Genomic DNA, 115343 nt, shown 5'->3' on the forward strand with positions numbered 1-115343 from the left:
GCCGAAGCTCGCGGCGGACGCGGTCTCGGCGAGGGGCCCGGCGAGCGCCGCCGAACCGGCCGTGGCCGCTGCGCCGAGGACGAAGGTGCGGCGGCGAACCGGTCTGTTCACAGAACCGGACATGGGGGTGCCTCCTTCGGGAGGTGGGGGTGCGGGTGCTTTGGAGGGTGGCAGTTGAATCGATTTCGCGAAAGGGCTTTCGCAGCCTTGGAGTTGGCAGTGATGTGAAATCTGCCGCAGGTCTAGAAAGCGCTTGTCCATAGCGGTACGGTCCACCGCCAGGCCTTGTCGTCGGACGGAGGAGCCGCGAATGAGACGTTTCAACATCGCCCTGCTGGCCGCACTGACCCTGAGCACCGCCCTGTCGACCGCACCCGCCCAGGCCCACGACCGCACACCCCCGCTCGGCCTCGCCAACTGCACCGCCACCGCCTGCCACTTCGACGTCCCGCCCGGCACCTACGACGTCACGGTCCGCCTCGGCGGCGAGAGCGCGGCGAGTACGGCCATCACGGGCGAGACCCGGCGCTCCCTGCTCCCGGAGACGGCCACGGCGGCCGGCCGGACCGTGACCCGCACCTTCACGGTCAACGTCCGTACGCCAGAAGGCGAACCCACCGGCCCCGACGGCACTCCGGGCCTCGACCTCACCCTCGGCGGCACGGCCCCCGCACTCGCCGACATCCGGGTCACGCCTGCCCACCACGCCCGGCAGATCATCCTGATCGGCGACTCCACGGTCTGCGACCAACCGGGCGACCCGTACTCCGGCTGGGGCCAACAGCTCCCGCAGTTCCTGCGCAAGGGCGTCTCCGTCGCCAACTACGCCGATTCCGGGGAGAGTACGGTCACCTACCTGGAGAATTCCTTGCTGTGGGGGACAGTTCAGCCGCTGATCCACCCCGGCGACCTGGTCCTCGTCCAGCTGGCCCACAACGACAAGACGACCGACGAGGCCACGTATCGCGCGAACTTGGAAACCCTCGTAGCGGGTATCCGTGACAGGGGAGGTCGTCCCGTCCTCGTGACACCGATCGTGCGACGCTGGTTCAATGCCGACGGCACACTGAACAACGGCACAGCGCTGCTGGTGAACGGACTCGGCGTTGACCTGCCGGGCGTCGTCCGCTCGGTCGCCGCCGCCGAGGGGGTAACGCTGATCGACCTCACGGCGCAGACCAAGGCGCTGGTGGAATCGCTGGGAGTGGAAGGCTCCAAGGCCATCTACCTCTACAACGAGAAGAAGGACAACACGCACACCTCCGCGCACGGAGCCACCGTGTACGCGGGCCTGGTCCGCGACGTACTCGTCGCCCGGCATCTGCTGCCGGAGGACCGGGTACGAGTGGGGTGAGACCCGAAAGACCCCTGGGGCGTTCCGACCGGAACCGGGGCGCCCCAGGTTCCACTCTCCCGCCGTGCGTGTGAAAGCGAGCCGATGCAACTCCCTGCCGACGACCGTGTGTTGAGCCCCCGCACCGGCTACACCCGCGCCCACTGGGAGACGGCAGCCGACACCCTCCTCGCCGCCGTGGAGCCGTACGCGAGCGAGGACCGCGCGCTCTACCACCTCCCCGGCACGCACACCAGCTGGTCCGGCAGGCTCTCCGACGGCCTGGAGGGCTACGCCCGCACCCTGCTGCTGGCCGCCTTCCGCCGCGACGAGACGGCACTGGAGCGCTACGCGGACGGCCTGGCCGCAGGCGTGGCGGGCGTCTGGCCGAGCATCGAGGACCGCAACCAGCCCCTCGTCGAGGCGGCCTCGATCGCCCTCGCCCTGCGCCTGACCCGCCCTCTCCTCTGGGACCGCCTCGACGAGCCGGTACGGCAGCGCGCGGCGGCCTGGCTCGCGGACGCCCTCACCGCCGAACCCTGGCCCTGCAACTGGGAGTTGTTCCCCGTCACGGTCGGCGGCTTCCTCCAGGACATCGGCTACGAGCCCGACGCCTCCCGCAAGGCGATCGACCGGGGCCTGTCGCGCATCGAGGACTGGTACGTCGGCGACGGTTGGTACACGGACGGCGACGGCCGCAAGTTCGACTACTACAACGGCTGGGCGATGCACCTCTACCCGGTCCTGCACGCCTGGCTCGCCGACGACCCCCGACTCCTCGACCTCTACGGCGGCCGCCTGGAACGCCATCTCGCCGACTACGCCCGCCTGTTCGGCGCCGACGGTGCCCCGATGCTCCAGGGCAGATCGCTGACGTACCGCTTCGCGACTACGGCTCCGCTGTGGCTGGGGGCGCTGACGGGCCGTACGCCGCTGTCGGCGGGGGAGACGCGACGGCTGACCTCCGGAGCGCTGAAGTACTTCCTCGACCGGGGTGCGGTGGACGACCGCGGGCTGCTGAGCCTGGGCTGGCACGGCCCCAACGAGGCGATCCTGCAAGGCTATTCGGGCCCCGCGTCCCCGTACTGGGCCAGTAAGGGCTTCCTCGGCCTGCTCCTCCCACCGGACCACGAGGTGTGGACGGCGGTCGAGGAACCTGGCCCGGCTGAGCGGGAGGACGCGGTCACGCCGGTCACTCCCGCCAACTGGCTGCTCCAGTCGACCAGTTCGGATGGCGTGGTCCGCCTCCACAACCACGGCAGCGAGGACGTCCGCTACGACCCGTACTACACGCGCCTCGGCTATTCGACGGCTACGGCGCCCTCGGCGTCGTACGACAACAGTGTGATCGTCGGCGGGGATCCGAGCCGTACGGAGATCGTGCCCTTGGGGGTCGGGGAGGGCTGGGTCGCCTCCCGGCACACGGCGGCTTCCGGGGCCCGGGTGGTCAGTCTGGTGGTGGCCGAGGGGGCGGTGGAGGTGCGGGCCCATCTGGTGGTGGGCGCGGCTGCGGGGACGCCGGTCCAGGTCACGGGATGGCCGGCGGGGGAAGGGCTGGACGCCGAACTCACGTCCCTGCACGGGTTGTTGGACGGTGAAGGTGTCGTCGGTGACGGGCCCGCCCTGTTCGTCGTGTTGGCCCGGCTCACCGGGGAGCCGGACCCCCGTCCCCTCGCGGAACTCGTGTCCGTGGAGGTCGACGGGGATCACGGCGTCTCCGTTCAGTGGGCCGACGGCAAGCGGACGGGCTTCCGGTTCACGGAGTCAGCCGGGCGATCCGGAGGCTCGTCGTGGTCGGTGACGCCCCGTTGAGCGGGGTCGCGTAGGTCGGGGTGACCGGGGCGTAGGCCCAGGTCAGCGTGCCGTTCTTCAGGACCGCTATGTCACCGCTGATCCGGGCGGTCACCACCTTGTCCGCGCCCTGGACCTTGCCGTTCCAGTCGATGAGGCGCAGGTGGGTGCCCGTGAAGGTGCCGGTGCAGGTGCCGGCGTTGCACTTGGCGCCCTTCAGGGACTCCCAGGAGACCAGGAGCCGGTCCTTGCCGTAGGGCGCGATGTGCACGTTGACGTTCTCGGTACCGGCCGCGCTGGTGAGGTAAATCGCCTTGCCGGGGCCGGAGTTGCGGTTCGCCATGAAGGCGACGGCGACCTGGTGGGTGCTCGTCTTCGGGGTGACCGTCCAGCCGCGTCCGCTGGAGTCGGCGGAGTTCTTCTTGGCCGAGGCGGCACCGCGGGAGGCGAAGGCGGTGGCGTAGCGGCCCGTAGCCGACTTCACCAGGTCACCGGTGCGGCTGGGGAAGGTACCACCGCAGTACCCTGCCCAGCACTGCTCGCGCTGCACGACCGGTGCGACGTCCGGGGCGCCGATCCCGGTGGAGACGAACAGGCCCGAGCGCCAGTCGTCGAAGCAGAGCGAGGTGAACGCGCCGGAGGTCTCCGCGTGCAGCGCGATGCCCTCGTTGTGGCTGCAGCCCCAGCTCCAACCACCGCTCAGCTTCGCGCCCTTGGCGCTGACGTACGTCAACTTGTCGCCGAAGTGGCCGTCCGCGAAGCCGCCCGCGCCGTGCACGACGAAGTACGCGCCGTACTTGCTGCCGTTCCAGGTGAGTTGGCCGTCGAGACCCGGGGAGGTGTCGTTCGACGCGGTGCCGGTGAGCTTGGTGCGGAAGGTCTGCTTGCCGCCCGTGTAGCGGATGATCGCGGCGGCCGTCTCCTTCCACTTGTTGGTGTCGGCGACCCGGGTGAGCAGCGCGAAGCCGTCGTTGTGCGCGACCAGACCGCCGACCTCTTTGGCGCCCTTGACGACCGTGTCGGCGCCCGAGCGCAGTCCGGCGGCGTTCAGCGGGGTCACGTGCACGCCGTCGGCGGCGGGCCAGGCCACGCGCAGGGTTCCGTCGGGGGCCACGGCCGTGGCCGTACGGGTCCACTCGCGCGTGTTGTTGTAACCGGCCGTCAAATAGGGGAACTTGGCGGCGAGCGGCACCGTGGTGCTGGTCGGGGTGAGCGTGCCGGTCGCGACCTTGGCGGCGGTCGCGGTCTGCGCGGCGGCCTTCGGGGACGTCTTCGCGGAGGCGGACGCGGTCGCCGTACCGGTGGTGGACGTAGACCCCTGGGCGGCAGCCTCGGGGGATGCGGAGGCGCCGGCGGACGAGGAGGCGGACGTGGACGTCCCGGCCGAAGTCGAGGTGCCGCTGTCGCCGTTGTCCGTCGCCGCGGTCGCGTACCAGGCACCGCCGAGCAGGGCCGCGACGGCGAGCGAGCCCGCGAGCGGCTTGCGCGCGATGCGGCGGGGGGAACGGCGACGGTGCGCGGTGGTGCGTCTTGCGTTGGTCATGGTCCCAAGTCGCCGCCCGTGCGGGGGAGGTTGCCGTCGCGCCGCGCGAAATATCTGGAGGTCGGTAAGAGGTCGGCATGCGGAGGCGTCCGGAGGTGAGACCGGCTCCACAGCCAGGACAGGCCGATCCTGGTACGTTGGATGCCTTCCTGGGTATCAGACCCTTTGGACTCATCACCGGCGAGGGACCGAGGAACCATGGCCATGGACCCCGGCGACAAGCGACTGGCGGCGGCCGTCGTGATGGACGACGACGGACGCGTACTTCTGGTGCGCCGGAGTGCCACCGAGAGGTTCCTGCCGCGTGTGTGGGGCGTTCCGTGCGGGAAGCTGGAGCCGGACGAGCGGTCCGAGGACGGCGCGCTGCGGGAGCTGAAGGAAGAGACCGGACTCCTCGGCGAGATCGTCCGCAAGATCGGCGACTCGTCCTTCGTGAGCGAGTACCGGGGCCGCGAGATCAAGAACTGGCAGGACAACTTCCTTGTCAGGCCGCTCACTTGGGAGATCACCCTCCCCGAGCCCGACCAGGCGTATCTCTGGCTCCCGCCCTCCGAGCTCGCCGGTGCCGGCATCGACATCGACGCGTACAACCTGGACGTCGTACGACAGGCCCTCACGAACTTCTGAGCGACTCCGCCAGACCGTTCAACGCGCCCAGATACTCCGGCACTTCGAGCGGCACCTTCGCCACCGCGCCCGGATGCGGGCCCGCCGCCGTGAACACGTCGGTGTGCCGCCGCCGTCCGGCCCCCGTCTCCAGGAACAGCGTCACGGTCGGTACGTCCGTGTCGCACCAGGCCCGGTGCAGGGTGTGCGCCGGGAGGGCGTAGGCGCTGCCCGCCGCGTACTGCCCCGTGTGCGTCAGCCGCAGCCGTGCCGGTCCCGTCGGCCGCAGCCGCCAGTCGGCACTGCGCTCGGCCAGGGACTCTTCGTACCGGTCAGCCGTGATGCCGCCGTCGCCCCGCGCCTCGTACAACTCCATGGCGAGCCGGCCCCGGACCACGTAAGAGGCCAGCGGGGAACGGTGGTTGTGGATGTCCTCCGTGCCGATCGCCGTCGCGCCGGGATGCCAGAGGTGCGCGCGCAGCATGTGGCGGGGGCCGCCGTCGATCAGCAACAGCTTGTCGAAGCCCAGGACATGACGGTACGACAGCTCGGCGCAGGCCGCCGGATCGCCCTCACCGGAGGCGAGTTCGGCGATCAGCTCCAACAGGCGGTCGGGGGAGCCCAGTTCGGCGACGACGGCACGGGCCGCGGTCACCGTGTCGTGATCGGACAGGTCGCCGTCCAGCGTCTCGGTCAGCAGCCGTCGCGCCGCCAGGATCTGCCGGCCACCCATGCGCTCACTCCCCAACTCCGGTTCACACCGGCCTCGTCCGAGGGTCCGGCTGATACATCCATACGGCATGCGCGCGCAGCGCCGAAAGGCCTTGATAGGTCATCCAGATCGGCTGGCGCAGTTCCTCCGTCGTCGTGAACGCGGACCCGTCCCGGCTCCAGGACCAGATGCCGTCGGCCTGCGCCGCCCACACCGCGGCCGCCGCGCCGTCCAGCCGCTCCCGCCAGGCGTCCTCGATGCCGTCCTCCCGCGCGATCTCCTGGGCGCCCGGGGTCAGCAGCGCGCGCAGGATCCAACTCGCGGTGAAATGCCGGACGTTCAGCACCTCGTGGTGCGAGGAGTCGTCCGGGTGCGGCCGGCGCACCTCCTCCCGCAGGTTCGCCAGGTCGGCGCAGTTGTCGTGCGCGGTCGCCGGGCAGGCCAGCAGCCAGCGCACCCCGTCCTCGCGCGCCGAACGCTCGACGGGCCCCTCGCCCAGTACACGGGCCGCCCGGTCCAGGGCGACCACGGCCTGCGCGGTGTGCAGGGCGGAGGGCTGAGCGGGGTGCCCGACCCAGGGCAGTGGGGAGAGACGGTGGCTCCAGCAACGGCGGTGCTGGCGCTGCGGGTCGGAGAGCGCGCCGTCGATCAGGGCGCCGCGCAGCACGGGCAGCGTCGGCGCGTCCGGTGCCGCGCGCAGCAGCCCCCGCATCACCGTGGTGACGACATGGGTCAACGCCCGCCCCGTACCGTCGAGTTCACGGGTGAAGCCGGCCTCGCAGCGTGCCACCTCGTCCGCCAGCCGCTCCCGCGAGGCGCCCGCCCGGGCCAGGGCGCCCAACACCATCGCGGTGACCTCCGGGCGGGCCACCGACCCCTGCGAACGGGCCGACCAGCCGCCGCCCTGCAGCCGTAGCCGCCACAGTGTGTCGATGAGATCGCCGGTGTGCAGGCGTCCGTCCGGCACGCCCAGGTCCAGCACGATGTGCAGGCCGTACGCGGTGGCCAGGGAGGTCGGGCGGGTCGGGCCGTCCAGTTCCCGGAGGGAGTGCGGCCAACCGACGAGGCGGCCGCGCACCGGATCGTCCACCACGGCGACCTGGGCGACGAGGGTGTCGTAGGCCGAAGTGAACACCTGCGGCAGCGGGCCGGGAGCGTTCGGCGCGAGGGGAGCGGGCGCGGTGAGCGGCGCGGGTCCGGCCGTGCGGGCGCGGAGCAGGGCCGCCGCCAGCCAGGTCATCCCGACCGTGGCGAACCCGCTCAGCCCGGAGATCAGATACTTGGCCGCCTCCCCGCCGATCGAGTCGGGCAGCACGCCGAACAGGAACTGGAACACCGCGTATCCGGCGGCCACACACCCGAACCGGCCGAGCCAGCTCACGAAGCGGGTCGGCGGGCTCCCGCCGGGAGTCGCCGGACCGGGCGGCCCCGGGGCTCTCAAGGGACCACGTCCCAGCTGCTGTTGAGACAAGGCGCGCTCCCTCCCCCTGGGTGGCACGTGACGTTCGCGAAGTTTCCAGTCTAAGTGGTCAGCGATACACGTGGGGCGCGGACCGGAACCGGCGTCTCCGTCACTCCACTTGACCCTCGCGCGGCCAGTGCGTCAGCGCCACGTGCAGCGCGTCGACCGCACGCTCCCACGACCGCTGTACGTCCCGCGGCGCGCCGAACCCGCCGCTGGACTCCAGCGCGCAGTAGCCGTGGAACGTACTCCTCAACAGCCGTACGGCGTCGGTGAGATCGGGTTCCTCCAGGCCGTAGGCGCGCAGCATGCCGTAGGTGATCTCGGCGGTGCGGCGCAGGGCGGGGGAGCCGGCGATCAGGGACTGGTCGATGCGGATCTGGGTGGCCGCGTACCGGCCCGGGTGCTCCAGGGCGTACGCCCGGTACGCGTCCGCGAAGGCGCCCAGCGCCTCGCGGTCCGTGCGGTCGGCGACCGCGACGGCGATCCGGTCGACCAGTTCGCCGCCCGCGAGGAACGCGACCCGGGTGCGCAGGTCCTGGAGGTTCCTGACGTGCGAGTACAGGCTCGCGTCCTTCACGCCGAAGCCACGGGCCAGCGCGGACAGGCTGACGTTCTCGAAACCGACCTCGTCGGCGAGATCGGCGGCGGCCGCCACGACACGGTCGGCGGTCAGTCCCGCACGCGCCACGGCCCACCACCTCTCCTCTGACCTGCGACGACTGGAACCCCTAGGACAATAGCCAATAACAAGTGGGGCGCCCGGCGCGTTTCACCACGGCCGTCACCGGACTCCGGCAGCAGACTTCCCACCATGGACGACGACTCCGGCACCCCCGCCCCCACCGGCCTCCGCGCCACCGCACTCCTCGGCCGCCCCAAACTGTGGCTCATCCCCACCGTGCTCACCGGCCTGCTCGCATTCCTGCTGTCCCTCCTCTACATGGGCGGCATCGTCAACCCCAACCGCGAACTGCACGACCTGCCCATCGCCCTCGTCAACAGCGACACCGGCAGACCGCTCACCGGCCAGCAGCAGAACCTGGGCACCCAGATCACCCACTCCATCGTGACCAACTCCGGCAGCAGCGCGGCCGGTTGGCGCCAGCTCACGCGGGCCCAGGCCCAGGACGAACTCGACGCCGGCAAGGTCTACGGCGCCCTGGTCATCCCCGCCGACTTCACCACCTCCGTCGCCGCACTGACCACCACGAACGCCACCGCCCGCCCGACCATCACCGTGCTGACCAACCCCGGCAAGGGCAGCCTCGGCTCGTCCCTCGCGAGCAAGATCTCCTCCACGGCGGCTCAGCAGGCCTCGCTCACCATCGGCAAGCAGCTCAGCGCGGCGGCCACGAAGGCCGACTCCACACAGAAGCTGCTTCTCGCGGACCCGGTGCGGATCGCCACCCAGGTCGGCCACCCGATCGGCGGCAACAGCGGCATCGGCTTGACCGCCTTCTATTACACCCTGCTGCTGGTCCTGGCCGGATTCATGGGCGGCAACGTCATCAGCAACGGCGTCGACACCGGCCTCGGCTACGCCGACAACGAGATCGGCCCCTGGCACACCCGCCGCCCCACCGTCCCCATCAACCGCACCCAGACGCTGCTCCTGAAGATGGTCATGACGGCCGGAATCACCCTCCTCAGCGTCTCCCTGATCATGCTCGCCAGCGTCAGCATCCTCGGCATGGACGCGACCCACATCCCGCTCCTGTGGATCTACTCCTACTGCGCCGCCCTCGCCGTCGGCCTCGGCGTCCAGGCCATCAACGCCGCGTTCGGCGGGATCGGCCAGCTGGTCTCCATGTTCGTGTTCATCGTCCTGGGCCTCCCCTCTTCCGGCGCGACCGTCCCCCTCCAGGCCGTCCCCGGCTTCTACCGCTTCCTCTCCCACTTCGAGCCCATGCGCCAACTCAGCGACGGCGTCAGGGCGATCCTCTACTTCGACGCCCGCGGCGACGCGGGCCTCACGCGCGCGTGGACCATGATCGGAATCGGCACGGCGATCGGCCTGCTCTTCGGTTTCGCGATGGTCCAGTACTACGACAGGAAGGGCCACAAGCGCCTTACGCCGCAGCCGGCTTGAGGTCCCCCACCCTCAACTGGCCCAGGGGATCTGAGAGTTGACTCTCAGGCATTCTGAGAGAACACTCTCAGACCATGGATTCCGGCAACCGTTTCGGCGACCTAGAGATATCCGACCCGAAGGCCATGCGCGCGCTGGCGCACCCCGTACGCCTCGCGATCCTCGAACGCCTCCAGCGCCACGGCCCCGCCACCGCCTCCCGCCTCTCCCCGCACGTGGGCGCCACCCCGTCCGTCACCAGCTGGCATCTGCGCCATCTCGCCGGCTTCGGCCTGGTCCGCGACGCGGAGGGCGGGACGGACCGGCGGGAGCGGCGGTGGGCGGCGGTGGCGCGGGGCTTCCGGTTCGACATGCCGGAGGACCCGGAGGACGAGGAGGGTCGTTCGGCGGCGCGGGTGCTGACCGGCGAGATGTTCGCCCGCAACGCCGAACTGCCCCTGCGCTGGCTGATGGACACGGCGCCCGAACTGGAACCGGAGTGGACCAGGATCGCCCGGGCGAACAACACGAGGATCGTCGTGACGGCGGACGAACTGGCCGTTCTGCAGGACGCGTTCGAGGAGCTGATCGCGCCGTACGTCGTCCGCGAACCGGACCGACGACCGCCGGACGGCCGGGGTGTCCGCCTGCTGATGTACGCGTTGCCGGAATCGCCAGGTCCCGGGAACGAGGACGGCGAGAAGACGACGACGGACCTACCGGAGTGAAGGGGGGATCGCTGTGGCGTGACCGCCGCTTCGTACGCTTCTGGTGCGGCCAGTCCGTCTCCCAGTTCGGTGACCGGATCTCCGAACTGGCCTTACCCCTCATGGCGGTTGGCGCGCTGCACGCCTCCGCGAACCAGGTCGCCCTGCTGACCGCGCTGGTCTGGACGCCGAACCTCCTGGGCCTGTTCCTGGGCGCCTGGGTGGACCACCGCCCCGACAAACGCCGGCTCATGCTGCTCGCGGACGTGATCCGGGCCGCCGTACTGCTGTCGCTCCCGATCGCCTACGCCCTCGACACGGTGACGCTCGGCCAGCTGTACACGGTGGCCGTGCTGACCGGCACGGCGGCGGTCGTCTTCAACACGGCGTACTCGTCCTTCTTCGCCCACCTCGTACCGGCGGAGTCGTACGTCGAGGCGAACAGCAAGCTCAGCGCGAGCAGATCGGTGTCCTTCATCGCCGGCCCCGCGGTCGGCGGCGGCCTGGTCCAGGCGCTGACGGCACCGGTCGCGGTGATCGCGGACGCGCTGTCGTTCGTGGCGTCGGCAATCCTGGTCGGACGTACGAGAGTTGACGAGCCGCCAGTTCCTACGGCGTCGTCCGGCCCCTCGCTGCTACGGCGTGCGCGAGAGGGCCTGACCTTCGTGATCCACGAGCCGGTGATGCGAGCGGGCCTCCTCTGCGCGACGACCGTCAATTTCTTCACGTTCCTGTCGGGCACCGGCCTGCTCGTCCTGTTCGCCGACCGGGTCCTCCAACTCTCGCCCGGCGCCATCGGGTTGGCGTTCGGCGTGGGCGCGACGGGTGGCCTCCTCGGCGCGGTGGCGTCCCCCGCGATCGCCCGCCGGATCGGCATCGGCCGCAGCATCGTCGTCGGCGCCGTCCTGTTCCCGGCCCCCTTCGCCCTCATCGCGGCGGCGACCGGCCCGACCTGGGCCCGCCTCGGCACCCTGGGCGCAGCCGAGTTCCTCTCCGCCTTCGGCGTGATGCTCCTCGACGTCAACCTCAACTCCCTCCAGACATCGGTGGTCCCCGACGGCCTCCGCAGCCGCGTGGCGGGCGCGTACAGCACGGTCAACTACGGTGTGCGTCCGCTGGGGGCGCTGATCGGGGGCGAGTTGGCGACGCTGACGGGCCTGAGAGTGACCCTTACGGTCGCGGCGGTCGGGGGCGCGATGTCGGCGCTGTGGTTGCTGGCTTCGCCGATACCGGGGATACGGGAGTTGGGGCATGCGCCGGCTGAATCAAGGCAGGAGTGATCGAGGTTCCGTGATGGATCGAGAAGCACTGGAGCTGGAGAGGTGGCGGGTGGCTTTGATGTCCGAGTTGGGGAGTCCGGACGTTGGGGTGTCCACCAGAGCACTGCTGGCGATGACATGGGACGATCCGGACCGCGAGCGGGTCGAGGGCGTCCTCCTCGACTGCCTGTCTCCTGACACCGATCCGCAGATCAGAGCCCTGGCCGTGACCTGCATGGGTCACGTGGGGAGAATCCACAGAGCCGTAAGTGTCGTTGTTGTCCGGCGGCTTGAACAGCTGGTTGATGACCCCGCATTGGGTGGCGTGGCTGAAGACGCCCTTGGTGATATCGCGAACTTCGCCGGTGAAGGTCTGAAGTGAGGCCGACCGGTCCTGAGCGGCTCGCGCGCGCACGCCCAGGGCTGGGGGCCTTACCCGGTCAACTCGATCAGCCCGCGCAGAGCTTCACGTTCACGGTGTCGCCCGCTTTCACGATCTTCGGGGCGTGGGGGGTCACCTCGACCACAGAGCCCGGCTTGCAGCCCGGGCTGTTCACGCTGCTCACCGTGCCGAGCTTGAGGTCGGCCTTGAGGAATTGCCCCTTGGTCGTGCGCAGGTCCGTGCCCGTGAAGTCGACGGCGACGGGGCCTCCCCCCTTGCCGAAGTCCACCAGCAGGATGGCCTTCTTGTAGTCGGAACCCTTGGTGGTTGCCGTGGTCATGGGCTTCTCCGCCGTCGTCGGCGAGGTGCCGCCCGTCATGGACGCCAGGGCCGTGCCGCCGCCCGCCACGATCAGGGCGGTGGCGACACCGGCGATGAGGGTGGCGCGCCTGCGGCGAGTGCGGTGGACCATGTCGGCCGTGTCGAAGGCCGGAGTGGCGGTGGAGTGCGCGAAGTCGTTCATGGCGTTGATCAGTTCCTCTTCGAAGGGTGTGCAGCCGGAGGAACGAGGGTCGTGCGAACTCATCGGGTTCCTTCCGTGAGCTGCTGCGATGAAGGGGCGGAGAGCGCGGGAAACTGGCTTCTCAACCGGTCGATTCCACGGGCCAGTTGGGAGCGGACGGTGCTCTGCGAGATCTTCAGGTCGGCAGCAATCTCGGCGTCGGACAGATCGTGGAAGTACCGCAGCACCACCACCGTCCGCATCCGCATGGGCAGTTGCTGAAGAGCACGCACCAACTGGTCCCGGCTGTCGATCCGTCCGTACTCGTCGCCCGGATCGGCCGGCTCGCCGTCCATCGGGTGCTGAGCCGTACGGCGGAATCGTCGCCAACGGTCGTTGGCGAGGTTGACCATGATCCGCCGCACGTACGCGTCCGGGGCGTCCTTGGCGCTGATCGTGCGCCACTTGCGGCAGGCTCGCTCCAGGGTCTCCTGGACCAGATCCTCCGCCGCGTCGCGGCTGCCCGTCAGGACGAGTGCGCCCCGGAACAGCGCGGCCGACCGGGCGGCGACGAATCCATGGAAGTCACCCTCCACGGCGCCAACTTCGCCGCGCCCCGCGCCCGTTGCCCACTTGGCTGCCAGATCCACACGCTCCTCCCTTCCTGTCACCCCTCCTCGACGGGGAAACGGGCGGATCTGCTGCACGGCTGTTGTGAGACCTGGGTCACAACTCCCTTGGCGGGCTCACCCGTTGACTCCTGTGTAGTGCCCCAGACTCCACCGCCACAGCAACCGTGCCCCGAGATACGCCAGTACGCCCACGAGCGGTGAGGCCGCCGCCAGCCAGTACGGGACACCGGTGTCGTGGCCGTGGCCGGTCAGTACGGCGGCCGGGAGGTAGGCGACGAAGGCGAGCGGAAGGGCGTAGGTGAGGAAGCCACCGACCGCTCGGGGCAGGACGTTGAGCGGGTAGCTGCCGAAGGTGCCGAGGAGGTCCTCCAGCCAGCGGCTCCAGTAGTCCGCGGACGGGAAGCGGAGGGAGGCGGCGGCCACGCCCGTGAAGAGGGCCGCCTCAAGGAGCATGCCGCCGATGAGCGCGGCGATCAGATACGCGCTGCGGCCCGCCGTCCAGTCCAGGTGGCTGCGGCTGAGCGCGCCGACCATCAGGCCGGTCGCCACCGTCAGGTCGCCGATCGCGTTGGTGGGGAAGTACTCCAGCTGGACCTGGCGGTGGACCGGCATCGGGCGCACCAGGTAGATGTCGATACGGCCCTCCTGGATGTACCGGCCGATCCCGTGCATCCGGCCCAGGAACAGCACCATCAGGCCGTGCGCCATCATCCGCGTCGCCGGGATCAGCAGCACGTCCGAGCTGTCCCAGCCGCCCATCCCGGCGAACCGGGTGAGCAGCACCGTCGCGAACACGATCACCGACACCTGCCAGATCGCGCCGATCGCGATCATCAGCAGGAACTCGGTGCGGTACTCCAGCTGGGCACGGAAGTTGAGGCGCGTGATACGCCATACGATCCGGACGGCTTTCACACGCATCAACCTCCTTGGGCCACGACCCGGCGGGCGGCGCGCCGCCACAGGAACCGGGTGAACAGGGACAGGGCCACCACCCACACTGCCTGCAGGGCGAGTTGGGCGCCCGCGTCGGACAACGGGACGCGGCCCACGTAGATCGAGAGCGGCACACTGAGCGTCGCCTGGAAGGGCAGGAAGCGGCTCATCGTGATGAACCAGTCCGGGAAGAACCACAGCGGCGCGTACACGCCGGACAGCAGGTTCTGCGCGAAGATCAGGATGAGCATCGCTGCCCCGTTGCGGAGCGTCCAGAAGCACAACTGGTCGATGACGAGCATGACGTAGTAGAGGACGAGCTGGCCGAGCAGCATGCTCAGCGCGAACACCCCTGCCGCGGCAGGTGACTTGGGTGGATCCACGACCCCGGCCGCGAGGCAGACGACGTAGCCCGTCAGTGCCCAGGCCAGCCCGTACATCTGCTCGCCGAACGCCCGTAGCGCGTAGTAGCGCTGGGGCGGCAGCGGGCGCAGATACCAGTAGATGATCGTGCCGAAGTGCATGTGCTGCAGGACCGTGTCCCGGCCCGCGTACTGGTCCAACTCCCGCAGCCGGGAGGCGAGTACGGCCAGGACGGCGTACGTCACCGCCTGGTCGCGGGTGAGTCCGGCGGTGGCGCCGGTGTGCGCGTACAGGCCGCGCCACAGGGACGCCACCAGGACCACCTGCACGGTGAGGCGGAGCAGGGCGGCCGTGATGCGGGGCGGGGCGAGCAGCTCGCCGAGCGGGGTGACGCGGGCGGCGCGCCACGCGTGCGGGGCGGCCATGTCAGGCCTCCTCGGCCGGCGGCCCGGCCTGGACGTAGGCGGCCCGCATCACGTCCTCCAACTCGGCCTCGTCCATGGCGACTTCGGTCACCTCGTACCGCTCGATGACCTGCTTCAGCGCCTGGTGGACGGTCGGCCCCTCGGCTCCGTCCGGGCCGAAGACCACCTGCGGTCCGTCCCGTCGTACGAGTGCGATGCCGGGCAGCGGTACGACCTCGGCGTGCGCGTCGGCGAGGGTCGCGCGGATCTGCCAGGTCGAGCCGAACCTGCGGCGGATCTCGTCGAGGGTGCCGTCCAGGACCAGCCGGCCGTGGTTGATGAGGACGACCCGCTCGGCGAGCCGGGCGACCTCAGTCATGTCGTGCGTGGTCAGCAGGACCGTACGGCCGCGCTCCTCCACCTGGTGCCGCAGGAACTCCCGCACCTGCTCCTTCACGACCACGTCCATGCCGATGGTCGGCTCGTCGAGGAAGACGACCGGCGGGTCGTGCAGCAGGGCGGCGGCCAGGTCGCAGCGCACCCGCTGGCCGAGGGAGAGGTGACGGACCCGGGTGTCCCAGAAGGCGGACAGTTCGAGGATGTCGTCGAACTCTCGCAGCCGGGCCGCGTGTTGGGCCTTCGGCACCTCGTAGATGTCCCGCAGGATCGCGAACGACTCGCGCACCGGCAGGTCCCACCACAACTGGGTGCGCTGCCCGAACACCGCCCCGATGTTACGGGCGTTGCGCTCCCGCTCCTCGTACGGCACCACGCCCGCGACCCGGGCCTCGCCGGAGGTGGGCCTGAGGATGCCGGTGAGGATCTTGATGGTGGTGGACTTGCCGGCGCCGTTCGGGCCCAGCAGGGCGAGGAGTTCACCCGGGGCGACATCGAAGGTGACGTCGGAGACGGCGTGCTTGGGCACGCGCTCGGGGTTGACGAGGGAGCGCAGACCGCCGACGAAGCCGGGGCGGCGGACGGTCGTGTGGAAGGTGCGGGACAGACCGCGCACCTCGATGCTGCTCGCGCTCACTGGATCAGCCTTCGGGTGAGCCGGAACAGAGCGTTCATGATGCGGACCTCCTCGTCAGTCTGATCAGGTGGACGGTCGCCAGCAGCGACGCGCCCGACAACACGGTCAACAGCCAGGGCACCGCGTGGATCCCGGAGGCCTCGATCCCGACGCCGAGCAGCGGTGGAGCCGCCACTCCGCCGACGTTCGAGGCCGCGATCACCCACGCTCCCGCGCGCCTGGCCTGGGGGAGCGCCGAGTTGAGCCAGGCAAGGCCCGTCGGAAAGACCGGCGCGATGAACAAGCCAACACCGGCATACGCCACCGGTGCCACTCCTTTAACCAGCGTCAACAGCAGACACACCGTCATCCCGGCCGCGCACACCGCGAGGATGCGCTCGGGGGCGTGGCGCATCGTGATCGGTACGACGAGGAAGCGGCCCGCCGTCATCATCAGCCAGTACACCGAGGTCGCCGACGCGGCCACGGTCGCGGTGTAGCCCACGGTCTCCAGATGCGTGGGCTCCCAGCCACCGACGCCCGCCTCCACGCCCACGTTGAGGATGTAGAGGACCAGGAAGCCGACGAGGATCCGGGACAGGCCCAGACCCCGGCTTCCCGTCGGTGCTGGTGGAGCGTCAGATACACGTGTACGTACGCCACTTGAGCCCGCGAACACCAGCACCGCCGCCAGCGCCGCGCAGGCCCCGAAGGCGTACGGGTAGCCGTCCGGGCCGAGCCAGGCCACGATCGCCGGGCCGAGGACCGCGCCGATGCCGAAGTGCGCGTTGAGTACGTTCAGCATGGCGGTGGAACGGTCGCCGAAGCCCACGGCGAAGAGCTGGTTGAGGCCGTAGTCGATTCCGCCGAAGCCGAGACCGCCGAGGAACGCGGCGGCCAGCGCGAGCGGCCAGTTCGGGGCGAGTGCGAAACCCGCGCCGCCCGCCGCCATCAGGCCGTAACCCCACGCCAGCAGTGCCCTGTTGCTGATCCGGGAGTGGATCGCGTTGAAGGCGAGGACGCCCGCGACGCCGCCCGCGAAGTGCAGGCTCAGACCGAGGGCGGCGGCTGAGGGGGACAGGCCGAACTCGTGGCGCAGGCCCGGGATCGCGGGGCCGTAGAGGGCCTGGAGCATCCCGATGAGGATGAAGCCGACGCAGGACGCGACCGCGGCCGACCGGGCGAAGAGCCGGTCGGCCGCAGGCGATTTCGTGACTATGTCAGTCAACTGGTCTCCGGGGTTTCCGAGCGCGTGGATTCCGAGAACACGAAGGAGAACTCGGTGGGTCGGGCGTTCAGGAAGTACTGCGGGAGCGGGCCCGGGCCGCAGGACTGCGAGCCGATGCCGTGCTGGCCGTGGTCGAGGTTCACCCAGACCGTGTCGCTGGGGGTGAGATCGGTGCGGTGGGTGGCCGCGTCGAGCTGCTCCGTCGTCCAGCGGCGGGCGGTGAACCAGAACTCAGGGTCGCCGTCGATCCGCAGCCCGCCGATCTCCGCCCAACGGACGTCGGGGCGGGCGCCGTTCTCCTGCGGGCGGACGTAGGGGGTCTGGAGGCCGTCGACCGTGGACTCCCAACGGCCCTGCAGCGAGGCCGACTTGGTGTCGGGGTACCCCTCGCCGGGACCGCCCCCGAACCACCGCACCCGGTCGGCGCTCGCGTCGATGCCGAAGCGGATGCCCAACCTCGGCAGCGGGAAGGTCCAGTCGCCCTCGGGTGCCACCGACACGGTCAGCCGTAGCCGCGAACCGTCCGAGGTCCAGCGGTACACCGAGGCGAGGCCCACCTCCCAGGCGGCGGGCGCCACCCGGGTGCGGACCGTCAGCGCGTCCTCGCTGAACTCCACGCCGTCCAGGCGGTGTCGCATGCGGTGCAGCCCGAACTTCCGCCAGAGCAGGCCGAAGCGGACGTCCGTCTGCCAGGGCGCGCCGTCGTCGTTGTCGGTGGGCGCCCGCCACACATCGAGGCGGAGACCGGTGACGTCGACCGCGCCGATCGTCTTCAACTCACCTGTGCGCGCGTCGAAGGTGGCCGGGCCGAGCGTGATCCGCCGCTCCCCGAGCACGGGCCCGGCCACGGCGGATACGGACGGCAACGCGCGTGCCGCGACCGGGAATTGGCCCCAGCCGATGACATGTCCGGCGGGACCCCATGCGGTGTCGGCCGCTAGCGACGCCCGTACGGTCCACTGGGATTCGGCGCCGTCGGACCCCGTGGGCGGTGCGGGCAGCTTCACGTCGGCCGACTCACCGGGGGCGAGCGCGGGCACGGTGAGGGTGCCCGACTCGACTGTCTCGCCGTCCACTTGGTACGACCAGGCGAAGGCCAGGGCGGACAGGTCGGCGAAGTCGTACGCGTTGGTGATGCGTACGGTGCCGTCCGCACCGTCGCCCGTGATCCGGACCGGCTCGATCACCTTCTTGTACTCAATCAGGCCGGGGGAGGACGCGCGGTCCGGGAAGACCAGGCCGTCGCAGACGAAGTTCCCGTCGTGCAGCTCCTCGCCGAAGTCACCGCCGTACGCGAAGCCGAAGCGTTCGTCCTTGATGCCGTGGTCGATCCACTCCCAGACGAAACCGCCCTGGAGCCGGTCGTACGACTCGAAGAGGCGCTGGTAGTCGGCGAGTCCGCCGGGACCGTTGCCCATGGCGTGGGCGTACTCGCAGAGGATGAAGGGGAGTTGGCGGCGACGGTGGGTGCCGCCGTCCAGGCCACGGCCGATGCGCTCGACCTCGGCGTGGTCGGCGTACATCCGTGAATAGACGTCCGTGTCACGGCAGTTGATGTCGCCCTCGTAGTGCACGAGGCGTGAGCTGTCCCGGGAGCGGATCCACTCGGACATGGCCGTCAGGCCGCGACCGGTGCCGGCCTCGTTGCCCAGCGACCAGATGACGATCGACGGGTGGTTCTTGTCGCGCTCGACCATGCGGGCCGCGCGGTCCAGCAGGGCCGGGGTCCAGCGGTCGTCGTCAACGGGGTTGTCGCGCCAGGCCTGTTCGGTGAAACCGTGGGTCTCCAGGTCGCACTCGTCGATGACCCAGAGGCCGTACTCGTCGCACAGGTCCAGGAAGTCGGGGTGCGGCGGATAGTGCGAGGTGCGGACGGCGTTGATGTTGTGCCGCTTCATCAGCAGCACGTCCTCGCGCATGGTCTCCAGGTCGAGGGCGCGGCCCTTCTCAGGGTGCCATTCATGGCGGTTGACGCCCTTGAAGAGGATCGCCTTGCCGTTGACCTTGATGAGCCCGTCGGAGAGTTCGACGGTCCGGAAGCCGATGCGGAGGGGGATGTGTTCACCCTCGGTGGTGAGCAACCCGTCGTACAGGTACGGGGTTTCGGCCGTCCACGCGCGCACCGGCACGGTGACCGATTCGCCCGTCGCGACATCGATGTCCAGAGCGGGCACGGTGACGCGGCCGTCGACGTCGGAGTCGACGCGGAGGGTGCCCTCGTCGGCGAGGTGGTCGTAGGAGGCGTGCACGAAGAAGTCGAGGGCGTTGCCCGGCGGGCGGTGCAGCAGGGTGACGTCACGGAAGATGCCGGGCAGCCACCACTGGTCCTGGTCCTCCAGGTACGAGCCCGCGGACCACTGGTGGACACGGACGGCCAGCACGTTGCCGGAGGGCTTCAACAGGTGCCCGACGGCGAACTCGTGCGGCAGCCTCGACCCCTTGAACTCGCCGATGTCCGTGCCGTTGAGCCAGACGCGGGCGCAGGACTCCACCCCGTCGAAGCGCAGCACGGCCCCGCCGTCCGAGGGCCATTCGGACGGCAGGTCGAACGTGCGGAGGTGGTCGCCGGTCGGGTTCTCGGTCGGGACGCGGGGCGGGTCGACCGGGAAGGGGTAGAGGTGGTTGGTGTAGATGGGGGAGCCGTGCCCCTGCAGGACCCAGTGGCCGGGGACCGTGACCTCGGCCCAGTCCCCGGCGTCGTAGCCCTCCCCGGCGAACGAGTCGTCCTCGGCGTCGGCCGTCGCCGACACACGGAGACGCCAACTGCCGTTCAGTGACAGTGACTTCGCGTCCGAGGACGCGTACCGGGCGCGGGGTGGGAGGGCTCCGCTGCCCGGGGAGACGTCCTCGATGTAGTCGGCGGCGGTGCTGGAAGTCATCGGTCTCCAGGTCGTGAGATGCGGGTGTCAGCCCTTGATGCCGGTCTGCGCGATGCCCTGGACCAGCCAGCGCTGGAGGAAGAGGAACACGAACACCAGGGGCAGGATGGAAACTGCGGTGGCCATGAAGATGAGATGGAAGTTGACGGTCTGGTTCGTCATGAACGAGGACAGGGCGATCTGGACGGTCCAGGAGTCCGGGTCCTGGCCGATGACCAGCGGCCAGAGGAACGCGTTCCAGCCGCTGATGAAGGTGATCGTGGCGATCGCGGCGAAGAAGTTCAGCGAGTTGGGCACGACGATCCGCCAGTACGCGCCCCAGTAGCCGAGCCCGTCCACGCGTGCCGCCTCCTCCAACTCCTTGGGGAACCCCAGGAAGTACTGCCGGAAGAGGAAGCATGTGAAACCACTGAAGAGGCCCGGGATGATGAGACCCCGGTAGGTGTCGACCCAGCCGAGGGACGAGACGAGCACGAAACTCGGTACGAAGGTCACGGCTGTGGGGACCATCAGGGTCGCCAGGACGGCGTAGAAGACCTTGTTGGAGTGCTTGTACGGGATGCGGGCCAGGCCGTAGCCGGCCAGCGAGCAGACCAGGAGCGTGCCCACGGTCATCAGGACGGCGACGACCGTGGAGTTCCAGAGGGAGCGGCCGAACTGGACGGTCGGGTCGTCGAACAGCTCGGAGATGTTGCCCCACTGGAAGGAGGGGAGCAGCTTCCAGTTCTCGCCGGTGATCTCCGGGTCCGTGGAGAGGGCGTTGCGGACGATCAGATAGAAGGGGAGCAGGAAGAGCAGGGCGGCGACGCCGACGGCGAGATACAGGCCGGTGTTGCCGAGGATGCCGCCGCGCTTCTTGCGCTTCTTTCCCAACTGCGGTGCGGTGGTGGTCACTTGGCCTCCTCCCCTCGTCCGAAGCCCATGATCTTGCCCTGGGCGAGGGTGACGATGCAGATCAGCAGGGACAGGATGACCGCGCCCGCGCTGCCGGCGCCGTAGTCCTGGCTGGTGCCGAGGGCCGTCTTGTACAGCTCCATGAGCGGGGTCTGGGCCCAAGTCGCCTTGGTTCCGATGATGTTGAAGAACTCGTCGAACGCCTGGTAGGCGGCGATGAGCAGCAGCAGGATCACCGCGGTCGAAGTGGCCCGGAGTTGGGGCAGGGTGATGTGCCGGAAGGTCTGCCAGCCCGGCTTGGCTCCGTCGATGGCGGCGGCCTCGTACAGCTCCGCCGGGATGTTCTGCAGCGCGGCCAGGAACAGGATCATGTAGAAGCCGGCCTGGATCCACAGGCGCAGGGTCACGATGACCAGCCAGTACCACGGCGGGCTCGGGTTCGCCAGATAGGCGATGTTGTCGACGCCGAACCAGCCGAGGACGGTGTTCATCAGGCCGAAGCGGACGCCGCTGAAGATGGACATCTTCCAGATCAGCGCGGCGGCGACGTACGAGACGGCGGTCGGCAGGAAGAACACCGACCGGAAGAACGCCCGCATGAACCGGAGTTGGTTCACCAGCAGGGCCAGACCCAGCGACAGTGCCCAGGTGGTCGGCACGATGAACGCGGCGAACACCGTGAACGTCACAAGCGATTCAGGGAAGTTGCTGTTGGTCAGGATCTGCTTGTAGTTGTCGAAGCCGATGAAATGGCTCGGCGTGACGGTGTAGCGGGCGTCGAAGAAGCTGAGCCAGATGCTCCATCCGATGGGGACGAAGACGAAGATCACCAGGCCGATGAGGAACGGGCCGGTGAAGAGCCAGAAGTTCAGGGTGGCGTTGGAACGCAGGCCCCGCCGCGGCCGGGCCTGGGAGGCCTTGGCCGTGGCGGACTGCGCGACCCCGCGCGTGGTGGTGGTCGACATCTCGGGTTCCGTCCGCCGGCCTATCCGAACAGCTTCTTGAGCTCGACGTCGACCTTTTTGTCGCAGGCGTCGAGCGCGGCTTCCGGATTGCCGTTCTTGCGCACGGAGTTGGCGATCACGTCGCCGAACGCGGTGAGCATGGTCTGGTCGAAGCCGATGTTGTCGAAGTGGCCGTAGTCGGTGAAGAGCTTGACGCCCTCGGCGGGGAGGCCGGACTTGAGCTTGGTGGCCTCGGCGGCGATCGAGGAGCGCGGCGGGATGTGGAAGCCGTAGGACAGCGCCCAGTCCTCCTGGTACTTCTTCTGGTCGATCCACAGCCACTTGACGTAGGCCTTGGCCGCCTCGACGTTGTCGCCCTTGGCGTTGACGAACATCGACCAACCGCCGTTGTACACCGACTGCTTGCCGCTGCTGCCGATGCTCGGGAAGGGGAAGACGCCCAGGTCGTCGCCGAGCGCCTTCTGCATCGCCGGCATGGACCACATGCCGCCCCACTGGATGGCGCACAGGCCCTGGTTGAGCGAGGACGGGTCCCAGAAGTCGGTCGGGGCGTCGAGCAGCACATGGCCGCTGGTGAACAACTGGCGGAGCTTCTTGAGGCCTTCGACGACCCCGTCCGTGTGGTACGCGATCTGGTTGTTGGCGTCGAGCGTGTCGGCGCCGGCCGACCAGATGATCGGGTTCTGGACCGCGGTGAAGTCGTTGCCGAGGTAGGCACCCTTGACCTTGCTCGTGGTGAGCTTGGCGGCTGCCTCCAGCAACTCGTCGATCGTGGTGGGGACTTCGACCTTGGCCTTCTCCAGCATCGACTTGCGGTAGTAGAAGAACTGCGGGTCGTCGATCATCCGGATCCCGTAGACCTTGCCGTCCACGGTGTGCGACTTGATGTCGGCCGGGTTGAAGTCGTCCTTGACCGGATCGATGATGTCGCTCAGGTCGGCCACCTGACCGCTCTTGACCAGCTGCAACTGCGGGTGGAACTCGAAGACGTCGGGCGCCTGCTTGGTCAGCAGGGACGAGAAGAGCTTGGCCTCGAAGTTGCTGCCGGTGATCCAGTTCGTGGTCACGTCGGCCTTCGAGTACGCCTTCGCGTACCGCTTGATCGCCTGCTCGGTCCCGGCCTCGCCGTACGCGTGGAAGTACTGGACGAGCTGCTTGCCCGAACCGGAGCCCCCGCCCCGCCCGTTGTTACCCCCGCACGCGGCCAGCGTGCCGGCCGCGGCCATCCCCGCGGCCGCCCGGAATATCGATCGGCGGGACCAGTTGCTGTTGCTCATTGCCGACATCGTGACGTCCTTGTCTCTCGCGCGGCTGCGGCTCCACGGCTCCACGGCTGAGTGGTGGCCGGTGGCTCAAATCGAGGTGCGGAGCGGGACGTTAACCTTCGCCTAAGCCTTCGGCAAGGGGTTGGACGAAGTCTGTTCGAAGCGTTGTGTAGTGTTCGGAATACCGGACGTGACGAAGGCGCGGGCCGCCGTGAAGGCGACCCGCACCCCGCACTCAGGTGGTCGTTACACCTTTGACCAGGCCTCGTTGGCCCCGCCGTTGCAGCTGTAGAGGATCACCTTGCTGCCGTCCGCGGTCGCCTGCCCGCTCACGTCGAGGCACTTCCCGGACGCCTCGCTGAGGATCTGTCCGTTGCCGTTCAGCAGCCATCGCTGGCCGGGATCACCCGTGAAGTCGGCGGTGGTCGTCAGCCCCGAACTCCCCACCGTCAGATACCCGTTGGCAGTTTTCAGGCCGCCCTTCGCGTCGTACGACCATGCCTGCTCGGACCCGCCCGTGCAGGTGCCGAGCGCAGCCCCCGAGACATCCGCCGTCAGGCACTTGCCGGACTGCTTGCCCTGGAGGGCGCCGGTGACGGCGGTCGAACTCCCGTGTCCCTGACCGCCGTTACCGCCCTTACGGTCCTTCTGGTCGAAGACGTACGTCGTGATCGAGCGGGCCGCGAGGCTCGTGGACACCGTGGAGCCGCTCACGTCCGGCTTCGCGACCTTCGCCCAGTTCTCCGTGGCCGAGGTACGGACCGCCTGTGTCGCCCGCACCGGAACCTTGCTGTTGAAGTGCAGATTCAGCGAAGTGTCCGTCGTGTTCTGGTTGTTGACCACGACGACCCACTTGCCGTCCCGGTCGTACGAGCTCACTTCGACACCGCTCGGCGCACCCGTCACGTTGTGAGCGACGGAGCCCGGGGTCACGAACTTGCTGTACTGGCCGAGCGCGTAGTACCGCTTGGTGAAGTACAGGGTCTGGTTGCCGTTCGTCGCGTAGTCGGGGTCGTAGTAGATCAGCCCGTCGTTCCAGCCGACGTCGTTGCGCGTGGCCGGGTCCGTGCCGTAGCCGCTGGCGAGGGCCACCCACCACTGGAACGCCGAGTCGTGCGAGCTCGCGAAGTCCTTGTAGATGATCCGGGACATGAGCAGGGCGTTGTCGATCGTCGGGTCGTACTCCTGGTTCCAGCCCGTGCCGCCCTTGCCGAAGCAGCAGATCTCGGTGGCCCAGGAGTCCTTGCCGACCGTCTTCGCCGTCTCGTAGACGTTGCCCAACTGGCCGTCGTTCGGGTTGTTGTACGTGTGGTGCGCCAGCTTCGACACGTACTGCGCGGTGTCCGGCTGCGAGATCCACTGCGGGACCTCCGTGGAGAAGCTGACCGTGCTGCTCGACTCGTCGGCGATGATCGACGTCTTCTGGTGCTGGGCCTTCTGCTCGGCTCCCAACGCCCGCACGATGTCGTCGCGTTGGGCGACGGTGACCTGCATGCCCTCCTGGCCGCAGTCGCCGAAGTCGTTGTTCGGCTCGTTGAAGGGGCTGATGTAGTCGAACTTCGCGCCCTGCTTCGCGAAGTGGGCGGTCACGTCGGCGACGTACTTCGCGTAGTCGCTCTCGTTCTCCGGCTTCAACTGCCCGCCGCAGCTCTGCCCGTTGGTCGTCCACTGCGCGGGCGCGCTGTTGACGAAGCCGATCAGATCCTGGACGCCGTACTTCGCGGCGTACTTGAGGAACGTCCGACCGCCCTTGTCCTTGCTCCAGTCGTAGCTGCCGTCGGCGTTGAGGAAGTCCTGCGCGGCGCGGGCCGGGGTGCTGACCGCGGTGCCGCCACCGCCGATGTTGTAGCGGTACGAGGTGAGATCCAACCCCTTCGCGGAGAACAGGAGTTGGGCCACCCGGGCCTGGACCTCGGGCGTGAAGTGCTGCAGGTCGTTGACCCACCAGGCGCCGGACGCGCCGATGTTGTCGATGGTCTGGGCCGCGTGGGGGGAGACTTCGGCCGGTGCGACGCCGTCGGCGTTCGCGGGCGGCGCGGAGAGCAGGGCCCCGGTGACAGCCAGCGCGGCTGCCGCTGTCGCGAGGATCGTTCTCCTGGGGTGGGGGTGAGTCACGTGCATCCCTTCCGTCGTCATGAAGGTGGTGCGGTACGGCTCCTTGCGGGGGTGGCGCGTTTACTTGCCCTCTGCCCGACCGACTGAAGTGCCCCTTCCAGCGCGAACGTCGCCGCGCCCAGGCACGCCGGGTCGGTGAGGATGGGGGAGAGGACGATCCGGGTGGCGGCGAACGGCCGCCTGAGCGCGTGCCGTTGGACGGCCTCGCGCACCTCGTGCAGCAGGGGTTCACCGAGCCTGCGGGCGACCCAGCTGCTGAGCACGACGACTTCGGGGTTGAGGATGTTGACCAGGTTGGCGATGCCCGCACCGATGTAACGGGCCGTCTCCCGCACGACTTTGAGCGCCACGGGGTCGTGCGCGTCCACGGCGCGGGCCAGGGCGTCGATGGTGGCCGTCTGGTCGTCGGGGTGCAGCAGCGGGCTGCGCGGGCTCAACTCCCGTAGGTTCAGCATGATTCCGGGCGCGCCGACGTACGCCTCCACACAGCCGTGGTTGCCGCAGCGGCACAACCGCCCGTCCAGCACGAGCGTCGTATGGCCCCACTCGCCCGCGCTGTTGCTCACCCCCCGGTAGAGCGCCCCGCCGAGCGCGAGCCCCGCGCCGACCCCGGTCCCGAGGTTGACCACCACCGCGTCCCCGCGCCCGCGCGCCGCCCCGAACCACATCTCGGCGACCGCGCAGGCGCGCAGCGGATTGTCCAAGTACAGGGGATAGGCGATCACTTCGGACAGCAGGTCGAGCAACGGCACGTCGTGCCAGTCCCAGTTGGGCGCGTACTCCGAGACACCGGTGTCGCGGTCCACCTGCCCCGGCACGCTCACCCCGACGCCCAGCACGCGCGCGCCCTCGATGCCGGCCTGCGCGACCACCGAGCCGACGGCCGCGGCCACATGGCTGACCACCTGCTCCGGCAGACTCTCGCCGGGGCGCATGTCCTCGTCGGCGCGGGCCAGCACGTTCAGTGCCAGGTCGAAGAGTTCGACATGGACGTACGTCTCCGCGATGTCGACGCCGATCAGCGCGCCCCCCGACGCGTTGACCGCCACCAGCCCTCGCGGGCGGCCCCCCGCCGAGTCCTCGAAACCGACCTCGGTGATCATCCGGAGGTCGAGCAGCTCACCGACGAGCGTGGCCACCGTGGCCAGGCTCAGCCCGGTCGCGGCGGCCAACTCCTGCCGGGAGGTGGGCGATTCGGCGATGATCTGGCGCAGCACCTCGTAGCGGTTCGCGGTACGGATGTCGCGTGACGTGCGCTTGGCCGGAGCGGTCGCCATCCCTTCCCCCTTGCGTCATGCCGAGGCACGACGGCACCGGCGCGGCGCAAGGCTATGGGCAGCGGGCGACGTTCGACAAGGGGTTAGGAAAGGGGCCATACAAAGTCGCCGCCCAGCCGGTCGCGCGGTCAGTCGCCGAGGATGTCCCGGACGAAGGAGTTGGCGAACTTGCCTTCCGGGTCGAGGTCCCGCGCCAGCGCCGCGAAGTCGCCGAGACGCGGATAGCGCCCGCGCAGCACCTGAGCCGGAGTGGTGAACACCTTGCCCCAGTGCGGCCGCGCGTCGAAGGCGTCCAGTGCCTCCTCCAGCCGTCGCACCACGGGCAGCACCGTCTCCGTGTCCTCGATCCAGGTGAAGTGCAGGGCGACCGTGTCCCGCCCGTACGAGGGGCTCAGCCACTGCGCGTCGGCGGCGACCGTCCGCACCTCACAGGTCTGCAGGACACCGGCGACCGTCTCCCGGATACCGTCGACCGCGTACAGCGCGTCGAGCGCGGCCGACCGCGGCAGCAGGTACTCCGACTGCAGCTCCGCCCCGCTGCTCGGCGTGAACTCCGCCCGGAAGTGCGGCAGCCGCTCGTGCCACGGCCCCGCCACCCCGAGCTGCTCGGTGGTGTTGACCGCGGGCATCCCCGGCACCGGGTGCAGCGCCTCGGTCGCGGGCGCGGCCCACGGGAAGTCGACCGCCGGCTGGTCGGTGCGCCGCTTCAGCCACACCTGCCGGAAGCCCGGCTCCCGCCAGTCGGTGAACAGACTGACGCTGTACGCCGATGCCGCCACCGTCTCGAAGTCCAGCCCGGCGAGCGGCAGTTCGGTGAAGACGTGCTGCTCGACCTCGAAGGCCGGCTCCAGGTCGAGGGTGAGCGAGGTGACGACACCGAGCGCGCCCAGGGAGGTCACGGCACCGTCGAAACGGTCGTCGCCGCGCGCGATCGTGACCGTGGAACCGTCCGCCGTCACGATCTCTACCTCGCGGACGGCCGACGCGAGCGAGCCGTTGCCGACGCCCGAACCATGTGTGCCGGTCGCCACCGAACCGGCCACCGAGATGTGGGGCAGGGACGCCATGTTGGGCAGCGCGAGCCCGTGCGCGTCCACCCGGCGGGCCAGCTCCGCGTACCGGACGCCGCCCGACACCCGTACCGTCCGGGCCGTCGTGTCCACGTCGAACTCGGGCGGCAGTACGGCGATCGACAGCAGGGTGCCGTCGGGGCCCGGCTCGGCGATCTCGTTGAAGGAGTGGCCGCTGCCCAGCACCCGTACCCGCGCGCTCTCGGCCACGAGGGTCCTGAGGGCGTCGAGTGTGCGCGGGCGGTGGAGTTCCTTCGCCGCGTAGGTGATGTTGCCGGCCCAATTGGTGACCGTCTCCGTCATGCCTGTCGTCCCTCCGGGAGCGTGCGTTCGCGTGTCCTGCCCCAGGGGTCGGTGCGCCACAGCCGGGCGTGGATCAGCCCGACGAGGAGGACTCCTGCTGCTGCCGCAGCATAAGTCGGCAGCCGATGTGCCTGCGTATCGGTGTAGTGCCAGCAGACGGCCGCGGCGACGATCAGCACCCAGCCGGAGAGGACGTTGGCGGTGGCGGAGGGACGGAACGGGCCCGGGCTGATCCCTTCACCCGTGCTGCCCATCACGTAGTACGGGAGGCCGTTCCCCGCGCAGAAGCCGGCGGCGAGACCGAGGACGAGCGTACCGATCATGGTGCTCAACTCCTTTGAGGCGGTGGGGTGTTCTCTCGTACCGGCCCGCTGCCGAGGCCGTTCATGACGAGGTCGACGAGTCGGCGCAGCCGGCCGCGGAGCAGCTCCGGGGTGCCGTCGGACTGGCCGATGCCGACGGTCGCGGCGAGCAGGAGTGCGGCGGTCTCGCGTGGTTCGGGAGCGTCGGCGAGCAGATCCACCAGCGCGTCGAGCAGTCCGTCCTCGGCCGAGGTCAGCCCCATCGCGGCGGCCTCCGAGACCAGCTCCTGCCGGAATCGCGCCTCGGTGACACCGATCGCCGTCTCCAGCTTCACCGCGAGCACGCCGTAGACCTGGTCGGCCGCGGTCCCCTCGGCGTCGCGGGCGCGGTGGGCCGCGGCCGTCATGAGGTCGGTGACCCGGGCGGCGACGGCGGCGAAGACGTCCTGCTTGTTCGCGAAGTGCTGGTACAGCGCGGGCCGGGACACACCCGCGGCCCGCGCGAGGAGTTCCATCGAGGTCTGCCGGAACCCGTACCGGCTGAAGACGTCGACGGCCGCTGTGACGATGTCGTCCCGCTTGCCCATGCTGACAATTCTGACGAGAAATGTCAGACACGTCAATGCTTCGGATTTCGTTGAGATGTTGCCACGTAGGTGCGATATCCGATGGAGGTATGGCCATTGATGTACGGCATCGGTAGTCTGCGGCGGTATGACCGACCGTCTTCCGCAGACCGACCTCACCCGACACCGCCGCCTCGCCGAACAAGGCAGCCTCGACCGGGCCGACCTGGACGCGATCCTCGACGCCGGTTTCGTCTGTCACCTCGGGGTCGTGATCGAGGGGCGGCCGGTCGTAGTCCCCACGGTGTACGGGAGGTACGGGCGGCAGTTGTACGTCCACGGGTCCGTCGCGAGTCGTAGCCTCGTGGGCGGAGCCCCCGTGTGCGTCACCGTCACGCATGTCGACGGGCTGGTGCTGGCCCGGTCGGTGTTCGAGCACGGGGTGAACTACCGCAGCGCGATGATCCACGGGGTGCCCCGCAAGGTCACCGACCCGGAGGAGAAGCTGGCCGGTCTGCGCCGCCTCACCGAACACGCGACGCCAGGCCAGTGGTCGTACGCCAGGCAGCCGAACCGCAAGGAACTTGCGGCCACCACCCTCCTCGCCCTCTCCTTGGAGGAGGCGTCGGTCAAGATCCGTACCGGCGGCCCCGACGACGGAGACGGCCCGGACGCGGACCTGGCCGTATGGGCGGGAACCCTGCCACTGACCTCGACTTGGGGCACGCCCGTCCCGGACCCCGCGCTGCCCCCGGGCATCCCGGTACCGGACCACATCGCACACCGCGAGGGAACCGATCAGGCCTGACCCGGCAACGATCTCTGCCTGTGCCTGTGTCCCTCCCGGGCCTGTGGCGCTCCCGCGCCGCTGCGGGGCGATACCGCCAGGGACGTATTGCCGGCCGGCCTGGCCCGCCCCGATGTGACGGGCCCTCGCCCCAGCCCGACTGACCCGCTGCGCGCCGATCGCCGCTCCCGCCCCCGGCCCGGCCTCCCACAACCCCGCCCACCCCCATCCCCTTAGGGGCGCGGGGAACTGCGCACCTAGCCACAACGCACCCGCACCCCACAAACAACCCGCACCCCCACCCCCGTCCCGTCCGCCCACCCAAACCCACCCGAACCGCACCACACCGACCCCCCGCTCCCCCCGCCCAACCGCCGGAGGCATACCGTGAGGAGTCGTACGCCTGAGCAGGGCGCCTGAGCCGGGAGGAGATACGGGATGGGCAGCCGCACCGCGCTGGTCGAGGATCTGATGGAGCGCTTTCCGCATGTGCCGCGGGAGGCCGTCTTCAAGGAGGACCTGCTGCGCGGGGGAGTCGCCTTCGACCCGTCCGCGCTCAGCGACAACGAGGGCGGTGAGGTGAAGCCGAAGTCGTACTTCATCTTCTCCTTCGACCACGGCACCCTGCCGGAGCTGGGCGAGGCCGCGCTGCGCCGCCCGCCGGAGGAGATCATCCTCACGGGTGGCCCGTACGACCTGCGACGGACCGTCGTCTCCGTGCGGGTGAACCCGACCTCGCCGTACCGCGTGGCCTCGGACGAGGACGGGGTCCTCGGGCTGTACCTCGACGGGAAGCGGATCGCGGACGTCGGTGTGCCGCCGATGCCGGAGTACTACCGGCACAAGCTCACCAACGGGAAGTCCGTCATGGAGGTGGCCCCGACCATCCAGTGGGGCTACCTGATCTACCTGACCGTCTTCCGTGTCTGCCAGTACTTCGGCGCCAAGGAGGAGTGCCAGTACTGCGACATCAACCACAACTGGCGCCAGCACAAGGCCGCCGGGCGGCCGTACACGGGCGTCAAGGACGTGGAAGAGGTCCTCGAAGCGCTGGAGATCATCGACCGGTACGACACCGCGAAGGTGTCCACCGCCTACACGCTCACCGGCGGCGCGATCACCAAGACCGTCGCCGGGCGCGACGAGGCCGACTTCTACGGCCACTACGCCAAGGCCATCGAGGAGCGCTTCCCGGGCCGCTGGATCGGCAAGGTCGTCGCGCAGGCGCTGCCCAAGGACGACGTGCAGCGGTTCAAGGACTACGGCGTGCAGATCTACCACCCCAACTACGAGGTGTGGGACGAGTATCTGTTCAAGCTGCACTGCCCGGGCAAGGAGCGCTACGTCGGCCGCGCCGAGTGGCACAAGCGCATCCTCGACTCCGCGGAGATCTTCGGCGCGCGCAACGTGATCCCCAACTTCGTGGCCGGCGTGGAGATGGCGGAGCCGTTCGGCTTCAAGACGGTCGACGAGGCGATCGCGTCGACGACCGAGGGCCTGCGCTTCTTCATGTCGCAGGGCATCACGCCCCGCTTCACCACCTGGTGCCCCGAGCCCACCACCCCGCTGGGCAAGGCCAATCCGCAGGGCGCTCCGCTGGAGTACCACATCCGGCTGCTGGAGGCCTATCGTGCGACGATGGAGGACTTCGGCCTCAAGTCCCCGCCCGGATACGGCGAGCCGGGCCCCGGCCGCGCGGTCTTCTCCGTCAGCTCCTTCATGGACAGTCTCCCCGCCGAGCACGCCGAGGAGCCCGCGCCTTTGTAAGGTAACGGTGTGGCCAACTCCTGTGACAGGTGAGCCGGGAGAGGCTCGGACACGTACAACTGCATAGAGGCGACTGACAGTCACCGTAATTGAATACGTGGCTTGTCAGTTGTGTGGGATGCGTGAAAGGCTCTGGCCCTGTCACGAGGCAGCCCCCCTCCAACTTGCTTACTGTCAGAGCTAGTTGGCCGTCATTCGTGGATGCAGGAGACCCATGCCCGACCTGCCGACTCCTCAGGACGCCGCTGAGGCAGCGCTGTTCACCGAGAGCTGGGACGCCGTGCTGTCCTACGCCGACCTGTGCACGTCCGGAGCCGCCTCGGCCACCGAACTGGCCAGCGAGGCCTTCGCGCTTGGCATCCAGGAGGCCCGCTCCGCCGGGTCCGGTCCGATGCGCGGTCCGGCCCGCCGGGTGCTGCCGGTGATACCGCTGCTGCTGACCGCCGTACGGACCACGGCGGCCACCTGGGAGCTCGCCGGGCGGGGGCACCGGCTCGACCCGGACCTGCGGCTGTGGCTCAACTCGGAGAAGGCGGCCCGGTATCACGGCATGCCGTTGCAGCGCCCGATCGCGCTGCGCGGTCTGCGGGACCTGCAGGAGGCGGACGCGGCGCTGCTGTGGCTGGCCGAGGTCGAGGCGCTGCCGCTGACCGTCGTGGCCCGCCGGCTCAGCCTCGACCCCGCCGTCGTCTCCAGTGAACTCGCTCAGGTACGGGCCCTGTTCAGGGACCGCTGCCACCGCAACCACCTCGACACACCGATGGACGCGGAGTGCCGCAGCTACGCCCGGCTGCTGGACGCGGTGACCCGTTCACCGTCCGCCGACACCCCCGAGGACCTCTCCCGGCACCTCGCCACCTGCGTGCAGTGCGCGGAAGCGGCCGCCTGTCTGCGCCTCGCGGGCGGCGGACTGCCCGCGGCCCTCGCGGGCGGGGTGATCGGCTGGGGCGGGCTCGCCTATCTGGAGCGCCGCCGCCGGGCCGCCGAGGTGCGGCTGGGCGCGGGGCGTCCCGTGGCCGAACTGGAGGCCGGGGAGCCGAAGGAGGGCGCGAGCAAGGCGCGCCTCGTACGCAACAGTCTGCTCGCCGCGGCCGTCCTGCTGTCGCTGGTGGCGCTCGGGGTGTCGATGATGCCGATGGGCGGCTCCGGGCACGACAACGCGGCCAGCGACGACGCCGACAGCCAGCCGGTGGGCGATCCCGCCCCCACCCTGTCGTCCGTCGGCAACCACCCGTCGGGCACGGCCTCGCCGTCCACCCGGCCCACGGCGAGCGGCTCGGCGACCGACTCCGGGGACAGGAACCCCGACACGGAACCCCAGGGCACCGCCTCGGCCACGGCGGGCAACTCGCCGAACCCGACGAGGAGTTCGGGCTCCGGGCCAGGTTCCGGATCGGGTTCGGGTACGACCACGCCGGCGAGCTGCGACGTCACGTACGACCTCGTCAACCAGTGGCCCGACGGCTTCCAGGCGGCCATCACCGTCACCACCACCAAGGCCCTCGACACCTGGCGCGTCGCCTGGTCCTACCGCGACGGCCAGCAGGTCACCCAGATGTGGGACGCGAGCGTCGCCCAGGACGGCTCCCGGGTCACCGCCACCGCCGCCGACTACAACAAGAACGTCGCCGCGGACGGCAGCTTCACCTTCGGCTTCCTCGGGACGTGGGACAACAGCAAGAACTCGGCGCCGTACGGGTTCACGCTCAACGGCGCGGCCTGCAAGTAGCCCTCGGCCCGTCCCCCGTCCCCCGTCCTTCTTCCGGATGGGCTGTCACCCGCCCCGGCATCTTCTCCGGGCGGGTGACGACCACAGCCGACGAACTACCCGCTCACGAACCGGCGTTACTGCGCTTGCCGATCAAGTCCCGGTACAGGGCGGCGCGTTCCTCATCCGTCTTCGCCCCGGCCAGTTCGGCCTTCCAGACCTTCTCCAGCTCCTTCAGCTTCTTCACCCAGTCGCCGAACTGCTCCAGGTCCACGTGCCGTTGGCTAGCACTGAGAGGGGCATTGGCACCGAGCTTGTCGTCCTTGTGCCCGCCGAACTGGCTCACGGGGTTGTTGTTCTTCTCGCTGCTCGTGATGCCGTGCTGGTAGCCGTCGGGGGTCCTGCCGCCGGGCCCGGCGGTCTCCAGACCGACCTGAAGTCCCCCGTCGCGCTTGTCGGTCGGGGGCTTGTACCCCATGAACATGTGCCCGTACGACTCGTTCGGGAGGATGGTGTCGCCGTGGTAGTCGGTGTTGCCCAAGCCTCCGGTGGCCACGGGAAGGCCGTAGAGGTGGCTGTGGGGATCGAACCAGTTCTGCACGGTGGCCCCGATCTCGCCCTTCTCCACGAAACTGCCGCGTGTTCCGTCCGCCTGGTTGTCGCCGATCTCCAGGTGATGTGTGCCGAACCCGCGCCGGTACACCGGCTTCTCGGGCGCCGACCTGAGCTCCCAGGGCTTCCGGTTCTCCTTGGTGATGTGGAGCCACTGGGGCAGCTCGTATCCGTGCTGGCCGTCGGCCAGTTGGGGGATACGGATGTTGACGCGTCCGCCGTAGGCCAGCGCGTGGGCGACGTCGTCCTTGAAGTCCTCGTGCATGCTGGTCTCCGGGTTGAAGACCTGCAGCCCCTCCTTCAGGATCAGGAAGATCTTGGTCAGCACCTCGGTGCCGCGCTCGACCCGCTCCCGGTGCTTGCCGGCGTCCTGTACGTCGTCGCTGATACCGGGCGGGAGCATGGTCTTCACGAAGGTCTCGAAGATCTGGTCGTTCCGTTCCCCCGTGAGCTGGTCCTTCTCGGACTGCGGGGTCCCCTCGGCGTGCATGGCCATGTGACGGCCGAGCTGGTAGTCCGAGCGGGTGGGCTTGTCCGGCGACTTCCCCTGGCCGCGGTCCTCGACGTCCTGGTGCCAGCGCAGGGTGGCCACGAGGAGACGCTTGCCCTCGGGCTGCTGGAGCCAGTTGTGGAAATCGCCCGCCTCGATGTAGTCCTCGGCTTCCGGCGTGGTGCAGATCCCCACGGTCTTCAGCCACTTGGGGTCCTCGGACTCCACGGCCCTGATCGCTTCGAGCTCCTGGTCCGTGAAGCTCGGGCCACCGCGCACCCGCCGGTGGATGACCGCCCGCACGTCCTTGTTCCGGATTTCCCCTTCACCGCCGACGAGCAGTCGCGCGAGCCGGGCGATGGCCGGGGGCGAGGCCGCGATCGGGGGTGAGGGCGAGGCCGGGGGCGGAGTCGTGGTCGGGGCCGGAGGCGTGGTGGACGGTCCGGGCCGGTCCGCCCGCTGGACGGAGACGTCCACGCTGCGCTGCACCGCCCCACCGGGTAAGTCGGCGCCGGGCAGCGACAGTTCGGGGTCCGCACCCCGGGCCAGCTTCCGGCCGTTGGCGCCGGCGCTCCGCTCGAACGGGTCGTCCGGGTGGGAGACCTTCTCACCCTGGCCGTTGTCGGTACCGGGCACGGGCCCCAGGGCCTGCTGGCGTACGTGGTCGACCTCTTCGTACATCACCTCGTCCTCGACGCGGTTGTCGCCGAGCACGATGTGCGAACCGGTGGTGTAGGCCAGGGCGCCGAGTTCCTCGGCGGAACGCTGGGCGACGGGGTTGTCGTGCACGCGCACGTGGCCGAAGTCCATGGCGTAGGCCTGCTCGGCCCGTTGAAGGATGCGGGGTTCCAGCGGGCGTCCCGGGGAGCCGACGGCGTCGACCACGGATGCCCGGCGCTGCACGGGGACGGCTCCCTCGGCGGCACGTGCCTCGGGCCCGCTGTGCTGCTCTTCTGTGTGCTGCTCGTCCCGGGCCCGCTGGATCGCGCGGGTCACCGCGGCGTTTCCGGCGGACTGTTGGAGCGCGGTGAGCGGGGGCAGGGCGGCGGCGGGGCGGGCCGCTGTGCCAGACGCGGGGCGTCCGCCGGTGCGGTCACCGTTCGGGCGGTTCTCTCCCTGGACGCGCATGTGCGGTTCCCCTTTGGTCGGCGGGTGCCCTTGCCTGTTGCGGGTGCTCTTCCCTCTTACCTGATGGGTGGGTGGGGGCGGGGAGTCCGTAGGGGCAGAGTCGGGGGCAGGGTTCGGAGGCTGACCGGGGCCCTGGCCGACGCACCGACGGCAGGCCGTTGCGGTGAGTGCGGCCAGGGCCCCGGTGTCAGGCCCGGGTGCGGCGGCGGCGCAGGGCGATGAAGCCCAGCGTGCCCGCTCCGGCCGTGATGAGGGCCGAGGCGGTCATGGTGGTCGCCGAGATGCCGCTGTTCCCGGTCTTGGCCAGTTGCGTGGTCGACCCGGAGGTTGTTCCGGAGATCGTTCCGGAGGATGTCGTGGTGGACGGGGAGGTGGTTGCCGTAGGCGATGTGGAGGGCGTGGCCGACGCGGTGGGGGTTGCCGAGGTGGAAGGCGTGGCCGAGGTGGTCGGGGTCGTGGTGCCGGTGTTGGCCGCCTTCACCGTGATCGACGCCGATGCTCCGCAGAACGTGGTGCCGGTGAACGGCGTCGATCCCGCGTTGACGAACGCGCAGGGGTGCACGGTGGTCTTTCCGGCCGGCGTGTTCTTGAGGTAGGTCACGCGGAACTTGGCGGTCGTGTCGCTGTGTGCCGCCAGGGCGGAGTCCTTGCCGGTGATGGCGAAGCCGTAGACGTCCGGTTCGGCGGGGGCGGTGATCGGCTTGAGTGTCGTCCAGGTTCCGGAGCGCAGCACCTGCACGGTGGCGTAGCGGCTGGTGAACAGTACGCCCGTCACGTTCTCGTACGCCGAGGACGTGGGGTTGGACACCGTGGCGCCGAAGGTCACCCCGGGTCCGCCCGCGGTGGCGGTGGTGGGGACGCCGGACAGGCCGGCGGTGAGTCCGTCGACCTTGACGGTGTCCTCGTCTGTGTCGTTGGCGGCGCCCGAAGTGCCGTAGGAGATCAGGGTGTTGAGCTTCAGGTGGTCGGCGCCGCCGTTGCTGTCGCCGTGGTGCGGGGTGCCCATGGGGAGGCCGAGGCGCAGGTGTACGGTCCGCGACTGGGCGGCGGCCAGTGCGAAGGACTCGGGCAGTTCGCCGGAGAACCGCGTCCCGGTCAGCGTCAGCGGCACGGTCTTCCATGCCGTTCCGCTGAGCCGGTACTGCAGGCTGACGGCGTTCGGCGGCAGGCCGGCGCCTCCGTCGATATGGTAGATCAACCGAGCCGAACTGGTGTCGTCCGTACCGACGTTGGACGCCGTGGTGGTGAACTCGACGGGTTGGCCCGCGAGTCCGATCTCCGCCGGTGCCGCGGTGGAGACGGTCAGGGCGGGCGGCTGCGAGTCCGTCGTCGCGGCCGTGGCCGCCGGCGCCAGGACGGCTCCGGTGGCGGCCAGCAGCAGGCCGGCCCCCGCGACCGTCACGGACGAACGCAGCGTGCGTGCAGTGCTGTTCAACGTTTCCCCCAGGATGCGTGTGCGGCGCGGTGGACTGCCATGCCGGAGATGACGGGCCGAACCGCCCGCCGTTCACGCCCAGTTGGACATTCCGCCCCGGCATCCCGTTGTGGCGTCCTGTGCGACGGTTCTGTCACCGGACGGTCGTGGTCTCGTGCGGCCGCCGGTGCCGGGGCTGTCCTATCGACCGGGTGCGGGGGCCGTCACGATCGGGTCGAGGAGCCGTCGCGGTGTGTTGATCGCCCTGGAGACGGGATCGCCCTCGCGGTCCGGCGCCCGGAAGCCGGGGCCGGGTTCGATCCGGATCTCCGGGACCGGCACGGCCGAACCGCATTCCCCGCAGCGTCCGTCGGGGTCGAGGAGACCGCCGTCGAGGTCGTGGCGGACGCCGCCGCGTGGCAGCCAGTCCTGGACGCGCTGGACGTGGCCGGACCGGTCCACGTGCTGAACCGGCGTGGGTGGCAGCCCAGCGGTGCGCTCGGCCCGGACTACTAGATGCGCACCGGGATCGACGACCTGGACCGCGTTCTTGCCGAGGTCGTCGCCCCCGAGGGCGCGGAGCAGGGGGTGGACCTGTTCGGCCGGAGGTGGCGGCGCGGCGCATGGGACCGTCCGTTCGCTCACGCTCTGCGAACCGGTCGTAGGGCCCTTCGGCCGTGGGGCGCTGGGCGCGCTGCGGGAGGCCGCCGAGGCCGACGACTTGGATCGAGCCCTGGAGATCGTAAACCTGGACGTGTCGGGATTCTCCGAGGAGTACGTGGCGCGACCGCGCCGCAGCGCCGTAGGGGAGATCCTCCGGCCGCCGGCCGCACCGCCGGCCCGGGAGCTGACGGGTCTCGACGAGCATGCCGTCGATCTGCGGGCGTTCGGCGCTCTCGACGGGCCCGTCACCCCGCTGGTGGGGGCCTTGAACGAGGACGTCGCACCGTTCGTGTCCGCGTTGCCGCGCGCCCGCGTCGTCGCCATGCCGGGGCGGGGCCGTGTAGGAGGCGTCGGTGTCCTTCGGGCGTCGACCGTGGGTCCAGTCCGTGTGTAGGACGCTGCGGAAGTCTGGGGGATCCGGGCCGGGACCTTCCTGGTACGCGGACGACGGGGGTGACTGATGACGAGGGACCTGAAGTTCCGGCGGTTCTCCGTGCACGGTTCCGAACACCACGCCTGCCCGGAGGCGGCTGTCGCGCCACCGGCCCTGCTGAGCCATGCGGCGTTGGTGGGGCGCATCCTCGAACTCACCCTGACCGGCGTGCGCGAGGCCGGGACGGCACCGGCGGAGGAGCCGCGGCATCGACCATGAGCAGGGCGTGGGCGCGGCGCACCGTGGCCCGTCGGGTGGGGCTCCCCACCCGACGGGCCACGGGTGCTCAGCGGGTCAGCGCGTGAGCGAGCGAGCGGTAGAAGGCGAGCACCCCGGGCTCCTTGGGGCTGAGGTGGCCGCGCGCCGCGTAACGGGACCCCACGGCACGCTGCACCGCTTCCAGTCCCCGCCGGTCCTCCTCGTTGACCCGCTCCGTGAACTCCGCCAGCGGCGGCCGAATGTTCTCGGCCCCCGCCTGTTCGACGAGTTGGCGCGGCATGACGGCGCCACCGCGTACAACGGTGCGGTCCGCGGACACCGGGATGAAGCTGAGCCAGGCGATCGTCTCGCCGAACGTGGCGACACTCGCGCACGGGAAGACGCGGAAGCTGTAGAGCACCTTGCGCTCGTCGGGGGTCAGCGGCAGGACCAGGGTCTCCATGGGCTGTCCCGCCGGGGTGAGCAGCCTGGTGACCAGGGGGGTGTCGACATGGACGTCCATGTCGATGCCACCGGTCATCAGGGGGCGCACGGTCTCGGGGTGGAATCCGATGGCGTGGTAGTTCTCGTGGGTGTTCTCGACCGCCACCTTCCAGTTGCAGTGCCAGTCCTCGGTCCAGGAGTAGACCTGCACCATGTCGTCGAGGCGGTAGTTGGTCATCTCCTCCTCGACGACCGAGAGGTGCGGCGCGAGCGGTTCGGGGTCGGCGGCCAGGCTCACGAAGACGAAACCGTGCCACTCCTCGACCGCGAAGCCGGGCAGTCGGCAGGAGGTGGGGTCGAAGGCGGTGTTGCCGCGCATATGGGTCGCGGCGATGAGCCGGCCGTCGAGGTCGTAGCGCCACAGGTGGTACGGGCAGGTCAGGTCCTGGGTGTGGCCCTCGCCCGGCTCGACCAGCGGCATGAGGCGGTGTCGGCAGACCGGGGACACCGCGTGCAGCAGGTCGTCGCGGCCGCGGGTGACCAGGACCTGTTCGCCCGCGATGTCGAGGGCCAGATAGTCGCCCGGTGCGGCCAGTTGGTCCGTGTGGGCGACCAGGATCCAGCCCTGCCGGAAGATCTTCTCCCGCTCCAGTTCGTACAGCTCGGTGGTGGCGAACGCGCCGGGGGGCAGGCTCAGTTGGGGCGGTGTCGGGGAGAGGTATTCGCGCAGCAGGCCGAGCAGGGCGGTGATGTCGGCCGCGGCTCCCGTGGTCGGTGTCATCGCGACCGTCCCAGCTCGCGGCCCTCCTCCGGCGTGATGGCGCCGAGCGCCTTCCACGCCTCGTCGTCCATCCAGGCCGGGATGCTGCTCTCGCCGTTGACTCCCTTCTCCACGAAGGCGATGTTGTGGTACGTGTGAACGGCGATCACCTGTGCCTGGGTGACCGTCCGCGCTCCCTCGGGCTTGGGGTCGAACTCCGCGTAGTGCAGGTCGTCCAGGAGCCGCTTCAGCAGGCCGATCGAGGTGTCGGGCGCGGTCTCGGCGCCCGCGGTGCCGCCGAACCGGGGCCAGTAGGCGGTCTGCAGATCCTCGATGACGTAGAGGCCGCCGGGGCGGACGTAGGGGAACAGCGCGTCGAAGGAGATCCGTACGTGCTCGTTCTCGTGGCTGCCGTCGTCGATGATGATGTCGAACGGGCCGTGTTTCTCGGCGAGTTCGCGCAGTGTGTCCGGGTCGCCCTGGTCGCCGGTGAGCGCGGTGAGCCGGGGCTGGTCGAGCGCGGACTTGTCGAACAGGTCGAGCCCGTACACCAGGCCGCGATGGAAGTACCGCTTCCACATCTTCAGCGAGGGACCGCCCAGGTCGCCCGCGTAACCGCCGATGCCGATCTCCAGCACCCGCACGGGCCGGTCCCGGTAGCGGGCGAAGTGGTGCTCGTAGTGCTGGGTGTACCAGTGGAAACTGGCCCATTTGTCGGAGCCGTACGCCACCGACAGCGCGCCGAGGCCGGGGCCCCCGGTCGTGCATCCGGACAGCAGCGTGCCGCCCGCCTGGTGCGTGGCCTGCAGGATCTGCGGCAACTCGGAGAGGTCGGCCGGTCGTTCGGGGAGGAAGACGTCGGTGAAGTCGCGGCTGTGGGGCGGCTGCGCGGGGCCGTACAGCCTGCGGACCAGGTCCGGGAGGGCGAAGCGGAAGTGCCGTCGGATCAGCACCGACGGATCGTCGGCGTCGAGCACCCGGATCGGCTCGCCCCGCACCATGCGCAGCACCGTGCGGCGCAGTTCGTCCCCGTGGGTCACCTCCAACGCGACGTCGACGGCTGTGGTGTTGACCGGATCCTCACAGCGGAACAGCACCTCGTCCACGAGGACGCCGGCCAGCCGCTGGAGCCCCGCTTCCTTCACGAGGAGGATGATCTCGGAGTCGGGTGCGGTGCCGGTCAGGACGAGCCGCTCGACAAGACTGTCCGGAGTCATGGGTCGGTTACCTTCTCCTCGGTTCGGGTGGGTGCGGGGTGTCGGCTGCGCGGTGTGCGGGAGGGGTGCACGCCGCGTCCGCGGCTCGGCGGATGCGTGCGACCGTAGGGACCGCGGCTCGAACAGGGGTCAAGCGGTGCTCGGGCTCGCCGGGGCGCGGGGTGGGCCGGTGCGTCGGTGGTGGTCGGGCGGATCCGGTGCGGGTCGGCGCCCAGCAGGTGGAACGTCTCGCGGGCCAGGCCGTACCGGGTCGTCGTGCCGGAGACGGTGCCGTGGCCTCATGACCCGGCCGTCGGGGCCGAGTTCGGCCGCGAGCCGGTCGATGCCGCCGAGCACGAAGTCGTCCCCGAGGCCGAGGGGGCGCTTCCGGGGGACGTGGGTCACGCGCGGTCCGGACCGGCTGCCGTCGCCGGCCGCGGCGGGGATCTCCGCGGAGGTGTGGGGGAGAGGCCGGAGGGAGTCGACGCCCCCGGCGAGTACCAGTGCCTTCACGGGATCCCTTTCTCGGTCGCCGACTGCCGCGGTGCTCGCATCGGACGTGGTCTCCTTCCGGGAATCACTGCACGGACAGGGCGCCGTCCACGGCGAACACGGTGCCGTTGGCGTATCCCGCGAGCGGGTCGGTGAGCCGGGCCACCCACCAGGCGATCTCCTCGGGGCTGCCGACGCGGCCGGAGGGGATGCGGGAACGGATGTCGTCGAGGAACGCCGCGTACTGCTCCGCGCTCGCGCCGTTGCGTGTGGCCATGCCGGTGTCGATGACGCCCGGTGCCACGGCCACCACCCGGATTCCGCGGGGCGCGAGTTCCACCGCCCAGGTCCTGGTCAGGAAGTCCAGGGCGGTCTTGGTGGCGCCGTAGACCGACATCCCGGGCCAGGCCCGGCGGCCGAGGGAGCCCGCGGTGCTGAGGTTCACGATCGTGCCGGAGCTCTTCTCCAGGGCGGTGAGCGCGCGGCGGGTCAGCAGCATCGGGGCGCGCAGATTGGTGGCGAGCTGGGCGTCGAGACCGGCGGGGTCGAGGGTGTCCAGGGTCCCGCCGATGCCGAGGGCGGCGTTGTTCACCAGCACGTCGAGCCGGCCGAAGTGCTCCAGCGCCGTCTCGACGACCGTGTCCGGTCCGTCGGGTGCGGTGATGTCCGTGGCGAGCGTTCTGATCCGGGGGTGCTCGCGGGCGGTCTCGCGCAGGGTGCCGGGGGTGCGGCCCACGACGAGGACCCGTGCGCCCTCTTCCGCGAACCGGTGGGCGACGGCGCGCCCGATGCCGGTGCCGCCGCCGGTGACGACGACGGCCCTGCCCTCCGGGGACGTCGCGGGGACGCCCGTGGGTGGGGATCCTGTGGTCTCTGCGGTGTTGTCGGTCACACCGCCGGACCGTACGGGCGGCCGCTCGAACCCCGCTCGACGCGGCGGCACTCCTGCCGGGTTCCAGCCGGGTTCGAGGCGGACCCTGTGGGGTGGCCGGGCAACAGCCGACCGGCCCGCAGGGCCGCAGAGCGCGAAGAGGGTGTGAGATGGCCGACGGCGCACGCCGCTGCCCGCCGGTGGGGCCGGTGCGGGTCACCCCGGAGGATGCCCGGTACGAGGATCTGATCAGAGGGGTCAACCACCGGTTCGCCGGCAGCCCGCAGGAGATACGTGTCGTCGGCACGGCCGAGCAGACCGTGGCGGCGGTGCAGGACGCCGTCGACGCGGGGCTGCGGCTCGCGGTGCGCAGCGGCGGGCACTGTCTCGACGACCTGGTGGACGGTCCGGACACCGCCTTCCTGATCGACCTGTCCGAACTGAACCAGGTGTACTACGACCCCGGCATGGGCGCCTTCGCGGTGGAACCGGGGGCCCGGCTGGGCGACGTCTACCGCACCCTCTACAAGGGGTGGGGGGTGACCGTGCCCGGCGGTGCGTCCCCCACCGTCGCCGCGGGCGGACACTTCGTCGGTGGCGGGTACGGCATGCTGACCCGCCGGTACGGATGCGTGGTCGACTTTCTCCAGGCGGTCGAGGTCGTCGTGGTCGACGCGTCGGGGAGGGCCCGGCTGGTGGTGGCGACCCGGGACGACGAGGGGGAGCTCGGCGATCTGTGGTGGGCGCACACGGGCGGTGGCGGCGGCACGTTCGGCGTGGTCACCCGGTACTGGCTGCGGACCGCCGACGCGTCCGGCACCGACCCCTCCGGTCTGCTGCCGCGGCCTCCGGCGGCGGTCCTGGACAGCCTGGTGACCTGGTCGTGGCAGGACATGAGCGAGGAGCGGTTCAGCCGGCTGATGCGCAACCACGCCGAGTGGCACGAGCGCAACAGCGCGCCCGACTCGCCGTACGCCTCCCTGTTCAGTGTGCTCGGCGTGATGCACCGCGCCTCCGGGGTGCTGCTGATGAGCACGCAGATGGACGCCACGGTCCCGGACGCGCGGGGCCTGCTGCAGGCGTACGTGGACGCGCTCGACGAGGGGGTGGGGCTGCGCCCCGCGCACACGGTGCGCTTCCGGCCGTGGCTGGAGACGACGCTCCATCCGACGCTGCCCGACACCGTCACCGGCATGCGCTCCAAGGGCAAGGCCGCGTATCTGCTCAAGGGGTACACGGACCGGCAGTTGGCCGCCCTGTACGAGGGCCTGACCGGTGAGGGGTACGCGAACCCGGGCGCCGGCGTGCTGTTCATGTCCTACGGCGGCGCGGTCCGTGCCGTGGCGCCGGACGCCACCGCCACGGCCCAGCGGAGCGCCGTACTGAAGGCGCTGTTCGTGACGCTGTGGCGGGAGGCGGACGAGGACGCCCGGCACCTGGACTGGATCCGGTGTCTGTACCGGGAGGTGTATGCCCACAGTGGCGGGGTGCCCGTGCCGGACGGGGCGAGTGACGGCACGTACGTCAACTACCCGGACACCGACCTCGCCGACCCGGAGTGGAACACCTCCGGGGTGCCCTGGTACACGCTCTGCTACAAGGACAACTACCCGCGGTTGCAGCGCGGGAAGGCCCGCTGGGACCCGAAGGGGATCTTCCGGCACGCCCTGTCGGTGGAGCCGGCGCGGGAGCAGGGGGCCTGACGCGGGTGGTGGGGCGGGAGCGTGATTTCGCCCCACCACCGGTGCGTTCAGTCGGTGTAGCGGGTGGAGTGGAAGGCGCCGGGTTCGGCGAGCGGGATCACCTCGAAGGTGAGGTGGGGGCTCAACGGGTTGTCGTAGAGGTGGCCGAGAAGTTCCTCGTGCGACTCGACCTCGTAGACGAGCAGGCCGCCCGCCGCGCCGACACGGACCCAGTTGTGCTTGATCACGCCCTTGTCCACCAAGGACTTGGTGTAGGCGAATCCCCGGGGGAGCCGGGCGCGGAACTCGTCTCCGTCGATGCCTCGCGGAGCCTGTGTGGCCAGAACGGCGAACAGTGCCATGACGGTGTCTCTCCTCCTGAGTGCGGTACGGGCTAGCCGGCCGGTCGCGCGGCGAGCCGCTCCAGTTCGGGGACGACGGCGGCCGGGCTCGGCTGGGCGGCCATCGCGTGCCGGAGCCGCTCGGCGCCGTCGACGTGGGCGGGCTTCGTCAGCAACTGCTCCAGCGCGTCGCGCAGTGCCGTGGGGGTCAGCCGGGCGGGTGGCAGGAACAGGCCCGCGCCCAACTCCTCGGTGCGCACGGCGCGGTAGACGTTGTCCCACATGGAGGCCAGCATCAGCTGGGGTACTCCGTGGACCGCGGCGGTCGACCAGGTGCCGGCGCCGCCGTGGTGCACGATCGCCGCGCAGGTGGGCAGCAGCACGTCCAGCGGCGTGAAGTCGACCACCCGGGTGTTGGGGGGCACCGAGGTGAGCTGCTCCCGGTCGGCCGCGTCGAGGATGGCGACCACTTCCGCGTCGAGATCGGCGACCGCCTCGAAGAAGTCGCCCACGGTCACCGCCCGTCCGTCGGGCGAGTCGATGGTGCGTACGCTCAGCCCCTTGGTCAGACAGACCCGGGGCCGCTCGGGATCCTGTCGCAGCCACGGCGGGACCACGGCGGGAACCGGCCCGTTGTACGGCACGTGGCGCAGGGGGACGGTGTGCTGCCCGGGGGCCAGCCGCAGTTCGGGCGGCATCTGCTCGATGCGCCACAGTCCTCGGGCCACCTTCTCGGTGAAGTCCCGTCCGTGGCGGCCGAGTTGGCGGGTCAGCCAGTCCCGCAGTGGATCGGCCCCGGGCGTGCTGCCGGGATCCGTCCCCGCGTGCCGGAGGTGGTCGAGGAGCGCGTCCCGCATGAGTGCGAAGAGGTCGGGCCCCCACAGCAGCCGGGCGTGGGGTACGCCGGTCACATGCGCGGCGACGGCCCCGGCGAAGGTGAACGTCTCCCAGACGACGAGGTCCGGACGCCAGGTGCGGCACAGCGCGACGAGGTCGTCGACGGTGCGGTCGCTGCCGACGCGGGAGTAGAAGGCGTCGGTGAGCAGCGCGCTGCTGGTGCGCAGGAACTCCAGGCCGTCAGGTCCGGTGGCGTCCCGGCGCAGGTCCCGGCCCTCGTGGTGGGCGTAGATCAGCGGCCCCTGCCGGGCCATGACGCGAGCGAGGCCGGGGTCGTCGCCCACCGGCACGGCGGTGAGCCCCGCGGCGGTGACGCCGCCGATCAGGGGTGGTTGTGCGGCCACCCGCACCTCGTGGCCCGCGGTCCGCAGGGCCCAGGCCAGCGGCACGCAGCCGTTGAAGTGGGCATCGAGTGGCGGCACGGTGATCAGAACGCGCATCGGGTCCCTCTTCGCCGGTGGTCCGGAAACCCGTCCAGACTCGCCGGGGACACTTGAGCGCGCCTGGATTCCCGGCAGGGCCGATGCCCGTACACCAATTTCCCGTTCACTTCACAAGGCTTCGCGACCGTTCGGATTTGACAGCCGGAATTAATTCTGTTCTCGGAATGGATAACCCGCACCGGCTTGACTTTCTGTAAAAACCTGCTCCGGGTCACCCCGCGAAATAGCCGGGCACATTGTCCGGATCTTTTCGGTCGTCGAGCTGTACTCAAGCCGCCCTCCCTAACGTCGCCGCCGCCCCATGGCGGGGCCGACCATCCGAACGACGAAGGAGCACCCGTGCCGACGGACGCCATCACCGCCCTGGAGACCACCCTCATCCGGCTGTCGGAACGCTCCGACGCGGACATCGCCGCCGGCCTCGCCGAACTGGGCGTGGCCCGCTGCGCCGAGGCGCTGCTGCGTGAGACCGCCGACCGGGCCCGCCTCTTCCCCGAGCCCGCGGCGAAGACCCCGGTGGCGGTACGGCTGCGGCTGGGCGAGGAGCAGTCGGCGTACACGATCACCCTGGGCGGCGGCACCGGGGAGGTGGCGCAGGGAGCGGACGAGGCGGTGCGGGCCCGGCTCACCCAGGACCTGGTGGAGTTCCTGCGCGCCGTCTACGGGACGCCGGGCCGGCACGACGCCACCCGTGAGCTGCTGGTCACCGAGCCCGACCGTCCCGTGCTCGACCCGGCCGACCCCGACCACGCGGAACGCGCCGCCGCCGTGACGGCCCTGTACCAGCTGGTCGGCGCACTCTCCCGGCCGCACCGCTCGCTGAACGAGCTCGCCGTGCGCTTCCGGTCCGACAAGTGGGGCGGGCACTGGTACACGCCCCACTACGACCGCTACTTCGCGCCGCTGCGGGACCAGGCCGTCAACCTCCTGGAGATCGGTATCGGCGGCTACGACGATCCCGACCAGGGCGGGGCCTCGCTGCGTATGTGGAAGCACTACTTCCCACGCGGCACGGTGCAGGGCCTGGACGTCCACGAGAAGCGCGGCATCGCCGAGCCCCGGCTGGAGCCGCTGCTCGGTGACCAGTCCGACGCCTCGTATCTGGCGGCCCTGGCCCTGGAGAAGGGCCCCTTCGACATCGTCATCGACGACGGCAGCCACCTCAACGACCATGTGCTGACCTCCTTCCGGGCGCTGTTTCCACACGTGCGGCCCGGTGGTCTGTACGTGATCGAGGACACCCAGACCGCGTACTGGCCGGGGTGGGGCGGCAACGAACGGGACCTGAACGACCCGGCCACCTCCATGGGGTTCGTCAAGGCACTGGTCGACGGGCTCAACCACCAGGAACGAACCCCGGTGGGCGACGCGGGCCCCTCTCCCGCCGCGCACTGGGAACGGAGCATCGGCGCGGTGCACGTCCACCACAACCTGGTCGTCGTGGAGAAGAGCGTGAACACCGAGCAGGGCGCCCCCTCCTGGGTTCCGCGCGATGTCGACCCGCGCAGCTGGTACACGGCGCCGGAACGCGGCGAATAATTTCGGCCATGGAACCGCCGCCGATGTATATTCCGGCGGCGGTTCCGTCATGTCGACCACTCCGGCGTGTTTATCCTGGATTCCCGTGTGCACTGCGCGTCGGCCCGTCGGCGTCTCGTATTCCGAAAGACAGGACCACCGGATGGATGTATTGGAAACCCCCGGATTTCCCGGCCTTTTGCAGGCGACGTTCGTACCGGACGCCGAGGTGCCGGGGCAGGGGCGCATGGCCTTCTGGGGTACGGCGGACCCGGCGGCGTACGCCGTGGCGGCGGGCCTGCTCGGCCGGGCGGACGACACACGGGCCCTCGACCGGCTGCCCACACTCCTGCCTCGCGACGGCCGGCTGGTCGACGCGGACGTGCCCGCACTGCTGGTGCCGCTGAGCGAGGTACTGCGCACGCTGGCCCACCTCGTGCCGGGGGACGACGACGCCCGGCTCGGCCGGTCGGTGCACGCCTGGTCGGTGGCCGTGCGCTGGGCCCTGGAACACGTGGTCGCCGGGCACACGATTCCCTTCCTCCGCCCGGCGCCGGATGCGCGGGCCCTGGCGCACTGGCGTGTCGAACCGGCCGGCGACCCACGTCTGGACACGCTCGCCGAGGCACTGCCGGGGGCGGCACACGCACTGCGGCTGACGGGACCGTCCGACGCCGGAGCCGTCGTCACCGACGGCCCCGTCGGTGACCGGGTCTGGTCGGCGCGGGCACTGCTGGGTGCCTTCGGTGACGCCGTCGCCGACGCCTGTGTACGGGCGGCTGCCCCGGCGGCCGCGGCACGGACCCCGGAGGCCGGTGGCGTCGGTGCGTGGATCGCCGCGCTGACGGGGGACCGGGCGGAGACAGCGCATCCCGGTGCTCCGTCCGTCGATGCCGTCGGACGGTGGGCGGCCGCCGCCGCGGGTGAGCGCGTCGTGGGCCGGCTGTGTCTGCGGCTGGGGCTGCCGGAGGGGCCGGACGCGCCCTGGCCGTTGACCCTCCATCTGCAGGCCGCGGACGAACCGGCGCTGTTGCTGCCCGCGCAGCGGGTGTGGAGCAGCCAGGCCTCGGCGATACCGCTCGGCGACCGCCTCCTGGACCATCCGCAGGAGACACTGACCGCGTCGCTCGGTGTCGCCGCCCGCTGGTTCAGGCCCGTGGCCGTCTGCCTCGGCGAGGCGCGGCCCGCCCAGGTGCGGCTCACCCCCATGGAGGCCGCCGACCTGTTCGGCGACGCGGGCAACGACCTGCGCAACGCGGGCATCGAGGTGATCGTCCCGCGGGAACTGGCCGACGGCGACCGTTCGCTCGGGCCCCGGCTGCGCGTCGGGTCCCGTCGCGGCGGCAGGCGTGGCGACACCGCCGGGACCCGGCACCGTACCGTCACCTACCGCTGGGAGGCGGTGGTGGGCGACGAGGTGGTGACCGCGGACGAGGTGGCCGAACTGGCCGCGCGCGGGGAACCGTTCGCGCTCTGGCGCGGTTCGTGGGTACGGGTCGACTGCGAGCGCGTGGCCGAACTGGCCGCCCTGGTGGGGCGGACCGGACGGCTGTCCACCGCCGAGGCCCTGTCCGTCGCGCTGTGCGGCCGGCACCGTACGGAGGAGTTCGGCGACGTGCCCGCGCTGGCCGAGGGCTCGGTCGCCGAGCTGGTCGGCCGCCTGCGCGAGGCGATCGCGAACGAGGAGCCCCGACTCATCGGTGTGCAGGCCGACTTGCGCGACTACCAGAAGCGCGGCGTCGCCTGGCTCCAGTCGCTGACCGAGCTGGGCTTCGGTGCCCTGCTCGCCGACGACATGGGCCTCGGCAAGACCCTCCAGACCATCGGCCTGCTCGCCGGACGGCCCCGCGAACGGCCGCAACTCGTCGTCTGTCCCACCTCGGTGGTCAGTAACTGGTCCCGCGAGGCGGCCCGTTTCGCCCCGGACCTCGATGTCGTACGGCATCACGGGCCCCAACGGGCCACCCGCCCCGAGGAGTTCACCCCCGGCACGGTCCATGTGACCAGTTACGCGCTGCTGCGTCTGGACGCCGAGCTGCTGACCTCGGTCGACTGGGATCTGGTCGTGCTCGACGAGGCCCAGCAGATCAAGAACCAGGCGGCACAGACCGCACGCACCGCCTGCCGGCTGACGGCGCAGGCCCGGGTGGCCCTGACCGGCACCCCGGTCGAGAACCGGCTCTCCGAGCTGTGGTCGATCATGCACTTCGCCAACCCGGGCCTGCTCGGCTCGCACCACCGCTTCAAGGAGCAGCTCGCCGTACCCATCGAGCGCGACGGCGACACCCGCTCCGCCGAGCGGCTGCGCACCGTCACCGCGCCGTTCATGCTGCGGCGGATGAAGAGCACGGTCGTCGACGAACTGCCCGCCAAGCTGGAGTCCACGGTGTCGTGCGACCTGACCCCGGAGCAGACGGAGCTGTACCGGGCCGCGGTGGACGAGGCGTTCGGCACGGGCGAGGAGGGGTTGGGCACCGGCATCCAGCGGCGGGGCAACGTCCTGCGGCTGCTCACCCACCTCAAGCAGATCTGCAACCATCCGGCCCAGTACCTCGGAGCGGAGGACACCGACGCGGGGCAGCTCGCCGGGCGCTCCGGCAAGCTGGAGCGGGCCACCGACATGCTCGGCGAGGTGGTGGCGGCGGGCGAGCGGGCGCTGGTGTTCACCCAGTACCGGGTGATGGGCGACCTGCTGGCGAGCCATCTGTCGGCACAACTCGGCCTGGACCGCGTCCCGTTCCTGCACGGCGGGACCTCACCGGAGCAGCGGGACCGGATGGTGCACGCCTTCCAGGAGGACGACGACGCACCGCCGTTGCTGCTCATCAGCCTCAAGGCGGGCGGCTTCGGCCTGAACCTGACCCGCGCCTCACATGTGATGCACTACGACAGGTGGTGGAACCCCGCCGTCGAGGACCAGGCCACGGACCGCGCCCACCGCATCGGCCAGACCAAGACCGTGCTGGTGCACAAGCTGGTCACCGCCGACACGTTCGAGGAGCGCATCGACGCCCTTCTGCAGAGCAAGCGTTCGCTGGCCGACGCGGTCGTCGGCACCGGCGAGACCTGGCTGACCGAGCTGGACGACGAGGCGCTGCGCGCCCTGGTCCGGCTCGCCGACTCGGGAGACACCGTATGAGCCCGGCCACCGGCCGCAGCACCATCACCCGCGAGCGACAGCAGACCTTCGGCGCTACCTGGTCGAGCAGGCGCTGGATCCGGGCCCTGGAGTCGCTCGGCGCCACCTACCCCAACACCCGTCTGCCCCGCGGCCGTTCGCTGGCCCGCAACGGCGCCGTGCAGGGGTTGCAGGTCCGCCCGGGCGAGGTGACCGCGCGGGTCGAGCAGGGCGGGCGCACCTACCAGGTGACGCTCAACCTGCCCGTGTTCACCGACGAGGAGTGGGAGGCGGCGGTGCGTGCCCTCGCGGGTCAGCTCCAGCACGCGGCCGGTCTGCTCCAGGGCCGGATGCCGGAGAGCATCGACGAGACCTTCGGGCAGGTGGGGCTCACACTGTTCCCCCGGCGCGGTGAGTTCTCGTCGCAGTGCGGATGCCGCGACACCGGTGATCCGTGCGTCCACGGCGCGGCCGTGCACTACACGTTCGCCGGTGCCCTTGAGGACAACCCCTTCCTGCTGCCCGCACTGCGCGGCCGCAACCGGGAGGAAATGCTCGCCGGGCTCCGTGCGGCACGCAGCGCACCGTCCGGCGAAACACCCGCCGGCCCCGCCGAACTCTCCGCCGACGAGGGCTTCTTCGCCGGCGGTGACCTGACCGGGGTGGCACTGCACCCGCTGCCGCCCGCCGCCCCGGACCGGATGGTGCGCAGACTCGGTCCGCCACCGGGCGGCAACGAGGCCGACACCGAGGCGCTCGCCGAACTGGTGCGGCGGGCCGCCGGGTACGCCTGGGGAATCCTGAGCGGCGACAGCGGCGACAGCGGCGACAGCGGCGACGAGGAGCAGCGGGCGGAGGGTGACTGACCTGCCGGGACGGGCTGGGCCTTCGAGCCCCGGTCGAGCCGGCGGGGCGACGATGGCGCCTGCGGATCCCGCCCACGCCCAGGAGGAGGCAACCCCCAGGTGATCACCTTTGTCAACCGCTTCGACGTGCACGGCTCCACGGTGGAGTTCGAGCGCGTCTTCGACGAGACCTCGCGGTTCTTCAGCGCCCGGCCCGGCTTTCTGCGGCACCGTCTGCTGCGCCATGCGGACCAGCCCGGCACGTACGTCAACATCGCCGAGTGGGAGAGTCGGGAACACTTCCAACAGGCCGTTTCCCAACCGGAGTTCGCCCCGCACGCGCGGGCCCTGCGGGAACTGAGCACCAGCGATCCCAACCTGTACGTCGACGTTCTGGAGCGCACCGTGGCGGACCGGACGCAGGCATGACGGAACCGCTGTCCGGCCGGCCGGTACCGGCCGGCCGGACAGCGGTGTCGCACGGTCGTCAGCCTGCGAGCAGAGGGCTGGGGCGGCCGGGATCGCCGGTCTCCGACTCCCCGTTCAGGATGGACTGGTGCAGCCGCTGGAGCCGGGCGCCCGGTTCGATGCCGAGCTCCTCGCCCACGCTGCGGCGCAGCCTGCGGAACTCCTCCAGCGCCCGCCAGGTGCTGCCCGCCCGGTGGAAGGCCGTCATGAGCTGGGCGCTGAGGTTCTCGTTCAGCGGGTGGCGGGCGGTGAGCACCCGCAGTTCCGGGATGAGCAACGCCTGTCGGCCCAGACGGAGTTCGGCCGTGATGCGCTGCTCCAGTACCTGCATCCGGGTCTCCTCCATGCCGATGGCCTCCAGCTCCAGGACCGTGCCCCGGGGCACGTCCTCCAGCGCGGGCCCGCGCCAGATGCCCAGGGCCCGGGCCAGCAGGTCCGCGGCCACCGGCGGATCTCCGGCCTCCAGCGCGATGGCGCCGCGCAGGGCCAGGTCCTCGAAGGCGTTCAGGTCGTGCTCCTCGACGACGGCGGCGAGCCGGTAGCCCCCGAAGGACATACCCAGGACGTCCTTCGGGGACGCCGCACAGTCCTCGGGCAGCGCTCTGGCGATGGCCCGCCGCAGATGGAGTATGTACGTCTGCAGGGTGGTCGAGGCGCTGCGCGGCGGGGAGTCCCCCCACAGCTCCTCCATCAGGGTCGCCACCGGCACGGCACGTCCCACCCGCAGCGCCAGGAGGGCGAGGACCTGCCGGGGCTTTCCGGCCGTGGGGACGATCGAGCAGCCGCCCAGTTCGGCGTGGAGCGGGCCGAGGACACCGAGTTGCATCCGCATGAGTGAACCCTTCGTGTCGTCTCGTAATCACAGACGATCGGAGCGTGTCATCCGGGGCACGGGCGTTGAAGGGCGTACCGCATCAATGCCCCCATGAATCCTGCATGGTCATCCTGGGCATTCGTCTCCGCCTCCCGTATGAGCGCCACCCGCCGTGGAGAGCACTCGAACTGTGCTCGACGAGCTGTTGAGCGGGAGTCGAGTGCGCACTGTGAGCATCTGCCGGGCGGACGTGCCCAGCCGGCACCGTCGATCCTTAGGAGCACCGGCGATGAGTGACCTGACAGTCGAGACGTCATCCGGACCGGTTCACGGATTTCTGGACCGCGATGTGCCGAACTGGCGCGGTGTGCCGTACGGAAGGATCGAGCGGCGGTTCCGCCCCGCGGTCCCGGTGCGGCCGGGTGACCCCGGCGAGACGACCCGGTGGGGGCCCATCAGTTGGCAGGTGCCGATCTTCTCGGGCATGTCGTGGCAGGTCGTGTACGAGGACGCGGTCGAGCAGGAGGACTGCCTCAACCTGAACATCTGGTCGCCGGCCGCCGACGGCCAGGCCCGGCCGGTTCTGGTGTGGCTGCACGCCGGTGGCCACGTGTACGGCAGCGGCAGTTCGCCGTCCATGGACGCGTGGGTCTACGCGGCCCGGCATGATGCGGTCATCATCACCGCGAACTACCGGCTGGGGCCGTGGGGCTGGCTGTATCTCGGAGACCTCGACCCGGACTTCGGCGACAGCGCCAACCTGCCCGTCCTCGACCAGATCCTGTTGCTGCGGTGGATCCGTGACAACGTCGGCCGGTTCGGCGGCGACCCCGACAACGTGTGCGTCTTCGGTGTGTCCTCGGGCGGATCGGACGTGGGCACGCTCTTGGGCGCTCCGGCCGCCCGTGGCCTGTTCCACAAGGCCGCCCTCTACAGCGGGAACGCCGAGTCCCTCGTGACGAGGGCCGAGGCGGTACGCCGTGCCGAGCGGTTCATGGCCGGGGCGGAGTCGTTGGCCACCACTCCGTCAGCGCTTGCGGCCGTGTCGAACGTGGCGCTCCGGCACATCCATCGGCGGCTCCTCAAGAGCGACGGGCGAGTGCACTACGGGCCCTTCGTCGACGGGACGGTGGTGCCCCGGCCGCCGCTGGAGTCCGTCGCCGACGGGCTCATGGCCGACGTCCCCACGCTGGTCTCGGTCACCGCGGACGAAGCCAGGGCGTACGACATCTACTCGTCGGACATGGTCGATCAGATGTACGCGGCCCGGTCCGGTCCTGATCCCGCCGCGGACCACGACGAGAAGATCGAGTTCCTCACCGAGAAGGTGTACTACGAGCCGGCCGAACGCCTGCTCACGGCGGCGCACCGGGCCGGCGGCCGGGGGTGGTGGCAGACGTTCGACTACAGCCCCACCGTCTCGCCGATCGCCCAGAACCCGCTCTTCGCCGGAAAGGCGGTACACGGTGTCGATCTGCCCACGCTGTTCATCGATCCGCACGGCTCGGAAGGCACCGATGTCGACCGCGCGGTGGGCGCCGAGCAGCAGGCCGCGCTGATGGGACTGGCGAGGGACGAGCGGCCGGGCTGGGCGCCCTGGTCCCCCGCGCGGCCCACCCGGCACCGGATCGAGCCGTAGGCGGGGCTCGGTTCAGTAGATGCCCTCGATCACGCGCTCGCCGCCGAACGTGTCGACGGGCTTCGGGCCGGCCACCGAGTCACCGATCTGACCCGGCCGGCCCGGAACCCGGACGGCGCTGTCCCGTTCGAGGTTGTTGGGCAGGAACATGCCCTTGCTGATGTGGTTCATCACGACCTGCCCGCGCTCGCCGTACGCGACGGGCTGCAGGGTCCCAGGGTCGACCACCCGGAAGGTCACCACGGGGCTGCGCGGGTCGTAGGTGATGTCCGTGTCGGCACTGAGCCCGTCACGTTCCCTGGCTCCCTCCAGGATCAGCGCGCTGTTGTACCTGCTGATCAGCCTGACGTCCGGGAAGTGCTCATGGGCGAGCTGGAACCGCTCGTCCACGGTCATGTGGGCGCCGCCCCAGAACACCACATCGATCTTGGAGTTGATCAGCTCGGCGAGCCGGGGGCGACCCGCGCACGCCCGCAACAGCGGTGGAGTGGTCACCAGCATGCCGACGTGCTGGCTCTCCAACACGTGCCCGATCTGGTCCAGCACATGCTCGACGTACGCCTTGACCTCGTCGTTCTTGCCCTGGCTGATCAGCTTCTTGACCCATCGCGGGTCGATGTCGATCGCGAACTTGAGCGTGTTCTGCCGTGCGACGACCCAGTCGTACTGGGAACCGATCTTGTGCGGCCCGGTCGGTGCCGCCACCAGGATGTTGGTCGGCTCCCGTCCGGCGAACACCGGGCCGGCGAGCATCCGGTCGAGGGCCGCCTCGATCCAGTCCGGCATCAGGATGACCCGCTTCGGCGCGCCGGTGGTGCCGCCCGTCTCGAAGACCTTCGGCATCGGCGGGTTGGGTCCGTAGCCGCGGGGGATCAGATCCTCGACGGCGATGTGCCGCAACTCGTCGACGACGTTGGGGAACATCGCCAGGTCCTCGTAGCCGCGCACGTCGTGCAGCGGGTCGAAGTCGAGCTTCTCGGCCCGCCTCAGCCAGAAGGGGGACCCGGTCTCGGCGCCGAAGTGCCAGGCGAGGGCGACCCTGAGGTAGTCGTCGGGGTCGGTCGGATGGATCGCGGGGTCCAGTGTCGCCCATTTCGGGTCCGCGCTGAGGCCGGTCACGAAATACCTCCTAGCAGTTGCATGGTCGGTCGGACATCCGCGGCCCCGGCCAGTCGACGGATCTCGTGACTGATCGACGCCGCGGTCGCGGAGTCGTAGCGGGTCCGGGCGTTGAGCGAGAACTTCAGGTCCAGCTCGCCGTCGGTCAGCGGCCGGCCCGGCCCACCCCGATTGCTGAGGCAGGCCACCTGCTCGGTCCGGCCGTCCGCGAGGTGCGCGGTCACCCTGGCCGGCAGCTGGTCGGGGAAGATCCTGGTGCACTCGGGGTCGGCGTGGCACCGCACCTTCTGGGCCAGGTCGAGCACGTCGGGACGACGGACCGCCAGGTCGGTGAAGTCGTCGACGTAGGCACCGAGACCGCCGCCGCCGACCAGTGCGGCGGCAAGGGCGTACGGGCCGGAGAACGCCGCCGCGTAGCCGGTCGTGGGGGCGGCCTTGTCGGCCGCCGGTTCGGCGATCGTGCGCAACACCGGTTCCGCCACGCCGAGTTCGACGGCGAGCACGTCGCCGGGCTTGACGCCCCGGCGCCGCAGCTCGATCGCGGCGTCGATGGCGGTGTGGGTGAAGTGGTTGCACGGATAGGGTTTGACGTGCATCTGGTCGGCGTGCCAGCGGTCGCCGAGTCCGGCGGTGACCCGCTCCGGTCGTGCGCGCTCGCCGCAGAACGCCCGGAAGAAGCCGAAGCGTCCTTCGAGGACGGTGGGCGGCCCGGTGAGCCCGGCCACCGCCAGTTGGGCCGCGGTGACCCCGCAGTGCGCCGCCCACCCGGTCTGTATCCGTTTGACCGTACCGCCGGTCCGGTTGGCCTCGATCAACCCGCTGGACATGCTGGCCGCGATGGCTCCGGCGGCGGCGATCGTGGCGGCGTCGCCGGCCAGCAGCATCGCCGCCGTCACGCCGGACCCCACCGCGCCGCAGATGCTGGTCGCGTGCTGGCCCCGGTCGAAGAAGATCGAGTTCCGCCGCTCCTCGTCGTATCCGGCCATGCCCAGCCTGATGCACACCTCGGTGCCCACCGCGACGGCGTCCAGCAGGCGCGGGCCGTCGGCACCGGTGGCCTCGGCGACGGCCAGCGCGGTGGGGACGATCGAGGCGCTGGGATGCAGCACCGACGGCAGGTGCGTGTCGTCGTAGTCCATGCAGTGCGCCAGGGTGCCGTTGACGAAGGCGGCCGAGGCGCTGGGCATGCGCTCGTCGTGTCCGATCACCGTGGCCTCGGGCAGCACCCCCCATTGGCGGGTCACGGCGAGCACCGTGTGCAGGACGGGCTGCGCCGAGCCCAGGACCATGACGCCCACGGTGTCCAGCACGGCCCGTACGGCCGCCTCCCGCCGCCTCGCCGGCAGGCCCTGTCGCGCCGCGTGCTCGGCGAAGTCGGCCACGTCGTCGATGAGTCCCCGGATCCCGCTCATCGGTCGCCGCTCACCAGGGCGAGCGGGCGCAGCGGCGAGCCGGTCGCGCCCACGATGTTCAACGGTGCCAGGACGAACGCGAACTCCGCGATGCCGCGGTCCGCGAGTTCGCCGAGCCGGAGGTGCTCGATGATGTGCGTGCCGTGCTCGACGAGCAGGATCCGGTGCACCGGCAGGGTGGCGTGACCCCGGCCCGGATGCACCTGTTCGAACGCCGAGGTGTCCGCGCCGGCCGCCACTATCCCGTGCCGGACCAGCCACTGTGCGGCGTCCGGGGTGATGCCGGGCACGCCGGACTCGATCCCGAGATAGCGCCGGGGGTCCGACCACAGGGTGCTCCAGCCGGTGTTGACCAGGCAGACCCCGCCCCGCCGCGGGCGCACCGCCGCCTGTTCCGCGGCCGCGGTCAGATCGTCCGCCGTGATCCCGTAGCCGCCGGGAAGGCGCTCCACGCCGTGCAGTCCCGCCACGTCCAGGAGCACGCCGTGGCACAGCCCGGGCCGGATCGCGTCGACACCGTGGACCGCGAACGAGCCCCCGGTCTGGGCCGACGCGGCGTCCACGCCGCCGTGCACCCTGCCGTCCTGGGACACGTGGGCGAGCGCGTCGATGTGGGTGCCGACGTGACCGCCGGTCACGATCACCTCGCTGGCCGCGGATCCGCCGTCCTCCCGGACCATGTCCCCGTGACGCCGTGACAGCAGCATGCGAAAGCCCGGGTGGTTGGGCGAGCAGGGCATTCCATTGGCCAGCGGCTGGGCGAGGTCGATCGCTTCGACACCGGCCGCCAGCGCGGCCAGCAGCGGGTCACCGGTCCGCTCCGAAGTGGCGGTCACGTCGCGTTCCCCACCAGGTCCAGGGCGTTGGCCAGCCGAAGGGTCTGCCGTGCGCTGGCGACCGCGGGCGGGCCCACCATCTTCCCCTTGCTGTTGATCACGATCGACCGGTTCTGTTCCTTGGCGAGCGCGGCTGCGGCGCAGATCTCCATCGCCTCCTCGATCTCGTGCTGCTGCGGGGTGTACACGTGGTGGATGATCGGCACCTGCGACGGGTGGATGGCCATGCGCCCGATGAAGCCGAGCCGCTTGCCGTGGATGCTCGTGGCGAGCAGTCCTTCCGGGTTCCGCGGGTCGGGGAACACGCTCTGCAGCGGGTTCGGCAGGCCGACGGCCCGGGAGACGATGATCACCCGGGTCCGGGTGGCGTCCATGGTGGCGCCGTCCATGTCGGCGTACAGATCCGCCCGGAGGTCGGACTCGCCGAGCCCCAGCATGCCGACCGACGGCGAGGCGGTGGCGAGCTGGTAGGCGTTCTCCAGCCCCCGGGCCGTCTCGATGAGCACGTGGATGACGGCCGGGCTGCCCGCCTCCCGCAGCAGCTCCGCCACCTGCCGGATCTCGCCGGGCCACTCGGTCTTCGCCAGTCGCACACCGGTGAGACCGACCCCCGCTACGGCCGGCACGTCCTGCTCGCACAGCGTGGAGCGCATCGAGTTCAGGCGTACGAAGGTCGGTTTGGGGGTGGGCCCCGACGTGATGGCTGCGGCCGTCTCCCGGGCCAGGGGCTTCTGCGGGACCGGAACGGCGTCTTCGAGATCGATGATCACGGCGTCCGCGTCGGACTCGTACGCCCGCGCGATCCGGTCCGGCTGATGGCCCGGCACATACAGGCAGCTCCGGTAGACAGGGTGCGTCACCTGCTCGTCGCTCATTTGCCCGCCGCCTCCTTCCGGGGGCGCGGCAGCAGTTCTTCGGTGTGTTCGCCGAGGCGGGGGCCGGCCCACCTGATGCTTCCGGGTGTCCGCGACAGCCGGAAGGGCACCGTCGGCATGGCCACCGTGCCCAGATCGGCGTCGGGCACCCGGGCCACCAGCGACCGCGCCCGGAACTGTGGGTCCTCGGCGATGTCGTCGACCTCGTAGATGGGCGCCACCGCCGCCTGGGCCCGCTCGAACTCGGCCAGTACGGTGTCGCGGTCGTGCGCCGAGACCCAGAGCTGGACCGCCTCGTCGATGATCTCGCGGTGCTCGGCGCGGCCGGAGCCCTGCGCGAACCACGGCTCGTCGCACAGCTCGGGCCGGCCCACCAGGCGCATGACACGTTCGGCCACCGACACCGCCGGTGCCGACACCGCCACCCACCGGCCGTCCCGGCACCGGTACACGCCACGCGGCGCGTTGTTGTTCGACCGGTTGCCCAACCGGGCCGGCTTGACGCCGAGTTGGTCGTACTCGGTGAGCTGGGCGCCCAGGGAGCTGATCAGGGTCTCGGTGATCGCGACGTCCGCGGTCTGTCCATGGCCCAGCAGGTCACGGGCGCGCAGTGCGATGAGGGTCGCGCAGGCGGCGTGCAGGCCGGCGATGGCATCGCCCAGCGGGAACGGGGGAAGCAGGGGCGGTCCGTCCGGTTCGCCGGACATGGCCGCCAGGCCGCTCATCGCCTCGGCGAGCGTGCCGAAACCCGGCCGGTTCCGGTACGGCCCGTCCTGGCCGAACGCGGTGACCCGGGTGAGGACCAACCGCGGGTTGGTCTCGGTGAGCAACTCCGGGCCCAACCCCCACCGTTCCAGCGTGCCGGGCCGGAAACTCTCGATGACGACATCGGCACCGGCCGCCAACTCCAGGAACTGTGCCGCGTCTTCGCTGTCGGCGAGGTCGAGCACCACACTTTTCTTGTTGCGGTTGAAAACCTTCCACCACAGCGGGACACCGTCCCGCGACCGGCCGAACCTGCGGAACGGGTCGCCCGACGGGTGCTCGACCTTGATCACCTCGGCACCGAAGTCGGCCAGCAGCCGGGCGGCGAAGGGCCCGGCGAGCAGAGTGGACACGTCGAGGACTTTGATTTCGGCCAACGGAAGTCGCGTATCCGTCACAGGGCACCCTCTCGACCTGGCGAAGGACATGGTCCAGTGGGCCCGATCCTCGCCATGCCGACTATGGGGAGGCTTGAGGATGCGTCGAGTGCGGGTAAAGCCGCCGGTTGGGACGGCCCGACGGGAGCGCACGGCGTGCTCGACCGTTTGCTTGCGTCAACACCCTGGCAATCGATATGCCCGTTATCTGCCTGTGCGAGTCGCCGCGGTTCCGGTGTATAAGAATCCAGGCCGGTCTCGGCGTCCCGTCGGGAATCGGCGGCACCGCCCTGGTATCTGGGGGTATCACACATGTTGGGCGATGGCGACCTGGTCGCCTGTGAGTTGAGGATCGGCGGGAGACACCGCCGCTTCACGGTCCGGCTGCCGCACGCGGCGTCGGACGACCGGCCGATGTCGCTGGTGCTCGTGCTGCACGGCAACCAGTGGAACGTCACCGGCCAGGTCATGCGCGAGTGGACGACCTTCGACAGGCAGTCCGACGTGTGGGGTTTCGCGGTCGTCTACCCGGACGGTCTCGGTGGGTGCTGGGCCGACGGCCGCGGTGTCACGGGGGCCGACGCGGCGGGTGTGGACGACGTGGCCTTCCTCCGAACGATCATCGACTGGTCGGCCGACCGGTACGGCACCCCGGCCGATCGGGCGGTGGTGGCGGGAATGTCCAACGGGGCGTTCATGGCCCACCGGTTGGCGCTGGAGGCGGGCGACCGGGTGGCGGTCGTGGCGGCCATAGCCGGGGGGCTGCCCGCGGCCCTGCTCGACACCCGGCCGACGCACGCCGTGTCCGCGCTGCTGATCCACGGCACGGCGGACCTGATCTCACCGATCGGCCCCGGCCACTCCCGACGCCGCGGACCCTGGGGCCGCCTGCGCGGCCGGACACTGTCGCTCCACGAAACGGCCGAGCACTGGCGGGCCACGAACCGGTGCCTGCCCGAAGCGGCCGAGACCCGAACCACGGAGCTCTCCAGCCGCACCCTCGCCGAGGGCGGTGTCGGTGGCACCCAGGTCGTCACCTGGACCGTGTTCGGCGGCGGCCACAACTGGCCGGGGGCGCCCACCAGATCCGAGTGGGACGAACCGACCACCCAGGAGTTCGACGGCGCCGAGGAGGTCTGCCGTTTCGCCGAACCCCTGCTCGCCTCCGCCGCCGCCCGGCGGCTCTGACCCCACCCGGCAATCGTCACGAACAAGAGAGAAACGCATGGCAGTCATGGGCAAATTACTGAAGAACAAGCGAGCGGGGCAGGACGGCCTCGCCTGGAACTCACCGAACCTGGCAAGCGAGAACACGTTCGCGCTGAGCAGTCCCGACTTCGCGAACGAGGCGACGATCCCGACCGTCCACGCCGGGAAGCGGCTGGGCGGCAAGGATCTGTCGCCGGCTCTGACGTGGGACGCGGTCCCCGCCGGTACGGCACAGCTGCTGCTGGTCATCGAGGATCCCGATGCGCCGACGGCCTTGCCGTACAACCACGGCATCGCCCTGCTCGACCCCTCGGTGACCGGACTCGCCCAGGGTGATCTCGCCGCCGAGAACCCCGTCGACGGTGTGCGTCTGCTGAGTTCAGGCTCGCGCCGCGGCTACCTCGGGCCGGCACCGATCAAGGGCCACGGCCCGCACCGTTACGTCTTCCAACTCTTCGCGCTGGCCGCTCCGTTGAAGGTCGGGAAGAGCAACACCGTGCCGGACTCCGCCAAGCCGCGCGACGTGCTGGCCGCCGCCGTCGACGTACTCGCACGCGGTCGCCTCGACGGCTTCTACGAGCGCGTCTGACCCGACACCGGATCTGCTCCCTCCTTCTGGGGAGCGGATCCGGCGTCGATCTCCGGGGCCGGGAGCGGGACCGGCCACGCCGACCGCCGACTGCGCGCGGTCGACCGGGATCGCCGGCGGCCGACTCACACGGTCCAACCGTGCTCGACCAGAAGAGAGTTGCCCCATGGCTGACCGCACCGCCGTCCAGAACTCCGAGTCACAACCGGCCGCGTTGACCCATCGGCAGATCCTGTACATCGTGTCCGGCCTGCTCATGGGCATCTTCCTGATCGCGATGGAACAGACGGTCGTCGCGACCTCGATCCGCGTCATCGCCGACGACTTCGGGGGCTACTCGCAGCAGGCCTGGGTCACCACCGCGTACCTGGTCACCTCGACGATCGTCACGCCGTTCTACGGCAAGCTGTCCGGCGTCTTCGGGCGCAAGCCGTCCTACCTGTTCGCCGTCACGGTCTTCATGGCCGGCTCGGTCGCCTGCGCGTGTGCGACGTCGATGTACCAACTCGCGGTCTTCCGGGCCGTGCAGGGCATCGGTGCGGGTGGACTGAGCGTGCTGGCGTTCACGATCCTCGGCGAGATCGTCGCACCCCGGGAACGCGCCCGGTACCAGGGCTACTTCCTGGCCGTGTTCACCGGCTCAAGTGTCCTCGGGCCGCTCATCGGCGGTTTCCTCTCGAACTCGCACACCATCGCCGGCATCACCGGCTGGCGCTGGGCCTTCCTGATCAACGTGCCGCTCGGTCTCGTGGCCATGGCCGTGGTGTACAAGGTCCTGAACATCCAGCAGGCGCGCCGCGACGGCGTGCGCATCGACTGGACCGGCGGCATGGTCCTCACCGTCACCCTGGCCCCGGCGCTCGTCGTCGCCCAGTTCGGCCAGGAGTGGGGCTGGGGATCGGTCCGGTCCGTCGTCTGCTTCGTGGTGTTCGGCGTGGGTACCCTCGTCTTCCTCTGGATCGAGAAGCGGATGAGCGAGAACGCGCTGCTGCCGCTGCGCATCTTCCGGAATCCACGGTTCTCCCAGGGCACCGTTCTCGCCTTCATCCTCGGTGCGCTGGTGCTCGCCCCGTTCAGCCTGGTGCCGCAGTACTTCCAGGTGGTCCTCGGCGCCGGACCGACCCGGGCCGGCGTCCTGCTCCTGCCGATGATCACCGGCACCATCGCGGGCGCGCTGACATCGGGTCAGATCATCTCCCGCACCGGTCAGTACCGTGTGCATTCGCTTGTCTCCGCGATCGTCACGATGCTCAGCATGTTTCTCCTGTACGCCATCGCGGGGACGGAGAACCTGCTGGTGCTGCTGCCGGTGACCTTCGCGTTCGGGCTCGGCATCGGCTGCTTCAGCCAGCCGATCACCCTGGTGATGCAGAACATCCTTCCGGCCCGGGACCTGGGCGTCTCCACGGCGGCTGCCACGTTCTTCCGGCAGATCGGGGGCACCGCGGGCGTGGCGGTGCTGCTCTCGATCTGGTTCGCCCTCACCCCGACGGCCATCGCGCACCGGGTGAACTCCGCGGTCCAGCACCCTGCCTTCCGTCAGGAACTCGCCCGGGCGGCGAACGGGACGACCGACCGGTCGGCCCGGCAGCTCGTCACGGCGCTGCGCTCCGGGAACACCGGCGCGGCGCAGGACGTGGTGCACAACACCTCCGTACTGCAGGCGCTGCCTGATTCCGTCTCCTACCCGCTCAGGCAGGCATTCGCCGAATCGATGGGCACCGTCTTCCTCGTCGCGGCGGGTCTCGCCGCGATCGGTCTCGTCGTCCTGGCCTGCTGGAAGCCGGTGCCGCTGCGCGCGAAGGCCGGTACGCAGGAGGCCGCCAAGGAACGAGCGGCAGCCGAGGGTTAGAGGGCCGGCGCCACCGCCGGCCGCGTCGGTGACCCGCCATCGGCCAACCGCGTTTCCCGGCCAAGCTGTCGGGTCCGGTTCCGCTCCCTTTCGGTGAAGTCCACATCCGACGCGATGGAGATCCTCGTAACGAGAATGCAATATCAGTAGGTCACGACCGCCCGTGAATGGAGACTTCAGGACTCTCGCACCGGACCCGAAATGGAAGTGCGTATTCCTACCCCCGTGACCACCACCGGAAACCGCCCGCCGTTCACGGCCTGACAAAATCCCCTGTACGTCGCTTCTCCGGATCACCACGGGATTTGGCCATGGGGTGTATGTACGCGGCACTGACAACTCGTTCAATATTGTCCGTAACGGTGATGGACGTATGGACGGGGAGACTTGTGCAGGGCTTACACGCGGAATCCTCAGCCGCATGGAAGGTGGTACTCATCACCGCCGCACTGCAGTGCGGAGTGGTACTGATCGGCCTGTCCGCACTGCTCGACAGAACCGCTCCGGTCACCGCGCTGGTGGCCTGGGCCGCGTTCCGGCCACCCGCGACGACCCCGCGGGCCCACACGCTGCACAGCACCGCAGAGACGTGGCGGCGCTGGTGCTGGACCGGGCTGACCGCGCAGGCGGCTCTCTCCTGTCTGCCCGTGCTGGCCTGGGGCGTCGAGTGGCCCGCCGTGGCCGGATTCGCCGCCGGGTGGGCCACGATGATCGGCGGCTCCGCCCTCACCGCGGCGTTCACCGTGGTCAGGACGGCGACCTGGCCGACGTTGCCGCACGGCGGGCCGACGCTCTACCAGGCAGCCTCCGTCGCCGTGGTGACCAGCGCCGTGGCCCTCGGGGTGATGGCATTCCTGCGCATGGCCCGGCAGCTGCGGCGGATGGACCGTGCGCGGGACATCGCGGTGCGGGCCGCCACCCACCAGGAGCGGATGCGCATCGCGCGCGACCTGCACGACCTGGTGGCGAGCCGGCTCACCATGGCCACCCTGCGCGGCGAGCTCGCCGTGCGGCGCCTGGACGGGCGGGACGAGCGTGCCCGCGCCGAGCTGCGCGATGCCATCGCACTCACCCGGGACGCCCTGACCGACCTCCGGTCGCTGGCCCACCGGATCCAGGCGCTGTCGCTCGCCGACGAACTGGAGCAGGTCCACGCCGCGCTGGCCGCGGTGGGTGTGGAGGTGACGATCCGCCGGGAGCGGTGTCCGCTGCCGGCGGAGGTCGAGAACGTGCTCGCGTCGGTGCTGCGGGAGGCGGTGACGAACCTGCTGCGGCACAGCAGGGCGGAGCACTGCCGGATCTCGGTGCGCCGCGAGAACGGCTACGTGGTCCTGGACGTGGCCAACAACGGCGTGCCGCGGGAGCGCCCGGTGTCCTCGCGGCGGCGGGGGCTGAGCAATCTCTCCGTCCGTGCGAACACCGTCGGCGGATCATGTACGACGGCCGTGACGCCCGAGGGCTGGTTCGTGCTCAGCGTGGTGTGCCCGGTGGACCGGCACGCCACGACTCTCACAGCAGCCAGCCCGCTTCCCGGGCGATACGGACCGCATCGAGACGGCTGCGCGCCCCGAGCTTCGTGATGATGCTGCTCAGGTGGTTGCGGACGGTGCCCGGCGACAACCGCGCGGCGTCGGCGACGTCCCGTACGCTGCGCCCCTCGGAAGCCCAGTGGAGGATCTCCGTCTCCCGGTGCGTGAGCGGGTTGGAGCGGCTCTCCCAGGCGGCCATCATCAGTTCGGGCGCGATGACCCGCTGGCCGCCGGCCACCTTGCGGATCGCGTCGGCGAGTTCGCCGGGCGGGGCGTCCTTCAGCAGGTAGCCCTCGATCCGGTGCTCCATCGCCTGCCGCACCGTACCGGGCATGCCGAGACTGGTGAGCAGCAGGATCCGGCAGGACGGGAGGTGTTCCCGCAGTTGTCCGGCCGCGTCCAGGCCGGTCATGTCCGGCAGCATCACGTCCAGTACGGCGACGTCGGGCCGGTGTTCGAGCGACAGGGGCAGCACCGCGCTCCCTCTCCCGGTGTCCGCGACGACGCCGAGTCCGACCTCCGCACTCAACAGGGCCCTCAGGGCTCCCCGTATCAGGTGCTCATCATCGGCGAGCAATACCCGTATCATGTACTCCCCCAATGTGACAGGAACCGGGATTCAGGTGCACGCGGCCGAGCGCATTCATGCGGCCGCGCGAATGTTCCGGAAATTGGTCAATTTTACGGAACCGATACCTCGAAGGGATTCTCGGACGACTGGGACGACTGGATCGAAAAATACATCGAGGCCGTGACTGAGGCCTTTCGATTTATCGGAACGCTTACCGTCATCGGTCGTCCTCCGGGTGCCGTTCCGCTGTGGCGTACGGGTTCTCCTGGCCTTCCCGGAGCACGCCCACGAAGGGCTCGCCCGCACCGGCGAACGTGTAGGCACCGCCCTCCATCCGTTCGATCAGGCCCCGGCACCACGCGGCCTCCGATTCCGCCGAGCGCAGCCACAGGTTCATGACCTCGCCGATATGCCCCAGCACGCCGGGACCCTCCTCGGGCAGGTAGTAGTCCGTGACGGCGGAGTGCCACTTCTCAAGTCCGTGCAGCCGCTCCTTGAGCAGGCCGACCGCCTCCTCGCGCGGCAGCTCGACGACGAAGCCGAGAGCGGCCGTGAGGACGTCCGGCCGCCGGTCGTACGCCCGCAAAGAGGCGCGCAGCAGGGACAGGAACTCCTCGGCGCCCCGCCGCGTGATCTCGTACTCCGTGCGCGGCGGGCCGCCCGCGGTGGACGGCCCGGTCTCGTGCGCGCGCAGCAGTCCCTGCCGGGCCATCTGTTTCAGAGCGTGGTAGACGGACCCGGGCTTGGCGTTGGACCACTCGTGGGCGCCCCAGTACTCAAGGTCGCCCCGCACCTGGTAGCCGTGTGCGCGGCCGTGCTGCCGTACGGCACCCAGGACGAGGAGCCGGATCGCTGACATCGACCGGTTCCCCCTCCCGGTTGTCGTACTTCGACACTCAGGTAATCAACCTTGACTAGGTTACGCACCTCCGGCGGTCGACCGCCGCTCAATAAAGAGCACGTCCGCCTCGATCCGGGTTCGAGGCCGGTGGCGCACAGTGACGGCGACATGGGCCGTCCGCCGGGCGGGCCGACTCCTCCGCCAGACCGGAGAGCATCGTGCGCATCATCGACCTGTCCTCCCCGATCGACGCCGACGGGTGGGAACCCGACCCCGTCCGCCACGAGATCATGTCCCCCGCCGAGGGCGCCCGCCACATGAGCGAGGAGATGAAACAGCACTTCGGGCTCGACTTCGACCCGACCGACCTGCCCGACGGCGAACTGCTCTCCCTGGACACGCTGACCCTGACCAGCCACACCGGCACCCACGTCGACGCGCCCTCGCACTACGGCTCGAAGGCGACGTACGGGACCCCCCGGCACATCGACCGGATGCCGCTGGACTGGTTCCTGCGGCCGGGCCTGCTCCTCGACGTCTCCGACGTCGGCACGGGCGTCATCGGCTGCGACCGGATCAAGGCCGAACTCGACCGCGTCGGCCGCGAGCCCGAGCCGCTGGACATCGTGCTGCTGCGCACCGGCGCCGCGCGGCACGCCGGAACCCTCAGCTACTTCACCGAGTTCGCCGGCCTCGACGGGCCCGCCACCGAGTTCCTGCTGGACCTCGGCGTGCGGGTCATCGGTACCGACGCCTGGAGTCTCGACGCGCCCTTCACCGACATGATCCGCCGCTATCAGGAGAGCGGAGACACCTCCGTCCTGTGGCCGGCGCACTTCGCCGGACGGCGCACCGAGTACTGCCAGATCGAGCGGCTGGCCCATCTGGAGGACCTGCCGGGGCCGACCGGCTTCCAGGTCTGCTGCTTCCCCGTGAAGATCAGGAACGCGGGTGCCGGCTGGGCCCGCGCGGTGGCGCTCGTGGACGAGTGAGCCGCGCGGGCCCGACTCCGCCGCGGGTCGAGCGGGGTTTGAGGGCACCGGCTCATGGTCGGGTGACAGCAGGGCGCCGGCCGTAGAGGCGCCGAGGTCGCAGGAACGACCCAGCAGAGAGGACGTACCGTGCACATACAGCGCTCCCGCCACTCCCGTCCGGAGGCCCGCCGTGCGGCGGGGCGGGCGGGCGGCCCCCGATGAGCAGGCGTGTGGCAGTCACCGGAATCGGGGTCGTCGCCCCCGGCGGGAGCGGCGGGACCAAGCCGTTCTGGTCACTGCTGACCGAGGGGCGCACGGCCACCCGCGCCATCTCGTTGTTCGACGCGTCCTCGTTCCGCTCCCGGGTGGCCGCCGAGGTCGACTTCGACCCGGTCGCCTCCGGCCTGCGACCCCAGGAGATCCGGCGCATGGACCGCGCCGCGCAGTTCGCCGTCGTCGCCGCCCGCGAGGCGGTGGCGGACAGCGGACTGGAGCCCGCCCAGCGGGACCCGCACCGCACCGGTGTCACGATCGGCAGCGCCGTCGGCGCCACCATGGGCCTGGACAAGGAATACGCGGTGGTCAGCAACGGGGGTACCGGCTGGCTGGTCGACCACTCCTACGCCGTTCCCCACCTGTTCGACTACTTCGTGCCGAGTTCCTTCGCCAGGGAGGTGGCCTGGGCGGTCGACGCGCAGGGCCCCACCGCCCTGGTCTCCACCGGCTGCACCTCCGGGCTCGACTCGGTGGGGCACGCGGTGGAGATCATCAGGGAGGGCGGCGCGGACGTCATGGTGGCCGGGGCCACGGACGCCCCCATCTCACCCATCTCCGTCGCCTGCTTCGACGCGATCAAGGCGACCACACCGCGCAACGACGACGCGGCCCATGCCTCGCGCCCCTTCGACCGGACCCGCAACGGGTTCGTACTGGGCGAGGGCGCGGCCGTGTTCGTCCTGGAGGAGCTCGGGCGGGCCCGGGCCCGCGGGGCCCATGTGTACGCCGAGATAGCCGGGTTCGCCTCGCGCAGCAACGCTTATCACATGACAGGGCTGCGCGCGGACGGCGCCGAGATGGCGGAGGCGATCCGCGCCGCCCTCGACGACGCCCGGACCGCCCCCACCGACATCGGCTACGTCAACGCCCACGGCTCGGGCACCAAGCAGAACGACCGGCACGAGACCGCCGCGTTCAAGCGCAGCCTGGGCGAGCACGCGCACGACGTCCCGATCAGCTCCGTGAAGTCGATGATCGGTCATTCGCTGGGCGCCATCGGTGCCCTGGAGATCGCCGCCTGCGCCCTGGCCATCGAGCACGGAGTGATCCCCCCGACCGCGAACCTGCACGAGCCGGATCCGGAGTGCGACCTGGACTACACGCCCCTGACGGCGCGTGAGACGCGGGTCGACACGGTCCTCACGACCGGCAGCGGCTTCGGCGGATTCCAGAGTGCCATGGTGCTCACCCGGCCGGATCGGCGGACCGTATGAGCAGCCCCGCGCCCCCCGTCTTCACCGGCATCGGCGTCACGGCGCCCAACGGGCTGGGCACCGCCGCATGGTGGCGGGCCACACTGGCGGGTGAGCACGGCATCCGCCCGGTGTCCCGCTTCGACGCCTCGGGCTATCCGGCGACGCTCGCCGGCGAGGTGCCGCGCTACGAGCCCGAGCAGCACCTCCCCAACAGGCTGCTGCCGCAGACCGACCACATGACCCGGCTCGCCCTCACCGCCGCCGACGAGGCGCTGGCCGACGCCGAGGTGGACCCGGGCCAACTGCCGGAGTTCGCCGCCGGCGTGGTCACCGCGGCGTCGGCCGGTGGGTTCGAGTTCGGCCAGCGGGAGCTGCAGGCCCTGTGGAGCAAGGGCGGCCAGTTCGTCAGCGCCTACCAGTCCTTCGCCTGGTTCTACGCCGTCAACACCGGCCAGATCTCCATCCGCAACGGTCTGCGCGGGCCCAGCGGAGTCCTGGTCACCGAGCAGGCGGGCGGTCTCGACGTGGTGGCCCAGGCCCGCCGCCAACTGCGCAAGGGCAGCCTTCTGATGGTGACGGGCGGGGTGGACGGTGCCGTATGTCCCTGGGGCTGGATGGGGCATCTGGCGAGCGGCCGGATGAGCACCGCCGACGAACCGGAGCACGCGTACCTCCCGTTCGCCGGTGGAGCCCGCGGGCATGTGGCCGGCGAGGGCGGGGCGATCCTGATCCTGGAGGACGCCGCCGCGGCCCGCGCGCGAGGCGCCCGGGTGTACGGCGAACTCGCCGGGTACGCCACCACGTTCGACCCGGCTCCGGACGCGGACGGTGAGCCCGGACTGCGCCGCGCGGTCGAACTCGCCCTGGACGACGCCGGGCTCGGCCCCGGCGACATCGACGTCGTGTTCGCCGACGGCGCCGGCGTGCGGGACCTCGACCGGCAGGAGGCCGACGCGCTGTCCCGCGTCTTCGGGCCGCGCGGCGTTCCGGTGACCGTCCCGAAGACGATGACCGGCCGACTGCTGGCGGGCGGAGCGGCCCTGGACCTGGCGGCGGCGCTGCTGTCGGTCCACGAGGGACTGATCCCACCGACGGTGCATGTGGAGCGGCCCGCGGAGGACTGTCCCGTCGACCTGGTCACCGCCCCACGTCCCGGCCGGGTGCGCGCCGCCCTGGTGCTCGCCCGCGGCCACGGCGGGTTCAACGCTGCGACGGTGGTGACCGGGGAAGGCCGGAACGCCCCCGCTCGGCACGGCTGACGGCCTCGGCGCCGCCTGCCCGCCGACCTGTGCAGCACCCGAACTCCCCTGAAGTACTTCGACCTTGGAGAGGTGTCCCATGGCAGAGATATCCCTTGACCAGCTGACCCGGCTGCTGCGCGAGTGCGCCGGCGAGGCGGAGGGGGTGAACCTGGACAGCGACGTCCTGGACCTCACCTTCACCGACCTCGGCTACGACTCCCTCGCGATGCTGGAGGTGTCCGGACGCATAGAGCAGGAGTACGGCATCTCACTGCCGGACGAGGTCGTCACCGACGCCCCGACACCGCGCCAGTTCCTGTCGTACGTCAACGAGGGCCTGGGCACGGCGGCCCGTCCGGCGTGACGGACGGGCCGCACGGCGGTGGGGCGGGGCACCGAGGTGCCCCGCCCCACCGCGTTCCGACGACGACCGCGCCTACGGCCTCGGCAGGTCGTCACGGTGGATCCGGCGGTCCTTCACCAGCCATACGCCGTCCCGGTGCACCAGCACGTCGTCGCACGTACTGCTCGACCGGATCTCGGGGGTGCCGTCACGCGGCGTCTCGACCACCAGGGCATAGCTGCTGACCAGCAACTCCTCGCCGCTCCTGGGCTCGATGGACAGCATGCCCAGCCAGTGGCGACGCTGGATGCCCCGACGGGCGTAGTCGTCCACGGCGGCACGCGCGGCGGTCGCGACGGCGGCGCGGCCCACGACCGGCTGGGGAAAGGCGTTCGCGGCGAAGACGCCGTCGGCGGTGAACGTGTCCGCCCAGTCCTCCGCCCTGCCGTCGTCCAGCAACCGCATCTGCCGTGCGTAGAACTGGTGGATCAGCTGGTACAGGCCGGTGGGACCGGAGTCGGTGGACACCGTCTGGGCGATCGACATGCTGGTTCCTTCCTGATCGGGCCACGGGTGGCCGGACCGCGCGCTCCGCGGCGCGGGCCTCACGAGAGTCGTCCACCCGGCTCCAGCCCTCCTCGACACGGGCTTGAGGCGAGCCGTCGGGTGTCCAGCGGTGTTCGACCTCGGTTCGAGCAGCCGGGGCCACGGTGAAACCCGACATCACCGACCACGGGAGTGCTGAGCATGGCGAACGACGAACGGCGGGTCGCCCTCGTCACGGGTGCCACCAGCGGCATCGGGCTGTCCGTCGCCCAGGACCTCGCCCGCACGGGCCTGGCCGTCTTCCTCTGCGCCCGCGACGCGGACGCCGTGAAGGAGACGGTGGAGCAACTGCGGGCGGCCGGGCACGAGGCCGACGGCACGTCGTGCGACGTACGGGACAAGGCCGCCGTCCAGGCGCTGGTGGAGTCCGCCATGAGCGCGTACGGCCGTGTCGACGTCCTCGTCAACAACGCCGGCCGGGGCGGCGGCGGGGTCACGGCCGACCTCCCCGACGAGATCTGGTACGACGTGATCGACACCAACCTCAACAGCGTCTTCCTGGTCACCCGGGAGGTGCTGAAGCGGTCCGGTATGCAGGAGCGCGGCTGGGGCCGCGTCATCAACATCGCCTCCACAGGCGGCAAGCAGGGCGTGGTGCTCGCGGCGCCCTACTCGGCGTCCAAGCACGGAGTGATCGGCTTCTCCAAGGCGCTCGGCAAGGAGCTCGCGCCGACCGGTGTCACCGTCAACGCCGTGTGCCCGGGTTATGTGGAGACGCCGATGGCCCAGCGTGTGCGCGCGGGTTACGCCGCCGCCTGGGACACCACAGAGGACGACATCCTGCGGCAGTTCCAGGCCAAGATCCCGCTGGGGCGCTACTCGACGCCGCAGGAGGTGGCCGGTCTGGTCGGCTACCTGGCGACCGACTCCGCCGCGTCCATCACGGCCCAGGCGCTGAACGTCTGCGGTGGCCTCGGCAACTACTGATCCCCGGCAGGCCGGGACGAGAGGGAGGGTTCGACGTGTCCGAAAGCCACCACACCCTGCACACCACCGAGATCGACGCCCCGGCACGGGTGGTCCACGACATCATCGCGGACGTCACGCGCTGGCCCGTGTTCTTCGCGCCCAACATCCATGTGGAGCACCTGGAACAGGGCGAGCGCACGGAACGCATCCACATCTGGGCCACGGCGGGCGGCGAGGTGAAGCAGTGGACCTCGCGCCGGGACCTCGACCCGCAGACGCACACGGTCCGGTTCCGGCAGGAGGTGTCGGCCGCGCCGGTCGCCTCGATGGACGGCACCTGGTGCGCGAAGGCCCTGTCCGCGTCGCGGACCAGGCTGGAACTGCACCACGACTTCACCGTGGTCGACGACGCCCCCGAGCACGTGGCCTGGGTACGCGCCGCTCTGGACGGCAACAGCGACGCGGAACTCGCCGGCATCAAGCGGGTCGCCGAGCGGCACGACGAGATGGACACGCTGATGTTCGCTTTCGAGGACACGGTGCACATCGCGGGCGAGGTCGGCGACGTCTTCGACTTCCTCCACCGCGCCGACCTGTGGCCGCAACGCCTGCCGCACGTGACCCGGCTCGATCTGACCGAGGACGAGCCGGGCGTGCAGGTCATGGCCATGGACACCAAGGCCGCAGACGGTTCGGTGCACACCACCGAGTCGGTCCGGGTGGTGCGCGGCGCCGACCGGATCGTCTACAAGCAGACGACGGTGCCCGCGCTGATGACCGCGCACACCGGAAGCTGGACCCTCGTGCCACGGGACGGCGGAGTGGACGCCACCTCGCACCACACCGTCGTCGTCAAGCCCGAGGCCGTCGAGGCGGTACTCGGGGCGGGCCGCACCGTGGCCGACGCCAGGGCCTACATCCACCGTGCCCTGAGCACGAACAGCAAGGCGACCCTGGGCCACGCCAAGCAGTACGCCGAGGAGCGCCGGGCCGCGTGAACGACTTCCCCCAACAGCACAAGGAGACTGGTCAGATGGGTGGTCCGCACTTTTCCGACGCGATGCGGCGCACGCTCGCCCACTACACGCACATGCGCCGTGAGGAGCCCGTCAGCCATGACCCCCGGTCCGGCCGGTGGCAGGTGTTCCGCTACGCGGACGGTCTGCGGGTGATGCAGGAGGCCGAGACGTTCTCCAACGACATGAGCGAGTTCATGCCCTCGGTGGAGGAGCTCGTCGCGTTCCAGAAGGGCAACTTCCAGAACATGGACATGCCCAGGCACCGGGAGCTGCGCGGCCTGGTGAGCCAGGCGTTCACTCCCCGGTTCGTGGAGAGCCTGGAGCCGCGCATCGGGGAGGTGACCCGGCGACTGCTGGACGCCGCTGAGGAACGCGGCGACACCATCGACATCGTCTCCGACCTCGCCCACCCGCTGCCCGTCACGGTGATCGCCGAGGTGATGGGGCTGCCCCGCGAGGATCACGGCCTGTTCCGCAAGTGGGCGTACGCCCTGCTGGTGGACAACGGTGTGGACGCCATCCGCAGCGAGGAGGGCGTGGCCGCGATGGCCCCGTCCATCCGGGAGATGAACGACTACCTGGGCAGCCATGTACGCCGGCACCGCGCCAGGTCCGGCGACGGCCTGATCCACGACCTGATCCGGGCCGAGGCCGACGGCCGACGGCTGGACGACCAGGAGATCGTCGGCTTCCTCGGCCTGATGCTCATCGCCGGATTCCTCACCACCAGCGCACTGCTCGGCAACGCCGTGCTGTGCCTCGACGAACACCCCAAGGACACAGCGGAGTTGCGCAAGGACCCCGGTCTGTTGCCCTCCGCCATCGAGGAGGTGCTGCGCTACCGTTCACCGCTGATCTGGCTCGACCGCAGGGCCGCCCGCGACACCCGGCTCAGCGGCCACACGGTCCCCGAGGGAGCTCTGGTGAGCGTCGCCCTGGTGTCGACGGCCCGGGATCCCGAGGCGTTCCCCGACCCCGACACCTTCGACATCGCCCGGCGCCCCAATCGCCATCTGTCGTTCGGCAAGGGCGCCCACGTGTGCCTGGGCGCACCGCTCGCCCGCCTGGAGGCGCGCGTGGCACTGACCGAACTCCTCACCCGCTACCCCGACTTCGCCGTGTCCACCACGCAACCACCGCAGTTCCACGACCCGGAGGGACTGCAGGCACCCAGCCGACTGCCGTTGCGGGTCACCCGCATCGCCGGCACCCCGGTTCGTTGACCGCACGGGACACCTGGCCCTTCGCGGGTCAGCGCGTCCTCCCCGCGGCTTTGTGACGATCTTCCGGGCAGCGGGGCTCTGCCCGATCGAACGCCGGATCCACCGGGCTCCCCGGAACCGTCCAGGCCGTTGGGCTCGCTCGTACTGGCCGAACAGAGTTCTGGAGGAGGCTCTTCCAGGTGCCGCTGCGCTACGGCCGAGAGCAGGAGTGCCGTAATTCGGTGGCGTCGCGGCTCGTGCACCTTCTAGGGTCGGTGCAGTTGGAGCGGCAACCGTGTGTTGCCGCAGGTGACTTGGTTTGTGCTGCGGGAGGTGTGACCGATGGCTGTCTCTGTGATGGGCCCTGCCCGCCTTCAGAAGTGCATCAAGTCCACCTCCGTGGCCACCGGCTGACCTTCCTCTTCCACCGCGCCCATGTGCGCGCGCCGGGGCCACCCTGTGAAGGGTCTCCCTTGACTTCCAGCTCTGCTTTTCTCGCGCTCGCCCGCTACGGCTGGGACGACGCATGGGCGGACGAGTTCGCCCACCACGACGCCGAAGGACTGCTGGCCGGCCGGGTCGTCCGGGTCGACCGCGGGCAGTGCGACGTCGTCACCGCCGACGGCACGCTGCGCGCCGACACCACGTTCGTCACCCCGAACGACCCGCTGCGCGTCGTCTGCACCGGCGACTGGGTCGCCGTCGAACCCGCCGGCAACCCGCGCTACGTACGGACGTATCTGCCGCGCCGTACCGCCTTCGTGCGCTCCACCTCCTCCAAGCGGTCCGAGGGGCAGATCCTCGCGGCCAACGTCGACCACGCGATCGTCGCCGTACCGCTGACCGGGGACCTCGACCTCGGCCGTATCGAACGGTTTCTCGCGCTCGCGTGGGAGTCCGGTGCCCGGCCCGTGGTCGTGCTGACCAAGGCCGATCTCGTGCCGGACGCGGTGACGTTGTCGTATCTCGTCCAGGACGTGGAGACGGCGGCGCCGGGCGTGCCGGTGCTCGCCGTCAGCGCCGCCACCGGGGACGGGATCGACGTCCTCGCCGCGGTCGCCGCCGGCGGTACGTCCGTGCTGCTCGGGCAGTCCGGTGCGGGCAAGTCGACGCTCGCGAACGCGCTGATCGGCGAGGACGTGATGGACGTCCAGGCGACGCGTGACGTCGACGGCAAGGGCCGTCATACGACCACCACGCGCAACCTGCTCGCCCTGCCGGGTGGTGGGGTGCTGATCGACACGCCGGGGCTGCGCGGTGTCGGGCTGTGGGACGCGCAGACCGGGGTCGGGCAGGTCTTCGCCGAGATCGAGGAACTGGCGGGGCGGTGCCGCTTCCACGACTGCGCCCACACCGCCGAACCTGGTTGCGCGGTGCTCGCCGCCCTCGACTCCGGCGAACTTCCCGAACGCCGGCTCGACAGTTACCGCAAGCTCATGCGCGAGAACCAGTGGATCGTCGCCAAGACCGACGCCCGCGCCCGCGCCGAACTGCGCCGCGACTGGAAGCGGAAGGGGGCGGAGGGGAAGGCGGCGATGGAGGCGAAGCGCGGCCGCTGGGCTTAGAGCCTGTCCGGCGGTCCATCCCAGCCCGGTACCGCGTCACCACCCCGTCCGATTTCCGCCAGCCCCACCCCCGGGGATGGCGGAGACTGGACAGCGTGATGGACGAGGACACCAGGTACGAAGCCGTGCGGAGCCGGGACGCCCGGTTCGACGGGGAGTTCTTCTTCGGGGTCGCCACGACCGGGATCTACTGCCGGCCCAGTTGCCCGGCCGTGACGCCGAAGCGGCGCAACGTGCGGTTCTTCGCGACGGCCGCCGCCGCGCAGGGCTCGGGGTTCCGGGCCTGCCGGCGGTGCCGTCCGGACGCCGTGCCGGGGTCGGCCGAGTGGAACGCGCGCGCCGATGTCGTCGGCCGCGCCATGCGGCTGATCGGCGACGGCGTCGTGGACCGCGAGGGCGTCGCCGGGCTCGCCGTGCGGCTCGGCTACAGCGCACGGCAGGTCCAGCGGCAGCTCACCGCCGAACTCGGCGCCGGGCCCGTCGCTCTCGCCCGGGCCCAACGGGCGCACACCGCACGGGTGTTGGTGCAGACCACCGACCTGCCGATCACGGAGATCGCGTTCGCGTCCGGGTTCGCCAGCGTCCGCCAGTTCAACGACACGATCCGCGCCGTGTACGCGTCGACCCCGAGCGAGCTGCGGACGGCCAGGACGCCCCACGCGCCCAAGGTGCCGGCGAAGGGCACCGGCCCGTCCGCGGGAATCCCGTTGCGGCTCGCCCACCGCGGCCCGTACCAGTCCGCCGCCGCCTTCGACCTGCTCGCACGCGAGGCCGTCCCCGGCATCGAGGAGATCACCGGCACCCCCGGCCGCCGCACCTACCGCCGCACCCTCCGCCTCCCCTACGGCACCGGGATCGCCGCCGTCGACGAACGCCCCGGCGCCCTCAGGACCGCGCCCCCCGCCCACCCCGGCGGCTGGCTCGACGCCCGTCTGCACCTCACCGACCACCGCGACCTGACCACCGCCGTCCAGCGCCTGCGACGGCTCTTCGACCTCGACGCCGACCCGTACGCCGTCGACGAACGACTCGGCGCCGATCCCCGGCTCGCCCCGCTCGTCACCGCCCGCCCCGGCCTGCGCTCACCGGGCACCGCGGACCCAGAGGAACTCGCCGTACGGGCCCTGGTCGGGCGGGCGGAGGCCGAGCGGCTGGTGCGGCGCCACGGCAAGATGCTGGACGCCCCGTCCGGCGGCCTCACCCACCTCTTCCCCGAGCCGTCCGCGCTGGCGGACGCCGCCCCCGGCGAACCCCTGACCGCCCTCGCCACCGCCCTCGCCGACGGCACCGTACGACTCGACGCCGGCGTCGACCGGGACGACGCGGAGGAGGCCCTGCGCGCGTTGCCCGGCATGGACGCTGGGACCGTCGCCGTCATCCGTACCCGCGCCCTCGGCGACCCCGACGTGGCACCGCCCGGCATCGAGATCCCGGATGCCTGGCGCCCCTGGCGTTCGTATGCCGTACAGCACCTACAACACCTGCGCACGGCAGGGGAGTTGGAGTCACGATGACCGAGCCGACGACCGGTCCCACGGTCACCCGCTGGACGAGTTTCGACAGCCCCCTGGGCCAACTCCTCCTCACCGCCGACGAGTTCGGCGCCCTCACCTCCCTCTCCGTACCCGGCCAGAAGGGCGGCCGTACGGTCCAGCCGGAGTGGCGGCAGGACCCCGGCCCCTTCCATGCCGCCGGCGAACAGCTCGCCGCCTACTTCGCCGGTGAACTCAAGGAATTCCAGCTGGAGTTCCGCACCTCCGGCACTGACTTCCGCGAGCGCGTGTGGGCCGCCCTCGACTCCGTCCCGTACGGCGCGACGACGACGTACGGCGAGATCGCCGCACGGATCGGCGCGTCCCGGGCCGCTGTCCGGGCCGTGGGCGGGGCGATCGGCGCCAACCCGTCGCTGGTCGTCCGGCCCTGCCATCGCGTGATCGGCGCGGACGGGTCGATGACGGGGTATGCGGGCGGGCTCGAACGCAAGGTCCAACTGCTCACCTTGGAGGACGCGTTGGGCTGAGCTAGGCCGTTCCCGGTTCCGTCTCCAGGCCCCAACTGTGGATCCGCCGCGGATGGATACGGATCACCTCCTCGCTCATGTGCGGCCCCAACTCGTGCGGCCCGACCAGGAGTTCCGCCTCGCCGCGGATGTCGATACCCCGTACCTTCCAGGGCCGGACGCTGACGATGTCGTCCACGACGAGCGCGACTTTCGGGTTCTTCCCCAGGTTGCGCCACTTCTTGGTCGTGCCCATCGCATAGCCGCCGACGAGGATCGTCCCGTCGGCCTGCGGGAAGAAGCCGACGGGGTTGGCCTGTGGCTGGCCCTGGGGGTCGACGGTGGCGAGGCGGCCCAGTCGCTGTGAGGTGAGGTAGGCGCGCTCGGCCTCGGTGAATTCGGTCATGCCCGCAGCCAAACACGCCTGCCCGCCGTGCGCATCGGCCTCCGGTCCCAGGCCTTACGCCTTATGCCCCACACCGGAGGGGGACGCGGGGCCCGGCGCCGGTGATGCTCCGCCGTCCGCTCCTTCCGGCGTGCCACGGTCGCCTTCCTTGTGGCTGGTGGGGAGAGGCGGAGCGCTCATGGTCGGGGCCCGACGGGTCGTCGTAGGACTGCTGGTGTTCGTGCTGGGAGCGGGAGTTGGGACGGCGGGGACGGCGGGTGCGGCGACAGCCGACGCCTCCGCTCCCAAGGCCTCGGCCCCCGACCCGTTCGGCACCTGGACCGGCACCTGGGAAGCCGCCCCCTCCGGAACCGCCCCGGCCCAGCCCGGAGCCTCCCTCCGCAACGTCGTCCACCTCAGCGTCGGCGGCAGCGCCACCCGCGTCCGGCTCACCAACCGGCTCGGTACCGCGCCCCTCCGCCTCGACGCGGTGACCGTCGCCCTGCGCGAGGCCGGGCCGGACGCCGTGCCCGGTTCGATGCGGGTCGCCACCTTCGACGGCGCCCGGACGGTCACCATTCCGGCGGGCGAGGATCTGGTCAGTGATCCCGTTCCGCTCGCCGTGACCGACGGGGCGGATCTGCTCGTCACCGTCCACACGCCCGACGACTCCGGTCCTGCGACCTACCACCGTGCGGCCGGGCAGACCAACTACCGTGCCCCGCAAGGGAATCGGGCCGCCGACGTCGACGGTTCCGCGTACACGGCGACCACCACCTCCTGGTACTACGTCACTGGTGTCGACGTCCTCGACGCCCCGGCGGCGGGCAGTGTCGTCACCTTCGGCGACTCCCTCACCGACGGCAACGGCTCCACCCGTGACGCCAACCACCGCTGGCCCGACCGGCTCGCCGAACGTCTCGGCACCCTGCCGTCGTATCGCCGCCTCGGTGTCCTCAACGCCGGTGTCTCCGGGAACCGGCTGCTGCGTGACGACGTAGGACCGAGTGCGTTGTCCCGTCTCGACGCCGATGCCCTGTCGCGGTCGGGGGTGCGGGTGCTGATCGTTCTCGAAGGCATCAACGACATCAAAGGCACCCCGGCGGCCACCGACCCCGGCGCCTTCGAGAGCGCCTACCGCACCCTCGTGAGCCGCGCCCACGCGCACGGCATCCGGGTCATCGGCGCGACCCTCACTCCGTACGGCGGCAACGGCGGATACACAGCGGCCCGCGAAGCCGTACGGCAGAAGGTCAACGTGTTCATTCGCGGCGGTGGGCCCTTCGACGGGGTGGTCGACTTCGACGCCGCCGTCCGTGACCCGGGGCACCCGCAGCGGATCCGGGCCGGTTACGACTGCGGTGACCACCTGCACTTCAACGACGCGGGTATGCGGGCGCTCGCCGACACGGTCGACCTCACCGCGCTCGGCTGAGCCCGCGCATCAGCTCCGCGTCAGCCCCAGATCACCGCGCCCACCCACGCGCCCATGATCAGCAGGCAGGTGAACAGTTCGGTCAGCACACTGGAGCCGCCCGAGCGCATCGCCGTACGGAGGGAGGCCATGGCCTCGCCGTGGCGGCCCAGGCGGAGGCGTTCGTGGAGGTAGATGCCGGCCATGAAGCCGGGGATCGCGCCGAGCACGGGGACGAGGACGAAGCCGAGGAACGCGCCGGCTCCGGCGTACACGCCCATTCGGGGGGTCGCGCCGCTCGCGCGCAGGCGGCGGGGCGGCAGGGCCCAGCGCACCACCTGGGAGAGGAAGAGGACGACCGTGGCGCCCACGAGGACGCCCCAGGACACCGGCTGCGGGTCCTTCAGCGCCCACCACAGGACCGCGGCCCACACCAGCCACGACCCCGGCACTCCGGGCACCAAGACTCCGCACAGGCCGAGCAGGATGACGACGCCGACCAGGAGGAGTTCACCCACTCCCATCTGCCCAGCCTGCGGGATCCCGGGTGAAACCGCAGGTCAGGTACGGGCCACCCAGCCCCGTTCGTACGCGTGCCAGCCCAGTTGCAGCCGGGTCGTGACGCCGGTCAGCTCCATCAGCCGCTTCACCCGGCGCTGGACGGTCCGCAGGCCCAGGTCGAGCTGTTTCGCGACGCTGGCGTCGGTCAGCCCGGCCAGCAGCAGGGACAGCACCTCCAGGTCCGTGGCGTCGGGGCCGTCCGGGGTCTGCTCGGTGGGGCCGGACGCGCCGAGGCGCAGGGGGAGGGCGTCCCGCCAGATCGACTCGAAGAGTCCGGAGAGCAGTTCCAGCAGGCCGCTCGCGTGCACGACCAGTGCGGCGGGCTCCGCGGTGTGCGAGGTCAGCGGCACCATCGCGAGGGTCCGGTCGGCGACCACCAGCTTGGTCGGCACCTTGTCGACCACCCGCACCTGTTCGTCGCGGTCGAGCGCGGCGGTGAGTTCGGTGATGCCGTCCGGCTGGTCGAGGACCGCGCGTTCCAGGACCACCCGGTAGCGGACCCCACGGTCGGCTGCCTGTTCCTCCGCGTCGTTCTCCATGCCGGTGACGGCGACCGGGGTCCCGGTGACCAGCGCGCAGACCTCCTCGGTCGCGCCGAGCTGGAGCTGGAGGAAGCGCTGGGTGACGGCCGAGGCGCCGATCACCACCTCCACCAGGTCGTGTACGGCGGGTTCGGCGGCGGTGGCCCGGTACTCCTCGGCGAGCAGCGCGGCGGCGAGTTCCGCCTTCTCCAGCTCGTGGCGTTGCTGGGTGAGCAGCGCGCCGAGGGCGACCCCGGGCGGGGCGGCGACCCAGCGGCCGGGGCGGGCCGAGGACTGGGCCGCGAGTCCGTGCCGTTCCAGGCGGCGCAGGGCGCGCTCGGTGTCGTACTCCCCGATGGTCAGCCGTCGGGCGAGATCGGGCACGTCCGCGGCGCCGACGGACACCAGTGCCCGGTACGCCGACTCGTGTGCCTCGTCCAGGCCTATCGCTCCCAGCATCAGGTGTCGCCTCTCCCCGAAGACCCCGTCGCGTCCCGCGCGCTGTGGCGGAAAACAGCCACGGCGCAAAACCGCCTCGGCACATCATCGCCGTACCACCCGCCACTCTGCCAAGGTTGCGCCACCGGGACATCAACTGCCGCCCGTAATGCCGGTATTGGTCCTTCTTGGCCTGCGGGTTCGCGCGCGGTGGGTCATGGGGGAGACCAGCGTGAATCACAGGAGAGCTTAAGGAAAGCCGGTCACACTCGGGACCGGGTGGGCCGGACCCGCAACGGGATTCGGTCACTTGGAACGTGACCCGGGCCCATGACGTGCGCCTGCACGCAGGGGAGTTGGGGCCGGGTCACTCAGTTGTCGCCGGGCGGTTCTCCCGTGGGGGGTGGGACCGTCCGGCGGCCTGTTTCGTCCTGTTGCGCACTGTGGCGGACGGGTGTTCGGTACGTCGCCCGACACGCCGTTCGAGAGGGCGTGCGCCCCCGATTTTCCGGACGCCCCGTTTCCAACTGGCCCGTGCGGTGGACAATTAGGGGCATGAGCCAGCAGGGGGGAACGCCGACCGGTCACGAGGACGACTGGTGGAGCCAGCTGTACGACGACACCGCGGAGGACACGGGGCCCACGGCCGCGGGCGACTCCGTCGACGACCGGTTCGCTTCGGCGGCGGGGACAGTGGGGGTGCCTCCGGCGGATGAGCGGGAGCGTCCAGCGGGCCCGGGTGTCCCGGGGCCCCGCGCGGCAGCCCGGCCCAACTCCGGGCCGCCCGCCGATACGGGTTCCGCTTCCCCACGGGGTGGTTGGGAGCCACCGTCTACGGCACCTCCGGAGGCGGCGGCGGTTCCGCCAGGGCCCCCGTTCCAGGGGCCGACGGACGCACCGGGCACCGCTGCTCCCACGTCACGGGTGTCGGTCGACGGGGCGGCGTCGGGTGTCGCTCAGGACGGTAGTGGGGGTGGCTCGGCTGGTGTTTCGGGTGTGGATGGGGCTGGGGGCGGTTCCGCGGGGAGTGCCGGTGGGGTCGGTTCCCTCCGGGGTGACGCGGCGGGTGCCGCTGCGCCGGGTGACCGCCCGACCGTAGCCATTGGCGATGGCGTCTCGTCGTCTTCGACGCCGGGAGGTGGCGGCTCGGATCAGTACGGTGCGCCTCCGGTGTTCACACCTGTGGCGCCGACCGCTCCCGGCGCGGAGCCGAGCGTTGAGCCTCCGGTGTTCACGCCCTTTGCCCCGGCCGCTCCTAAGGCGGATCTGCAGGACGAGCCTCCGGTGTTCAGGCCCTTGGGCCCCGCCGCTCCCGGTGACGGCACTTCGTCGCCTTCGGCGCCGGGGGGTAGCGGCGCGGATCGGTACGGCGAGCCTCCGCTGTTCACGCCCGTGGCCCCCGCAACCCCCGACGACAAGGCCTCGCCCGCGCCGCCCCGGCAGGGCCCGTACGTGGACACGCAGCCCGGCCTCTCGTCGGTCGACGCTCAGCGGCCCGTTGGTTCGGGGTTTCCGCCGGCGTATCCGCAGCGACCGGCGGCTCCCGTGCCTCCTGCCGACGACCCCGTCGTCGCTCCGGAGGGCCTCCACCCGGATGGGCTTTCCGCCCCGTCGTCGGCGGCGGCTCCCGTGCGCCCCGCTGACGATCCCACCGCCCTCCGTCCGGAGGGCCCGGTCTCACCGCGCCCCTACTCGCAGTCATCGGCCGTTCCCGCGCCTCCTGCCGACAGTCCCGTCGTCGCTCCGAGGGACCCGCGTCCAGACGGACCGTCCAGCCCGCGCGCTTATCCGCAGGGATCGGCCGCGCCCGTACCCCCTGGCGACAGCCCCACCGCAGCTCCGGAGGACCTCCGTCCCGACGGGCAGTCCGCCCCGAACCCCATCCTCTATCCGCAACCTCCGGCCACCCCCGCACCTCCCACCACCGCCCCGCAATCCCCGCACCCGGAGCGCCCGTTCGACCCGCGCCCCTACCCGCAACCACCGGTCGCGCCCGCGCCCTTCGCCGACAACCCCGCCCCCGCTCCGAAGGCCCCCCTCCCTCCACCCCCCAACCTCCCCGCCCTCGCACCACCCCCACCCCCTCCCACCTCCACCCCCCTCACCCTCGACTACGTAGGCTCCGGACCCCCCACCTACGACGCCGAGCCCACCGCCCTCCCGCTTGCCGACCCGGATGAGCTCGACGATCTCGTCGCGGACACCGTGTTGGACGGGGCGCGGTACGGGGCGAGCACGATCAGGGCTGTTTCTGTGCGGGGGGACTCCGCGCGGTTCAGGGGGGAGCCGCGGCGGGACTCGTTGCTGACCGCGAGGTTCGGGGTCGGGGAGCAGGCGTTGGTGCTGGTGGCGATGGCCACCGGGGCCCGGGCCACGCCGGGGGCGCATCGGGCCGCCGCCGAGGCGTGTCACTGGATCGCGCGGGCCGTGGGGCGGAGTCACGCACGGCTCTCCGAGGACATAAGGGCTGCTCGGCGCGGGGATCTGAAGTCGGGGCTGCACCGGCTCACCGACCGCAGTCTCGGCAAGCTCCGCGCCAGCGCCGCCGAACAGGGCATCGACCCCGAGGAGTACTCGGCCGGCCTGCGGTGTCTCCTCCTGCCCGCGCACCCGGAGTGCCGTACCCGGGTCTTCTTCGGGGTCGGGCCCGGTGGGCTGTTCCGGCTGCGGGACGGGGAGTGGCAGGACATCGAGCCCACTGTCGGCGACCTGAGCGGCGAGGCCGTCGTCGGGTTCGGGTCGCAGCCCGCCGAGACGCCCGAGGGCGACCGGCTCACCATGGATCTTGGGATTCCGACGCCTCCGAGCCCGTACGAACCCGCCCCCGAGCCGCCCCGCGAACCCTTCCGCTTCCGGGCCTCCGTGGCCCGCCCCGGCGACACGCTTCTCATGTGCACCGGCGGGCTGGCCGAACCGTTGCGCGGCGAACCCGAACTGTCCGCGCATCTGGCGGGCAGGTGGTCCAGTACCTCCCCGCCCGGTCTCGCCGCTTTCCTCGCCGACACCCAAGTGCGGGTCAAGGGTTATGCCGACGACCGCACGGCAGCCGCCGTTTGGGAGGCGTGAGCGCCGGGGCTGTGAATTCATGGAACCCAGAGGGATCCGCAGGACACCGGAAACCGAAGGGCACGCGAGAACCATGGCCAAGCAGAACGTTGCCGAACAGTTCGTCGACATCCTCGTCCGCGCCGGAGTCAAGCGCCTCTACGGCGTCGTCGGCGACAGCCTCAACCCGGTCGTCGACGCGATCCGCCGCAACTCCGCCATCGACTGGATCCACGTACGGCACGAGGAGACCGCCGCCTTCGCCGCCGGCGCCGAAGCACAGATAACCGGCAAGCTCGCGGCCTGCGCCGGCTCCTGCGGCCCAGGCAACCTGCACCTCATCAACGGCCTCTACGACGCCCACCGCTCCATGGCCCCGGTCCTCGCCCTCGCCTCGCAGATCCCGTCCAGCGAGATCGGCCTCGGCTACTTCCAGGAGACCCACCCCGACCGGCTCTTCCAGGAGTGCAGTCACTACAGCGAACTCATCTCCAACCCGAAGCAGATGCCCCGGCTGCTGCAGACCGCCATCCAGCACGCGGTCGGGCAGTCCGGTGTCAGCGTCGTCTCCCTTCCCGGCGACATCGCCTCCGAGCCCGCCCCGGACAAGGCCGCCGAGACCGCCCTCGTCACCTCCCGGCCCTCCGTCCGGCCCGGCGACGCGGAGATCGAGAAGCTCGTCGAGATGATCGACGCGGCGGAGAAGGTCACCCTGTTCTGCGGCAGCGGCACCGCCGGAGCGCACGCCGAGGTCATGGAGTTCGCCGGGAAGATCAAGTCCCCGATCGGACACGCCCTGCGGGGCAAGGAGTGGATTCAGTACGACAACCCGTACGACGTCGGCATGAGCGGACTGCTCGGCTACGGCGCCGCCTACGAAGCCACCCACGAGTGCGACCTGCTCATCCTCATCGGCACCGACTTCCCGTACAACGCGTTCCTCCCCGACGACGTGAAGATCGCCCAGATCGACGTACGGCCCGAACACCTCGGCCGGCGCTCGAAGTTGGACCTCGCGGTGTGGGGCGACGCGAAGGAGACGTTGCGCTGTCTCACCCCGCGGGTGAAGCCGAAGGGGGACCGGAAGTTCCTCGACCGGATGCTCAAGAAGCACGCCGACGCGCTGGAAGGCGTCGTCAAGGCGTACACGCGGAAGGTCGAGAAGCACGTACCGATCCACCCCGAGTACGTGGCCGCCGTGGTCGACGAACTCGCCGACGAGGACGCCGTGTTCACCGTCGACACGGGCATGTGCAATGTGTGGGCCGCGCGCTACATCACGCCCAACGGCCGCCGCCGCATCATCGGTTCGTTCTCCCACGGCTCGATGGCGAACGCGCTGCCGATGGCGATCGGCGCCCAGTTCACCGACACCGAGCGGCAGGTCGTGTCGATGTCGGGCGACGGCGGATTCTCCATGCTGATGGGCGACTTCCTCACCCTCGTCCAGTACGACCTGCCGGTGAAGGTCGTCCTGTTCAACAACTCCTCCCTGGGCATGGTCGAGTTGGAGATGCTGGTCGCCGGTCTCCCGTCGTACGGCACCACCAACAAGAACCCCGACTTCGCCGCCGTGGCACGCGCCTGCGGTGCCTACGGTGTGCGGGTCGAGAAGCCCAAGGACCTCGAAGGCGCCCTGAAGGCAGCCTTCAAGCACAACGGCCCGGCCCTCGTCGACGTCGTCACCGACCCCAACGCCCTGTCCATCCCGCCGAAGATCAGCGCCGAGATGGTGACGGGCTTCGCGCTGTCGGCCTCAAAGATCGTGCTGGACGGGGGAGTCGGCCGGATGCTGCAGATGGCCCGCTCCAACATCCGCAACATGCCCCGGCCTTAGACCCGTCGGGTCCTAACCGTCGTACGGCGCCCACCCGTTCGACGAGTACCAGAGGTGCCGCAGGCCCTTGATGCCGCTCGTGCGGAACGGCTTGCCGTGGTCGTCGATGCGGAGGGTGCCGGTGCGGCCCTGGGAGGCCCAGTCGAGTTCGAGGTACCAGCGGCAGTCGCAGGTCCCGGTGCGGGCCTTGACCAGCAGGACCTCCGGGTCCGTGGCCGAGACCCGGTACGGCAGGTGCACCGCCGGGACCGTCCTGCCCATGTCGCCGCCCGGTTCCGGGCGGACCAGGGGGCGGTGGGCGTCCAGGTTCACGCCGAAGTAGCGTGGGGAGATGTCCCCGCCGCAGCCCTGGGCCATCGAGTAGGCGGTCCCCGGGGCGGGTGCCGTACGGCCGACGACCCGGACCCGAAGTGCCTCCAGGACCACGGCCGTTGAGGTCCTGCCCTGCACCGAGATCTCCACGTCGGTCTGCCCGCCGTGCACCGCGTGCTGGGTCGCCGCCCAAGCCCCGGCGTCCTGCTGGACCGGGGGCGGCGGCACGTCCTTCGGTGCCTTGTCGATGACGTAGTCGTGGTCGCAGCCGATCTCCCAGACCTGGGAGTCGGCGGTCCAGGTGAGCGGGGCGGGGCGGGCGGAAGGGCTCGCCTTCGCCGTGGCGCCGGTCTTGGCCTTGGCCGTGTCGTGCGTGGACACCGCCGACAGGCTGCCCCACACCGCGAGCACCGCGCACACGGCGGCGGCCGTCAGCGCGAGCCGCCGCCGGTACCAGGGCGATCGGGCGGCGGGCTCAGGAGCCGCGTCCGGTGCCGGTGCTGGTGCCGGAACTGGAACCGGACTCTCCACCGGCGGCTCCGCATCCCGTCGCCGCTGTCGCGCCGCCACCGCCAGGATCCAGTACCGGTGCAGCTCCAGCCGTTCGTCCGGTGTCGCCCCGCACAGCGCCGCGAACCGTTCGGCGGGGGCGAAGTCGAGGGGGACCGCCTCGCCCACGCAGTAGCGGTGCAGGGTCGAGGCGTTCATGTTCAGACGGCGGGCCAGCTGGCTGTAGCTGCGGTCCGTGCGTGCCTTCAGGCGCCGTAGCAGCGCCGCGAACTCCTCGACGTCCTTGTCGTTGGCCTCGCCCGACACCCTTGCTCCCGTGCGTGTCGCGTCCCAGGACGGCATCCCAGGCACTCCCTATACCAGGAGGTCAGCGGGGGTGGGACGGTTCCACCGTCGCGGTGTCGGTGTCGGTCATTGCGGTCGCCGCGGCCGTACGCCGAAGCTCGGTGCGACCACAGCACGGCACCCACCTGAACGGGGAAACACACGTGAACAGCAAGAAGGCCACGCGCCGCACCGCCCTCGCCGCCGGCCTCGCCCTCGCCCTCGGGCTGGGTGTGGCGGCCCAGGCCTCGGCCGGCGCCCCGCGCACCGTGAGCGGCTCACCGGACGACAACATCACCCGCATCGCCGACTTCTACGGCGCCTACGTCGACGCCGAGAGCGACCTGGACAGCGGCGGCGGCAAGCTCGCCACGGAGCTGCGCAGCTACTACCTCACCCCCGCCTACCTGAAGGAACTGAAGGCCTGGGAGGCGAAGAACCACGCGGACGGTGTCCTCCAGGCGCAGAACACGCCCATGAGCTGGAAGGTCGCCGACAACGGCACCACCGACTACACCGAGGCCACCGTCACCCTCACCTGGGGCGGCGGGGACACCACCAAGCTGGTCGTCGACATGACCCGCACGACCCACAAGATCATCCACATCGGCACGAAGGGCATCGGCGGCAAGTAGGCCCCGTAGAGGAGCCGTTCGCGGTTCCTGAGCGGCTGATTCCGGCCAGTTTCGCGGAGCGTGGGTCTCGGGGGAGGTCCGGGGGGACCAACCGCCCCACGCCTTCGCGGACTACGGCCGGATCGGCAGCCGCGCATCGGCAGTCGGTTCGATCGCCGGTGGTCAGGACCTCACGGGGTGTCTGGTCCCGGCGCCGGGAGCCACGGCAACCCGGAGGGGAACGCCCCGACCGCCCCACCCGCGCCGCATGCTTCGTACGGTGGCTGTTCGACCGTACGGACGGCAGTGCCCCCGAATCCTCCGCCCCGCAGGATCCGGCGCAACTGTGGCCGAACACCCGGTCGTTGCCCCTTCGACATGACTGCCCTGTTCCCGACGAGGGCATGGATCCCCGTGAACGTGTTCGAGCAGGAGGGAACCGGAAACCGGCGTGCAGGCGGGGGTCATGAAAAGGCAAGCACGAGGAGGCGGTCCCATGGCGATCGGGGCCTCCTCGGCGAAAGCGGCGGAGGACAAGGCCGACAGCGCCACGGAACCGGCGCAGCCGCCTCAACTGAGGCGCAGACTCGGACGCGCGGACCTGCGGGCGGTGCCCGAGGCGCGCAGAGCGTTGCGTGAACTGCTACGGCACTGGGGGAGGCCGGGACGATCGGAGATAGCGGAGCTGCTCACGAGTGAACTCGTCACCAACGCGCTGATCCACACCGACGACGACGCCGTCCTCACGGCGACCGTCGGACCCCGTGGACTGCGCGTGGAGGTACGGGACTTCGTGGCGCGCAGGCCCCGACTGCGCGTACCGGACGCCGACGACGGTACGCACGGGCGGGGCCTGGTCCTGGTGCAGTCCCTCGCGGACGCCTGGGGAGTGTCGGCCCACGGAGTGGGCAAGTCCGTCTGGTTCGAGCTGGATTCGGACGCGGCATGAGCGACGGCACGGGCCCGGCATGAGCGACGGCACGGGCCCGGCATGAGCAACGGGACGGGGGCGGTGTCCAGTTGGACTCCGCCCCCGTCCCGATGTCGCCCGGTCCCGGATCAGGTTCTCAGCCCTTGGCTCAGCCGAACTGCTGCTCCAGGTCCTTGAGCTTGCGCTCCAGGGAGTCGAGGCGCGGCAGGGCCATCGTGTCGTCCTCGGCGGTGAGGTCGACGGTTATCGGGTCAGATGCCCCGCGGACTGGCTGGAGTGAGGGACGCGTGCGAACCGGCAGTTGTTCCGGCGTCGATAGAGCAGGCTCCGCGGATGCTTGTCCGGAGCCGCCACGCTCCAGGGCCTGCGGTTCCGGCGACCGGCCGCCGCCCCGTCCGATGAGGCCGCGCTGGCCCCGGCTTATGGCCTTGAGCTGGGCCCGCTCGATCCGCTGCTGGTCGCGGCGGCGCAGTCGGGTCTCCTCCTTCTTCGCCTTGTCCTCGCGTACCTCGTCGACCGCCTCGTCCAGGCTGCGCACGTTCTCCAGGAGCATCAGCGACCAGGCGCTGTAGGTCTCGCGGGGGGCCCGCAGCCAGCGGACGATACGGATCTGCGGCAGCGGACGCGGCACCAGACCCTGCTCGCGCAGCGCGGCCCGTCGGGTCTGCTTCAGCGCGCGGTCGAAGAGGACCGCGGCCGACAGCGACATGCCGGAGAAGAACTGCGGAGCGCCCGCGTGGTCGACACCCCTGGGCGCGTGCACCCAGTTGAACCAGGCGGCCGCGGCCGCGAACGTCCACACGAGTATGCGGGAGCCGAGGGCCGCGTCACCGTGGCTGGCCTCGCGGACCGCGAGGACGGAGCAGAACATGGCCGCGCCGTCGAGGCCGAACGGGACCAGGTACTCCCAGCCGTCGGTGAGGCCGAGGTTCTCCTGGCCGAAGCCGACCAGTCCGTGGAAGGAGAGTGCCGCGGCGACCGCCGCACAGCAGAACAGAAGGACGTAGGAGGCGATGCCGTATATGGCCTCCTTGCGCCTGCGGCGCTCCTCCGTGCGCTCCCACGAGTCGTCTTTCGCGTGCTCCCCGCCGGACCGCTTGCTCCGCGCGAGCACCGCCACCGCCGCCAGCATGCCCAGGAGCAGTACGGCGCCGGGAAGCAGCCAGTTCAGCGATATGTCGGTCAGTCTCATCTGGGGTCCCTTGCATTGGGATAGGGCGTAACGCCCGCCATAGTGGCCCAATCCCAACGGCCCTCAGGCGTTTTCGGGGCAAGAGGCCGCCAAGGAGGTGCAAGGGGATGCCCAGGGCGGCTTTCTGCTCGAACTGCCGCTTGAGGGGCGGGAGTTGAGTTCGAATAAGACTACCCGTACGGGTGGTTCCACGGAAAGTTCCTGCGGCAAGTGAGGAAGTTGTGAAGCACCTGTAACCGGACGGACGCCTTGTTCGCGGCTGATCCTAGCGGGCCCCGAGTGGAGGGTGTGACTGAGGGTCCCTCAACTCACGGCCGCAGCCAGCAGCTTGGTGACCCGCTCGGTCTCGCAGGTGCGCGGACAGGTCGCGCACGCGTCGTCGGCGTCCAGCGTGTAGTACATACAGCAACTGGCCCGGTCCCGGGTGGACAGCGGCTCGCCATGAGGCCCCGTCACCTCACGGAACGCGGCCGATCCGACGTACGGCTTGGTCGCGCCCGGCAACAGCCGCTCCAACTCCCGTACGGCCCGCGGCTGTTCGCCGAAGAGGTCGGCGACGTACCAGATGCCCTCCACGACCTCGTCGGTCGCCATGCCCCACAGGGCGCGGCCCCGCCGTCGCATCCGCGGGCCGAAGCCGGCCAGGACGGGCTCCATGTGCTCGGCGACCGCGGCCCGCACCTCCGCCCGCAGCGCCTCCTCGTCGGCGACCACCCGGGCGCCGGGCAGCAGCGCGGCCGGGTCGCCGGGCAGGCAGGCGAAGGAGTCGGTACGGACGGCCAGCCGGCCCATGTCGAAGCCCTCGGCCGTGCGGTCGTAGGAGACGTGGGTCACCGGGAGGCGGGGGACCCGGCGGTGCAGGAACCAGGGGACGGTGAACAGGAGGACGACCGGCCAGGCGTAGCGGTGCAGGCCGAAGGTGGCTATCACGTCCGGGCGGCCCCGGCGGCCGTGGTCGCGCAGGACCTGGGCGTCGTCCCGGGCCAGGAACGCCTCCAGGCCTTCACCGCCCTCCGCCAGTGCGGCTGCCGAGATCCAGCCGCCGCCGGTGGGGGTGGGCCGGCCCGGGGTGAGTTCGGTGATCGCGAGCCCGGGGATGACCTCGGTGAGGCGGGCGTACGAGTCCGCTACGGCCGAAGAGGGCAGGGGCATGCCGGGACCACCGATTCGCCGTTGGTTTAGAGGTAAGGCTTACCTTACCCAACCGTCCCCTAATTTGAACTAGTCCGATCTGCGCCTAAGGTGCTTGACGGACGAGTAACAAGACGCCGTAATGACCCCAAGTACCGACACGTCCGGAGGAGGACCCGTGAAGCAGGGCACGCAGGGCTCCGCCGGGACCGGCATTCCGGATCCGCTCGCCCGAGGGTCGCGGGTGCCGCCGCAGCAGCGCGCCGCCGACGTGGACCGGGACCGGGATCTCGCGGACGGCGCCGGTGCGGTGCGCGGTGAGCACACGCACAGCGAGACGCCGTCCCCCACTCTCGGCTTCGCTCGAGCGGGGGGACCCCCATCGCGCCCCCGGCAGGTCCTTCAGCGGCCCTCCGTGCGCGGTCAGATACTGGACGCGCTGCGCACCGCGCTCGTCGGCGGCGAGCTGACCCCCGGCGAGGTCTACTCCGCGCCCGCGCTCGGCGACCGGTTCGGCGTCTCCGCCACGCCCGTGCGCGAGGCCATGCAGCAGCTCGCCACCGAGGGTGCCGTCGAGGTCGTACCGAACCGGGGCTTCCGGGTGATCGAGCGGGGCGCCCGCGAACTCGCCGAACTGGCCGAGATCCGCGCCCTGATCGAGGTACCGGTGATGCTCCGGCTCGCCCGTACCGTGCCCGCCGCCCGCTGGGCCGACCTGCGTCCGCTGGCCGAGGGGACCGTCCGTGCCGCGGCCTCCGGGTGCCGGGCGACGTACGCCGAGTCCGACCGGGCCTTCCACCGCGCGGTGCTCGCCCTCGCCGGCAACGAACAGCTCGTCCAGATCGCCGAGGACCTGCACCGGCGCGCCCAGTGGCCGCTGGTCGGCGGTCCCGTCACGCGCGGGCGGGCCGACCTGGTCGCGGACGCGGCCGAACACCTCGCGCTCCTCGACGCGTTGGCCGCGGGGGAGTGGGACGTGGTGCGCTCCCTGGTGCAGGAGCACTTCGCGGGAGCCGCGTGAACTCGAATATGTGACTCCGGTCACGAGCGGGTCCGGGTCCGGCGACCATGGGCCGCACCGGGAACCCGCCCGGCCGGCGCTGACGTGCCCCACGGAGAGAGCCGACCGATCCGCGGGGGAGAACGCCGATGTTTCCGAATCCGGGCCAGCAAGCCGCACAACAGGCCGCGCAGCGGGGCGCCGAGCAGTCGGCACGACAGGCGGCACAGGACGGGATGCGCGCCGCGCAGATGGGCGCCCGCCGCGGCCACTCGGGCCGCGGCGGCAGCCTCCTGTCCTTCCTTCTGCTCGTCGCCGTCGGGGTGTTGGTCGCCCGCGACCCCGAACTCCGGGCATCTGTCCTGCAGTTCGTCCACCACGTCGTGAACGTCGTGCAGAACCGGACGAACGGCTCCTGACCTAAGCCGTCGCCGCACCTGGCGCGGGCACCGCCAACTGCCGTGCCAGCCACGTCGGTACGCCCCCGAGCAGCCGGAACAGCCGTCGCGCCTCCTCGCGCAACCGGGACGCCTCCGGCTCGGCCTCCGCGTCCGCGAGCGACACCAGGGCCGGTGCCGTACCGACGAGGTAGCCCAACTCCTCCCGGATCCGCAGCGATTCGGCGAAGCCGTGCCGCGCCTCCGCCAACTCCCCGTCCCGCAGGGCCAGTCCGGCCAGGTGGCGATGCGTGAACGACAGCAGCAGCGGGTCGGCCTGGTCGGCGGCCCCCGCGTGCGCACGCCGGTACGCGGCCCGCGCGGCCTGCGGCGAACGCGCCAGGTTCTCCGCTACCAGCCCCCGCCGGAAGTCCAGCAGCGCCCGCCCCGCGCCGTCCGGCGGGATCAGCGCCGCCGCCCGCCCCAGCGCGGCCCGTGCCTCGTCCGCCCGGTCGCGCACCGAGTGCAGCGTGGCCGCGTAGGCGAGGTACCCGCGCTCACAGGCCGCCGCGCCCCGCTCGTCGTCGCTGTGGGCCAGCGCCTCGGCCGTCCGCAGCGCGTCGTCGGCGTCCTCCCAGCCCTGCTCGGTGTAGAGACACCGCTCCACGAGCAGCGCGGTCCGCTGGAGGGCCGGTGCCGCGGTGTCGGGCCGCAGCAGCGCCGCCGCGTCGACCCAGCAGGCCCGCGAGCGCAGCCGCCACACCGCGGTCTGGAGGGGATCGTCACCTTCGGTCGTTCCGTGTCCAGACATGGCGGAATGCGCCACGTTGCCCTCCCCGAGCACACCATTGAGCTGTTGAGTGGTGGCATCTCAGCACGGATCGTAGGGCCCGGCCAAGAGGGTGGGTGAAAGAATTCACAAAGTCGTGGGATCTTCGGGTCAGCTCATCCGCAGTGCCAGGAAGAAATCCAGCTTGTCCTCTAGCCGCGAGAGGTCGCGACTCGTCAACTGCTCGATCCTGCCGACCCGGTAGCGCAACGTGTTGACGTGCAGGTGCAGCCGGGTCGCACAGCGCGTCCAGGAACCGTCGCACTCCAGGAACGCCTCCAGCGTCGGGATCAGCTCCGCGCGGTGCCGGCGGTCGTAGTCGCGCAGCGGGTCGAGCAGGCGCGCGGTGAAGGCCCGCCGTACGTCGTCCGGCACGAACGGAAGGAGGAGGACGTGCGAGGCCAGTTCCTGATGGCCCGCCGCGCACACCCGCCCGGGACGAGCCGCCGCCACCCGCCGCGCGTGCCGTGCCTCCTCCAGTGCCCCGCGCAGTCCCTCCGCCGAGTGCACCGCCGCGCTCACCCCGAGCGTGACCCGCCCGTCGCCGTCGAGCCCGGCCGACAGCGGATCCCGTACGGCCTCCAGGAGCACGTCCGCGTGGATCCCGGACTCGGAACCGTCGTGCTCCGCCGACACCGCGGGCAGCGGTACGAGCGCGATCGCCTCGTCGCCCGAGTGGGCCACGGCGATGCGGTCGGAGGGCTCGGGGCCCGTCGTCAGCGGGTCGACCAGGATCTCCTCCAGCAACGACTGGGCGACCGGGCCGGCCTCGATGTCGGCGCCGTCCCACTCGACCCGGGCCACGACCACCTGCCAGTGCGGGGCCGCCCCGAGCCCGGGCAGCAGGACGGGAGCGGCGACCCGTAGGCGCGCGGCGATCTCGGCGGGCGCGGCACCCGTCTGGACCAGCTCCAGGACCTCCTGCGCGAGCCGTCTGCGGACCGTGCGCGCCGCGTCCCGCCGGTCCCGCTCGACCGCGATCAGCTGCGTGACGCCCTGCAACAGGTCGAGCCGCTCGTCCGGCCAGTCCCCGGCGTCCGCCTCCACGGCGAGCAGCCAGTCCGACAGCACGGTCTCGCGCACGTCCCGCGAGCCCTGCGCGGACCGCCCGCCACCGCGGATCGGGAAGAGCGAGTACGTCGAGCCGCCCAGCGCCAGCCGGTGCGGTCCCCGGCGGCCCGTGCGGGCGGCGGCGAGCTGCTCGGCGGCCAGCTTCGCGCACACGTCGACGGGCAGCGCGGGCCCCGACACCTTCGAGCCCGCGATGAGCCGCCCGGTCGGCGACAGCACCCACGCCCGCAGATCCAGGTCCGAGCCGAGCAGATCCAGCACCACGTCCGGGCCGCCCCCCGCAGGGCCCGAGGTCATCATCCGGCGGTGCCGGTCCACCACGGCCGCGAGATCACCGGCCCGCTCACCGGACACCTGCCGTACGACATGCTCGGTGATCGTCGCGAACGCCACCGACTCGTTGACCGCGAACAGCGGCAGCCGGTGCCGGGCGCAGGCGGCTATCAGGTCGTCCGGGACGGCACCCAGCTCGGCCTCGCCGGCGGCCAGCGCGGCCACCCCGGCGGACACCAGGAGCCGTACGAACGGCTCGGTGTCGGAGGCGCTCCGGCGCCAGGCCAGACCGGTCAGGACCAGCTCGCCGCCCGAGAGGTAGCGGCTGGGGTCGCGCAGGTCGGTGGTCATCACCCCGCGGACCGTGCGGTCCAGCTCGTCCTCGCCGCCGAGCAGCCGCAGCCCCAGCGCATCGGTGTCCAGAAGTGCGCGCAGCCGCATCGCCGTCGCCGCCGTTCTTTGTCTAGAAAACTACGATGAACCAAGAGGTGCTGTGGGTGCGGGGCTGTTTCCCACGTTTCCACAGGGAATCGGAGGGGTTACTGATGACCTCTGTTCATATGAATCTACAAGATGCCCGCGCTGGCCAGCCAACTCCTTCATGGTTTCCGTGACTGACCCGCTCCGCGCACGGCGCTGTGTACTGACCTCACGCTGCATTAACAGCACATGAACGAGCCGGACCCGCCGCACACGAACTGGCTTGATCCGTACGACCCACGAGACGAAGAAGAGAGCCGGTCATGGACTTCCTTCGCCCCGCCAGCTGGGAGGAGGCGCTCGCCGCTAAGGCCGAGCACCCCACCGCAGTACCGATCGCGGGCGGCACCGATGTGATGGTCGAGATCAACTTCGACCACCGCAGGCCCGAGTACCTGCTCGACCTGAACCGCATCGGCGACCTCTACGAGTGGGAGGTCGGCGCCGACAGCGTGCGGCTCGGGGCCTCGGTCCCGTACACGCGGATCATGGAGAACCTGCGCGGCGAACTGCCGGGCCTCTCCCTCGCCTCGCACACGGTCGCCTCCCCGCAGATCCGCAACCGCGGCGGCGTCGGCGGCAACCTCGGCACCGCCTCCCCGGCCGGCGACGCCCACCCCGCGCTCCTCGCGGCCGGCGCCGAGGTCGAGGCCGAGTCGGTGCGCGGCACGCGGCTCATCCCGATCGACGAGTTCTACACCGGCGTGAAGCGCAACGCCCTCGCGCCCGACGAGCTGATCCGGGCCGTGCACATCAAGAAGGCGGACGGCCCGCAGCAGTACTCCAAGGTGGGCACGAGGAACGCCATGGTGATCGCCGTGTGCGCCTTCGGTCTGGCCCTGCACCCGGCGACCCGCACGGTCCGCACCGGCATCGGTTCGGCCGCGCCGACCCCCGTACGGGCGAAGACCGCCGAGGAGTTCCTGAACGCCGCGCTCGACGAGGGCGGCTTCTGGGAGAACGGGAAGATCATCACCCCGTCGGTCGCCAAGCAGTTCGCGGACCTGTGCGCCGCCGCCTGCAACCCGATCGACGACGTCCGGGGCACGGCCAGCTACCGCCGCCACGCGGTCGGCATCATGGCCCGCCGCACCCTGACCTGGACCTGGGAGTCGTACCGCGGCACCGCCGCCCCCACGGAGGGAGTCGCCTGATGCGCGTCAATTTCACGGTCAACGGCCGCCCGCAGGAAGCGGACGACGTGTGGGAGGGCGAGTCCCTGCTGTACGTGCTCCGCGAGCGGATGGGCCTCCCGGGTTCGAAGAACGCCTGCGAGCAGGGCGAGTGCGGCTCCTGCACCGTCCGCCTCGACGGCATCCCGGTGTGTTCCTGTCTCGTCGCCGCCGGCCAGGTCGAGGGCCGCGAGGTCGTCACCGTCGAGGGCCTCGCGGACTACGCCAAGCAGCGCGCGGAGCAAGGGAGTTGCGCAACAGGCGCCTGCGGTACGTCCGTTGACGAGGCCAAGGGCTGGGCGGCTAAACCGCTCGACTCGCAGACCGGCGAGGGCACCCAACTCGCCCCCATCCAGCAGGCGTTCATCGACGCCGGCGCCGTCCAGTGCGGCTTCTGCACCCCCGGACTCCTCGTCGCCGCCGACGAGATGCTGGAGCACAACCCGACCCCGACCGACGCGGACATCCGCGAGGCGCTCTCCGGCAACCTGTGCCGCTGCACCGGCTACGAGAAGATCATGGACGCGGTACGCCTGGCGGCCGCCCGGCAGGGAGAGGCGGTCTGACATGTCCGTCAAAGGCACCCCCATCGGCACTCCCATCAAGGTCACCCAGGGTTCGAAGACCAAGGGCGGCATCGGCGAGTCCACGCTCCGCCCGGACGGCACCCTCAAGGTCACCGGCGAGTTCGCGTACTCGTCCGACATGTGGCACGAGGACATGCTCTGGGGCCAGATCCTGCGCTCCACGGTCGCGCACGCCGAGATCGTCTCCATCGACACCGTCGAGGCGCTGAAGACCCCGGGCGTCTACGCCGTCATGACCTACGACGACCTGCCGACCGACGTGAAGAACTACGGCCTGGAGATCCAGGACACGCCCGTCCTCGCGCACGGCAAGGTCCGCCACCACGGCGAACCGGTCGCGATCGTCGCCGCCGACCACCCGGAGACCGCCCGCCGTGCCGCCGCCAAGATCAAGGTCGAGTACCGCGAACTCCCGGTCATCACCGACGAGTCGTCCGCGACCGCGCCGGACGCGATCCTCATCCACGAGGGCCGCGACGACCACCACATCGGCCACGTCCCGCACCCGAACATCGTCCACCGCCAGCCGATCATTCGCGGCGACGTGGCAGCCGCCCGGGAGCGCGCCGACTTCATCGTCGAGGGTGAGTACACCTTCGGCATGCAGGACCAGGCGTTCCTCGGCCCGGAGTCCGGACTCGCCGTGCCCTCCGAGGACGGCGGTGTCGACCTCTACATCGCGACCCAGTGGCTGCACTCCGACCTCAAGCAGATCGCGCCCGTGCTCGGCCTGCCCGAGGACAAGGTCCGCATGACGCTGTCCGGTGTCGGCGGCGCGTTCGGCGGGCGCGAGGACCTGTCGATGCAGATCCACGCCTGTCTGCTCGCCCTGCGTACCGGCAAGCCGGTGAAGATCGTCTACAACCGCTTCGAGTCCTTCTTCGGGCACGTCCACCGCCACCCCGCCAAGCTCTACTACGAGCACGGCGCGACGAAGGACGGCAAGCTCACCCACCTCAAGGCCCGGATCGTCCTGGACGGCGGCGCCTACGCGTCGGCCTCCCCGGCGGTCGTGGGAAACGCCTCGTCGCTCGGCGCCGGACCGTACGTCATCGACGACGTCGACATCGAGGCCATCGCCCTCTACACCAACAACCCGCCCTGCGGCGCGATGCGCGGCTTCGGCGCGGTCCAGGCGTGCTTCGCCTACGAGGCCCAGATGGACAAGCTCGCCGACAAGGTGGGCATGGACCGGGTCGCGTTCCGGCAGCTCAACGCGATGGAGCAGGGGACGATCATGCCGACCGGGCAGCCGGTCGACTCCCCGGCCCCGGTCGCCGAACTCCTGCGCCGCGTCAAGGCGATGCCCATGCCGCCCGAGCAGCAGTGGCTCGCGGCCGGAGAGGCCGCCGACGTACGGCAGTTGCCGGGCGGCCTGTCCAACACCACGCACGGCGAAGGCGTCGTACGAGGCGTCGGCTACGCGGTCGGCATCAAGAACGTCGGCTTCTCCGAAGGCTTCGACGACTACTCAACGGCCAAGGTCCGCCTGGAAGTTGTCGGCGGCGAGCCCGTCGCCGTCGTGCACACCGCGATGGCGGAGGTCGGCCAGGGCGGAGTCACCGTCCACGCGCAGATCGCCCGCACCGAGCTGGGCGTCACGCAGGTGACGATCCACCCGGCGGACACGCAGGTGGGCAGCGCCGGTTCGACCTCGGCGTCCCGGCAGACGTACGTCACCGGCGGCGCGGTCAAGAACTCCTGCGAGCTGGTCCGTGAGAAGGTCCTGGAGATGGGCCGCCGCAAGCTCGGCACCTACCACCCGGCCTGGGCGACGGCCGAACTCCTCCTGGAGGGCGGCAAGATCGTCACCGACGGCGGTGAGGTACTGGCAGATCTGGCCGACGTCCTCGAAGGCGAGACCGTCGAGATCGAGGCCGAGTGGCGGCACCGGGCGACCGAGCCCTTCGACCTCCGCACCGGACAGGGCTTCGGGCACGTCCAGTACACGTTCGCCGCGCACCGCGCCGTCGTCGAGGTCGACACCGAACTCGGCCTGGTCAAGGTGATCGAGCTGGCCTGCGCGCAGGACGTCGGCAAGGCGCTCAACCCGCTGTCCGTCATCGGCCAGATCCAGGGCGGTACGACCCAGGGTCTCGGCATCGCGGTCATGGAGGAGATCATCGTCGACCCCAAGACCGCCAAGGTCAGGAACCCGTCCTTCACGGACTACCTGATCCCCACCATCCTCGACACGCCGACCATTCCGGTCGACGTGCTCGAACTCGCCGACGAGCACGCCCCGTACGGGCTGCGCGGCATCGGCGAGGCCCCCACCCTGTCGTCGACTCCGGCCGTCCTCGCGGCGATTCGGAACGCGACCGGGCTGGAACTGAACAGGACACCGGTACGCCCGGAGCACCTCACGGGCACATGACCCTTCGGGGTCCCAACCGGTGACGTCCTGGGGGGAGTTGGTCCCCTCAGGCCCCCATTGTTCGTCTCGGGCCGTCCCCCGGGTCGTCCATCCCAAATCCCGCGCGCCGCCGAGGCGGCCGACGGGTGCCCCTGTGAACCTTGGGAGATGGCCCCATGACCCAGCAGTCAGTGGAACCCAGGACCGCCGCCGAGGACTCGGGTGAAGGAACCCGCGTCCCGGCCGGCCGGTCCTGGCTCGACCGGTACTTCCACATATCCCTGCGGGGATCGACCGTCGCGCGTGAGGTGCGCGGCGGAGTCACCACCTTCATGGCGATGGCGTACATCCTGCTGCTCAACCCCCTGATCCTGTCCGGCAAGGACGTCGCGGGGGACACGCTCGGCCAGAAAGGGCTGATCACCGCGACCGCGTTCGCGGCGGCCTTCACCACCCTCCTGATGGGCTTCGTCGGCAAGGTGCCACTGGCCCTCGCCGCCGGACTCTCCGTCTCCGGCGTCCTCTCCTCGCAGGTCGCCCCGCAGATGACCTGGCCGCAGGCGATGGGCATGTGCGTGCTGTACGGCGTGGTCATCATGCTGCTCGTCGTCACCGGCCTGCGCGAGATGATCATGAACGCGATCCCGCTCGCGCTGAAACACGGCATCACGATGGGCATCGGCCTGTTCATCGCGCTCATCGGCTTCTACAAATCCGGCTTCGTGCACCAGGGCAAGGCGACCCCGCTCACCCTCGGCCCGGCGGGTGAACTCGCTGGCTGGCCCGTCCTGTTGTTCGCGGGCACCCTGCTCCTGATCTTCATGCTCCAGGCCCGCAACATGCCCGGCGCCATCCTCGTCGGCATCATCACCGGCACGGTCGTCGCCGCGGTCCTGAACGCCGCCGGGGTCATCGACCCCAAGCAGTGGGCCAGCGGCGCAGCCCCCGAACTGCACGGCAGCGCGGTCTCGATGCCGGACTTCTCGCTCTTCGGCCATGTGGAGTTCGGGGGCTGGGGCAAGGTCGGCGCGATGACGGTCGGCATGATCGTGTTCACGCTCGTCCTGGCCGGCTTCTTCGACGCGATGGCCACCATCATCGGCGTCGGCACGGAGGCCAAACTCGCCGACGACAAGGGCCGGATGCCCGGCCTGTCGAAGGCGCTGTTCATCGACGGCGCCGGCGGCGCGATCGGCGGCGTGGCGGGCGGCTCCGGCCAGACCGTCTTCATCGAGTCGGCCACGGGGGTCGGCGAGGGCGCCCGAACGGGCCTCGCCTCCGTCGTCACCGGCCTGTTCTTCGCGGCCTGTCTCTTCTTCACCCCGGTCACCGCGATCGTCCCGCAGGAGGTCGCGTCCGCCGCCCTGGTCGTCATCGGCTCGATGATGCTGATGAACGCCCGGCACGTGGACTGGGCCGACCGGGCCACCGCGATCCCTGTCTTCCTGACGGTAGTTGTGATGCCGTTCACCTACAGCATCACCGCGGGTGTCTCCGCCGGAGTCATCTCGTACGTCGCCATCAAGGCCGCCCAGGGCAAGGCGCGGGAGATCGGCGCCTTCATGTGGGGGCTGACCGTCATCTTCCTCGTCTACTTTGCCCTCAACCCCGTCGAGAGCTGGCTGGGCGTGCACTAGCCCGCCCCAACTGCCCTTCCCCACAACCTCGTTAGGAGACCGAGATGCTGGACATCGCCGAAGAGCTGCACCGGTGGGTCGAGCAGGGCCGCGACTTCGCCGTCGCCACCGTGGTGGCCGTCGGCGGCAGCGCACCCCGCCAGCCCGGCGCCGCCCTCGCGGTGGACACCGACGGCACGGCGATCGGCTCGGTCTCCGGGGGCTGTGTGGAAGGCGCGGTCTACGAACTGTGCCAACAGGCGCTGGCGGACGGCGAAACTGTCCTTGAACGCTTCGGCTACAGCGACGAGGACGCCTTCGCCGTCGGTCTGACCTGCGGCGGAGTCATCGACATCCTCGTCACACCGGTACGGGCCGGAGACCCCGCCCGACCGGTGATCACCGCCGCCCTCTCGACCGCGACGAGCGGCGGGGCGGCGGCCCTGGCCCGGATCGTCTCGGGCCCGACTCACCTGCGGGGCCGCGCGCTTGTCGTCCACCCCGACGGTTCCTACGACGGCGGGTTCGGCGCCCATCCCGAACTGGACCGTACGGTCGCCGCCGAGGCCGGCGCCTACCTGGACGCCGGCCGTACCGGCACGGTCGAGATCGGCGAGCAGGGCTCCCGCTGCGGGGCCCCGCTCACGGTCCTGGTCGAGTCCTCGGTCCCGCCGCCCCGGATGATCGTCTTCGGCGCGATCGACTTCGCCGCCGCGCTGGTCCGCGTCGGCAAGTTCCTCGGCTACCACGTGACGGTGTGTGACGCCCGCCCCGTCTTCGCCACCCGGCCCCGTTTCCCCGACGCCGACGAGATCGTCGTCGAGTGGCCCCACAAGTACCTCGCCCGCACGGACGTCGACGCGCGCACGGTCCTGTGCGTCCTGACCCACGACGCCAAGTTCGACGTACCCCTGCTCCAGCTCGCGCTGCGCCTCCCGGTGGCGTACGTCGGCGCGATGGGCTCCCGCCGCACCCACCTCGACCGCAACGAACGCCTGCGCGAAGTCGGCGTCACGGAAGTGGAGTTGGCCCGGCTCAGGTCCCCGATCGGGCTCGACCTCGGTGCTCGTACGCCCGAGGAGACGGCCCTGTCGATCGCCGCGGAGATCGTCGCCAACAGGCGTGGCGGCAGCGGCATCTCACTCACCGGGGCGCACACGCCGATCCATCGCGACGCGAGTTCGTCGACGGCGGTGGGGCGGATCGGGTCGGTGGCCTGAGCGGTTCAGCGGGGGCGGACCGAGAAGGCGGTGTCGCCCGCCACGGCCACGAGCGCGTCCTTGACGAGCAGGACGTACGGCGTGGTGTCGTCCGTCGAGTCACCGGTGTTCGCCAGTGCGGACGTACGCCACTCGACGGCTCCGGTGCTCCGGTCCAGGGCCAGCAGTCGGCCGAACTGGTTCGAGAAGTAGAGCCTGTCGAACTTCGCGGAGAACACCGGCGTCGACAGGTTCTCGGTGTCCGTCTCCCGCTGCCAGAGCCGCTTGCCGTCGGCCGCGCGGAAGGCGGTGACCGTGCCGTTCGGCCGGACGAGGTAGATCACGTCCTTGACCAGAGTGGCCGTGCCGCGGGTGCCGGCCGGCAGGGCGATCCGCTCGATCGCGCCGGTGCTCGGGTTCACCCGGTCCAGGGCGGTGTACAGCTGGTCCGGGGAGCTGCCGAAGACCTCCGGCGCCAGCTTCGGCGCCAGGAACAGCACCCGGCCCTTGTCGGCGCCCAACGGCCAAGCCCCCGTGGGGAGTTCGGCGACCTTCCGCTGCGCGCCGGTGGCGGGATCGAGGCGTACCAGGACGAAATCGCCCTGGGAGGGATCGTCCTCGACCGTGCAGAGGGCGTACGGGGCGCCGCCCAGTGCCGTCGGAGTGCAGGAGTTCCCGAGGTTCGACCAGATGGGCGCGCTCCACAGCCGACGGCCCGACGCGTCGTAGGCCACGAACTTCGTCGCGTCCACGTCCATCGCCAGGATCCCGCCGTCGAACAGGACGGGGTCCGTGTCGTCCCTGATCGGGTGGATCCACAGCCGCGTGCCGGTCTTCGCGTCCAGGGCGACCAGGCGCCGGGTGATGAAGGTGTCGTCCGAGTCGGGCTTGACGTAGGTGTAGACGCGCCCGTCCCGGACGCCGATGGGGAGCGAGGTCTCGGGGCTGGTGCCCGACCGCCAGCGGACCCGGCCCGAGGCGGCGTCCAGCGCGGTGACCGTGGCGCCCGTACCGGCGCAGTACACGGTGGTGCTGTCGCCCGCCAGACAGCCGGACTGGGTGTAGTCGAGGGGATCGCCGGTCTGGGAGGTGAGCAGGCTCGCCCGCCATGGCTTCCAGCCGGTGGGCAGCGCCGTGGCGGGGGACGAGGAGGACGAGGACGCGGCGGGCGTCCCCGCGTCCGTGCCGCCGTCCGACAGCCAGTGCAGAGTCGTGAGGCCGAGGGTGGTGGCGGCGAGCGCGGTGGCGAGGGCGATGACGAGTCGCCGGGTTCGGCGCGGGCGTGCGGTTCTCGGGAGGCCCGCCGCCGTGCCGGCCCAGGCTCCGGCGGCGGTCTCGTCCTCGTCCCCGTCCTCGGGCAGGGTCAGCAACATGCCGTGCAGTTCGGCCAGTTGGGGACGGGCCGTCGCGTCCTTGTCGAGGCAGCGCTCGGCGATGCTCCGCAGCGGCTCGGACACACCGTCCAACCGGGGCTGCTCGTGCATGACCTGATAGCCCGTCAGGTACGGGCTGGCGCCGTCGAAGGGGCGGTTGCCGGTGGCCGCGTACACGAGGAGCGAGCCGAGGGAGAAGACGTCGGAGGCGGCCGTGACGTCCCGGGGAGCGGCGAACTGCTCGGGCGACATGAAGGGCGGGGTGCCGATCAGCCGACCGGTCACGGTGAGGGTCTGGTTGTCGGCGGCACGGGAGATGCCGAAGTCGATGACGCGGGGGCCGTCCTCGGCGAGCAGGACGTTGCTGGGCTTCAAGTCCCGGTGGACCACGCCCGCTTGGTGGATGTCACGCAGCGCCTCGACGAGACCCAGGGCGAGTGTGCGCAGGGCCCGGCCGCCCAACGGGCCGTCTTTCTGGACGGCTTCGGCCAGGGTGCGGCCTGGCACGTAGAGGGTGGCCATCCAGGGGAGTTCGGCGTCCGGGTCGGCGTCCACGACGGGGGCGGTGAACGCTCCGCTCACCCGGCGGGCGGCGGCGATCTCCTGCCGGAACCGGGCGCGGAACTCCTCGTCCAGCGCGTACTGCGCGTGCACGACCTTGACGGCGACCTGTCGTCCCGAGGCCGAGCGCCCGAGATACACGACGCCCATCCCGCCGCTGCCGAGCCGGTCGACCAGCGCGTATCCGCCGATCGACTCCGTGTCCCCGGGGCGAAGCGACATCTCGCCGGTCACCTTTCCTGATTCCCGTGCCCGGTAGGGCCGTTCAGAGCCATCACACTTGGGGCCATCACCCTAGGGCGTGCGTTCCGTTCACCGGGCATCGGCCTCGGGGCACCTGGAAATGAGTTGCGGGCCCGGGGTGCCCCCATCTTCCATGGCCCCATGGTGTCCACCGACCGACTTGTCGCCTTCGCGGCGCTGTCCTTCCTGCTGATCATCGTCCCCGGCCCGAGTGTGCTGTTCGTGATCGGGCGGGCGCTGGCCCACGGCCGCCGGGCCGCGCTGACCACCGTGGTGGGCAACACCCTCGGCGCCTATCTGCTCGTCGTGGCGGTCGCGCTCGGCGTCGGTTCGCTGGTGGAACGCTCGGTGCTCGTCTTCACGGCACTGAAGCTCGCCGGCGCCGCCTACCTGGTGTATCTCGGGGTGAAGGCGTGGCGTCAACGCGGGTCGCTGCGGGCCGCGTTCGCGGGGGAGGAGGCGGTCCCGCACAGCGGCCTGCGCACGCTGTGGGAGGGGTTCGCCGTCGGGGTGGCCAACCCCAAGACGATCGTGTTCTTCGCCGCCGTACTGCCCCAGTTCGTGGACCGCGAGCAGGGCCACGTCACCAGCCAGATGCTGCTGCTCGGCCTGGTCTTCAACCTCATCGCCGTGGTCTCCGACAGCGTGTGGGGGCTGGTCGCGTCCACGGCCAGGGACTGGTTCGCGCGCTCACCGCGCCGACTGTCCGCGGTGGGCGGGGTCGGCGGGCTCACGATGATCGGGTTGGGCGTGACGGTCGCGGTGACCGGCCGGAAGGACTGAGACCGTCGGCCGGGTGGACGGGCGTAGGGCTGAGACCGTCCGGCCGGCCGCGCGGACGGAGACCCTCACGACCGTCTCAGCAGCCCGTTCACCGCCCGCCCGAACATCGACCGCGCCGCCCACCGCAGCGGCCGGTCGAAGAGCCGCGGCAGGAAGCGGACCCGTAGCTCCTCCTCCCACACCACGCGGCTACGGCCCCCCGGCCCCGGCCGCACCTCGATCTCGGCCCAGCCCAGGACGACCCGTCCCCGTTTCTCCAACCGGACCAGACCCGGCTCGTCCTCCGTCGGTGGGCGCCACACGGTGACCTCCATCCGGTCGTCGAAGCCGAGCGGGCCGAGTCCGGTGCGGGCCACGAAGACCGTGCCCTCGCGGGTCGGCGGAGGAGTGACCACGGTGACCCTGGTCAGGGGGACGACATCGGCGTGGCGTGGCCACTCCGTCAACCGGCGCCACGCCTCCTCAAGGGGAAGCGGAGCCGTGCGTTCGAGACGGAAGTTGACCATGTATGGATCGTAGAGAACGCTTCTTGATCGGCGATACTTTCATCGACGGCTCACACCCATGGCCTAGCGGTTCATAGGTACGGAGACGTACACCGGACAGCCGCCCCGAGTTTCCCCGCGTCCCGGCCGGAGCGGGCGCCTCCCCCCTACGCTTTGTCCCATGGGCGGGCATCCCGCCTGCCCGCAGGGGGAGTTGGTCGTCATGCCACTGAAGGCCTACGGCGTACTGATCACGCGCGCGGTGGACACGAGGCGCGAGGGTGCCGCCGGTACACCGCACTACCAGATCCATCTCACGGACGACGCGGGCACGCACTTCCGCGCCGCGGTCAACGTCCTGTCCGCCGAGCAGCCCTCCGAGCTGCTCTATCTCGTCAACGAGGACTTCCAACACCCGGTCACCGCACGCCTGGAGGGCCTCCCGAGCGGCTGGAACACCCTGCTGCCCGGACCCGGCGGCCCGAACCTCGACTTCGTGCGCGGCAACCTCTTCGACCCGGCGCAGCTCCGCACCCTCCCGCCGGACGCGAGCGGTCCCGACAACGACCTCGCCGACCTCCTCGACCACTACGTACGACGCGCGGTGGACGACCCGGACGCCCGGCTGTACGTCTTCGGCGAGCGCTTCGGCCCCGAACCGACCGTCAAGGACAAGGTGTTCGGCTTCCTGCCGGGCAACGGAGTCCACGACATCCACATGAACCAGGGCAACAGCCGCCGTTTCAGCGGCGACGACGGGGTCTGGCAGGACGGCGGCCTCCTCATCCACTTCCCGGCACAGTCCCGCTGGGTCGGTATCTTCCTCGCCTTCCAGAGCCAGTCCTGGCACACCGACGACACCACCGGCCACACCCTGGAGGGCACCGACGGCTCGCGTCCCGACCCCGGCAGCCAGCCCGTCCGCGTCGTCGCCGCCCTGGTCAACCCGCGCGGCCCGGCGCCCGAGCCGGAGAGCGTCACGCTCCTCAACGCCTCGCCCGATCCGCTCGATCCGACCGGCTGGCGGGTCCGGGACCGGCTCGGCCACTCCTGCGCGGTACCGTCCGGCCCCCTCGCCGCGGGCGCCACCCTGCTCGTCCCGCTCACCGACGGCGTCCAACTGGGCAACCAGGGCGGCGAGATCACCCTCCTCGACGCGAACGGCCTCAAGGTCCACGGCGTTTCGTACACCGCGGACCAGGCCGCACGGGAGGGCTGGACGGTCGTCTTCTGACCAACTGGGCTGCTCTGCCCGGAAGTTCCCTACCGCACCCGCACACCCCTACGGCACGATGAGCGCGACCCGCATCGCACCGCACCGCATCACGTCATCGGCCGGAGGGTGTCCCGTGGACCGCGAACTGCACGCCAGGCTCGACGACCTGCAGCGCGACCCGTACCCGGCCTACACCCGGGCACGGCGGACCGAGGGCCTCACCCACCTCGCCGAACTCGACGCCTGGCTCGTCTCCCGGGACGCCGACGTACGCGAAGTCCTGCGCAGTCCCGAGGACTTCTCCTCGGCGACGGCCCTACGGCCGGACGTGCTGCCGGCGCCCGCCGCGCTCGCCGTCCTCGGTGGCGGGTTCGGCGGACGGCCCGTCGTCGTCACCGCGGACGGCGAGCGGCACCAGCAGTTGCGCGCGCCGATCGTCCGCGGCCTCTCGCCGTCCCGGGTCGCGGCCGTCCTGCCGTACGCCGCCGAGCGCGTCGCGGCGCTGGTCGACGCGTTCACCAAGGACAGGCACGTCGAGCTGATGTCGGCGTACGCCAGGCGGCTGCCCGGTGAGGTCGTCGGCAGGATCGTCGGTCTGGACCCCGCCGACGTACCCGGAGTCGTCCACGGGGGCCACCGCGCCGAGGAGTTGCTCTTCCGCCCGCTGGAGGAGGACGAGCAGATCGCCGCGGCCGAGGACGTCGTCGCGATGCAGCGCACCCTCGACCGGTACGTACAGGAGCGGCACGCACACCCCCGCCAGGACCTCGGTACGGAACTGATCGCCTCGGTGGCCGAGGAGGAGGACGGCGACCTGACCCTGGAGCACCGGCACCAACTCGTCGCCCATCTCCAGAACTTGCTCATCGCCGGTCACCTCACCACCACCGCACTCATCGGCACGACCGTCCTGCATCTCCTCCGGCACCCGGACCAGTGGGAGCTGCTGTGCGCCGAGCCCGACCGCATCCCCGCGGCGATCGAGGAGGCCGCCCGCTACGACACCGCGCTGCAGGGCTTCCGCAGGGTCACCACCCGGCCGGTCGTCCTCGCCGGTACCGAACTCCCCGCCGGCGCAACGCTGTTCGTCGCCTTCGGTGCGGCCAACCGGGACGAGAGGCGGCATGCGCGCGCCGACACGTTCGACATGACCCGCACCCCGAGCCGCCACCTCGCCTTCGGCTTCGGCGTGCACAGCTGCCCCGGCTCCCAGCTTGCCCGCGAACAACTCCGCCTCACGTTGGAGGAGTTGACGACCCGTCTGCCCGGTCTACGGCTGGCGGAGGACCGCCCGGTCACCATGCGGCCGACGATGATCCACCGCTCCCCGTACGCCCTGCACCTGGTCTGGTGACTCAGGGCCGGTACACCTTCCCCGGTTCCGCCTTTCCGGGCGCGAGGAGCTGCGGCACGGTCACGAACACGTACCCACGCTCCTTCAGCGCGTCGATGATGCCGGGGACGGCGGGCACGGTCCCCTTGTACAGGTCGTGCAGCAGGATGATGCCGTCCCGGGAGGCCTGGGCGAGGACACGCTTGGTGATGAGCGCGGAGTCGGTGGTCGCGTAGTCCTTGGCGGTGACGCTCCACAGCACCTCCGAGAGGCCCAACTCCCGGCAGATCTTGTGCACTTCGTCGTCGGTGCGGCCCTGCGGCGGGCGCATCAGCGTGGGCCGCTTGCCGGTGATCCGCTCTATCGCGTCGTCCGTGCGGACCAGTTCGTCGCGTATCTGCGCGGGGGTTATTCGGGTCAGGATCTTGTGGTCCCAGGTGTGGCTCGCCACCTCGTGACCCTCGGCGGCCATGCGCTCGACCAGCTCCGGGTACTTCTCGATGTGCCGCTTGCCGAGCAGGAAGAAGGTCGCCGGGACCTGCTTCTCCTTCAGGATGTCGAGCAACCGCGCCGAGTTCTCGCTGGGCCCGGCGTCGAAGGTCAGCGCGATGCACTTCGCCTCACGGCAGTCGACCGTCCCGAAACCCGCCCTCGCGGTGGCCGACGCGGCCTCGGCCCGGGCGGCGGCCGGCGCGGTCGTATCGAGCTTGGTGCACCCGCTCGACGCCAGACCCAGCACGGCAACCGCCACAAACATGCCGACGGCACGCAACCCGGCCCGTGGTCTTTCCCTCTTCTTACGCAGAGCGCTCAGTGATGGCATGCCGAGACTATACACAGCGAGTATATACGGTGTGTATAGTCGGAGAAGTTGCGGCAGTCCGGTTAGGTACAGCGCCCCATCAGGGGTGCGGGGCTGTATCGATATGCGGCTCCGCCGCGTGGCGCGACCGGCCCCCAACCGGCCCGCAGCCAGGGAACCGCAGATCCAGCGGAGCGTTCAGCGGCCCTGGCCTCCCAGCTCCCGCCCGAGCCGCAGATTCCACCGCCCGGCCCGTCCACTGAGGTCGGTCGCAGTCAGCGGCGGCACGTCAAGCCGCCAGAACGCGGGCCCAGGCGCGTCGAGGACCGTGACCGCGACGGCCCGCACGAACTCCTGCTCAACGATCGCAAGCGTCCCGCCCTCCAGCCCGCCCGCCACGTCCAGCCACCCCGCCGCCCGCTCGCGCAGCGCCCGCACCGACTCCCCGCCATGAGGCACCGCGTCCGGGTCCGTCAGCCAGGCCATCACCGCGTCCGGCTCCCGAGCCATCACCTCGTCGAGGGTCAGCCCCCGCCAGCGCCCCATGTCCAGCCCCGCCAACTCCGGCTCCGCCACGGCCGAGAGGCCCAGCGCGGACGCCGTCTCGCGGCACCGCACGGTGGGCGAGACCAGCACCCGGTCGACCGAGCGGAGCGAACCAGCGACGGACGCGGCGCGAGCCGTACCGCTCGGGTCGAGCGGGCTGCCGTCGTCGAACCGGGTCTCCCGCAGGGACCGGTTCATCGCCGGCGAGATCAAGGTGATGCGGCTGGTCACTTCGGCGCTCCAGTTCTGCGGGCTGTGCGGGATCTGCTGGCTGTGCGGGTCATCGTCTCCCACGCACCTCACGGCGGGGGCGGCCGGGAGGGTGTCCCCCCGGCCGCCCCACCACCATCGGGTCAGGACCCGGCCAGCTCCTCACGAACCGTGCGAGCCGCGGCGACCAGGTTCTCCAGGGACGCGCGGGTCTCGGGCCAGCCGCGGGTCTTCAGACCGCAGTCCGGGTTGACCCACAGCCGCTCCGCCGGGATGGCCTCAAGTCCCTTGCGCAGCAAGGCCGCTGCCTCGGCCGTGCTCGGCACGCGCGGGGAGTGGATGTCGTAGACACCCGGTCCCGCCTCGCGCGGATAACCGTGCTCGGCGAGTTCCCGCGCGACCTGCATGTGCGAGCGGGCCGCCTCCAGGCTGATGACGTCCGCGTCGAGGTCGTCGATGGCCCGCACGATGTCGCCGAACTCGGCGTAGCACATGTGGGTGTGGACCTGCGTCTCCGGACGGACGCCGGCGGTGGTCAGCCGGAACGCCTCCGTGGCCCAGGCGAGATACGCCCCCCGGTCCGCCGCGCGCAGCGGGAGGGTCTCGCGCAGGGCGGGTTCGTCGACCTGGATGACCGAAGTCCCGGCCGTCTCAAGGTCGTTGACCTCGTCGCGCAGGGCGAGTGCGACCTGCCGGGCGGTGTCGCCGAGCGGCTGGTCGTCGCGGACGAAGGACCAGGCGAGCATGGTGACCGGCCCGGTGAGCATGCCCTTGACCGGGCGCGAGGTGAGCGACTGGGCGTACGTCGTCCAGCGGACCGTCATCGGTTCGGGGCGGGAGATGTCGCCGGCCAGGATCGGCGGGCGGACGTAACGGGTGCCGTACGACTGGACCCAGCCGTGCTGCGTGGCGAGGTAGCCCGTCAGCTGCTCGGCGAAGTACTGGACCATGTCGTTGCGTTCGGGCTCGCCGTGCACGAGGACGTCGAGGCCGGTCTTCTCCTGGTAGGAGATGACCTCGCCGATCTCCGCCTTGATGCGCTCCTCGTAACCGGCCGTGTCGATCCGCCGCGCCCTCAAGTCGGCCCGCGCGGTGCGTAGTTCGGCGGTCTGCGGGAACGAACCGATCGTGGTCGTCGGCAGCGGCGGCAGCCCGAGATGCGCGCGCTGCGACGCGGTCCGCTCGGCGTACGGCCGGGAGCGGCGGGCGTCGGTGTCCGTGACCGCGGCGGCCCGGGTCCGCACGGCGGGATCGCGGGTGAGTGCCGAACCGGCGCGGGAGGCCAAGTCGGCCCGGTTGGCGGCGAGTTCGGCGGCGATCGTGTCGGTGCCCTGGGCCAGGCCCTTGGCGAGCGTGACGATCTCGCCGGTCTTCTGCCGCGCGAACGCGAGCCAGCGCAGGATCTGCGGCTCGATGTCCCGCTCGGCGGCTGCGTCGAGCGGCACGTGCAGCAGCGAGCAGGAGGCGGCCACATCGACCCGGTCGGCGAGACCGAGCAACGTGCCCAGTGTGGCAAGGGACTTGGTGAGGTCGTTGACCCAGACGTTACGGCCGTTGACCACACCGGCGACCAGCCGCTTGCCGGGCAGTCCGCCGACGGCGGCGAGGGCGTCCAGGTTGGCGGCGGCGGACTCGGTGAAGTCGAGCGCGAGGCCCTCCACGGGCGCCTTCGCGAGGACCGGCAACGCGTCGCCGAGCCGGTCGAAGTAGGAGGCGACGAGCAGCTTCGGCCGGTCGGTGAGGGCGCCGAGGTCGCGGTAGGCGCGGGTGGTGGCGCTCAGTTCGGCCGGGGTGCGGTCCTGGACCAGGGCGGGCTCGTCGAGCTGCACCCACTCCGCGCCCGCCGCACGGAGGTCGGCGAGGACCTCGGCGTACACGGGCAGCAGCCGGTCCAGGAGGGTCAGCGGATCGAAGTCCGTGGGCACGCCGGGTGCGGGCTTGGCGAGCAGGAGGTAGGTGACCGGGCCGACGAGCACCGGGCGGGCGGTCAGGCCCAGGGCGAGGGCCTCCTTCAACTCCGCCACCTGCTTGGTGGAGTCGGTGGTGAAGACGGTGTCCGGGCCCAACTCGGGCACCAGATAGTGGTAGTTGGTGTCGAACCACTTCGTCATCTCCAGCGGCGCCACGTCCTGCGTGCCGCGCGCCATCGCGAAGTACCCGTCCAGCGCGTCGAGTTCGACGGCGGCGCGGTGGCGTTCGGGGATCGCGCCGACCATGACGGTGGTGTCGAGGACGTGGTCGTAGTACGAGAAGTCGCCGGTCGGGACCTCGTGGATGCCGGCGTCCGTCAGTTGCCGCCAGTTGGTGCGGCGCAGTTCGGCGGCGGTGGTGCGGAGGGTGTCGGCGTCGACGCGGGCCTTCCAGTAGCCCTCGATGGCCTTCTTGAGTTCCCGGCCCCTGCCCTGGCGGGGGTAGCCGTAGACGGTTGCCCGTGCTGCCGCGGCTGCGGACTTCGGTGTCACGGAAATCTCCTTCGCGAGATATCTCCCTGGATCCCGGTGTCGGGACGTGAGCGCGAAGGAACGCCAGATCGGAGGGTTGTTGTGTCCGCCGATGTGTACGCCGACCCGCCCACGAGGTCACCGGGATTCCGCGCGCGAATGCTTCGCGTGCGGGCAGGTGGCAGGTCTTCGGACTTGCGGGCACGGCCTCCTGCGAACCGGAGGACACCTACTGGCCGTCGCTTCCCAGGTCCTGTTGCGGGGCCCAGTGCGTATGACGGCGGTCGTTCCCGCTTACCGCTGCGGGGCAGTCCCGGAATTTCACCGGGTTCCCTCTTGCGACGCGTTCCGTCTGGCTGACGGGGCGAACCAGCTGCGCGGCCAGCCTAAAGGGTCTGGGGTGGATGCGTCGATTTTTTGGGTGCCGGCCGGGGGCTGGTCGCGCTCACGTGGCGGAGCCGCACATCGATACAGCCCCGCGCCCCTGAAAACAGGTTGGGTCAGTTGGGCGGGATGCCGAAGGCTCGCAGGATCTGTTCTGCCGCCAGGGTTGCTGTCAACTCGCCCTCGCGAACCTGGCGTTCCAGGTCCGGGGCGAGAGCGCGCACCGTCGGGTCGGCGTGCAGACGGCCCAGGAGTTCGTCTCGGACCATCGTCCAGGTCCAATCCACCTGCTGCTCGCGGCGCTTCGCGGCCAGGCGGCCCGTGGAGTCCAGCAGCGAACGGTGTTGTTCCAGGCGCTCCCAGACCGTGTCCAGGCCCGTGCCCTCGCGTGCGCTGCAGCTCAGTACCGGTGGGGTCCAGGCCGCGTCGGCGGGATGCATCAGCCTTAGCGCGCCCGCCAGTTCACGTGCCGCGCTCTTCGCGTCGCGCTCGTGCGGGCCGTCCGCCTTGTTGACGGCGATGACGTCCGCCAGCTCCAGGACGCCCTTCTTGATGCCCTGTAGTTGGTCGCCGGTGCGGGCCAGGGTCAGCAACAGGAAGGAGTCGACCATGTTCGCGACCGCCGTTTCCGACTGGCCCACGCCTACCGTCTCCACGAGGACGACGTCGTAGCCCGCCGCTTCCATCACCACGATCGACTCGCGGGTCGCCTTCGCGACGCCGCCGAGGGTGCCGGCGGTGGGGGAGGGGCGGACGAAGGCCGCCGGGTCCACGGCCAGGCGTTCCATGCGGGTCTTGTCGCCGAGGATCGAGCCGCCCGTGCGGGTCGACGACGGGTCCACGGCCAGCACCGCGACCCGGAAGCCCTGCGAGGTCAGCAGCGTGCCGAAGGCGTCGATGAACGTCGACTTGCCGACGCCCGGTACGCCGCTGATGCCGATCCGGCGGGCCTGGCCGCTGTGCGGGAGCAGTTCGGTCAGCAACTCCTGGGCCATGACCCGGTGTTGGGGCTTGGTCGACTCGACGAGGGTGATGGCACGGGCCACCAGGGCCCGCTTGCCGTCGAGCACGCCCTTCACATAGGTGTCGACCTCGATCACAGGGTGTGCCCGAGGTCGGCGGCCAGGCGTCGCACCAGGTCGTGGGCCGCGTCCGGGATCACCGTCCCGGGCGGGAACACGGCCGCCGCGCCCATCTCCAGGAGGGTGGGGACGTCCTGCGGCGGGATGACTCCGCCGACCACGATCATGATGTCCTCGCGGCCCTCTTCGGCGAGCGATTCCTTCAACGCCGGTACGAGGGTGAGGTGTCCGGCGGCGAGCGAGGAGACCCCGACGATGTGCACGTCCGCCTCGACGGCCTGGCGGGCCACCTCGCCCGGGGTCTGGAACAGCGGGCCGACGTCGACGTCGAAGCCGAGGTCGGCGAAGGCGGTGGCGATCACCTTCTGGCCGCGGTCGTGGCCGTCCTGGCCCATCTTGGCGACCAGGATGCGGGGGCGGCGGCCCTCGGCCTCCTCGAACGCGGCCACGAGGGTCCGGGTGCGTTCTACGGACGGGGAGTCGCCGGCTTCGGTGCGGTACACACCGGCGATCGTACGGATCTGGCTCGCGTGCCGCCCGTACACCTTCTCCAGCGCGTCGGAGATCTCGCCGACCGTCGCCTTCGCGCGGGCCGCGTCCACCGCCAGCTCCAGGAGGTTGCCCTCACCGCCCGCTGCCCGGGTCAGGGCGTGCAGGGCGTCCTGGGTGGCCTGTTCGTCGCGCTCGGCGCGCAACCGCCGTAGTTTCTGGATCTGTTGGGTGCGTACGGAGGAGTTGTCGACCTTGAGGACGTCGATCTCCTCGTCGGTCTCCACGCGGTACTTGTTGACGCCGATGACCGGCTGGCGGCCGGAGTCGATGCGGGCCTGGGTGCGGGCCGCGGCCTCCTCGATGCGGAGCTTCGGGATGCCCGCGTCGATGGCCTTGGCCATGCCGCCCGCCGCCTCGACCTCCTCGATGTGCTGCCAGGCCCGGCGCGCGAGGTCGTAGGTCAGCTTCTCGACGTACGCGCTGCCGCCCCACGGGTCGATGACCCGGGTCGTGCCGGACTCCTGCTGGATGAGGAGCTGGGTGTTGCGGGCGATGCGCGCCGAGAAGTCGGTCGGGAGGGCGAGGGCCTCGTCCAGGGCGTTGGTGTGCAGCGACTGGGTGTGTCCCTGTGTTGCCGCCATGGCTTCTACGCAGGTGCGCGTGACGTTGTTGAAGACGTCCTGCGCGGTCAGCGACCAGCCCGATGTCTGTGAATGGGTGCGCAGGGAGAGGGACTTGGCGTTCTGCGGGTCGAACTGCTTGACCAGCTTGGCCCACAGGAGGCGGGCCGCGCGCATCTTGGCGATCTCCATGAAGAAGTTCATGCCGATCGCCCAGAAGAAGGACAGCCGGGGCGCGAACGTGTCCACGTCCATCCCGGCCTCCCGGCCCGCCCGGATGTACTCGACGCCGTCGGCGAGGGTGTACGCCAGCTCCAAGTCGGCTGTCGCGCCCGCCTCTTGGATGTGGTAGCCGGAGATGGAGATGGAGTTGTAGCGGGGCATCCGCTGCGAGGTGTAGGCGAAGATGTCGGAGATGATCCGCATCGACGGCTTCGGCGGATAGATGTAGGTGTTGCGGACCATGAACTCTTTGAGGATGTCGTTCTGGATGGTCCCGGCCAACTTCTCGGGCGGTACGCCCTGTTCCTCCGCCGCCACGATGTAGAGGGCCAGTACGGGCAGCACCGCGCCGTTCATCGTCATCGACACGGTCATCTTGTCGAGCGGGATGCCGTCGAAGAGCTGGCGCATGTCGTAGATCGAGTCGATCGCCACGCCCGCCATGCCGACGTCACCGGTCACGCGCGGGTGGTCGCTGTCGTAACCCCGGTGCGTGGGCAGGTCGAAGGCGACCGACAGGCCCTTCTGGCCGGCCGCCAGGTTGCGCCGGTAGAAGGCGTTGGACTCCTCGGCCGTGGAGAAACCCGCGTACTGGCGGATCGTCCAGGGCTGGTTGACGTACATCGTCGGGTACGGGCCGCGCAGATACGGCGCGATGCCCGGGTAGGTGGCCAGGAAGTCCAGGCCCTCCAAGTCCTGCCCCGTGTACAGGGGTTTGACGGCGATGCCCTCCGGGGTCTCCCAGAGGAGGTCGTCGCCGCCCGCCGCCTTCTTCACGGCGTCACGCCACTCGTCGGTACCGGCTTCGACGGCCGGGGCCCCCAGCTCGATCCCGGAGAAGTCGGGGATGCGCCCCATCGCTGCCATCAGGACACTCCCATGCGGTCGAGGGTGGCGGAGAGTACGGCTACGGCGTCACAGCCCGCGAAGACGTAGGCGTCGACACCGGAGTACTGCCCGGGGCGGCCCGCGAGGAACACGTGCCCGGCACCGGCCGACCTCAACTCCCCGGCGACCGAGGCCGCTTGCTCCTCGTACAGCGCGTCGCTGGAGCACAGGCAGGCCTCGGTGGCCCCGCTGTCCGCGAACTCGCCCCCGGTGACGGGCTCGATGCCGCCCGCCTGGAACAGGTTCGACGCGAAGGAGAGCCGGGCGGTGTGCGCGGCGGCCGGGCCGAGCGCGGCCAGGAAGATCCGCGGCCGGGAGCCGGTCGCCGCGAGGTGGGCGTCGGAGCGGGCGCGCAGGGCCTCGTAGGCCTCGTCGCGCCGTACGCGCGGCAGGCCGCCGGACGGGGCCGTGAGGGCGGGGGCGCGCTCCGGGAGGCGTTCGGCGAGGTTCGGGAACTCGCTGACGCCGGTGATGGGTTCGCGGCGTTTGGCGAGCTTCGCGCTGCGGGCCGCCCAGGTCGTGGCGAGGTCCTCGCGGAGGCTGCCCGAGCTCAATACGGCTGCCTGGCCGCCCTGTTGCTCGATGTGCTGGAAGAACTCCCAGCCCGCGTGGGCGAGTTCGTCCGTGAGGCGCTCCACGTACCAGGAGCCGCCCGCCGGGTCGATCACCCGGGACAGATGCGACTCCTCGACCAGGATCGTCGAGGTGTTGCGGGCGATCCGGCGCGCGAACGCGTCCGGCAGGCCCAGCGCGTGGTCGAAGGGCAGCACGGTGACGGACTCGGCGCCGCCCACCCCGGCGGCCAGCGTCGCGACCGTCGTGCGCAGCATGTTCACCCACGGGTCGCGGCGGGACATCATCACCGGCGAGGTCAC

General features: G+C 70.8%; 101 protein-coding genes and 1 riboswitch (2 of these 102 only partly in view). Of the genes, 47 read left to right on the top strand and 54 right to left on the bottom strand.

The window, feature by feature from the left end:
• Positions 1 to 123 carry the beginning of a rhamnogalacturonan lyase B N-terminal domain-containing protein gene (locus tag OG496_RS42450; RefSeq protein WP_405974647.1) on the bottom strand. It extends 1557 nt beyond the left edge of the window, so the window shows 123 of its 1680 coding nt (coding positions 1-123); its start codon is at positions 121 to 123; its stop codon lies off the left edge, out of view.
• A gap of 187 nt (positions 124 to 310) precedes the next feature.
• Between OG496_RS42450 and OG496_RS42455 the strand changes: the two genes are divergently transcribed.
• Positions 311 to 1354: a rhamnogalacturonan acetylesterase gene (locus tag OG496_RS42455; RefSeq protein ID WP_405974648.1), complete on the top strand. Its 1044-nt coding sequence runs from the start codon at positions 311 to 313 to the stop codon at positions 1352 to 1354.
• Between the two features lie 84 nt (positions 1355 to 1438).
• The gene (locus OG496_RS42460) at positions 1439 to 3145 is read left to right on the top strand and encodes a DUF2264 domain-containing protein (RefSeq protein WP_405974649.1); all 1707 of its coding nucleotides are present in this window, start codon (positions 1439 to 1441) and stop codon (positions 3143 to 3145) included.
• Here the strand turns inward: OG496_RS42460 and OG496_RS42465 are convergent.
• Positions 3090 to 4667, bottom strand: coding sequence for a hypothetical protein (locus OG496_RS42465; RefSeq protein WP_405974650.1), 1578 nt, complete (start codon positions 4665 to 4667; stop codon positions 3090 to 3092). The genes OG496_RS42460 and OG496_RS42465 overlap by 56 nt on opposite strands.
• Positions 4668 to 4871: 204 nt before the next feature.
• On the opposite strand from OG496_RS42465, the gene OG496_RS42470 reads away from it, so the two are divergent.
• Positions 4872 to 5294 carry an NUDIX hydrolase gene (locus OG496_RS42470; protein ID WP_366493434.1) on the top strand — a complete coding sequence of 141 codons (423 nt, stop codon included), beginning with the start codon at positions 4872 to 4874 and terminating at the stop codon, positions 5292 to 5294.
• Here the strand turns inward: OG496_RS42470 and OG496_RS42475 are convergent.
• The 3 genes from OG496_RS42475 to OG496_RS42485 all read right to left on the bottom strand — a co-directional run bounded on the left by OG496_RS42475 (position 5281) and on the right by OG496_RS42485 (position 8138).
• Positions 5281 to 6006, bottom strand: a complete 726-nt coding sequence (locus OG496_RS42475; protein ID WP_405974651.1) for a hypothetical protein — start codon at positions 6004 to 6006, stop codon at positions 5281 to 5283. The genes OG496_RS42470 and OG496_RS42475 overlap by 14 nt on opposite strands.
• A 22-nt stretch (positions 6007 to 6028) precedes the next feature.
• Positions 6029 to 7366, bottom strand: a complete 1338-nt coding sequence (locus tag OG496_RS42480) for a hypothetical protein (protein WP_405974652.1) — start codon at positions 7364 to 7366, stop codon at positions 6029 to 6031.
• Between the two features lie 190 nt (positions 7367 to 7556).
• On the bottom strand, positions 7557 to 8138 hold the full coding sequence (locus tag OG496_RS42485; RefSeq protein ID WP_405974653.1) for a TetR-like C-terminal domain-containing protein: 582 nt from the start codon (positions 8136 to 8138) through the stop codon (positions 7557 to 7559).
• Positions 8139 to 8261: 123 nt separating this feature from the next.
• Between OG496_RS42485 and OG496_RS42490 the strand changes: the two genes are divergently transcribed.
• The 4 genes from OG496_RS42490 to OG496_RS42505 all read left to right on the top strand — a co-directional run bounded on the left by OG496_RS42490 (position 8262) and on the right by OG496_RS42505 (position 11866).
• Entirely contained in the window at positions 8262 to 9539 is a 1278-nt protein-coding gene (locus tag OG496_RS42490; RefSeq protein ID WP_405974654.1) for a YhgE/Pip domain-containing protein, read from the top strand.
• A gap of 74 nt (positions 9540 to 9613) precedes the next feature.
• Positions 9614 to 10246 (top strand): ArsR/SmtB family transcription factor, encoded by a 633-nt coding sequence (locus OG496_RS42495; RefSeq protein ID WP_405974655.1) that lies wholly within the window; start codon positions 9614 to 9616, stop codon positions 10244 to 10246.
• On the top strand, positions 10243 to 11505 hold the full coding sequence (locus OG496_RS42500; protein WP_405974656.1) for an MFS transporter: 1263 nt from the start codon (positions 10243 to 10245) through the stop codon (positions 11503 to 11505). The genes OG496_RS42495 and OG496_RS42500 overlap by 4 nt, the downstream gene beginning before the upstream one ends.
• Before the next feature lie 13 nt (positions 11506 to 11518).
• Entirely contained in the window at positions 11519 to 11866 is a 348-nt protein-coding gene (locus OG496_RS42505; RefSeq protein ID WP_405974657.1) for a hypothetical protein, read from the top strand.
• Between the two features lie 67 nt (positions 11867 to 11933).
• Here the strand turns inward: OG496_RS42505 and OG496_RS42510 are convergent, their stop codons facing one another.
• From OG496_RS42510 to OG496_RS42580, 15 genes are all read right to left on the bottom strand, one after another.
• Positions 11934 to 12452: a hypothetical protein gene (locus OG496_RS42510; protein WP_366493016.1), complete on the bottom strand. Its 519-nt coding sequence runs from the start codon at positions 12450 to 12452 to the stop codon at positions 11934 to 11936.
• On the bottom strand, positions 12449 to 13018 hold the full coding sequence (locus OG496_RS42515; RefSeq protein WP_405974658.1) for a SigE family RNA polymerase sigma factor: 570 nt from the start codon (positions 13016 to 13018) through the stop codon (positions 12449 to 12451). The genes OG496_RS42510 and OG496_RS42515 overlap by 4 nt, the downstream gene beginning before the upstream one ends.
• Before the next feature lie 96 nt (positions 13019 to 13114).
• On the bottom strand, positions 13115 to 13921 hold the full coding sequence (locus OG496_RS42520; protein WP_405974659.1) for an ABC transporter permease: 807 nt from the start codon (positions 13919 to 13921) through the stop codon (positions 13115 to 13117).
• The gene (locus tag OG496_RS42525) at positions 13921 to 14724 is read right to left on the bottom strand and encodes an ABC transporter permease (RefSeq protein WP_405974660.1); all 804 of its coding nucleotides are present in this window, start codon (positions 14722 to 14724) and stop codon (positions 13921 to 13923) included. Before OG496_RS42525 ends, OG496_RS42520 begins: the two co-directional genes overlap by 1 nt.
• 1 nt (position 14725) lies before the next feature.
• Positions 14726 to 15736: an ATP-binding cassette domain-containing protein gene (locus tag OG496_RS42530; RefSeq protein ID WP_405974661.1), complete on the bottom strand. Its 1011-nt coding sequence runs from the start codon at positions 15734 to 15736 to the stop codon at positions 14726 to 14728.
• Positions 15737 to 15770: 34 nt separating this feature from the next.
• A complete protein-coding gene (locus OG496_RS42535; protein WP_405974662.1) occupies positions 15771 to 16943 on the bottom strand; it encodes an MFS transporter in 1173 nt (390 codons plus the stop codon).
• A complete protein-coding gene (locus OG496_RS42540) occupies positions 16940 to 19822 on the bottom strand; it encodes a glycoside hydrolase family 2 TIM barrel-domain containing protein (RefSeq protein WP_405974663.1) in 2883 nt (960 codons plus the stop codon). The genes OG496_RS42535 and OG496_RS42540 overlap by 4 nt, the downstream gene beginning before the upstream one ends.
• A gap of 27 nt (positions 19823 to 19849) precedes the next feature.
• Entirely contained in the window at positions 19850 to 20716 is an 867-nt protein-coding gene (locus OG496_RS42545) for a carbohydrate ABC transporter permease (RefSeq protein ID WP_399393281.1), read from the bottom strand.
• Positions 20713 to 21681, bottom strand: coding sequence for a carbohydrate ABC transporter permease (locus OG496_RS42550; protein WP_405974664.1), 969 nt, complete (start codon positions 21679 to 21681; stop codon positions 20713 to 20715). The genes OG496_RS42545 and OG496_RS42550 overlap by 4 nt, the downstream gene beginning before the upstream one ends.
• A gap of 20 nt (positions 21682 to 21701) precedes the next feature.
• Positions 21702 to 22967: an ABC transporter substrate-binding protein gene (locus OG496_RS42555; protein WP_399393277.1), complete on the bottom strand. Its 1266-nt coding sequence runs from the start codon at positions 22965 to 22967 to the stop codon at positions 21702 to 21704.
• 225 nt (positions 22968 to 23192) lie between these two features.
• Positions 23193 to 25067, bottom strand: coding sequence for a glycoside hydrolase (locus OG496_RS42560; protein WP_405974665.1), 1875 nt, complete (start codon positions 25065 to 25067; stop codon positions 23193 to 23195).
• 11 nt (positions 25068 to 25078) lie between these two features.
• Positions 25079 to 26338 (bottom strand): ROK family transcriptional regulator, encoded by a 1260-nt coding sequence (locus OG496_RS42565; RefSeq protein ID WP_405974666.1) that lies wholly within the window; start codon positions 26336 to 26338, stop codon positions 25079 to 25081.
• A 128-nt stretch (positions 26339 to 26466) separates the two neighbouring features.
• Positions 26467 to 27711, bottom strand: a complete 1245-nt coding sequence (locus tag OG496_RS42570) for a D-arabinono-1,4-lactone oxidase (protein WP_405974667.1) — start codon at positions 27709 to 27711, stop codon at positions 26467 to 26469.
• Positions 27708 to 28034 (bottom strand): hypothetical protein, encoded by a 327-nt coding sequence (locus OG496_RS42575; RefSeq protein ID WP_366493003.1) that lies wholly within the window; start codon positions 28032 to 28034, stop codon positions 27708 to 27710. Before OG496_RS42575 ends, OG496_RS42570 begins: the two co-directional genes overlap by 4 nt.
• A 5-nt stretch (positions 28035 to 28039) precedes the next feature.
• Positions 28040 to 28600, bottom strand: a complete 561-nt coding sequence (locus OG496_RS42580; protein WP_405974668.1) for a TetR/AcrR family transcriptional regulator — start codon at positions 28598 to 28600, stop codon at positions 28040 to 28042.
• 127 nt (positions 28601 to 28727) lie between these two features.
• Here OG496_RS42580 and OG496_RS42585 point away from each other — a divergent pair, with 127 nt between their 5' ends.
• From OG496_RS42585 to OG496_RS42595, 3 genes are all read left to right on the top strand, one after another.
• A complete protein-coding gene (locus OG496_RS42585; RefSeq protein ID WP_405974669.1) occupies positions 28728 to 29387 on the top strand; it encodes a pyridoxamine 5'-phosphate oxidase family protein in 660 nt (219 codons plus the stop codon).
• Positions 29388 to 29804: 417 nt separating this feature from the next.
• Positions 29805 to 31133: a radical SAM protein gene (locus OG496_RS42590; RefSeq protein WP_366493000.1), complete on the top strand. Its 1329-nt coding sequence runs from the start codon at positions 29805 to 29807 to the stop codon at positions 31131 to 31133.
• A gap of 214 nt (positions 31134 to 31347) precedes the next feature.
• Positions 31348 to 32862, top strand: a complete 1515-nt coding sequence (locus OG496_RS42595; RefSeq protein WP_405974670.1) for a cellulose-binding domain-containing protein — start codon at positions 31348 to 31350, stop codon at positions 32860 to 32862.
• Positions 32863 to 32965: 103 nt separating this feature from the next.
• Here OG496_RS42595 and OG496_RS42600 read toward each other — a convergent pair whose 3' ends face one another.
• From OG496_RS42600 to OG496_RS42610, 3 genes are all read right to left on the bottom strand, one after another.
• Complete coding sequence (locus OG496_RS42600; protein ID WP_405974671.1) at positions 32966 to 35071, bottom strand: DUF4157 domain-containing protein; 2106 nt, start codon at positions 35069 to 35071, stop codon at positions 32966 to 32968.
• 187 nt (positions 35072 to 35258) lie between these two features.
• Positions 35259 to 36506: a hypothetical protein gene (locus tag OG496_RS42605; RefSeq protein WP_405974672.1), complete on the bottom strand. Its 1248-nt coding sequence runs from the start codon at positions 36504 to 36506 to the stop codon at positions 35259 to 35261.
• Positions 36507 to 36686: 180 nt separating this feature from the next.
• The gene (locus OG496_RS42610; protein WP_405974673.1) at positions 36687 to 37130 is read right to left on the bottom strand and encodes a hypothetical protein; all 444 of its coding nucleotides are present in this window, start codon (positions 37128 to 37130) and stop codon (positions 36687 to 36689) included.
• Positions 37131 to 37263: 133 nt separating this feature from the next.
• On the opposite strand from OG496_RS42610, the gene OG496_RS42615 reads away from it, so the two are divergent.
• Together OG496_RS42615 and OG496_RS42620 are read left to right on the top strand one after the other, a co-directional pair.
• Complete coding sequence (locus OG496_RS42615; protein ID WP_405974674.1) at positions 37264 to 37542, top strand: hypothetical protein; 279 nt, start codon at positions 37264 to 37266, stop codon at positions 37540 to 37542.
• 66 nt (positions 37543 to 37608) lie between these two features.
• Complete coding sequence (locus tag OG496_RS42620) at positions 37609 to 37800, top strand: hypothetical protein (protein ID WP_366492994.1); 192 nt, start codon at positions 37609 to 37611, stop codon at positions 37798 to 37800.
• 67 nt (positions 37801 to 37867) lie between these two features.
• Here the strand turns inward: OG496_RS42620 and OG496_RS42625 are convergent, their stop codons facing one another.
• The 4 genes from OG496_RS42625 to OG496_RS42640 all read right to left on the bottom strand — a co-directional run bounded on the left by OG496_RS42625 (position 37868) and on the right by OG496_RS42640 (position 41563).
• Positions 37868 to 39004: an aromatic ring-hydroxylating dioxygenase subunit alpha gene (locus OG496_RS42625; protein ID WP_405974675.1), complete on the bottom strand. Its 1137-nt coding sequence runs from the start codon at positions 39002 to 39004 to the stop codon at positions 37868 to 37870.
• Positions 39001 to 40200, bottom strand: coding sequence for a hypothetical protein (locus tag OG496_RS42630; protein WP_405974676.1), 1200 nt, complete (start codon positions 40198 to 40200; stop codon positions 39001 to 39003). Before OG496_RS42630 ends, OG496_RS42625 begins: the two co-directional genes overlap by 4 nt.
• A gap of 129 nt (positions 40201 to 40329) precedes the next feature.
• Positions 40330 to 40692: a hypothetical protein gene (locus OG496_RS42635; protein ID WP_366492991.1), complete on the bottom strand. Its 363-nt coding sequence runs from the start codon at positions 40690 to 40692 to the stop codon at positions 40330 to 40332.
• A gap of 64 nt (positions 40693 to 40756) precedes the next feature.
• Positions 40757 to 41563 (bottom strand): SDR family NAD(P)-dependent oxidoreductase, encoded by an 807-nt coding sequence (locus tag OG496_RS42640; protein ID WP_399393260.1) that lies wholly within the window; start codon positions 41561 to 41563, stop codon positions 40757 to 40759.
• A gap of 149 nt (positions 41564 to 41712) precedes the next feature.
• Between OG496_RS42640 and OG496_RS42645 the strand changes: the two genes are divergently transcribed.
• The gene (locus tag OG496_RS42645; protein WP_405974677.1) at positions 41713 to 43245 is read left to right on the top strand and encodes an FAD-dependent oxidoreductase; all 1533 of its coding nucleotides are present in this window, start codon (positions 41713 to 41715) and stop codon (positions 43243 to 43245) included.
• A gap of 47 nt (positions 43246 to 43292) precedes the next feature.
• Here the strand turns inward: OG496_RS42645 and OG496_RS42650 are convergent, their stop codons facing one another.
• Together OG496_RS42650 and OG496_RS42655 are read right to left on the bottom strand one after the other, a co-directional pair.
• On the bottom strand, positions 43293 to 43586 hold the full coding sequence (locus OG496_RS42650) for a muconolactone Delta-isomerase family protein (protein WP_399393257.1): 294 nt from the start codon (positions 43584 to 43586) through the stop codon (positions 43293 to 43295).
• A 32-nt stretch (positions 43587 to 43618) separates the two neighbouring features.
• A complete protein-coding gene (locus OG496_RS42655) occupies positions 43619 to 44902 on the bottom strand; it encodes an activator-dependent family glycosyltransferase (protein WP_405974678.1) in 1284 nt (427 codons plus the stop codon).
• A 342-nt stretch (positions 44903 to 45244) separates the two neighbouring features.
• Here OG496_RS42655 and OG496_RS42660 point away from each other — a divergent pair, with 342 nt between their 5' ends.
• The 4 genes from OG496_RS42660 (at position 45245) to OG496_RS42675 (ending at position 50815) form a co-directional block, all read left to right on the top strand.
• Complete coding sequence (locus OG496_RS42660) at positions 45245 to 46444, top strand: class I SAM-dependent methyltransferase (protein WP_405974679.1); 1200 nt, start codon at positions 45245 to 45247, stop codon at positions 46442 to 46444.
• A 142-nt stretch (positions 46445 to 46586) separates the two neighbouring features.
• A complete protein-coding gene (locus tag OG496_RS42665) occupies positions 46587 to 49562 on the top strand; it encodes a DEAD/DEAH box helicase (protein ID WP_405974680.1) in 2976 nt (991 codons plus the stop codon).
• The gene (locus OG496_RS42670; RefSeq protein ID WP_405974681.1) at positions 49559 to 50407 is read left to right on the top strand and encodes a hypothetical protein; all 849 of its coding nucleotides are present in this window, start codon (positions 49559 to 49561) and stop codon (positions 50405 to 50407) included. Before OG496_RS42665 ends, OG496_RS42670 begins: the two co-directional genes overlap by 4 nt.
• Positions 50408 to 50506: 99 nt before the next feature.
• Positions 50507 to 50815 (top strand): antibiotic biosynthesis monooxygenase family protein, encoded by a 309-nt coding sequence (locus OG496_RS42675; protein WP_399393247.1) that lies wholly within the window; start codon positions 50507 to 50509, stop codon positions 50813 to 50815.
• 58 nt (positions 50816 to 50873) lie between these two features.
• On the opposite strand, the gene OG496_RS42680 is transcribed toward OG496_RS42675, so the two are convergent.
• The gene (locus OG496_RS42680; RefSeq protein ID WP_366492982.1) at positions 50874 to 51686 is read right to left on the bottom strand and encodes an AfsR/SARP family transcriptional regulator; all 813 of its coding nucleotides are present in this window, start codon (positions 51684 to 51686) and stop codon (positions 50874 to 50876) included.
• Between the two features lie 271 nt (positions 51687 to 51957).
• Here OG496_RS42680 and OG496_RS42685 point away from each other — a divergent pair, with 271 nt between their 5' ends.
• Positions 51958 to 53307 (top strand): carboxylesterase family protein, encoded by a 1350-nt coding sequence (locus OG496_RS42685; protein ID WP_366492981.1) that lies wholly within the window; start codon positions 51958 to 51960, stop codon positions 53305 to 53307.
• Positions 53308 to 53319: 12 nt separating this feature from the next.
• Here the strand turns inward: OG496_RS42685 and OG496_RS42690 are convergent, their stop codons facing one another.
• Genes OG496_RS42690 through OG496_RS42710 form a run of 5 tightly spaced genes read right to left on the bottom strand, consistent with a single transcriptional unit; the run spans position 53320 to position 58742 of the window.
• Positions 53320 to 54426, bottom strand: coding sequence for a phenazine antibiotic biosynthesis protein (locus OG496_RS42690; RefSeq protein WP_405974682.1), 1107 nt, complete (start codon positions 54424 to 54426; stop codon positions 53320 to 53322).
• A complete protein-coding gene (locus OG496_RS42695; RefSeq protein WP_405974683.1) occupies positions 54423 to 55838 on the bottom strand; it encodes an MmgE/PrpD family protein in 1416 nt (471 codons plus the stop codon). The genes OG496_RS42690 and OG496_RS42695 overlap by 4 nt, the downstream gene beginning before the upstream one ends.
• Entirely contained in the window at positions 55835 to 56674 is an 840-nt protein-coding gene (locus tag OG496_RS42700) for a cyclase family protein (protein WP_405974684.1), read from the bottom strand. The genes OG496_RS42695 and OG496_RS42700 overlap by 4 nt, the downstream gene beginning before the upstream one ends.
• Positions 56671 to 57549, bottom strand: a complete 879-nt coding sequence (locus OG496_RS42705) for an HpcH/HpaI aldolase/citrate lyase family protein (RefSeq protein ID WP_405974685.1) — start codon at positions 57547 to 57549, stop codon at positions 56671 to 56673. Before OG496_RS42705 ends, OG496_RS42700 begins: the two co-directional genes overlap by 4 nt.
• A complete protein-coding gene (locus tag OG496_RS42710; protein ID WP_405974686.1) occupies positions 57546 to 58742 on the bottom strand; it encodes a CaiB/BaiF CoA transferase family protein in 1197 nt (398 codons plus the stop codon). Before OG496_RS42710 ends, OG496_RS42705 begins: the two co-directional genes overlap by 4 nt.
• A gap of 261 nt (positions 58743 to 59003) precedes the next feature.
• Here OG496_RS42710 and OG496_RS42715 point away from each other — a divergent pair, with 261 nt between their 5' ends.
• From OG496_RS42715 to OG496_RS42730, 4 genes are all read left to right on the top strand, one after another.
• On the top strand, positions 59004 to 59879 hold the full coding sequence (locus OG496_RS42715) for an alpha/beta hydrolase family esterase (RefSeq protein ID WP_405974687.1): 876 nt from the start codon (positions 59004 to 59006) through the stop codon (positions 59877 to 59879).
• A 37-nt stretch (positions 59880 to 59916) separates the two neighbouring features.
• On the top strand, positions 59917 to 60489 hold the full coding sequence (locus tag OG496_RS42720; RefSeq protein ID WP_405974688.1) for a YbhB/YbcL family Raf kinase inhibitor-like protein: 573 nt from the start codon (positions 59917 to 59919) through the stop codon (positions 60487 to 60489).
• Between the two features lie 166 nt (positions 60490 to 60655).
• Positions 60656 to 62341, top strand: a complete 1686-nt coding sequence (locus OG496_RS42725; RefSeq protein ID WP_405974689.1) for an MDR family MFS transporter — start codon at positions 60656 to 60658, stop codon at positions 62339 to 62341.
• Positions 62342 to 62769: 428 nt separating this feature from the next.
• Positions 62770 to 63921, top strand: a complete 1152-nt coding sequence (locus OG496_RS42730; protein WP_405974690.1) for a sensor histidine kinase — start codon at positions 62770 to 62772, stop codon at positions 63919 to 63921.
• On the opposite strand, the gene OG496_RS42735 is transcribed toward OG496_RS42730, so the two are convergent.
• Together OG496_RS42735 and OG496_RS42740 are read right to left on the bottom strand one after the other, a co-directional pair.
• The gene (locus OG496_RS42735; protein WP_366492971.1) at positions 63851 to 64459 is read right to left on the bottom strand and encodes a response regulator transcription factor; all 609 of its coding nucleotides are present in this window, start codon (positions 64457 to 64459) and stop codon (positions 63851 to 63853) included. The two genes, OG496_RS42730 and OG496_RS42735, sit on opposite strands and share 71 nt — an antisense overlap.
• Before the next feature lie 199 nt (positions 64460 to 64658).
• Positions 64659 to 65300: a PadR family transcriptional regulator gene (locus OG496_RS42740; RefSeq protein WP_366492970.1), complete on the bottom strand. Its 642-nt coding sequence runs from the start codon at positions 65298 to 65300 to the stop codon at positions 64659 to 64661.
• A 200-nt stretch (positions 65301 to 65500) separates the two neighbouring features.
• Between OG496_RS42740 and OG496_RS42745 the strand changes: the two genes are divergently transcribed.
• The 4 genes from OG496_RS42745 to OG496_RS42760 all read left to right on the top strand — a co-directional run bounded on the left by OG496_RS42745 (position 65501) and on the right by OG496_RS42760 (position 69333).
• The gene (locus tag OG496_RS42745; protein WP_405974691.1) at positions 65501 to 66274 is read left to right on the top strand and encodes a cyclase family protein; all 774 of its coding nucleotides are present in this window, start codon (positions 65501 to 65503) and stop codon (positions 66272 to 66274) included.
• Positions 66275 to 66474: 200 nt separating this feature from the next.
• Positions 66475 to 67746: a beta-ketoacyl-[acyl-carrier-protein] synthase family protein gene (locus tag OG496_RS42750; RefSeq protein ID WP_405974692.1), complete on the top strand. Its 1272-nt coding sequence runs from the start codon at positions 66475 to 66477 to the stop codon at positions 67744 to 67746.
• The gene (locus OG496_RS42755; protein ID WP_366492967.1) at positions 67743 to 68987 is read left to right on the top strand and encodes a ketosynthase chain-length factor; all 1245 of its coding nucleotides are present in this window, start codon (positions 67743 to 67745) and stop codon (positions 68985 to 68987) included. The genes OG496_RS42750 and OG496_RS42755 overlap by 4 nt, the downstream gene beginning before the upstream one ends.
• 79 nt (positions 68988 to 69066) lie before the next feature.
• Entirely contained in the window at positions 69067 to 69333 is a 267-nt protein-coding gene (locus tag OG496_RS42760) for an acyl carrier protein (RefSeq protein WP_366492966.1), read from the top strand.
• Positions 69334 to 69405: 72 nt separating this feature from the next.
• On the opposite strand, the gene OG496_RS42765 is transcribed toward OG496_RS42760, so the two are convergent.
• Positions 69406 to 69858, bottom strand: a complete 453-nt coding sequence (locus OG496_RS42765; protein ID WP_366498150.1) for a nuclear transport factor 2 family protein — start codon at positions 69856 to 69858, stop codon at positions 69406 to 69408.
• A gap of 201 nt (positions 69859 to 70059) precedes the next feature.
• Between OG496_RS42765 and fabG the strand changes: the two genes are divergently transcribed.
• The 6 genes from fabG to OG496_RS42795 all read left to right on the top strand — a co-directional run bounded on the left by fabG (position 70060) and on the right by OG496_RS42795 (position 76633).
• Entirely contained in the window at positions 70060 to 70845 is a 786-nt protein-coding gene (gene fabG, locus OG496_RS42770; protein ID WP_366498149.1) for a 3-oxoacyl-ACP reductase FabG, read from the top strand.
• 35 nt (positions 70846 to 70880) lie between these two features.
• Positions 70881 to 71825 carry an aromatase/cyclase gene (locus OG496_RS42775; protein WP_405974693.1) on the top strand — a complete coding sequence of 315 codons (945 nt, stop codon included), beginning with the start codon at positions 70881 to 70883 and terminating at the stop codon, positions 71823 to 71825.
• Entirely contained in the window at positions 71822 to 73069 is a 1248-nt protein-coding gene (locus tag OG496_RS42780; RefSeq protein WP_405974694.1) for a cytochrome P450, read from the top strand. Before OG496_RS42775 ends, OG496_RS42780 begins: the two co-directional genes overlap by 4 nt.
• Positions 73070 to 73521: 452 nt before the next feature.
• The gene (gene rsgA, locus OG496_RS42785; protein WP_405974695.1) at positions 73522 to 74613 is read left to right on the top strand and encodes a ribosome small subunit-dependent GTPase A; all 1092 of its coding nucleotides are present in this window, start codon (positions 73522 to 73524) and stop codon (positions 74611 to 74613) included.
• A gap of 98 nt (positions 74614 to 74711) precedes the next feature.
• A complete protein-coding gene (locus OG496_RS42790; protein ID WP_405976816.1) occupies positions 74712 to 76127 on the top strand; it encodes a bifunctional transcriptional activator/DNA repair enzyme AdaA in 1416 nt (471 codons plus the stop codon).
• Positions 76124 to 76633, top strand: coding sequence for a methylated-DNA--[protein]-cysteine S-methyltransferase (locus tag OG496_RS42795; protein ID WP_405974696.1), 510 nt, complete (start codon positions 76124 to 76126; stop codon positions 76631 to 76633). The genes OG496_RS42790 and OG496_RS42795 overlap by 4 nt, the downstream gene beginning before the upstream one ends.
• Before the next feature lies 1 nt (position 76634).
• Here the strand turns inward: OG496_RS42795 and OG496_RS42800 are convergent, their stop codons facing one another.
• Positions 76635 to 77018: a PPOX class F420-dependent oxidoreductase gene (locus tag OG496_RS42800; RefSeq protein ID WP_366498144.1), complete on the bottom strand. Its 384-nt coding sequence runs from the start codon at positions 77016 to 77018 to the stop codon at positions 76635 to 76637.
• Between the two features lie 178 nt (positions 77019 to 77196).
• Between OG496_RS42800 and OG496_RS42805 the strand changes: the two genes are divergently transcribed.
• Positions 77197 to 78432 (top strand): SGNH/GDSL hydrolase family protein, encoded by a 1236-nt coding sequence (locus OG496_RS42805; protein WP_405974697.1) that lies wholly within the window; start codon positions 77197 to 77199, stop codon positions 78430 to 78432.
• A gap of 20 nt (positions 78433 to 78452) precedes the next feature.
• Here OG496_RS42805 and OG496_RS42810 read toward each other — a convergent pair whose 3' ends face one another.
• Both OG496_RS42810 and OG496_RS42815 read right to left on the bottom strand, forming a co-directional pair.
• The gene (locus OG496_RS42810) at positions 78453 to 78935 is read right to left on the bottom strand and encodes a DUF456 domain-containing protein (RefSeq protein ID WP_405974698.1); all 483 of its coding nucleotides are present in this window, start codon (positions 78933 to 78935) and stop codon (positions 78453 to 78455) included.
• Between the two features lie 36 nt (positions 78936 to 78971).
• Positions 78972 to 79952, bottom strand: coding sequence for a helix-turn-helix domain-containing protein (locus OG496_RS42815; RefSeq protein ID WP_405974699.1), 981 nt, complete (start codon positions 79950 to 79952; stop codon positions 78972 to 78974).
• A gap of 1371 nt (positions 79953 to 81323) precedes the next feature.
• Between OG496_RS42815 and OG496_RS42820 the strand changes: the two genes are divergently transcribed.
• Both OG496_RS42820 and OG496_RS42825 read left to right on the top strand, forming a co-directional pair.
• Positions 81324 to 82997 (top strand): protein phosphatase 2C domain-containing protein, encoded by a 1674-nt coding sequence (locus OG496_RS42820; RefSeq protein ID WP_405974700.1) that lies wholly within the window; start codon positions 81324 to 81326, stop codon positions 82995 to 82997.
• Between the two features lie 73 nt (positions 82998 to 83070).
• The gene (locus tag OG496_RS42825) at positions 83071 to 84813 is read left to right on the top strand and encodes a pyruvate dehydrogenase (RefSeq protein WP_327400389.1); all 1743 of its coding nucleotides are present in this window, start codon (positions 83071 to 83073) and stop codon (positions 84811 to 84813) included.
• A gap of 12 nt (positions 84814 to 84825) precedes the next feature.
• Here the strand turns inward: OG496_RS42825 and OG496_RS42830 are convergent, their stop codons facing one another.
• Positions 84826 to 85977 carry a helix-turn-helix domain-containing protein gene (locus OG496_RS42830; RefSeq protein ID WP_405974701.1) on the bottom strand — a complete coding sequence of 384 codons (1152 nt, stop codon included), beginning with the start codon at positions 85975 to 85977 and terminating at the stop codon, positions 84826 to 84828.
• Between the two features lie 146 nt (positions 85978 to 86123).
• Between OG496_RS42830 and OG496_RS42835 the strand changes: the two genes are divergently transcribed.
• Both OG496_RS42835 and OG496_RS42840 read left to right on the top strand, forming a co-directional pair.
• Positions 86124 to 86594 carry a hypothetical protein gene (locus tag OG496_RS42835; RefSeq protein WP_405974702.1) on the top strand — a complete coding sequence of 157 codons (471 nt, stop codon included), beginning with the start codon at positions 86124 to 86126 and terminating at the stop codon, positions 86592 to 86594.
• Between the two features lie 475 nt (positions 86595 to 87069).
• The gene (locus OG496_RS42840) at positions 87070 to 87522 is read left to right on the top strand and encodes an ATP-binding protein (RefSeq protein ID WP_399393199.1); all 453 of its coding nucleotides are present in this window, start codon (positions 87070 to 87072) and stop codon (positions 87520 to 87522) included.
• Positions 87523 to 87652: 130 nt separating this feature from the next.
• On the opposite strand, the gene OG496_RS42845 is transcribed toward OG496_RS42840, so the two are convergent.
• Complete coding sequence (locus OG496_RS42845; RefSeq protein WP_328677142.1) at positions 87653 to 88696, bottom strand: DUF2637 domain-containing protein; 1044 nt, start codon at positions 88694 to 88696, stop codon at positions 87653 to 87655.
• A gap of 303 nt (positions 88697 to 88999) precedes the next feature.
• The gene (locus tag OG496_RS42850; protein WP_405974703.1) at positions 89000 to 89848 is read right to left on the bottom strand and encodes a (2Fe-2S)-binding protein; all 849 of its coding nucleotides are present in this window, start codon (positions 89846 to 89848) and stop codon (positions 89000 to 89002) included.
• A gap of 157 nt (positions 89849 to 90005) precedes the next feature.
• On the opposite strand from OG496_RS42850, the gene OG496_RS42855 reads away from it, so the two are divergent.
• The gene (locus OG496_RS42855; RefSeq protein ID WP_405974704.1) at positions 90006 to 90848 is read left to right on the top strand and encodes a GntR family transcriptional regulator; all 843 of its coding nucleotides are present in this window, start codon (positions 90006 to 90008) and stop codon (positions 90846 to 90848) included.
• Positions 90849 to 90976: 128 nt separating this feature from the next.
• A complete protein-coding gene (locus tag OG496_RS42860) occupies positions 90977 to 91246 on the top strand; it encodes a hypothetical protein (RefSeq protein ID WP_399393193.1) in 270 nt (89 codons plus the stop codon).
• A 1-nt stretch (position 91247) separates the two neighbouring features.
• Here the strand turns inward: OG496_RS42860 and OG496_RS42865 are convergent, their stop codons facing one another.
• Together OG496_RS42865 and OG496_RS42870 are read right to left on the bottom strand one after the other, a co-directional pair.
• Entirely contained in the window at positions 91248 to 92015 is a 768-nt protein-coding gene (locus tag OG496_RS42865) for a hypothetical protein (protein WP_366498132.1), read from the bottom strand.
• Between the two features lie 129 nt (positions 92016 to 92144).
• The gene (locus OG496_RS42870) at positions 92145 to 93818 is read right to left on the bottom strand and encodes a PucR family transcriptional regulator ligand-binding domain-containing protein (RefSeq protein WP_366498131.1); all 1674 of its coding nucleotides are present in this window, start codon (positions 93816 to 93818) and stop codon (positions 92145 to 92147) included.
• 302 nt (positions 93819 to 94120) lie between these two features.
• On the opposite strand from OG496_RS42870, the gene OG496_RS42875 reads away from it, so the two are divergent.
• From OG496_RS42875 to OG496_RS42895, 5 genes are all read left to right on the top strand, one after another.
• Positions 94121 to 95011 (top strand): FAD binding domain-containing protein, encoded by an 891-nt coding sequence (locus OG496_RS42875; protein WP_399393189.1) that lies wholly within the window; start codon positions 94121 to 94123, stop codon positions 95009 to 95011.
• Positions 95011 to 95595 (top strand): (2Fe-2S)-binding protein, encoded by a 585-nt coding sequence (locus OG496_RS42880; RefSeq protein ID WP_366498129.1) that lies wholly within the window; start codon positions 95011 to 95013, stop codon positions 95593 to 95595. The genes OG496_RS42875 and OG496_RS42880 overlap by 1 nt, the downstream gene beginning before the upstream one ends.
• Before the next feature lies 1 nt (position 95596).
• Positions 95597 to 97993, top strand: a complete 2397-nt coding sequence (locus OG496_RS42885; RefSeq protein WP_405974705.1) for a xanthine dehydrogenase family protein molybdopterin-binding subunit — start codon at positions 95597 to 95599, stop codon at positions 97991 to 97993.
• 155 nt (positions 97994 to 98148) lie between these two features.
• On the top strand, positions 98149 to 99609 hold the full coding sequence (locus OG496_RS42890; protein ID WP_366498127.1) for an NCS2 family permease: 1461 nt from the start codon (positions 98149 to 98151) through the stop codon (positions 99607 to 99609).
• Positions 99610 to 99653: 44 nt separating this feature from the next.
• Positions 99654 to 100808 carry an XdhC family protein gene (locus tag OG496_RS42895; protein ID WP_405974706.1) on the top strand — a complete coding sequence of 385 codons (1155 nt, stop codon included), beginning with the start codon at positions 99654 to 99656 and terminating at the stop codon, positions 100806 to 100808.
• 5 nt (positions 100809 to 100813) lie between these two features.
• Here the strand turns inward: OG496_RS42895 and OG496_RS42900 are convergent, their stop codons facing one another.
• Positions 100814 to 102943 (bottom strand): protein kinase domain-containing protein, encoded by a 2130-nt coding sequence (locus tag OG496_RS42900; protein ID WP_405974707.1) that lies wholly within the window; start codon positions 102941 to 102943, stop codon positions 100814 to 100816.
• 162 nt (positions 102944 to 103105) lie between these two features.
• Here OG496_RS42900 and OG496_RS42905 point away from each other — a divergent pair, with 162 nt between their 5' ends.
• Positions 103106 to 103747 carry a LysE family translocator gene (locus OG496_RS42905; RefSeq protein WP_366498124.1) on the top strand — a complete coding sequence of 214 codons (642 nt, stop codon included), beginning with the start codon at positions 103106 to 103108 and terminating at the stop codon, positions 103745 to 103747.
• A 65-nt stretch (positions 103748 to 103812) separates the two neighbouring features.
• On the opposite strand, the gene OG496_RS42910 is transcribed toward OG496_RS42905, so the two are convergent.
• On the bottom strand, positions 103813 to 104253 hold the full coding sequence (locus OG496_RS42910) for an SRPBCC family protein (protein WP_405974708.1): 441 nt from the start codon (positions 104251 to 104253) through the stop codon (positions 103813 to 103815).
• 202 nt (positions 104254 to 104455) lie between these two features.
• Between OG496_RS42910 and OG496_RS42915 the strand changes: the two genes are divergently transcribed.
• On the top strand, positions 104456 to 105466 hold the full coding sequence (locus OG496_RS42915) for a DUF2278 family protein (RefSeq protein ID WP_405976817.1): 1011 nt from the start codon (positions 104456 to 104458) through the stop codon (positions 105464 to 105466).
• A 115-nt stretch (positions 105467 to 105581) separates the two neighbouring features.
• Positions 105582 to 106802, top strand: coding sequence for a cytochrome P450 (locus OG496_RS42920; protein WP_405976818.1), 1221 nt, complete (start codon positions 105582 to 105584; stop codon positions 106800 to 106802).
• 1 nt (position 106803) lies between these two features.
• On the opposite strand, the gene OG496_RS42925 is transcribed toward OG496_RS42920, so the two are convergent.
• The 6 genes from OG496_RS42925 to OG496_RS42950 all read right to left on the bottom strand — a co-directional run.
• A complete protein-coding gene (locus OG496_RS42925) occupies positions 106804 to 107538 on the bottom strand; it encodes a polysaccharide deacetylase family protein (RefSeq protein WP_405976819.1) in 735 nt (244 codons plus the stop codon).
• Between the two features lie 243 nt (positions 107539 to 107781).
• A complete protein-coding gene (locus tag OG496_RS42930; protein ID WP_405976820.1) occupies positions 107782 to 108360 on the bottom strand; it encodes a histidine phosphatase family protein in 579 nt (192 codons plus the stop codon).
• A gap of 122 nt (positions 108361 to 108482) precedes the next feature.
• A complete protein-coding gene (metE, locus tag OG496_RS42935) occupies positions 108483 to 110801 on the bottom strand; it encodes a 5-methyltetrahydropteroyltriglutamate--homocysteine S-methyltransferase (RefSeq protein WP_405974709.1) in 2319 nt (772 codons plus the stop codon).
• A 141-nt stretch (positions 110802 to 110942) separates the two neighbouring features.
• A riboswitch (cobalamin riboswitch) is annotated at positions 110943 to 111169 on the bottom strand.
• A gap of 111 nt (positions 111170 to 111280) precedes the next feature.
• Positions 111281 to 112264 carry a methylmalonyl Co-A mutase-associated GTPase MeaB gene (meaB, locus tag OG496_RS42940; protein ID WP_366498121.1) on the bottom strand — a complete coding sequence of 328 codons (984 nt, stop codon included), beginning with the start codon at positions 112262 to 112264 and terminating at the stop codon, positions 111281 to 111283.
• Positions 112261 to 114447, bottom strand: a complete 2187-nt coding sequence (gene scpA / locus OG496_RS42945) for a methylmalonyl-CoA mutase (RefSeq protein WP_405974710.1) — start codon at positions 114445 to 114447, stop codon at positions 112261 to 112263. The genes meaB and scpA overlap by 4 nt, the downstream gene beginning before the upstream one ends.
• Positions 114447 to 115343, bottom strand: the 3' end of a protein-coding gene (locus OG496_RS42950; protein ID WP_405974711.1) for a methylmalonyl-CoA mutase family protein. 909 nt of this gene lie beyond the right edge of the window; the window shows 897 of its 1806 coding nt (coding positions 910-1806); the start codon falls outside the window, past its right edge; it ends in the stop codon at positions 114447 to 114449. Before OG496_RS42950 ends, scpA begins: the two co-directional genes overlap by 1 nt.

Origin of the sequence: Streptomyces sp. NBC_00988 (genome assembly GCF_045162645.1) — a bacterium.
Taxonomy (GTDB): Bacteria; Actinomycetota; Actinomycetes; order Streptomycetales; family Streptomycetaceae; genus Streptomyces.

Coding starts and splice junctions, on each gene's coding strand:
- OG496_RS42790 (WP_405976816.1), top strand. CDS start 74,712: ATGGACGAGGACACCAGGTACGAAGCCGTGCGGAGCCGGGACGCCCGG.
- OG496_RS42865 (WP_366498132.1), bottom strand. CDS start 92,015: ATGTCTGGACACGGAACGACCGAAGGTGACGATCCCCTCCAGACCGCG.
- OG496_RS42475 (WP_405974651.1), bottom strand. CDS start 6,006: ATGGGTGGCCGGCAGATCCTGGCGGCGCGACGGCTGCTGACCGAGACG.
- OG496_RS42900 (WP_405974707.1), bottom strand. CDS start 102,943: ATGTCGCTTCGCCCCGGGGACACGGAGTCGATCGGCGGATACGCGCTG.
- OG496_RS42840 (WP_399393199.1), top strand. CDS start 87,070: ATGGCGATCGGGGCCTCCTCGGCGAAAGCGGCGGAGGACAAGGCCGAC.
- OG496_RS42505 (WP_405974657.1), top strand. CDS start 11,519: ATGGATCGAGAAGCACTGGAGCTGGAGAGGTGGCGGGTGGCTTTGATG.
- OG496_RS42625 (WP_405974675.1), bottom strand. CDS start 39,004: ATGACACCGACCACGGGAGCCGCGGCCGACATCACCGCCCTGCTCGGC.
- OG496_RS42465 (WP_405974650.1), bottom strand. CDS start 4,667: ATGACCAACGCAAGACGCACCACCGCGCACCGTCGCCGTTCCCCCCGC.
- OG496_RS42850 (WP_405974703.1), bottom strand. CDS start 89,848: ATGCCCCTGCCCTCTTCGGCCGTAGCGGACTCGTACGCCCGCCTCACC.
- OG496_RS42705 (WP_405974685.1), bottom strand. CDS start 57,549: ATGAGCGACGAGCAGGTGACGCACCCTGTCTACCGGAGCTGCCTGTAT.
- OG496_RS42655 (WP_405974678.1), bottom strand. CDS start 44,902: ATGCGCGTTCTGATCACCGTGCCGCCACTCGATGCCCACTTCAACGGC.
- OG496_RS42740 (WP_366492970.1), bottom strand. CDS start 65,300: ATGTCAGCGATCCGGCTCCTCGTCCTGGGTGCCGTACGGCAGCACGGC.
- OG496_RS42915 (WP_405976817.1), top strand. CDS start 104,456: ATGCCACTGAAGGCCTACGGCGTACTGATCACGCGCGCGGTGGACACG.
- OG496_RS42875 (WP_399393189.1), top strand. CDS start 94,121: ATGGACTTCCTTCGCCCCGCCAGCTGGGAGGAGGCGCTCGCCGCTAAG.
- OG496_RS42620 (WP_366492994.1), top strand. CDS start 37,609: ATGACGAGGGACCTGAAGTTCCGGCGGTTCTCCGTGCACGGTTCCGAA.
- OG496_RS42455 (WP_405974648.1), top strand. CDS start 311: ATGAGACGTTTCAACATCGCCCTGCTGGCCGCACTGACCCTGAGCACC.
- OG496_RS42890 (WP_366498127.1), top strand. CDS start 98,149: ATGACCCAGCAGTCAGTGGAACCCAGGACCGCCGCCGAGGACTCGGGT.
- OG496_RS42810 (WP_405974698.1), bottom strand. CDS start 78,935: ATGGGAGTGGGTGAACTCCTCCTGGTCGGCGTCGTCATCCTGCTCGGC.
- scpA (WP_405974710.1), bottom strand. CDS start 114,447: ATGGCAGCGATGGGGCGCATCCCCGACTTCTCCGGGATCGAGCTGGGG.
- OG496_RS42550 (WP_405974664.1), bottom strand. CDS start 21,681: ATGTCGACCACCACCACGCGCGGGGTCGCGCAGTCCGCCACGGCCAAG.
- OG496_RS42720 (WP_405974688.1), top strand. CDS start 59,917: ATGGCAGTCATGGGCAAATTACTGAAGAACAAGCGAGCGGGGCAGGAC.
- OG496_RS42800 (WP_366498144.1), bottom strand. CDS start 77,018: ATGACCGAATTCACCGAGGCCGAGCGCGCCTACCTCACCTCACAGCGA.
- OG496_RS42750 (WP_405974692.1), top strand. CDS start 66,475: ATGAGCAGGCGTGTGGCAGTCACCGGAATCGGGGTCGTCGCCCCCGGC.
- OG496_RS42725 (WP_405974689.1), top strand. CDS start 60,656: ATGGCTGACCGCACCGCCGTCCAGAACTCCGAGTCACAACCGGCCGCG.
- OG496_RS42575 (WP_366493003.1), bottom strand. CDS start 28,034: ATGATCGGTACGCTCGTCCTCGGTCTCGCCGCCGGCTTCTGCGCGGGG.
- OG496_RS42885 (WP_405974705.1), top strand. CDS start 95,597: ATGTCCGTCAAAGGCACCCCCATCGGCACTCCCATCAAGGTCACCCAG.
- OG496_RS42910 (WP_405974708.1), bottom strand. CDS start 104,253: ATGGTCAACTTCCGTCTCGAACGCACGGCTCCGCTTCCCCTTGAGGAG.
- OG496_RS42830 (WP_405974701.1), bottom strand. CDS start 85,977: ATGCCGTCCTGGGACGCGACACGCACGGGAGCAAGGGTGTCGGGCGAG.
- OG496_RS42590 (WP_366493000.1), top strand. CDS start 29,805: ATGGGCAGCCGCACCGCGCTGGTCGAGGATCTGATGGAGCGCTTTCCG.
- OG496_RS42685 (WP_366492981.1), top strand. CDS start 51,958: ATGAGTGACCTGACAGTCGAGACGTCATCCGGACCGGTTCACGGATTT.
- OG496_RS42665 (WP_405974680.1), top strand. CDS start 46,587: ATGGATGTATTGGAAACCCCCGGATTTCCCGGCCTTTTGCAGGCGACG.
- OG496_RS42565 (WP_405974666.1), bottom strand. CDS start 26,338: ATGGCGACCGCTCCGGCCAAGCGCACGTCACGCGACATCCGTACCGCG.
- OG496_RS42695 (WP_405974683.1), bottom strand. CDS start 55,838: ATGAGCGGGATCCGGGGACTCATCGACGACGTGGCCGACTTCGCCGAG.
- OG496_RS42755 (WP_366492967.1), top strand. CDS start 67,743: ATGAGCAGCCCCGCGCCCCCCGTCTTCACCGGCATCGGCGTCACGGCG.
- OG496_RS42905 (WP_366498124.1), top strand. CDS start 103,106: ATGGTGTCCACCGACCGACTTGTCGCCTTCGCGGCGCTGTCCTTCCTG.
- OG496_RS42765 (WP_366498150.1), bottom strand. CDS start 69,858: ATGTCGATCGCCCAGACGGTGTCCACCGACTCCGGTCCCACCGGCCTG.
- OG496_RS42860 (WP_399393193.1), top strand. CDS start 90,977: ATGTTTCCGAATCCGGGCCAGCAAGCCGCACAACAGGCCGCGCAGCGG.
- OG496_RS42870 (WP_366498131.1), bottom strand. CDS start 93,818: ATGCGGCTGCGCGCACTTCTGGACACCGATGCGCTGGGGCTGCGGCTG.
- OG496_RS42460 (WP_405974649.1), top strand. CDS start 1,439: ATGCAACTCCCTGCCGACGACCGTGTGTTGAGCCCCCGCACCGGCTAC.
- OG496_RS42600 (WP_405974671.1), bottom strand. CDS start 35,071: ATGCGCGTCCAGGGAGAGAACCGCCCGAACGGTGACCGCACCGGCGGA.
- OG496_RS42670 (WP_405974681.1), top strand. CDS start 49,559: ATGAGCCCGGCCACCGGCCGCAGCACCATCACCCGCGAGCGACAGCAG.
- OG496_RS42845 (WP_328677142.1), bottom strand. CDS start 88,696: ATGAGACTGACCGACATATCGCTGAACTGGCTGCTTCCCGGCGCCGTA.
- OG496_RS42925 (WP_405976819.1), bottom strand. CDS start 107,538: ATGTTTGTGGCGGTTGCCGTGCTGGGTCTGGCGTCGAGCGGGTGCACC.
- OG496_RS42630 (WP_405974676.1), bottom strand. CDS start 40,200: ATGACTCCGGACAGTCTTGTCGAGCGGCTCGTCCTGACCGGCACCGCA.
- OG496_RS42525 (WP_405974660.1), bottom strand. CDS start 14,724: ATGGCCGCCCCGCACGCGTGGCGCGCCGCCCGCGTCACCCCGCTCGGC.
- OG496_RS42650 (WP_399393257.1), bottom strand. CDS start 43,586: ATGGCACTGTTCGCCGTTCTGGCCACACAGGCTCCGCGAGGCATCGAC.
- OG496_RS42895 (WP_405974706.1), top strand. CDS start 99,654: ATGCTGGACATCGCCGAAGAGCTGCACCGGTGGGTCGAGCAGGGCCGC.
- OG496_RS42805 (WP_405974697.1), top strand. CDS start 77,197: ATGGTCGGGGCCCGACGGGTCGTCGTAGGACTGCTGGTGTTCGTGCTG.
- OG496_RS42595 (WP_405974670.1), top strand. CDS start 31,348: ATGCCCGACCTGCCGACTCCTCAGGACGCCGCTGAGGCAGCGCTGTTC.
- OG496_RS42825 (WP_327400389.1), top strand. CDS start 83,071: ATGGCCAAGCAGAACGTTGCCGAACAGTTCGTCGACATCCTCGTCCGC.
- OG496_RS42795 (WP_405974696.1), top strand. CDS start 76,124: ATGACCGAGCCGACGACCGGTCCCACGGTCACCCGCTGGACGAGTTTC.
- OG496_RS42555 (WP_399393277.1), bottom strand. CDS start 22,967: ATGTCGGCAATGAGCAACAGCAACTGGTCCCGCCGATCGATATTCCGG.
- fabG (WP_366498149.1), top strand. CDS start 70,060: ATGGCGAACGACGAACGGCGGGTCGCCCTCGTCACGGGTGCCACCAGC.
- OG496_RS42815 (WP_405974699.1), bottom strand. CDS start 79,952: ATGCTGGGAGCGATAGGCCTGGACGAGGCACACGAGTCGGCGTACCGG.
- OG496_RS42495 (WP_405974655.1), top strand. CDS start 9,614: ATGGATTCCGGCAACCGTTTCGGCGACCTAGAGATATCCGACCCGAAG.
- OG496_RS42580 (WP_405974668.1), bottom strand. CDS start 28,600: ATGGGCAAGCGGGACGACATCGTCACAGCGGCCGTCGACGTCTTCAGC.
- OG496_RS42570 (WP_405974667.1), bottom strand. CDS start 27,711: ATGACGGAGACGGTCACCAATTGGGCCGGCAACATCACCTACGCGGCG.
- OG496_RS42560 (WP_405974665.1), bottom strand. CDS start 25,067: ATGCACGTGACTCACCCCCACCCCAGGAGAACGATCCTCGCGACAGCG.
- OG496_RS42470 (WP_366493434.1), top strand. CDS start 4,872: ATGGACCCCGGCGACAAGCGACTGGCGGCGGCCGTCGTGATGGACGAC.
- OG496_RS42760 (WP_366492966.1), top strand. CDS start 69,067: ATGGCAGAGATATCCCTTGACCAGCTGACCCGGCTGCTGCGCGAGTGC.
- OG496_RS42520 (WP_405974659.1), bottom strand. CDS start 13,921: ATGCGTGTGAAAGCCGTCCGGATCGTATGGCGTATCACGCGCCTCAAC.
- OG496_RS42540 (WP_405974663.1), bottom strand. CDS start 19,822: ATGACTTCCAGCACCGCCGCCGACTACATCGAGGACGTCTCCCCGGGC.
- OG496_RS42585 (WP_405974669.1), top strand. CDS start 28,728: ATGACCGACCGTCTTCCGCAGACCGACCTCACCCGACACCGCCGCCTC.
- OG496_RS42880 (WP_366498129.1), top strand. CDS start 95,011: ATGCGCGTCAATTTCACGGTCAACGGCCGCCCGCAGGAAGCGGACGAC.
- OG496_RS42715 (WP_405974687.1), top strand. CDS start 59,004: ATGTTGGGCGATGGCGACCTGGTCGCCTGTGAGTTGAGGATCGGCGGG.
- OG496_RS42680 (WP_366492982.1), bottom strand. CDS start 51,686: ATGCGGATGCAACTCGGTGTCCTCGGCCCGCTCCACGCCGAACTGGGC.
- OG496_RS42510 (WP_366493016.1), bottom strand. CDS start 12,452: ATGAGTTCGCACGACCCTCGTTCCTCCGGCTGCACACCCTTCGAAGAG.
- OG496_RS42645 (WP_405974677.1), top strand. CDS start 41,713: ATGGCCGACGGCGCACGCCGCTGCCCGCCGGTGGGGCCGGTGCGGGTC.
- OG496_RS42735 (WP_366492971.1), bottom strand. CDS start 64,459: ATGATACGGGTATTGCTCGCCGATGATGAGCACCTGATACGGGGAGCC.
- OG496_RS42490 (WP_405974654.1), top strand. CDS start 8,262: ATGGACGACGACTCCGGCACCCCCGCCCCCACCGGCCTCCGCGCCACC.
- OG496_RS42710 (WP_405974686.1), bottom strand. CDS start 58,742: ATGTCCTTCGCCAGGTCGAGAGGGTGCCCTGTGACGGATACGCGACTT.